We start from the raw sequence: 115,343 nt of genomic DNA, 5'->3' as shown, positions 1-115,343 counted from the left end.
AAATGATAGAATATCTTTGGATATATCCGGGTGGTAATAACGAGAATACTTGTATCTTTATTGTCGAATAAATTAATAAATTGAGAAATGTTGAAAGTAGTAACATTTATGAAGCAGGTAGCTACGGGGCTACAGGTGGAGGGAAACTTCGGTACTGCGCATGTTTATCGTAGCAGTCTGAATGCCATCATTGCTTATTGTGGGGAAGAAGATTTGCTTTTTAGTGAAGTAACTTCGGAGTGGCTGAAGGGATTCGAAGTTTACCTTCGCAGTCGTGGTTGTAGTTGGAACACCGTTTCCACTTATCTGCGTACGTTTCGTGCGGTTTACAATCGTGCCGTCGATCTTGGGAAAGTTCCTTATGTGCCTCATCTGTTCCGTTCTGTTTATACCGGTACTCGTGCCGATCATAAACGTGCGTTGTGTGATGACGATATGAAGAAGGTGTTTGCGAAATTGTCTCGTACGTCAGGTGTGCCATTTGCTGTATGTCAGGCGCAAGAGTTGTTCATTCTGATGTTTTCGCTTCGTGGTATGCCGTTTGTCGATCTCGCTTATTTGCGTAAGAGTGATTTGCGTGATAACGTAATAACGTATCGCAGACGTAAGACAGGACGACCATTGTCGGTGACATTGACTCCCGAAGCGATGATCCTAGTGAAGAAGTATATGAATCGTGATCCTTCTTCTCCTTATTTATTTCCGTTGTTGAAAAGCCGTGAAGGAACTAAAGAGGCGTATCGCGAATATCAGTTGGCATTGCGCAGCTTTAATCAACAGTTGATGTTGCTAGGTGAATTATTGGGATTATCCGATAAGTTGAGCTCGTACACCGCCCGCCATACCTGGGCTACGACAGCTTATTATTGTGAAATCCATCCGGGCATTATTTCCGAAGCGATGGGACATTCGTCTATCACTGTAACGGAGACTTATTTGAAACCTTTCCGGAGTAAGAAAATTGATGAAGCAAATAAACAAGTTCTTGACTTTGTGAAACGCTCTATTGTAGGTGTAATTGTTTGAAAATTACTCTGTTACTTTGTAGGTAACGGGAATGAATATCGGTGCAAATATGAGCATATTTCTTAAAACAACCAAACGAAATCATACATTTTTTCTAATAAACTACTCAAAACAGGAAATAACCAAATAAAACACGCGGATTCTTTGTATTAGGGCTTTGTTAACTTCTAAATTTTGGCAAAAGATCTCCTTCCCTCTACTGCCTTTCAGAAGCAGGGGTAAAAAAGTTTCATTGCTTATCGTATCATTTTTCAGTATTGACTACTCCCGAAGAGCAGGCACAAAGGTTTCCCCGTTACCTACAAAGTAACGGGCGGTCTATTATTGAAACTTAGTGTTTAATAATATATTATTAATGTAATTTTTAAGTAGTTATGAAAAGAAAATTTGTAAAAGTGATGTTCTTCGGGGCGTTGGCACTTTCTACTGTCACCTATGTAGGTTGTAAGGACTACGATGACGATGTGAAAGGTCTGCAAGAGCAGATTGACAACATTAACCAAAAGGGAGCTGATGTGACGACGGAAGCTATGACAACTGCTATTAAGAGCGCAATTGCAGGTTTGCAATCGCAATTAGATGCAATTGCAAGCAAAGCGGACAAAACAGCGGTGGAAGAACTAAAGAGTACTGTTCGTGATTTACAAACAGCAGTGGATGGGAAAGCATCGCAGGCTGATCTTACAGCTTTGAGTGGGAAACTAACAGAAGCTATTGATAAGGTGAATACATCTATTGATAGTAAAGTAGGAGCTGCTAAGGATGAATTGCAGGCTAAAATCGATAAGTTGCAAGAAGACTTAGAAAATGCAGATCAAGATGCGGCAGCTGCTGTTGCTGCTGAATTAGTAAAAGTAAGACAGGAACTAAAAGATTTGAATGATGCAACTGGTGAAAAGTTAGCTGATTTGTCTGATAAGATAGAACAACTTCAAAGTCTTGAAAGTCGAATTGAAGATCTGGAAGCAGCCAATGAAAACTTTGTTACTATTAATCAGCTGAATGATTATATGAATTCAGCTGCTGTAAAAAAGTATGTTGATGATGTTCTTGTTGACTATTTGACTTCTGATGAAGTTACAGATAAAGTAGGTGCTGTTCAGGAATATGTTGATGGACAGTTTAAAACAGAAATTCTAGCTAAGATTTCTACTACTTATTTGAGCCTTGGAACATACAATGAGGATATGGAAGCATTGCAACAACAAATCAGTAAATTTGTAGATAGCCAAAGCACAGAATATAAGAAAATATTTACAGATATAACCTCGTTGCAAGAATATAAGACAGATGTATTAGAAGTACTTGTTAAATCGTTGAGCGATGATAACACAATTGCCAAAGCTAACAAATGTGCTGAAGTATTAGGCGATATTGAGAGTCTTTCTGACGAACTTGCAAAATGTGCAAAAACGGATGACTTGAAAAACTATGTAAAGAGTTCAGAGCTGAATGGTAAGATTGATGCACATTTAAAAGATAAGTTTGCCGGATACGATAGCAAAATAGAGGACATTGAAGGAAGTATCTCCGATCTTACGAGTGAATTAACCAACATGGTTAAGAGTATTGTATATATACCGGAAAGTGTAGACAGATCCGTTTCTTTTAATACACTCTATGCTAAATTTTCAGGCACTGGCGGTGAGAATGAGATTGGAGTTAATTGGCTACCCGTAGTGAGTGTGAATCGGGTACAAGTGAAATTCCGTGTATCACCAGCTTCTGCTGTAACCGAATTAGTAAAATATGATAAGGCAAATCCGGAAGCATGTAGATATAATGTTAATACCGACTATCAAGCTTTGACTCGTGCAAGTGGTGAATTCTTTACTATTAGCAAGATCGAAAAAGGTGCGGAAGATAATATTATATTGGTAACTTTGGATGCCGGACAAGCTGTAAAGAACTATGCGATAGCTTTGACGTTGATAGACAGGGGTGACAAACCTTTGAATAATATTTCATCAGACTACTTTGCTGCAGTTAAAAAGAATAAGTTTATTCAAAGTGTAGCATGGACAACAAGTGGAACCATGCCTACTGTGTTGAATAATGATGGTGCCACACCGATAGACTATAAAGCTGAAGGTTATGGTTACAAGATTACTGTAAGTGATGAAACGGATGGTAGCGGTAATCCGCAGTCTGACCTGACTCCCGAAGACTTGCAGATTCCTGCCAGTGGGATATTTGAGGTAGCATTTGCGTTTAATGCAAGTGGTAATCCTAGTAATGCTTTCTCTTTGTCAGCAACGGATGGAAAACTATCTGTTAATAAGGCTATTGATGATGCTACCAGATTAGGAAACTCATGTACAATAACGTCAACGGTAACAGTGAATGCTCTTGATGCATCTACTAAATCGTATGATCCAACTTCATTCAGTGAAGTTACAATAAAATCTGAATTGGCAGACTATACTGCATCAAATACATCTATTATCGGTGCTTGGAGTGGAAATTCAACTCCTAAAGAATATTTGCTCGCTGATGAAGATATAACTGCAATCTTAACAGCTTTGGGTGTTGCTGACTTTAGTACAGCTAGCATTACAACTTCAACTCCTGCCGCAGGTGGTGTTACTTTAGCAGTACAAACAGCACATAATGATAAACTTGTGGTAAAAGTATCGGAGTCAACTATCTATGAAGATGATGTTGTTGCCTCTATATCTGCTAATAATAAAACAATAAAGGTTACTGTTCCTGGTGTGAAAATAGCTATCCCTGAAAAATTTGATTTATCAGAAGCAGGTGGTATGTGGAACCCGGATGGTACTGTGAATTTAGTTGTTGAACCAACGTATAATGGTGGTGCTGAAAAACTTCAAAGTATTAAACTTACAAGAGAGTTCTCACAGATTATTGGCAATTATGCAACTGTTAGTGTTGCTTTGGGTGAAAATTATGACGATGAATTTACTTATGAGGTAACTGGTAGTGATGCTCAAGGAGAAGTAGCTGCCAATAAACTTACAGTAGCAACTAATGCAACGGATAATGTTACAGTAACTATGAGCGTAACTTGTACGGCTGGAGCTACATCTTATGTAGTTGCAAGCAAAACAATTAATTTTGCTCCCATATCAAGTTTGTTGACTTCTACTTTAGTTGAGGGTACTGACGCGGAACATACTGCAGCAACCAAGGGGGAAGTGGTTACCTTCTCTACAACATTTGCTGACTTTACATGGTCTGATCGTAGAGGAAAAGTAATGTGGCCAGCTCCTGATGCTACTTATTTTTATCCAGCTACCGCAGCCGATGCTCTTGCTATCTACGGATATTCAATGGAGGTAAAATTGAGTGGTGATATGAAAGACTACTTTGAACTTGCTGATGATAAAACGACTGTTAAGATTAAGAGCGGACTTACCATACAAGCCCCGGCAAGCGATATATCAGTCAATGTTGTCTTTACTCCTAATGTGATGTGGGGAGAAGCTCCGGCTCCTGTAACGAAAAGGATAATATTCCCGAAAGAGCTTTTTAATTGATTGAAATAATAGGATTCTGTTTTATTAGATATTTCCTCTTATTTATTCCTTATTAAAAATAGGAAAATACTTTTAGAATAGAAACAAATAAACCCATTCTTCACTTGTGTGTGAAGATTTTTACCCCAGAACAAAGCGAAGGACACAGCTTGTGAAAGTCCATCCTTCCTCTTTGTTCTTCTTTAGAAAAGGGATACCTCCCACATTTCCCACAGGTATCCCTTTTTATTTTTACTCTCGGAGCGTCTTTTTGTTGTACTAGAATCAAATTGCTAGTCCCCATTTCCCTAAATGTCAAGGAGACGTTCCCAAGATGCAGAAAACCCGGGCTTGCGAAAGTCCGGGTTTTCTTGATTAATAACCAATAACAATTAACCAATAACAACTAACAATAGAGTATGTAAATGAAAAAAGAAACCTATTCTTTATCCCACTCCTTGCTCGCTTCAAAACAGGGGCAAGCCTTGATCCACTCTTCCGGCTCAATCTCACCGTCTCCGTCAAGATCGGGACTAAGATCACGATGTCCGCAGACACGGCATCCCGGAAAATCCTTTAATAAAGTCAGGATAAGAACCCGTAGCGAGTGTTTCTGCCAACAAGTGCGCGTGTCTTTCGGCTGTCCCATGCAGTCCAGTCCGCCTTCGTAGCAGATACCGATACTTTCCCGGTTGAAACCACGGCTATGCGCACCGATCCGTTCTAACGGACGGGTAGACTTAATATCCCCGTTCTTACGAATATAAAAATGATAACCCACACCATTGAAGCCGCGGCGACGATGACAAACGTCCAAATCATGTTCGGTGAACGATTTATCCTCGCGGGTGGCGGAGCAATGAACGACAATCAGATTAATAGTTCTCATGCGTCAGGCAGGTATTAAAGAAGTGGATGATGATGCGGATTCGGAACCATTGTTGCGCTGAATACACTCTTTATTGACACACTGTAAAGTGACAGCTTCCGAAAGCTTGCCTTTTAATGAAAAAATTTCCGAGTGCATTTCCTTCACACGGTCGCTCAAATCGAAATAGTCTTTTAGCACCTTTTCGAGCTGCTTCATAAGGAAGCCATACTGCTCTTTCACTAGTTCGCTGAACTCTTTGACGTCCTGCATCATTTGCTGACGTTTTTTGCGACCTCCGAAAAAAGGGAGGATGGCTGTAATAATATCAATGATTTTGTCTAACATCTTTCTTGAATTAAAGATTAAAAATTAAAGATTGAGAATTGAGAATTAAAAAATAAGAGAAACTAAAAATAGAGAAACTAAAAATAGAAAAACTAAAAAACACGAGAATGAAAGAAAATGGAGAAATAAAGAAAATGAGAAAATGCGGGAAAGAGAAAAACAGAAAAGCAGCAACCACATGGCAAGGAACCATACATGGATCAGTTCCTGAAACCATGTGATACTGTTTTTTCTAAGGATGAAGTTTCATTCTGCCAAAGAAGATAGAGCGGGCAGCCTATTTACGCTGCCGGATCCGGTGCTTCTCCACCGCCCGGTTTATTGCCCCCCGAACCGCTGCCGGAATCATCGTCCGAACCACCGTTTCCGGAATCGCTTCCATCGCCCTTTCCGCCCAGGACGAAGTCCACGTTGTTTTCGCTTCGTGTACTCGTATGGCTCGAATTCATCAGCTTCAACGCTTTGTCGGCAACAAAGCGGACATTGACACGGCGGATGCTGCGCACCGTACAATCTTTCATAGTCTCCGTACCATCACTAGTCAGCGTGATGTGGAATGTACCCAATCCGTCAATCTTCACCTTGTCGCCCTGGGTGAGCGACAGACGCAACTGTTCCACAAATGCCTCGATGGTGTGTTTCACATCTCCGGCAGTCAGTGACGATTTACTTTCGATGGCGGTAGCCATCGTATCAACGTCCATCACTCTTACATTGCCCGATTTCTGACGTATGTAATACAGTAACGGAGCATCCTCCTGATTTACATACTTTCTGCGCTGATAGCGTTCTACTAATACATCCATAAATTTGAAAAGTTAAGGTTTAAGTGAATAATTATATGTTTTCTTTTTGATACTACAAATATACAAAATCAGAGAGGAGAAGTCAAGTAAATATGGTTTTATTTTCTCTGATAATATAAAAAGTTTTATACCGGATATGTATCAATACTATTTCGATAAATTGTCTTGATTATTTATACAATAGATCGTTTTATTTAGCATGTTTTTCCAAATATTCCAATGGCGGAACATAGTCATATATTTTTGTCATCGACGGATTATGTCCGAAATATACATTCCCAGTCTCTCCATTACGCTGCTTGGCAACGATAACCACCCCCAGTCCTTCTGTCGGGTAACCGCTTTCCCGGTCGGTGACGACGCGTTGCATGGCCGGTCGGTAAAGCAACATCACGACGTCCGCATCCTGTTCGATAGCTCCGCTCTCGCGCAGGTGTGCCAGTTCCGGACGTCCTCCGGGACGATTCTCCGACTCGCGGTTCAGTTGACTAAGCAGTACGACAGGAATATGCAGCTCCTTGGCCAGCAACTTGGCTTTCCGGGTGGCTTGTGCCACTTCCTGTTCGCGGTTGCGGTTGGCCTGCTTGGTAGTCATGTCGCAGAGTTGCAGGTAGTCGATAATAATTGCGTCACACTGATTGCGGCTTTTCAGTAGCCGGGCACTTGAGCGAATGTGATCCATGCTGACAGAAGTGCTGTCGTCCACGTAGATGGGGAGTCCCGACAGTTCTGAAGCTGCGGTGTGGGCATTTTCCATCTCTTGCAGGGTAGGTATTCCGTTTCTCCACCGGTAAGGATTAATGTTGCTCGCTGCTGCCAGCCATCGGTCGGCAAGGCGTTCCCCTTGCATCTCAAGGCTGTAGACGGCCACCGCATTGCCCGCCATTGCTGCGCTGCGTGCCAGGTGCAGGGCAAAAGCCGTTTTACCTACGGAAGGCCGGGCGGCTATCACTATCAGATCACTATCCTGCAAACCGCCCGTTTTCTGGTCGAGTTCGGTTAGTCCGGTGGGGATGCCGGTGACGCCGTTCACGCTTTTGGCAATACGCAATTCAGCTTCTTTCAGCGTGTCGGTCATTAGGGTGTCCATGCAGCGCATGTGGTCGTGGTGGCCGGATTCGCCTTCGAGACGGTCGAGTAGGTTGTGTGCGTCGATGAGGGTATCGTCGATGTCGATTGTCTCATCCATGGCGCAGGTGAGGAGTTTGTTGAAGCCGACTACGGCTTCGCGTGCCAGATATTTCTGGTGGACGATTTGCGCGTGATACTCGATGTGGGCGGAGGAGGCTACCCGGCTGCTTAGTTGTACGATGGTATACGGCCCGCCTATCTTTTCGAGCACTCCGCGACGGGTGAGCTCTTCTTTGACGGTGAGAATATCTATCTTTTTGTTTGCCTGATACATAGCTATCAAGGCGGCGAAGATCAGCTGATGATGATCGTCGTAGAACATTTCGGGACGTAGCTTGTCGGCTACGAGTGGCAGGGCCTCCTGTTCTATCAGGCAGGCTCCAATGATGGCTTCTTCGAGTTCGCTGGCGTGTGGTTGCATTTCTTTTCGATGTTTTTTAGTCTATATATTCGTTTAAGAAAGCCTTGTCTTTCAGGTAGGTGGCGGCGAGGGGGATGAAACGTGTGTCGTTGGTGTGATAGTAGACTTCCTCGATGTGGTCGATGGCTGTCTGCTGTTCCTCTTGGGTGAGCTTGTCCCATTCGCGGCGGGCACGGGCGACGTACTGTTTGGGTTTTTGCATCGTTTCATGATATTTATCCCAGAAAACGTCGAACACTTCGGATTTTTCTTTCTTTTTTTCTTCGCGGGCTTCCGGAGAGATGCAGCCGGTCCAGAAATCATAGTTGTTGATATGAATGTGGAAGATTCCTTTCTGGTGTGGGATGATCTTGATAATGCCCTCTTCCTGGATTTTTTGAAAGAAGCGGAGGGTTTTGGATCGGCTCCATTGGAAGAGTCGGCTCCAGTGTTGCTGGCTGATGACGGATTCTCCGCGTTGGCATACGATGTCGATCTGCTGAATCTTGTACGTGGTTTCCGAGTAGTTGGCGTGTATCAGGACTTGGAGGAGCGCTTCCAGTTCTCCCGGCGCTTTGTCGTTTATCTGACGTTTTAACAGTGCTTTGGGAATCAGGATGTAGCCTTCGTGCAGGAGGTTGTTTGGAAGTTGTTTCATTGAGGCGTATTTTTATTTACTTGTTGTTGATTGCGGGTTATCCCCATTGTGCATACATTGTCGGATGCGGCTGCGAAGGTAGTGTATGAATGGCTGTTCGTGCAAATCTTTTTTGGCTGGAATGAAGGTGTTTTGAACGGTATGGTGGTATTTGGGCTGTATTGGGGGCTGTAGGACGGAAATAATGTTGTTCTGTGTGACACCGCGCGGGTGTAAAAGATGAGATTGGGGGAATGAATAGAAAAACAGAGGTTCTGTTGGGATGAAACAGAGCCTCTGTTTATTAGAAATAGAACCTCTGTTTGCCGTAAATAGAGGCTCTATTCGGGGACATGCGGCTTTCTTTTTAGTATTTTTTTTGACAAAAAATCGAACAGCCAAACGAACACCCCCTGGAGGTGGCTCAACTGCTTGTCTGTCATGCGTTTGCAACGCTCGAAAAAAAGTAGGCGAACCACCAACCGAACATATATAAATACTAAAATATAATAATCTATATAATATAGTTCGTTCAACACGTTTTTTCTGTGTTTTCGGAGGTGTCAGGATGCAGTAAATCTTTACTTATGGGTGATGCGCTAACGTAGGATTATTTTTTCCGGTCCCCAGGTCATGAAAAGGATCTGCTGTTGCTTCGGACTTAGACGTGTTGTTTCGTGTACGTAGTGTGCGGCTTTTAATTCGTCGAAGAGCAGTTTGTCGAGTTCTATTTCGTTTCTCATTCTTTTGCTGGCTGTGTCAGCGTTAGAATATTCGGGAAAATACTCCTGCGCTACGGCAGAGAAGGTTTTAAAACCATTGATAACCCATTCTCGTTCTTCCATTTCTTCTTCGTTTTCGTTTGAAGTCTTCATTTGTGTAAAATTAAATTGTTTATTAATGCAACACTTCTTGTGTTGACTTTGCAAAGTTAATGAAAATATATTTGTTGTGATAAAATAATCGATTTATTTTATTATCATATTTGATCTATGTAATAAAATATTGTATCTATTAAACTCCTTTTTTAAGCGTAGCTTTTTGTATCATAAAATTTGACTTGTTTTGTATTGATATATTTGCTAAACTTTTTTTCTTCTATACGCGTCTCAAATTAAATCGTATATTTGCGAAAAGAATCAAGATTGGGAATTATGAACGAAAACGTCTTAGCTAAACTGAAGATACTTGCGGAATCTGCCAAGTACGATGTTTCTTGTTCTTCCAGTGGTACGGTGCGCTCCAATAAGCCGGGCACGCTGGGAAACACTGTCGGAGGATGGGGGATCTGCCACAGCTTTGCCGAGGACGGGCGGTGTATCTCGCTATTGAAAATCATGCTTACCAATTATTGTATTTACGACTGTGCCTACTGTATCAACCGACGTAGCAACGATCTTCCCCGCGCCACATTTTCCGTTTCGGAATTGGTGGAACTGACAATGGAATTCTATCGTCGTAACTACATTGAGGGGTTGTTTCTTAGTTCCGGAGTGGTCCGCAATCCGGACTATACGATGGAGAGACTGGTGCGTGTAGCCAAAGATTTGCGGCAAGTGTACCGGTTCAACGGTTATATTCATCTCAAGAGTATTCCCGGTGCCAGTCGTGAATTGGTGAATGAGGCCGGGCTGTATGCCGACCGTTTGAGTGTCAACGTCGAAATTCCCAAAGAAGAAAACCTGAAACTCCTTGCACCGGAGAAAGATCATAAAAGTGTATTTGCTCCGATGAAATACATTCAGCAAGGTGTGTTGGAGAGTAAGGAAGAACGGCAGAAGTTTCGCCATGCACCCCGTTTCGCGCCTGCGGGACAAAGTACCCAGGTGATTGTGGGCGCTACCTCCGAGTCGGATAAAGATATTCTTTTCCTTTCGTCGGCTCTTTACGGACGGCCGACCATGAAGCGTGTCTACTATTCGGGCTACGTTTCTGTGAATACATACGATAAACGTCTTCCGGCATTGAAGCAACCGCCCTTGGTACGTGAAAACCGGCTCTATCAGGCTGACTGGTTATTGCGCTTTTACCAATTCAAGGTGGACGAAATTGTGGATGATGCCTATCCGGATCTCGACCTCGAGATAGACCCGAAACTCTCGTGGGCTTTGCGCCATCCCGAACAGTTTCCTGTCGACATCAACAAAGCGGACTACGAAATGTTGCTCCGTGTGCCGGGAGTGGGAGTGAAGTCGGCGAAACTGATTGTCGCCTCCCGCCGTTTTTCGCGACTGGGTTTTTATGAACTGAAGAAGATAGGAGTGGTGATGAAGAAGGCGCAATATTTCATCACCTGCAAAGAACTGCCTCTCCAAATGCTGACTGTGAACGAACTTTCGCCGCAACGGGTACGTAGCTTATTGCTCCCGAAACCAAAAAAGAAAGTGGATGAACGCCAATTACGATTTGATTTCTGATTTATGATTTATGAATTCTGATTAAACGAATTACTAAGTATGTTGATTAGCTTATATAATAATTTAGGTACAGATTACACGGATTACACGGTTTTTAGTGTTGTCATTGCTGCAAAGAATCCGCATTAATCCCTGTAATCCGTGCCTAAAAATAAATCATAACCCGGAAATCATAAATCATAATTCATAACCCATAAATCATAAATCATAATTCATAATTCATAACCCATAAATCATAAATCATAAATCTTGAAAATTTTCGTTTACGATAAAAGCTTTGATGGTCTGCTGACTGCTGTGTTCGACGCCTATTTTCGCAAGACCTTTCCCGATGATTTGTTGTCGGAAGGAGATGCTTTGCCCTTATTTTATGATGAGTTGCATACCGTAGTCACCGATGAAGAAAAGGCAGGGCGTGTGTGGCGGGGATTGCAGAAGAAAGTCTCTGTTTCCGCTTTGGGCTGCCTCACACAAAGTTGGCTGTCGGAGCTTCCGGAGGTAGGGATGCTCATTTTTCGTTATATCCGTAAAGCGATCGACTCACCCCGTTCCATCGAAACCAATTTTGGCGATCCGGACGTTTTGCGATTGGCGCAAATATGGAAGAAAGTGGATGGCGAACGTGTGCACCTGATGCAGTTTGTCCGTTTTCAGAAAGCTGCGGATGGTACATTCTTTGCGGCTTTCGAACCGCAGTATAATGCGCTTCCTCTTACCGTTCACCATTTCAAAGACCGTTTTGCCGATCAGAAGTGGATTATCTACGACATGAAACGCCGTTATGGTTTTTATTATGACTTGCAGGAGGTGACAACCATCTCGTTTGATGATGACAGCCGTGAATCCCATCTGATTACGGGGATGCTGGATGAAAGTCTGATGGATAAGGATGAGAAACTTTTCCAACAACTCTGGAAAACTTATTTCAAGGCCATTTGTATCAAAGAACGTATGAATCCGAGAAAGCACAGGCAGGATATGCCTGTACGTTATTGGAAGTATCTGACGGAAAAGCAGAAATAGGGTTTCATTTCTTTATATTTTAGAATTAAAATACTCCTCCTTGTTTCTTCTGCTTTTCTTGTCTCTATTGTTTTTTGTAAAGGGACTTATTCAATTCGCTGCACTGTTACCTCCGGAAACTCCTGTATCAATGAAAGCAGATGGCCTTCATCGTTATTTCGTTTCGACTTGATGACCATGCTCACTTGATAAAACTCTGCTTCACCCTTATGCAACGTTTCCATCTCGTAAGAGACTATCAGGTAGTCTTTAGAGTTGAATCTGTCCGCTATCTGTTTCAGAGTGTCTTTGTTGGAAGTAGAGAAAGAAACCATCGAGCTTTTCATTCCGATGCTTTTAAACAGGTAACTAAGTAATTCCAGTCCGATGAGGGTCAATACCATGGCAGCAATGCCGATGGTGTACATTCCTGCGCCTACTGCCAGTCCGATACCGGCAGTTGCCCAGATTCCTGCAGCGGTAGTCAGTCCGCGTACAATCTGCTTTTGGAAGATGATGGTTCCCGCACCGATAAATCCGATGCCACTGACGACTTGAGCCGCCACACGACTGGGGTCGAGCGTGACACTGCTTTCTTTTATAATCTCCTGAAATCCGTATTGAGAAACAATCATAATCAGGGCACTGCCTAGCGATACGAGGAAATGAGTACGGTATCCGGCTTCTTTGGCACGGTATTCACGATCCAGTCCGATGATCGCCCCCAGTATGCCGGCGACCAATAAACGAATGACGAAATCTATGTTCAACATCATGTGTTCAATCTCCTTTCTGTTTTTTATTGTTTGTGGAAAAATACTTGGAACTATAAATATACAATTATTTCTCTTTTATGGATCAATCATTTAGTAATATTTGAACGTATTCGATCTATTTTATCGTATATTCGCAGACTCAAATGAATGTTTAACCCTGTGATTGAGTGAATAATGAAGAAAAGATTTTTTTATATAATCAGCTTTCTGCTGATCTTTTGTATAGAGGTATTGATAGCTTTATATGTGCGTGACAATTTCATACGTCCTTATGTCGGAGATATGCTGGTGGTAGTGCTGGTGTATAGTTTTGTGAGGATATTTCTCCCGACAGGAATTCCGCGGATGCCGTTTTATGTCTTTCTTTTTGCCTGTTTTGTGGAAGTGCTGCAATACTTCCAGTTGGTGGAAACATTGGGGATTACGAACCGTGCAGCCAGAATCATTCTGGGCTCTACGTTCGATTGGGCGGACATAGCTTGTTATGCGGTAGGCTGTGTGTTTATTGTTTTATTCGAGCGTTTCTTTCAGCATAAGTCGTAAAATTTATTTCTTTTCCACGTCTGTTTCGGACGGATTCAGATGATGTCCGCAATATTTGCAAAACTCGGCATTGTCTTCGTGTCCGGAGCGATGGCAGTTGGGACATTCTTTGTCTCTTCTGCGTTTGTAGTCTTTCATCATGGAGGCAGATACGATCCCTGTCGGTACGGCAATAATTGTGTAACCAATTAGCATGACACAGGCGGAAAGGAACTTACCGAGACCGGTGACAGGGGTGATGTCTCCATAGCCTACGGTAGTCATGGTGACGATAGCCCAGTAAATGCTGTTCGGGATGTTGTTGAACTGTGAGTTGGGTTGTGTTCCTTCAATCATATACATCAGCGTGCCGATGGAAGTCACCAGGATGACGACAAATAAGAAGAATACCGCAATCTTCTTGCTGCTTTCGCGTAAGGCGGTGAGCAGTCGTTCGCCCTCATTCAGAAAGTTGAAGAGTTTGAAGACACGGAATACCCGTATCAGGCGGAAAGCACGGATGATGAGCAGATAGCGTGCACCGGGGAAGAGCAGGCCGATGTAGAGCGGAAGGGTGGCTAGCAAGTCTACGATTCCGAAGAAGCTGAATATGTATTTCCGAGGACGGGGCGAGCAGTAGATTCTCGTCAGGTACTCGAAAGTGAAGAAAGCGGTGAAAAGGTACTCCATAATGACGAACGGAGTCGTCAGAAAGCTGGGAAGTCCTTTCAGGCTTTCGATGATGACAAGCAGTACACTGACTAGAATACAGCCGATCAGAATCACGTCAAACAGTTTCCCGGCGGGAGTGTCCGATTCGAAGATGATGACGTACAACTTTCGTTTCAGTTTTTCGTCATGTAAAAAACGATGGATTCTTTCTTTCAGTTTCATACTAACAGTTCATACTAAATGCTATTTGGACGTTCCTCCGGCATCTTCTTGTAGAAAGAGGTTGTTTGGCTGTGAATGGGCAGTGCAAACTCCGTTTTCCGCTATGAGAAGAGGTTAGGGGGGAGGATTTTCAGTCAATGACCCATTGTTTATTATAAGCCTCTGTTTTTTTCGGATCGTAATACATACCTTCTTGTGTAGGAATATAGAGGGTGTATGTCTTTCCGGTCTTGTTCCTTAATGAGGTGTCGCGCAGCCAGGGGTTGGCATCACGGAGTTGTGCGTATGTGATACCTTGTGATTTGGCATAATCATTCAAATCATTGATGCTAGTGGAGACGGTCACCTTTTTGTAGGGAATGGGCGGATACAGATGTTCCCGCTTCAACAGAAACCCGTAACGTTGCGGGTTGTTGAATATCTCTTTGGCTGCCAATATGCGGAACATATAGCGGGAAGTTTCTTCTACCAGCCATAAGTCCATGGCATGACTTGCCAGTTGTTTGTCGAGTTGGGAGGAGATACGTCCCTGTCCGGCATTGTAGGCGGCGGAGACAGCCATCCAGTCTCCATATTTGGCATACGCTTGTTTGAAATATTTGCAGGCGGCTACGGTTGCTTTTTCAATGTGGTAGCGTTCGTCTACGTTGTCGTTCACTTCCAGTCCGAATTCCCGTCCGGTGGCAGGCATAAACTGCCACAGTCCTGCTGCTCCTGCCGGAGAGCGGGCGATGTTGTTCAGGTTACTTTCGATTACCATCAGGTATTTGAAGTCGTCGGGGATGCCGTTGGCTTTCAGTATCGGTTCTATGATGGGGAAGTATCGGTTGGCACGTTTTATCAGTAGCATGGTGGTGGAATGCATATAGGTGAAAGCCATCATCTCACGATCCATCCGTTCGCGGCGGTCATAGCGGCGGAGGTCAATGGTTTCTCCGTCAAAAGTAACTTGGGCGGGAACGGTGGGCGAGGTGACGCAATAAGGAACTTCCGATTTGGCGGAATGTTGTTCGGTCACCTGGCTGCTGCCTGTCAATACAGGAATGGATGCGCCGATGCAAAATACTAATATGAGCGTAAGAATATAGTTGATTTTAGTTTGTTTCTTCATTTATTTATTTCATTATTTCAGTTAATACCATTCAGTTTCTTGTTCAGACTTTGTCGGACTGTTCACATACTTGCCATTCTCTCCAAACAGATCGCTTTCTGTATTCCGTCCGCCCTGTTTGTAGATGCCGTTCATCGTCTCCTTTATTTGATAGAACAAATTTTCTCTCTCTTTGTCAGTCTGTTCAGAGATTTTTTTCTTTCAGTATTAAAGTCTGCCTTGCAAAGATAGCCCCATTTTGTTTTTTTCAAAGAACTTTTCTTGCATTTTATACGTTTTTCTAATAGAGTTAAAATAAATAATGAATCAAGATGAATATAGCAATGACCGGAGCTACCGGATATATAGGTAAACATCTTTCCAATTATCTCACAGAAAAGGGCGGACACCGGATTATTCCCTTGGGAAGATCGATGTTCCGCGAAGGTATGTCCGGACATTTGATTCAGACATTGACGCATTGCGACGTAATCATCAACCTGGCTGGCGCACCCATCAATAAGCGTTGGACACCGGAGTACAAACAGGAATTGTTCAACAGCCGCATTGTGGTGACGCACCGTATTATCCGTGCGTTAAATGCCGTCAAGACAAAACCGAAACTGATGATTTCAGCTTCCGCCGTGGGCTATTATCCTCCGGAAGTGGAAGCGGACGAATATACCCGTACCCGTGGCGACGGTTTTCTTTCCGATCTCTGTTATGCATGGGAGAAAGAAGCCAAACACTGTCCCCAACCTACCCGGCTCGTCATTACACGCTTTGGCGTAGTGCTTTCTCCGGATGGGGGAGCGATGCAGCAGATGCTTCGTCCTTTGCAAGCCACGAAGGTAGCTACCGCCATCGGTCCCGGCACCCAGTCTTTCCCGTGGATAGCCATGCACGACCTTTGCCGTGCCATGGAGTTTTTTATCGCCCACGAAGAAACGCGGGGTGTGTATAATCTGGTCGCTCCGCAACAGATTTCGCAATATTCTTTTACCCGTGAGATGGGAAAAGCTTATCAGGCATGGACAACGATTGTTGCTCCGCAGCGGGCTTTCCGTATATTTTACGGTGAAGCGGCTTCTTTCCTTACAGCCGGTCAGAAAGTCCGCCCGACACGTCTGACGGAAGCCGGGTTTCGTTTTTCCATCCCTACTGTCGAACGTCTTTTTAAAGGTACGGATCACACCACGGTCCCCTCTCTCGACCTGAACCGATATATGGGACTTTGGTACGAAATAGCCCGCTACGAGAACCGTTTTGAACACGGACTGGTAGATGTCACGGCCACTTACACGCTTCGTCCCGACGGTACGATTCGTGTGGAGAACCGGGGGTGCAAGCGCAATTCTCCTTATGATATCTGCAAGACTGCCAACGGACACGCCAAGATACCCGATCCCGCGCAACCGGGTAAACTGAAAGTCTCTTTCTTCCTTAATTTCTACTCTGATTATTACATATTGGAGCTGGATGAAGAGAATTACAACTATGCCCTTGTAGGCAGCAGCACCGATAAATATCTCTGGATACTAAGCCGCGCGCCGCAACTGCCCGAGGAAATCAAAAAGAAACTCGTCACCGCTGCCGAACGCCGCGGTTACGATACCAACCGATTGCAATGGATAGAACAATTTTGATTATAAATATGCTTTCATAATTAGTTTATATAATAAATCTAGGCACGAATTACGCTGATGAACACTGTTGCTTTATCTATGCGTCATTTTGAAAAAAAACGTAAAATCCGTGCCTGATAATAGATAATTATTAGGCAAGAGTACTTAAAACAATAATGAACTTTAAAACAACATAGATTATGGATTACGAAATTATTCATCAGCCCGAACAGCATTTGTTTAAGACAGAAGTAGACGGTCGTACCGCCTTTGTACAATATCGCCTCTTAGGTGATTCTCTCGACATCATTCATACCATCGTGCCCCGCCCGATAGAAGGCCGCGGAATAGCCGCTGCATTGGTAAAAGCTGCTTATGCCTATGCAGTAGCCAACGGAATGAAACCGAAAGCCACCTGCTCTTATGCGGTGAAATGGCTGGAACGCCATCCGGAGTTAGGTTAAACCATTGTCCGGATGGCGTCAACAGAATTGTTTGTGTTTATTGATATTTGGTAGAAAAAAGTCCTAATAGTTGGCTTTTGTTTAATGGTTTGGTGAGGAATGCGTTGCAACCTGCTTCCATGGCACTCGTTCTGTCAGAATCAAATGCGTAGGCTGTCAGGGCGATAATCGGGACTTTTGTATCGAATTCCCTGATTTTTCGTACCGCTTCGAGTCCGCCCATAATCGGCATCTTCATATCCATAAGAATGATGTCGTACTTTTCATTGCGTAACTTCTCAAGTGCTTCCACTCCATTTTTTACCCGTGTGAGGTTGTATTTGAAGAGAATGTGCTGCACTAAAGAAAAGTTACTGTCATTATCTTCGGCAATCAGTACTTTGAAATCTTTCTTGTTGATCTCGCTCAATGAAGGTATTTGCTGGATGGGGACCGGTGTTGCAGGTGTATTTTCAATTTCTTGTATTTCCTCCTTCTCCTGCGTATCTATTTTACAGGGAACCCATGCCCAGAAAGTGGAACCGATACCGGGATTGGAAGTAAAGCCTATTTCTCCTCCTGCGCCCTCTATGATTGCTCTGGAAATGGCCAGTCCAAGCCCTGTGCCTTGTGCAAATTCGTTGAGCTTCTGGAAACGACCGAATACTCTATCCTGCAATTCCACCGGGATACCGACACCCGAATCCTGTACGTAGAACCGCACTCCTTCGTTTTCTATACTATATCCCATTTTGATAAATCCTGCATGGGTGCATTTCACCGCATTGGTAAGGAAGTTCATCCATACCTGTTTCAGACGGTTGACATCGAGAAATATCCAGCAATCCGAATAAGGATTGTCAACAAAGAGTTTCACGTCGGGATTAGTCATTTTCTGTTGAATCATCATATACAGCTCGTTGCAGACTCTTGACAGATTGAATTTCTCCCTCTTACGTTCGAGGATTCCCGATTCTATTTTGGAGAGATCGAGAATATCATTAATGAGCCGCAGCAACAATTCATTGTTCGATTCGATGATATTCATGTATTCTTCTTTTTCGGCCGGATCATCGCAATGCACCATCAGACCGGAGAAGCCTACAATGGCGTTCAGAGGCGTACGTATTTCATGGCTCATATTGGCGAGGAAGGCAGATTTGAGGCGGTCGGAAAGTTCTGCTTTTTCTTTCATCTCTTTCAGTTCCTGCGCCATCTTTTCCCATTTCGTGTTGTTAAACTTGATACCGGTATAGCGGGTGACGTTTCCTTTTTTATCTCTTTCCACGGGGATTCCCGTTACAATCAGCGTTTGCCACTCATTCTCCCATTTACTTTTGGAACGGTACTGGAAACTGAATTCCTTGTCCGTTCGCTGAATCATATATTCGATATATTTGCAAACACAGTCCACATCTTCCGGATGGGTAGCTTCCATGTAATCGTTCGGAGTGATGGTTCTTTCCGGATGATAGTCGTTGACGGGATCGTTGAAGGCTTTGAACTGTCTGGTTGTGACGTCAAAATCCCAGTACGACATTCCGACAGTCTTGAAAGTAAGCTCCATTTTGTAGTTTCTTTCTTTTACTTCTTCGTCCAGTTGGTGAAGTTTGGATATGTTTTGGCGGAAACCGGTGAAGCGTATGTTTTTGCCATCTTCATCCTTTTCAAAAGGTACACCCAGAATGTTGCAGTATTGCCAGGAATCATCGTATTTTGTTTGTATGCGACAGGTGAAATTGATGGTGACATCTTTTCCCGAAAGCATGGATTGCATGGCATCATAGACGGCAGAACGGTCATCGGGATGGACGGCTTCTATATACTCTGCGATGGTGAGAGGTTTGTCGCTTGCGTAATCATTGATCGGATCGTGGTAGGACTCGAATTTCCGGGTACGCACATCGAAATCCCAGTGAATGATATTGCTCACCTGCATGGCAAGTTCGCGTTTAGTCATCAGTTCCTGCGTTTTCTTTACCATTTGTAATCTTTCGGTAATGTCCAGCTGGGTTCCGATAATCAATAATTTCCCCATGTGCTCGGCCGATAGACGCATTCTGCTTTCATAGTGGCGATATTGTTTTTCGGCTTCATCGAAGAAGCGTAACGTGATTTGTCCGTTTTCGATTTCCTTATTTATTAGCTGTGAAAATACAAGGCGCAACTGTTCACAGTCCTGCGGATGCAATATATCCAAAAAATCGTCCAGTGTCATTTTTTCTTTCACAATGGACGTGCCATGTAATGAACTGAATGTTTTTTTGCGGACATCATATACCCAGGAAGACATATTGGCGGCCTCCATTGCCATTTCCAGATTTTTCTTGTTTTCTTCAGTCCGGAATTCTGTCTCTTTTACCGATGTTTTATCGTTGGAGAGTAGCACGTGTCCGATGATATTTCCTGCTTTATTCCATAAAGAGATTACCTGGACTTCGAAGATCATGCTGTTTTTATTATGGGTCGTATAGTACTCGTCTTCATTGATGCGATTGAAATCATACTCAAATTCCAGCATTATATTTTCTTCTCCGCTTTGTATTCTGGCTTTGAGCTGGTCGTCCATGTAAGGACTGGAAAACAGGTTGACTGTGCCTACTACTGCACTCCGGTCGTTAACTCCGTACATTTTCAATGCATGGTCATTGATGAAACGTAAAATACCGTCTGTGTCATACATTTCTATGCTTATCGGCAGGCGGGCATATACACTTTCTGCAAACAGAAATTGCTCGTGTATCAATTCTGTTATTCCTTGTTCAAAGATTGTCTGGCCGTTATCACTGGAAAGAGTCTCCTTTTCATTCATTTTAATTGTTGTTTATTTTCGTCTGTATGGTTAAATGGAAAATTTAGTTATAGGGTTGTACATACATTACTTTTTGTCATAGTAGTATACTCCTTACCTACAAATGTAATAAAAACAATAGAGAAAAGGAAATAATGAACGAAAAAACTGAAATTGTGGATATTTTATGCTTTTCTCAAATTCATAGAAATATCTCTAGGTTACTATCATATCTCTTGAATTGCCGTATAATTGTGAGAAAAAGAAAGGAAATCTGTAATAGAATGTCTTTTATGAATAATGGACTCGTGATGGGTAATTTTAGAATTTTGACTTGAAAACAGATGGTATATAGATGAAATATAGAATCTGGGAGAATTTATTTGTAGTCGGAAAGGAACATGACGCTTCATTTTATTATATAAACTTTCAGAGAAAAGCGTATCTCTGAAAGTTTATATTTATTACGTCTTATTTCCATCTCTTCAACTGTGGGAAGAACTCTTTCATCGTTTTACGTGCTTCTTCCACCGTGTATTTCACTTCCGAGTCTTTATTAAACTCATCGAGGTAATTCAGGTTGAGTTCGATCATTTCGTCCATCGTACACTCTTTCGTGAAATGTCCGTCCGCATAGCAATAGTGGCAATAATCCTGATTCTTGCTACCGTCTGCTTCTTTTCCAAAAGTTGAGTCGTCTATCGGCATACCGCAACTCTGACAAATTTTTTGTTCCATCTTTTTTTGTTAGATTATAAGTTTATGTTACAGGACAAATATAGGTAGAATTATTGGAATAGGAGTTATCTGATCTTGCTAATTACCTGTTCATTTCCCGGCTTGTTCACTTTTGGGGTTAATTTGTTTTTACCGGCAGGCGTTTCCACATCCAGCGGGGAATCATTTTCCAGAAAAACACCAGAATCCGGTAACGCCAGTCGATTACTGCTACCCGTTGTTTGCGCTTCAGCGACCAGGAGATGTGACGGCCCACTTCGGCGGCATCCATCAGCAGTGGATAATGCTTTCCGTCATTCAGTAAATCGGTGGCTACAAATCCGGGACGAATATCGGTAAAACGGATATGTAGCTTTTGCAGGTGTGACAGTTGTTCGAGCGCATCAATATAAGTGTTTTGAAAACGTTTGGTGGCAGAATAGGCAGGAGCAACTCCGAGCCCTTTCGTTCCGGCAATGGAACTGATAACGACCAGGTGTCCGCCTCCGTTTTTCTTAAAGTACATGAATGCAGTGTCTACCATTCGGATAAAGCCTTCTACATTGGTGTGTGCTGTGTTCAATTCTACTTCCATGTTCAGGTCCATATTCTGGAAACCGATGCCGGAACTAAGAAGAAACAAATCCATGCCGCCTAGTTTGTCGATGAGCAGATTCAGCTTTTCGCTTGCATCCTCTTGGGTTACGTCTAATGCTTGGATTTGAATTTGATCCGGTGCTGCCCGTTGCAGGTTTTCGAGAGAAGATTGCCGTCTGCCGGCTACTCCGATTTTCCAGCCTTCCAGTAACAGGCATTTTGCAACTTCTTGTCCGATACCGGAGGTGGCCCCTATGATAATGGCTTTTTTCATCACTGATTTTTTTTTAGTAAGTTATAGGTTCAATAAATGTCGTATGGTTTGCCAGGGTGCATAGAACAACATTCTCGGTCCGGAAAAACGCATTACCTGTCGCATTCGTTCGCGCAGGACAGGCTTGTAACAATGTACCGTGCACTCTTTGCATGCACCCTTTTTCTCTCCAAACGGACAACGGTCGAGACGGGCATGCGCATAGCGAAGCAGCTCTTCACAGTCGGTACAAAGAATCTTGTTTTTTTCTTTTTTCCGACAATAGAGGCGGATCATTAACTCTACTGTTTTCTTTTCGTGTGCGATGCGTGATACCTTCATCTCTTTCTTCTTTACACTTTGGTTTGACAAAGATAGCGAAGATTATGCAGAATCACAGGCGTATTTTGTTAAAATGTATCTTTCTGGTGGGTATTTTCTTTTCTGATGGTAAATCATGAACAGGTTTTTTGAAACATCTTCTGAAGAGCTTGTGGATGACGGAAACAATCTGTATCTTTGCGGCATGAAAAAGTTATTATGTCCGCAATGCAAGATTGCAGCCATGTATGTGAAGAATGAACAGGGTGAAAGGCTGCTGGTTTATGTGCTCGAAAATGGTGAAGTCGTTCCCAAATATCCGGAAGATTCGATGGAAGGGTTCGACCTGACAGAGGTTTTCTGCCTGGGTTGTTCGTGGCATGGTTCGCCTAAACGACTTGTTAAGTGATTAACTGTTTAATGAGTTAGTGATTAATGATTAACGTACTATGCAATATTGAATTGCAGCACATATACCGCATGGCATTAATCACTAAACCGTTAATCACAATTTTTTGATTTATGTCAACTAAAAGAGGGACGGGAAACAAGGATTAATTCGTTGAATATTCCGTATCTTTGCGCCCAATTTTAGAACATAGACGTATGGCAACTTCTAAAGAAATGACGGCAGGGCCGGCATTACCTCTCATTTTAAAGTTTACACTGCCGCTTTTACTCGGCAATCTGTTGCAACAAACGTATTCGCTTGTTGATGCTGCAATTGTAGGAAAGTTCTTGGGAATAAACGCGTTAGCTTCTGTTGGAGCCAGCACGTCAGTGGTATTTCTCATTCTCGGGTTCTGCAATGGATGTTGCGGAGGGTTCGGAATACCCGTTGCGCAGAAGTTTGGGGCGCGGGATTACAGTACGATGCGCAGTTATGTGGCTGTCAGTCTGAAACTGGCTGCGGGAATGTCGGTGGTAATTGCACTTCTCACCTGTATTTTATGTGAGGATATTCTTCGGATCATGCGTACACCGGAGAATATTTTTGAAGGGGCTTATGCTTATCTGCTTGTCACTTTCATCGGTGTGCCGTGTACGTTTTTCTATAATCTTCTTTCGAGCATTATCCGTGCGTTGGGAGACAGTAAGACGCCTTTCTGGTTTCTGCTGTTTGCTGCTGTTCTGAATATCATTCTCGACTTGTTCTGTATTCTGGTACTTGACTGGGGAGTGGCGGGAGCTGCTATTGCTACTGTCTTTTCGCAAGGATTGTCGGCTGTTCTCTGCTACATTTATATGTATCGGAAGTTTGAAATATTGCAGGGTACTCCGAAAGAGCGCCGGTTCCAGTCGAAACTGGCTAAGACGCTGCTCTACATCGGTGTGCCTATGGGATTGCAGTTTTCTATCACGGCTATCGGCAGCATCATGCTTCAGAGTGCGAATAATGCATTGGGAACGGCGTGTGTGGCAGCCTTTACGTCTGCTATGCGCATCAAGATGTTCTTTATCTGTACGTTCGAGAGTTTGGGCATTGCGATGGCTACATATAGCGGACAGAATTACGGAGCAGGTAAACCGGAACGTATTTGGTTGGGAATCAAGGCTAGTGCTCTGATGATGATGATTTATGCGGCCTTCACGTTCCTTCTTCTGATGGTAGGGGCTAAATATTTCGCGTTGATCTTCGTAGACCCGTCGGAAACGGAAATTCTGCTGGATACGGAGTTGTTCCTGCATGTCTCCTGTATGTTCTTCCCAATGCTTGGTTTGTTGTGCATCTTGCGTTATACCATTCAGGGAGTAGGCTTTACCAATCTTGCCATGTTCTCCGGAGTGGCGGAGATGATTGCTCGTATTCTTGTCAGTCTCTATGCCGTACCGGTATTCGGTTTTATTGCTGTTTGCTACGGTGATCCGATGGCTTGGATAGCGGCAGACTTATTCCTCGTGCCGGCCTTTATCTACGTTTATCGCAGGTTGAAGAAGCAGGTATTTACGAATAGTCAGGTTACGCAAACGGTGGCATGATTGCCGGTTGGTGGTTTGCGTAACCCGGTTTGTGGCTTGCGTAACCCGGTTTGTGGCTTGCGTAACCCGGTTTGTGGTTTGCGTAACCTGGTTTGCTTTGATTTTATTTCGGATATTTTAATCTTGTACAGGGTATAGCGGGTTTCCGCTTTCGTCTACCTCTGTCCATTCTTTCACACTGACATTGGCGAATGAGATGGAGTTTTCATTGATAACTGCCCGGAAAAGGTATGAATTTCCGGCTGACAGGAGGTTGTTGGGTGGAGTGAGCGGAGTGGTGTAGGTGCGTGAAAAGCTTTCTCCGTTTACCATCAGCTCCAGTGTCAAGGTCATGGGAGAGGAGCTCTTTACGGGTAACATGATATATTGTACGGTGAAGTCGTTGATTCCCATATCGGCTGCTTTGTCATAGCTGACTTCCGAAGTGATGATACCTGTTGACAAGTCCATGATTGCGCCCGGTTTCGGTGGGGTGATGGTAGCGGAAAGTATCTTGTTTAAAGTGATATTTTCTCCTCCGGCGATCGCTACAACTACTTGCGTGGCTGCGTGTTGGTAGGTTATGGGGATGTTTACCTGTGAACTGGCGATGTCCTGATGAACCGCGTGCCACCAAAGATAATCTACTCCGTTGGATAAAGGTTCGGATAGTCCGTTGGTGAAAGTAGGCGCCGGGCTGGTGGAATTGCATGATACGGCATAAAAGCTATAGATAGCATTGCTCAAATACATTTTATATCCTAGATTTCCTGTCAGTACACCGGGGGAGGAGGTGACATAGTTGCCTTGAGCAACGGGAGCGCCTGTGATATTGTTCGATGTGTTGGCTGTATAGGCACACAACCAGCTTTGAAGTCCTTTTCCCATGGGGGACATGGCTCGTGTGATGTTTCGTCCTTCTACGGAAGCACTGAAAGTAATCAGTGCATTCTCTTTGGCCGGGTTGCCGTTGTTGTCATCATTGCCGGAGCCGGATGAACCTCCGTTGTTTTCTTCGTCAGGATAGTTGATGTAGATATTGTTTTTGGAGCAGGCTCCCAGTAGCAGCATTGCTAAAGCAGATACAGCTAAATACTTTGTAATGCGGAATTTGATGTCCATAGTCAGGTTCTTTTTGAAAATTAGTAATTACCCCTATATACATTTCAAAAAGAATTTGGTTCATGGCTTAATCATATTTTTTATGGAAATCGGCCTCTTTCTGTATGCAGAGAATGTCTCCGTATATGGGATGGCGGAACTCTATATATTCGGCATGGAGGTATAGTCTGTCTGCTTTCTTTCCGTAGAGTTCGTCTCCAAGTATGGGGCATCCCAAGCCTTCCGGATGAGCAGCGTGTACTCGTAACTGATGTGTGCGTCCGGTCAATGGATAGAAGATAATCCGGGTGTATTTTCTTGACTCATTGATACTCCTTTCTGATTCATCAATCCTGTTTGATTCGTTGAAAGTGTTGTCAGATTCACTGGTAATTCTTTCAGACTCACTGATGATCTGATATTCTGTAATCGCTTCTTTCCCGTGTTCGCTACTGACCATTTGCCGAGGGCGGTCGAGAGGATTCAGACAAAGAGGGAGTTCGATTCTTCCTGTATTTCCTGTTCTTTCTGTTCTTTTTGTCTTTTTGTCTTTTTCTACTTTTTCTGTCCTTTCTGGTCTTAGTTCTGTATTTTCTAGTGCTAAATCAGTTCTTTCTACTTTTGCTGTTTTTTTCGTTGATACAGTTTCCTCTGCTATTAATGTTGTTTCCTCTGCTATTGGTTTTGTTTCCTTCTCCTTCTCTGTCTGCACTATCACCCCATCCAACACCGCCACATAGCGTTTCTTAATACTTCTGTTTGCAAATTGTGCCTGTAAATCCCGATGTACCTCTTTTGTTTTGGCAACGAGCAATAATCCTGAAGTAGCCATATCGAGCCGGTGTACAATCATAGGACCGGTAGCTTCGGGATATTTCTTCTTCAAACGATGATAGACTGAATCTCTGTCCTCTGCTTTTCCCGGAACGGACAACATCCCTGCCGGTTTATTGACTACCAGCAACCATTCATCTTCAAACACGATTTCCAGTTCTTCATCTTCATGAACAGGATTCAGCAGTGGATTTTCGTCTACCTCCAATCCTTGCAACATGTGTTGCAGGATCGGTTCGCACTTTCCTTTGCAGGAAGGATAATAATATCCGTGATGCCGGATTTCGTTTTTAGGAGAGTCGCCCCACCAGAATTCAGCCATAGCCAATGGCTTTAATTGATGAAGATACGCATATTGCAATAACTTAGGCAAAGCACATTCACCCGCACCGGCAGGAGGAACTTTCTGAACCGTTTGCTCGAAAATAGTATATAAGTCTTTCACCTCTCCTTGGGCATTTAGCATCCGGAACTGCTCGAATAATTTTCTTTGTAAAGCTGCCGAACGTTCTTTTCGTTCGGTTTTCAGTCGTTCTATTTCAATATCGAAGTGCCTGACTTCCGTTTCGAGCTCTTCCAATCGTTTCTTCCATTCCTTTTCCAGTCGTTTGTATTCCGCTTTTTGGTATTGGCTTTCCCGAATCAGGGAGGCTTGTTCTTCTTCGGAAAGCTCCGGAGATGACTGGCGGCGAATCTCTCTCGCCTCCTTTGCCATTTTAAGCTCCGCTTTTGCTTGATTCAAAACAGCTTTAGCCTGTTCCGTTTCTATCTTCCATTTCTCTTTTGAATCGAGATAAGAACTACTGTTTTCCAATTCACGAATACGGATATTAATGGCAGAAATCTGTTCTTCTTCGATTTTGAAGAATCCCTCTGGTTGTAATAGGTCATAAACAGGAGGAACGAAATAAGGATGCAGATTCTTTCCGCCCAGATTGCCGGAGAAAGCTGCAAGATAACCAATCTGATTTTCTTCGTTGTTTGTTATTCCGTTGTCCGTTTGCACAATCAACACTCCAAACATCTTTCCGAAAGCCAATTCCTCTTGCCATTCTTTCCGGCTTGCAATATATTCTTTCACTTCTTCCGCAGCCAACACACACAATGGATGAGGGGTATAATGGAAAGGATAAGTGAATTTCTCCGGCAACGCAAGGTGAGAAACGGGTTTCTTGAAAAAATGTATCATCGGTTTATATATATGAATGAATGTGATTACCTTTGCAAAAGTAACGTAAATCCGCGAATTTTATTCTATATTTGTTTGAGAGTTTGAGTGAGATAACGTGGACGCTTGAATGAAATTGTATGGATAAGATAGAAGAAAAACCAAAATTTGCCTTTCTTGGCAACAGTCACATGGCTTTTTGGGCACTGGATATCTATTTCCCACAATGGGAATGTCTGAACTATGGTGCTCCCGGTGAGGGGCTGGCCTATGTGGAGTCTTTTGCGGTAGACACTTCCGATTGCCAGGTCGTCGTTCAATTCGGAACCAATGATATTTATCAGTTGAACGATGAAAATATAGATGAATATGTAGAGCGTTATGTAAAAGCGGTTCTTGCCGTCCCTTCACTGAAAACATATCTTTTCTGTATTTTTCCGCGTAATGATTATGATGATTACAGTACGGCTGTGAATAAATTTATCCAGATTCTTAACCGGAAGATACACGAAAAATTGCAGGGAACAGATATTGTCTATCTGGACGTATTCAAACGTTTATTGCAGGATGGCAGGCTGAATCCGGAGTTGACTCTCGACGATTTACATTTGAATGGTAAGGGGTACAGTATTCTGACAGAAGCACTGAAACAGGCTTCCGGTTTGTAAAACATACCTAAATACTTCATTCTTTGCTTTTATTTACTAATTTGGTGGCATATCAGTTTATTTTTCCTATTTTTGTCCCCAATTTAATAGTAAATAACCCCCATAAAAACGATAAGACTTATGGAAAAAGTAATTATCAATTCGTACGAAGAATTCGAAAAACTAGTAGGCCAACAGATAGGTGTTTCCGATTATGTGGAACTCTCGCAGGAACGTATCAATCTTTTTGCTGATGCAACGCTGGATCATCAATGGATTCATGTAGATACGGAACGTGCTAAAGTAGACAGCCCTTATCATAGCACGATTGCTCACGGCTACCTGACATTATCCATGCTTCCTTATTTGTGGAATCAGATTATCCAGGTGAATAACCTGAAAATGATGATTAACTACGGTATGGACAAAATGAAATTCGGTCAGGCTGTACTGTCAGGACAGAGCATCCGTCTGGTGACTACTTTGCACTCGCTGACTAATCTGCGTGGTGTGGCAAAAGCGGAAATCAAGTTTGCTATCGAAATAAAAGACCAACCGAAAAAAGCACTTGAAGGAATTGCTGTGTTCCTTTATTATTTCAATTAATGGCAAGCTGTTAAAGAAACAGATTTTATCCCCGGAAATGATCGAAATACGTCTCAAAAGTTAGATACAAAAACTTTTGGGATGTGCTTCAGATGGATCGTTTCCGGGGATAATTTTATCCTTTTACTCCCATAAATCTGAACGGCTGTGCCGGTTTAAACTCTTTCGTTGCATTTCCATGATAAGTTTCACCGTTGGCGATAGATAATTTGAGTACCGGAGCTCCTTCCGACAAGTCTGTTTCCCGTAAGTTTACCCAGAATGTATTAGGTGTCAGACTCGATTCGAAGAAATAGAGCAGATTCTTACTATCCGATACCGTTCTCCATTGTGTGGTGGAAATTTCCGGAAATTCGGGAGTGGATATGCCATAAGGAACAGAAGTATTACGGATAACGCTGAATACGCTTGCTATGGCTATTCTCACATCATCTGTTTGGGGCAGGGCATTAATATAAAAACTGGCTCTTGCAAAACGGTCGGATGGACGGTTGGTTCCGGGCAGGAAGCTCAATCCTCCTATTGATTTCCAGTATTCGTTTAGTGCCAGTTGCTTGTTGTAGGTAGGGGAGTTGGTCATCACTTTGTACTCCTTGCTGTGGTAAACAGTCAGCTTTCCACCTGTATATTCGAATATCGCACAATCGCCCGTTGCGTCGGAAATAGATAAATGCAAGGTTGCCAGGCGGGAACCATCCGGCATCAGGTCCGATACCACTTGGAAAGTATTTTCATCAATGGCGGCCACGGCCTCGTCTACGGTGGCGAAGTTATCCAGCATATATTGCACCCATGCAGTAATGGCAAGTCCCGGTTTGCTTTGATCCCTGATCGGATATTCTGCTTCGGGCAACCATAATAGATTGGCAACCAAACCTTTCTCATTCATCCCGTCTGTGCTGGCAATCTCGAAAGCCGAAGTTACCACACTGCCATACTTGGACGTCCATTTCAGGGAGTTGGCTCCCGTTTCTCCATTTCTTTCCATACCTTTGGGAAATACCCAAAGATTACTGTGCATTTCTGTTTTCCAATCCATAGACCGGCCGGTTGCCACCATTCCATTCTTTCCCGAATAAACGACTCTTGTACACATAATTTTAATTTCTAGTTAAAGGTTTATTATAAGCTGCTTTTCCAGGGAATCCAACGGATGCGAATTCATTCCGCAAAAACATATTCTCAAAACAATAACGTTCCATTTATGTTTTAATAAGTATCAGATATTAATAAAGTATCAAAAAACAGGAATTATGTCATTAAGTAATCTTCTCATTATATTTTCGTCATCGTTTATGGCGCTTTTTCCGGTGATAAATCCTCTGGGAAACGGTTTTGTTGTCAATGGATTTTTTACAGATCTCGATCCTCAACAGCGGAAAGCGGCTATTCAGAAACTGACGTTCAATTTTATAATGATTGGTGTCGGGACGTTGGTGATAGGGCATCTGTTTCTATTGATTTTCGGTTTGGCTATTCCCGTTATTCAGTTGGGAGGCGGAATACTGATCTGTAAGACGGCAATGGAGTTGTTGGGCGATTCGGGTTCTTCTGATAAAGGAGAGGCCAGTCAGAATGTGGATGGTTTCAGATGGAAGAATATCGAACAGAAGATTTTTTATCCCATCACGTTCCCTATCAGCATCGGACCGGGTAGCATATCGGTCATCTTTACTTTGATGGCGTCCGCCAGTGTCAAAGGCAAACTATTGCAAACCGGAATTAATTATTTGGTCATTGCGCTTGTCATTATTTGTATGGCGGCCATCTTCTATGTATTTCTTTCGCAAGGACAGAGGTTTATTCAGAAATTGGGACCTGTGGGAAATCAAATCATTAATAAGCTCGTAGCCTTTTTTACTTTCTGCATCGGTATTCAGATTTCAGTGACGGGTATATCTCAAATATTCCATCTGAATATACTCTGATTGATAGGTATATTCTTATTTGACAGCTAAATACGTATTTGTACTTATTGAAATGAAAGTGATAAAAACAATCAATTTTTCTTTGCTTTCATAGCCTTTAGGGTGTTTCTTCGTACAGAGCGGATGGCAGGAACCAGTAAGTCCGGTTCCATGATTTCCAGCATGGTACGTAATTCCTGTTGCAGTTCCGGGATGGAGCGCGTCAGTTGATAAGCCAGTTTCATGCAGAGAGATTGCACACCGGCTGGTTCTTCACGGGATATCATGTGTTCCATGCAGAAATCGAGGAAATCCACTCGTGGCGGGTCGGCGGCAGGTTGCTGGCATATCAGGTTCAGGATCATTCTCCGCTTTCCCGAATGTGGACAGGTCATGGCGGCATCAATCAACTCGTCCTGTCGTTGGCTTAACCATTCTACATCTGCTTTGGAGAAATGGGTACATACCCACAATGCCTGATAGGAAACAATGTGGTCTTCGTCGAATATCAGTTGGTAGATTTCTTCTCTAAAACGCTTGTCGTCTTGTATGAAATGAAGTACTTCTCTGATATCTTCAATGTGTACACGTTCGGATAATCTGGCACGTAGGTTCATGTTTCTTTTCTTTTATCATTAAGTTAGCTCAACAATTGATTGGGGGCACTTACTCAACTGATGTTTGTTTGAGATTAATTTCTGTTACCGGGATTGGCTTCCGGCAGTTGTAAATGAAGAATGGGGAAAGGTTTACCCATGCTGTCCGTTTCATCTCTGCCAATGATCTGGAATCCCAGATGGAGATAGAATTGGAGTACCTTTTCATTCTGTTCGTTGACATCTACTTTATCCATCTGTTTTTTGTCTCTTGCGTATTCTATTAATCGTTTGCCGTATCCTTTTCCCTGCTCGTCAGGATGTACAAACAACATTTCGATCAGTTCGTCGCTTAGTCCCATGAAAGCGGCAATCTTTCCGTTGGCATTGCGGATAACAAAAAGTTCAACGACTGGTAGATAATGTTCCCGCATCAGTGGTTTGTAAAACTGGATATCTTCTTCCGTCAGAAAATCATGCGTGTGACGGACGGACGTTTCCCATACATGGAGGATTTCTTCATAATCTTCCGGAGTAGGTTGGGAGATGCCGGGGAGATAATAACACTGGTGGTCGTAGATATTTCCGTTGTAAGTCAGTTCTGCCTGATGGAGGGTTCCTTCATAGATGAAACCGTTCTTTTTCAGTACTTTCTGTGAACGTTTATTATGTGGATAACAAGTGGCAGTGATGAGGCTTAGTTTCAATTTTTCAAAACCATATTTGAGAACGCCTTGCACTGATTCAGTCATATATCCTTTGCCCCAATAAGTCTCGTCGAGCCAATAACCCAACATTCTCACTTGTGGGTTTTCCCGTTTGGGATCGGGGATGATTCCTACGGAACCGATCAGTTGTTGCGTTTCTTTTAGTATCATTGCCCATATACCCTCCTGATTAATAAATGTGGAATGGAGTATACGGCGGGACTCTTCCAATGTCCGGTGGGGCGGCCATCCGGCATTGTTCCCCAAATTCGGGTTTTGGCAACAGGCGAAAAATGCTTCTGCGTCTTCTTCTTCAAAAGGGCGGAGAAGCAAGCGTTCTGTATCGAGCGTTACGGAATGAATACTTTCTGTTTCGGTGTTTGGGCTAGCTTCAGCTTCCGGTCCAACTTCTGTTTCAGCTCCGATTGCTGTTTCTGTTTTTCCTTCCCCTTTTCCTTCTCCTCCTGTTATTTCCTGATATACACATTCAATCCGATTTCCATCAGGATCGAGCACAACACTTTCAAAGTATCCGTCTCCCGAAGTACGCGGTTCACCGGCGATGGTATATCCTTCCGAACGCATCTGTTCGGTGAAACGTAATACTTCTTCCTGGCTGGGAAAGGTGAAAGCAAAGTGTGTCAGTCCGACCCTGTTTTCTTCAATGGGTGTGTTTTGTACGTCTGTACGACTCATGAGTTCCAAGTCAGTTCCCTCTCCGAAAGAAACAAAGTATGACTCAAATCCTTTCTTGGGATTAATGTATTTCTCATTGCTTTTTCCTCCGAAGAAACGGACATAAAATTCTTTTAATTCTTCCAGCCGGAAGGTCCAAATGGCAATATGATGCAGTTTCATATAAATGTTTTTTTATTCCTATTACTTTTTACTTTGTTTCAATTCTGATTCGCACCGAACGTGTTTTGTGTCGCTCTTAATGCTGTATTACGTATTCGTAAACGATGCGGGAAATATCGGCGATAGTCTTACTGTTCGCCTGACTGTTTTCTTCAGAATCCTTCACGAAGACAGCTATGCTATAAGTACGTCCATCGGGTAAAAGAACGAAACCGATGTCATTACAACCAATCTGTTGTCCTTTCGCATTACGGTCTCCCGTTCCGGTTTTATGACCTACGGTTACTTTTTTATCAAGCAACGGAGCAACCAAACGGTCTTGCCCGGTTTGACATTCCACCATTGTCTGATATATAAAGTCTTTGTACACTTTTGCAAACAAAGGTTTCTTGCAGAATATCTCCAATAATTCGGCAGCAGCTAACGGAGTGGTCCAGTTTTGATAACACAGATTCAAGTCTTCGTGCATCGCCGTTTCTGTTCCAACGATGGCGCATTCCCGAACTCCTAATGAATGGATATACCTATTCACAGCTTCCGGACCACCTTGATAGTTGAAAAGAATATCGCAAGCATTGTTATCGCTCTGCTGAAGTGTGTATTTTAACAGGTCGGCAATACTCATTTCAATTCCCCCTTGTGGATATTTATCTCGCAGCGGACTGTAAGTATCTGGCTTTAATTCTGATTTTTTGATTGGCAACCGAGTGTCCAGTGATTGTTTTTTCTTTCCCATATAATCGGCCAATGCCAACGCCTGATGAAACTTGAATACGCTCATCAACGGGTAGTGAATGTCATTATTGACAGTTACCGTATCTTTTCCGTTAATAATAACGGCAATCCCTATTTCAGCTTTCTTATCTTTGATTGCCTGTTTCAACTGTGTTTCAAGTTTGCTTTGTTGGGCAAGCAGGAGGGTGGGTACTAAACAAAGAAGCACTATGAATGAACGCATAATCAATTTCCTCTTTTAACGGGTTACTAATTCTCTATTGAAATCACATTCTCTATTGAAGTCACAAAGGTATAAATAGTAATTGCCTTTGCAAATTCTCATCCCAAAATAGTGATGTCGGATAAGAAATTCCTACTTTTGTGAATTAATCAATAAGTGAATAGATATTATGTTAAAATGTCAGTCGGAATTGTTTCAGCCGTCATTGAAATTGGTGGATGGCTTGAAGATGAATACAAAAGAGGAATTAAAGAGGATGGCGAAAATTTTGCTTTTACCTGTTCCTACCAAGTTGCACAAGGATGAGTATGTAACTTATTTTGCAGAAGCTGTTTTGACCTGTCCTGAAATGTGGCTTTCCCGGTTGACGCATTATGAACTGGCATTACTTGATAAGTTAGTGAAAGCGGGATCTGGTAGTTACGTAGAATGTACAAATTCTTTTTTGGTGACTACTTTGGAAACTCTTTCTTTCATAGCAACGGACTGTAGTCACATGGATGAGAGTAAAGTCCGTTATATGATCTGCGATGAATTGCGTGAGGCAGTAGCTCCTTATCTGAATAAACTGTTGACTTCCCAAAAGCAATCTGTTCGTTTTATGATAGAACAGTATGCCTGTGGAATCGTAAATTTATATGGTTTTCTCTCTTATTCGGACTTATTGTATATACTGGTAGGCTATTTGCAGCATTCAGTGACAAAAGAAGAAATAGCTGACAGTTTGGCTAATTCGGCATTGATACAGCGACTAACCTTTGAAGTGGAAGATGGTTATAATACAAACCTTTACATAGAGTCTCCTTTTTTGGATGATTTTGAATCTTTGGAGGAGCAATTGTATCTGCGCCGTGATATACCGGACAGGAAGAAGTTTTCTAAAGAGGAAGCCTTTTCAGCGGGCATGATGCCATTGAGTATCATTCCTAATCCATGTTGGGATGAATTGAAGGAGTATATGATGAAGAAACTGCGATATACGGAAGAAAAGGCGGATAGTAGTTTGGCATATTTGTGGTTTACTGCTCAAACGGAAGAAAATTCAATGTCTATTATTACTTCAATGATTAGCCACAAACTTTCTTCCATGCAGGAACTGCAAGAGGCCGTTGAACTATTTATGGATTATGTGAATCATTGTCCCTGTTGGTTCTTGAAAGGCTATTCTTCAGAGGAGGCATTCGTTTTATTTCAAAAAGACAAATTTAGAAAGAATCCTCCCCGCATTGTTGCAGGTCCGAATATGAAGGCTGCCGGTATGGACATTACTCCAGAAATGCAGGCAAGGATAGACAATCTGTTTCGTGGCATGCCTTCCGAACACACGGTCGGAAGGAACGATCCTTGTCCCTGTGGAAGCGGGAAGAAGTATAAAAAGTGTTGTGGCAGAAATAATTAAGAAAAGGACGATTGCGGAAGAATATCCTGCAATGAGACATATTATGAATTTGGAAGAATAGTGAATTAGATGAGTACTTTTCGTTCCATAGAAGAACTGGTCAAGAGTCTCGACAGGGAGAAAGAACTCTTGAAAGAAATGTTTGCTAAACGGAAATCTCTTTCGTTCCGCTACGATTATGCGCTTGAAATGACAGAGTACAAAGAAGAGCGTATCCGCTATCTGATAGACTATGGAGTCATCCGGGACACTGGCGACTTCCTTGAAATGGAGGATATTTATCTGAAATTCTTTGAAGATGTGCTCGAAGTAAATGAAGAAATCAATGTATCTTTCGTGCAGGATTACCTGACACGACTGAATGAAAACATTGACTATTACTTGAAAGAGAATAACGAACAACGTAAATACAACTACCAGCGTGAAGTGAAACGCTGCCTGAAAAACATCGCTCTGACTACAGTCCGCAATGTGATGGATTTGAAAAGGAACATGGATAATACTTATAAGAACGAACCGAATTATAAGATAAAGAAAACCAAACTTGTCCGCCTTGATGAGAAACGGAACAATATTGCTCTGCTGATCCGTAAAAGTGAGGAATTGATAGACTACGGACAGCCTGTTTTTTTCCGGGTGGCGATGGACGTACAAATGCGGAATGTAGTAAGTGACGTGAAACTTCAGCTAAATGACTCGTACCATAACCTGATTGAAATCCAGAAACAAATCATCCATTATCTGAATCTGATAGATTATCAGAACCGTATCTTTGAGAAAGTAAAGAAGTTGAAGTACTTGAAAGATCAGTTTCTGTTGGAAGAACATACCAGTATCCGTTCGGTTGCAGCGCAAAAGAATCCCGTCTGGATGGAGCCGCAGGTTGGTTATCGCATCAAGCTTTCCATTGATAATCTACGGACTTCCGATGAGGCTTTTCAGATTTTGAAGAAACTTGTCGCGCGGCAGAGAAATTCTCCGAAAGGAATGAAACAACTGGCAGATGCCATTCCGGAAGGATATCTGGATGGGCAGTCGCAAATGATAGATACCGTAAACTTGCAGGAGGTGCATAATTCATTTATGGCATCCAGCACCCATCTGTTCTCTTTTGTGATGAACTATCGCTACCGGAAAGAGGTGACACGTGGAGAGAAATTAATCTTTTTCTGCCAACTGGCATCACAGTATGCCGACGAACTTCGCTTTACGGATACTTATGAAATCTCCGACGAAGTGGAATACCCTTTAATATATGCCAAATGACGTATGCTGAATACTAAACACAGATGACCATGAAATACACTGAAGAGATATTTAATATACTTAGCAAAGGGGGATTCATTTCTTCCAACAGTGTCTCTACCCAAGTAAAACGCTTGTATGATGCCATTGAGGAAGATTTACCCGATTATTATGATTATTACAAAGGTATCGGCTTCTATCTGGAAGGCGGTGACGGTTATTACTACTTTACCCGCAAGGAATCGAAAGTCGATTTGGAACGTAAACTGGAGGCGATTCAGAAGTGGATTGATTACCTGAGTTTCCTGAAAACCTATCATTCGGCATTCGGCCCGGGATTCCTGTTCCGTGCCGCTGATATTGAGATTCAGATAGGATGCGATATTGAACTGAAAGAAAAGGCAACCAAACTGTTTTCGGATAAGAAGAAATATGATGAGGTAGTCGGCAAACTGCTGAAAGAACTGGAGAGCATAGGACTGATAGAGAAAGAAAACGAACTCGACGGGACATATAAAGTTTTGTCGGCTTTCCATTATATGGAAGACTTGGTTGATTGTATCACAATTTCAGAGGAGGTGCAAGATGAGATACCTGAATAAGATTATTTTTCTGAACAGTGCCCATATTCCATACGCAGAAGTGAAGTTGGATGGGAACGTACATTTTATAGGTACGCAAGGTGTCGGTAAGAGTACGCTGCTCCGTGCCATCCTCTTCTTTTACAATGCTGACAAACTAAGACTGGGTATTCCGAAGGAGAAGAAAAGCTTCGATGCTTTTTACTTTCCATACGCCAATTCTTACATTATCCATGAAGTGATGCGGGAGAATGGGGCGTATTGTGTGGTAGCTGCCAAATCCCAGGGACGGGTGTTTTTCCGTTTTATTGATGCGCCATTCCAACAGGACTGGTTCATTGACGAACACAATGTGGTACATTCCGAGTGGGGACGCATCCGCGAACATATCGGTTCGAAGATTCAGATTACTGCACAAGTGACTAGTTATGAAATGTATCGGGACATTATTTTCGGTAATAACCGCAAGCATGAAATGATACCTTACCGCAAGTTTGCCATTGTGGAAAGTGCAAAATATCAGAATATTCCCCGTACGATACAGAACGTCTTTTTAAATTCCAAACTGGATGCTGACTTTATAAAAGATACCATTATCCGTTCGATGAGTGATGAGGATATTTCTGTCGATTTGGACTTCTATCGTAGCCAGATAAAGGAATTCGAGCAGGAATACAGGGACGTGATGCTTTGGTTTACAAAGAACAAGAATGGAGAAGTGCCTGTCCGGAAGATGGCGGAGAAAGTAATGAACGCCTATCGTGACTTGATTTATACTCAAAAGCAGATTGGTGAAGGGCGTGCGGAGCTTAACTTTGCGGAGAAACAGGCTTTGCATGAGATTCCGTTAGTGAAGGAAGAACAGGCTAAAGCGGAGACGGAACGTGAACGGTTGCTGCGGCTTATGGGTGAACTGCAACAAAAGTACACCAATGAGCGTGATGGCTTAATTAGGGATATAGGTATAATAAACGATTTGCTCAAAAAGATACGTGAGAAACGTCTGCATTACGAGCAGATGCGGATTGAAGAAATCATCAAACGGGTATCTTGCGAAGAATTACTGATTCAGGAACTTGAACAAGTCCGGAATATGAAATCGGAACTGACAAGGGCTTATGAGGATGTATTGAGCAAGTACCGATTGCTGTTTGAGAAACTGGAAGCTGATTTCCGTACTTTTGAGAATAGCCAGCAAGCACGGATAAATGCTCGGAATGCGGAGATTGCCGGCAAGCAGGAGGAATTGATGCAACAACTTCGTGTGGAAGAAGAGAAAGTAAGGGCAACGCAAGAAGAGAAAGTGCAGACTGTGGATAATCGTATCCGGCAGTTGCGCGATGAACAGGCACAGTGTAACCTGAAACTTCAAAAGGTGAAATACGAACATCCCCATCAAAAGGAAATGTCCGATTGTGAAGATGGGATTAACGAACTGCGCAAAAAGGACAAGGAACTGGAACTTGGCATCCGTCAGCAGCAAGGAGAAATAAAGCAGTTGAGACAGGAGTGTGAATGGAAAGTGAAAGAATTGAAATGGGAATTTCAGACAAAGATGGAGACCGTTCGTAAAGAACGGAGCGCGATTGAAGAACAGTTGCAAACATTGGATGCCTTGATTGAGAAACGAAAAGGTTCTTTGTGTGAATGGCTGGAGAAGAACAAACCGGATTGGCAGGAGACGATAGGCAAGGTGGCGGATGAGGAACTGGTGTTGTACAACAATGAACTGCAACCTCAATTAGTGAATAAGGAAGCTACTTTGTTCGGCGTTTCACTCAATCTGACAGCAATCGAGCGTTCTGTTCGCACTCCCGAGGAAATGAAGCAGGAGCGCGACAGGCAACAAGCAGCCCGGCAACTCTGTACCGACCGTCTCACCCGACTGACGGAAGAAGAGGGGGAAGCTGTTTCTTCTTTGGAGAAGAAGTATTCGAAGCAAATACATAGTATTTTGGAAGAACAACATCTGATGGAAGCCGAGCGAATGCAGATTCCTGCAAAATTGAAGAATTTGCAGGCTGATTACGCCTCATGGAAGACGAAGGAAGAGGAATGGAAAAGAGGATGTACCGAAGAATTGCAGGCGCAACTGAATGAAATCGGACATCGTCTTTATGTGGCGGAAGGAGAGAAGGAGAAGCATTTGGCGGAACGGGAAAAACTGTTGAAAGCCTGCCGGAAAGTGTATAATGACAGCAGGACGGAACTCCGCAAGGAACTGGAGGAGTTTGTTGCCGGCATTCAGCAAGAGATAGAGCGGATGAAACAGCAAACTGCGGAGCGGAAAAAGGAATTGAAGCAGGCGCAGGAGAATGAATTGAATGGAAAGGGTGCTGATACGGTCACTATCCGCAAGTATGATAACAGGCTTGCCGAAATAAATAAAGAATTAGATTATATAGGTAAATCCCGCCCGCAAGTTCTTTATTATGAAAGAGACAAGGAGGAACTGTTTGATAAAGAACCTGCTACGCGAAGCCGGAAGAAAGAACAGGATGCGAAGCTAGTTGCATTGGACGAACGTTTCGCTCTGAAAAAGGAGAAGTTGCAGGTTCAGAAAAAAGGGGCGGACGAGCACCTCGACCGGATTAACAAGGAATTACACTTATTGGAGGATGGATTGAATAAAGTGGATATGTTCCGGAAAGATGAAACTTTCTGTCCGCCTTCTGTGACAGAAATAGGAGAGAAGCCTACTCGGAAAAATTGCGATGTTATTGTGGAAGAGTTGAAGTCGCTCATCGTATCCACTATCAGAAAAACAGAAGAATTCAAGAAAGCGGTGACGCAGTTCAATGGAAACTTCTCGTCAAAAAACACGTTTCATTTCCGTACGGAACTGGTTGGAGAACAGGATTACTATGATTTCGCTTCCAATCTGTGCGAGTTTGTGGATAATGATAAGATTTCCGATTATCAGAAACATATCAGTGAACGGTATACGGATATAATCCGCCGGATTTCGCAGGAAGTGGGAGGACTGACCCGTAATGAAAGCGAGATACACAGAACAATAAAGGATATCAACGACGATTTTGTCAAGCGGAATTTTGCCGGAGTAATAAAGGAAATAGCTCTTCGCCCGCTTCAGAGCAGCGATAAACTGATGCAGTTATTGCTGGAGATTAAAAGGTTTAGCGATGAGAACCAATATAATATGGGAAAGGTTGATTTGTTCTCGCAGGATTCCCGTGAAGATGTCAATGCGGTGGCTGTCCGGCATTTGTTGTCGTTTATGAAATTCCTGCTCGACGAGCCGGGACGCAGGCGGTTGGCGCTTGCCGATACATTCAAACTGGAGTTCCGCGTGAAAGAGAATGATAATGACACGGGATGGGTGGAGAAGATTGCCAATGTAGGTTCTGACGGTACGGATATTCTGGTAAAAGCAATGGTCAATATCATGCTGATTAATGTGTTCAAAGAAAAGGCGTCACGTAAGTTTGGTGACTTTAAAATCCATTGTATGATGGATGAAATAGGCAAGTTACACCCCAACAATGTGAAAGGTATTTTGGACTTTGCCAATTGCCGGAATATTTTGTTGGTAAACAGTTCTCCCACTACTTACAATGTGGAAGACTATCGTTATACCTATTTATTGAGTAAAGACGGGCGGTCAAATACTCAGGTTGTCCCATTGTTAACCTATAATAAGATAGAAAAATGAGTGGCAGTTTATTTACATTGGCAATGGCGAGGCTGGTTATGAAAATGCTGGGCGGCGAGCTCATACCTTACACAAAGTTTGATGGACTGATAGCAAATAGATTAATGGATGAGGGAATCATCACTATTGTTCCCCGAGGGAGTAAGCGTAGTTTTCGTATGATTGACCCGGAAGGATGCCGTATCTACATCTCCCAGAATTATACTTCCGGCATGGAGCTGGAAGATTGGATTGAGATGAAGAACTGTCCGGATGAAGTGTCACGTTCGGAGCAAGTGGCGAAGGCGGGGGACTCTAAATTGAGATATACCCGTACGTTCAAAGGTTTTCTCCTCAATTGTTATACGCCTATAGAAGCTACTTTTCATGGCGAACCATGTGTTCTTTCTCCCTTGCAAGGTACTTCTATCTTCATGCAGGATTACGAATATTTCCGTATTCCTGAAGATGTTGTAGTAGTGGGTATAGAGAATGGAGAGAATTTCCAGCATATCCGTGCCCAAAAATACTTGTTTGAAGGAATGAAAGTTCTTTTCGTGTCCCGTTATCCGCAATCGAAGGATTTGTGTAACTGGCTAAAGATAATTCCCAATCGCTATATTCATTTCGGAGACATAGATTTGGCTGGCATTTCTATCTTTTTAAATGAATTCTATGTCAAATTGGGCAACCGTGCGGAATTTTTCATTCCTGCGGATGTGAAGAAACGCCTCAAGGACGGAAACCGGCAGCTTTATGATAATCAGTATTTGCGTTATAGGGCTATGTTGGTTTCTGACGAACGTTTAAGGCCATTGGTGGCAATGATTCATAAATATGGGAAAGCGTATGAACAAGAAGGATATATAAAGTATTAAATTAGTCATATCAGCATCTCTATGAAATAAAAAATAAAATATATCTGTCATCTGTCACGGATTATAATCTAACTTGCAGAGTATAAGTATTTAATAGTGTGACAGCACAGTGTGACAGCAGTGTGATGGCAATAATGCTGTCACCTAGAAAACAAAGACAAAATAAAGACGCTGCTCGAAAATAAATAGTATCAGCCATCAATGGATTAGTAGTTCAATTTATTATCCTCGTACTTATGAGTTGTGTCCTGCCTTGAAACCAACAGTTTCAAGGTGCGAAACTTTAGTTTCATACGCTTGAAACTATAGTTCCAATTGCTTGAAACCATTGGTTTCTCACCGATGAAACTACAGTTTCCCTTAGCTGGAACTGTAGTTTCAAGCAGGGAAAACTAATTTGCCCCGTAATTCGGCGGTGGCAATCCCGTTTCTTTCGGTTAAAGAAATGCTTGATATATCAATAATTTTCTGTATTAAAACTTGTTTTCTTTGCCGGTTTCGGATATTATGACTAATTTAGCAGTCTCAACGATCACAAAGACGCTGACAAAACAAATTATTATCAAATTAATGAAAATTACTCAATTTCGTAAGAACGAAGATGCGATAGCGCTTAGCGTAATGGATCTTGATATACTGGTAAATAAGATAAAGACAGAAATAAAATCCCGTCCTGTTTCTACATTCAGAGAGCATCTGCGATATATCCTTCCCGATGAACGGTGTATGTTTGCCAATAAACTTCCCCAAATAATTCCTGCCGCCGAATTTCGAAAAGTAAACGGTCAGATACAAATGAAAAACTACAACGGTATTGTAGAACTGACCATCGGTCCTTTATCCAATAAGTCGGAAATCGCTTTAGTGAAACAAAAAGCCTGTGAGCAACCACAAACCCGTTGTATTTTCATGGGTTCAAGTGGAAAAACGGTGAAGATATGGACTACCTTCACCCGACCGGACAACTCCCTTCCCAAAACACGGGAAGAAGCGGAACTATTCCACGCCCACGCCTATCGACTGGCTGTGAAATGTTATCAGCCCCAAATCCCGTTCGATATACTTCCCAAAGAACCGACTTTGGAACAATATTCGCGATTATCCCACGATCCGGACATCATATATCGTCCGAATTCAGTCCAATTTTATCTCTCTCAACCATCATCAATGCCCGAAGAAACCACTTTCCGTGAAGCGGTTCAGGCGGAGAAATCTCCATTGACCCGTGCCGTACCGGGATATGATGCGGAAAATGCCTTCCTGATGCTTTTCGAAGCCGCTTTTCGGAAAGCTTATGCCGATCTTCGGGAAGCGGGGCTCGGATTGAGCGAAGACACATGGCATCCTTTAGTTGTCCAACTGGCTAAAAACTGTTTTGCTTCGGGACTTCCGCAAGAAGAAGTCGTGAGACGTACTGTTTTCCACTTCTATATGTATAAACAAGAAGAGCTTATCCGGCAAATGATTGGCAATATATATACCGAGTGCAAAGGCTTCGGCAAGAATATCAGCCTAAGCAAAGAGCAGCAACTCGCCTTGCAGACTGAAGAATTTATGAAACGCCGCTATGAATTCCGCCATAACACCCAAATTGGTGAGGTAGAATATCGTGAAAGGCTTTCTTTCCGTTTCCGCTTCAATCCTCTCGACAAACGTGCGCTGAACAGCATTGCTTTGGATGCGCAAATGGAAGGTATCCCGTTGTGGGATAGGGATATTAGTCGTTATATTTACTCCAACCGCGTGCCTGTATTCAATCCGTTGGAAGATTTTCTCTACCGGCTTCCTGCTTGGGACGGTAAAGACCGTATTCGTGCATTGGCAGCCACCGTTCCTTGTAAGAATCCGTATTGGATGGATTTGTTCCACCGTTGGTTCCTCAATATGGTTTCTCATTGGAAAGGAAGCAATAAAAAGTATGCAAACAGTGTTTCGCCCTTACTTGTCGGACCGCAAGGGACACGTAAATCCACCTTTTGCCGGAGCATAATGCCCCCTTCCGAGCGTTCCTACTATACTGACAGCATTGATTTCTCCCGAAAGAAAGATGCCGAACTTTACCTCAATCGTTTTGCGTTAATCAATATCGATGAATTTGACCAGGTGAGTTCGACACAACAAGGCTTTCTGAAACATATTCTGCAAAAGCCTGTACTGAATGTGAAGAAACCTCATGGCAGTGCCGTGCTTGAAATGCGTCGGTACGCCTCATTCATAGCTACAAGTAACCAGAAAGACTTGTTGACCGACCCTTCCGGCAGTCGTCGTTTTATTTGTATCGAAGTGACCGGAGTGATTGACACCAACCGTCCGATAGACTATGAGCAGCTTTACGCACAAGCTATGTACGAATTGGAACATGGCGAACGTTACTGGTTCGACCAGGAGGAAGAAAAGATCATGGTGGAAAACAACCGTGAATTTGAACAAGTCCCGCCGGAAGAGCAACTTTTCTTCCGTTATTTCCGTGCCGCACAGCCTGAAGAAGGGGAGTGGTTGTCTCCAGCGGAGATTATGGAAGATATTCAAAAAGGCAGTTCAATCCCGATGTCTGTCAAGAGGGTTAATTCCTTCGGAAGAATACTGAAAAAGCAAGAAATACCTTCCAAACATACGCGTAGCGGTACACTCTATCATGTTGTAAGACTAATAACCAGGTGACGGCAAAAATGCCATCACCCTGCCGTCACCCCTTGCTGTCACAGTCTTATCGGCTAATTACTAAACAATTAACCCCTAAACCGTGACAGATGACAGCAACTTACCAAATATATTCTTCTGTGTAACGTTGGTAAGTTGGTTCTTCTTTTATCCCTTTATTACGGAATAGTTGTCTGATGTAGGCTTGGTCTTTAGGCATAAGCCCCCGTTCTCCGCGATAAAACCTATAATATCCTGTTTTCCCATAGTGTCCTACCAATTGTATTCTGATACTGACTGCATCCTCATAAGGGATTCTGTCAAGCAACCGTTTTAGTCCCCATGCCACATGAACTTTGACAGCAGTCTTGAAACATTCGCACTGATTCCCATCCGCAGGATAACGTGCCGGATTAATGATAGTGATATATAGGTTGTCGGCTGTATCAAGTTGTGTAGCTATGTGGCGCAGGCATTTGGGGGCTTGTGGACATTGAGCGTTGAAGCAACGGGCAAAATTGTAAGGGACAGACAGACTGTCGGGTTCTTCTTTCATCTTGTAGGGTTTATTTTATTTGTGAGATACTGTTGTAAATACGTTAATATACGGGAAAATATTCTTCACAAAAGTAGGGCTTTATTTTGGGAATGGGAAGTGTTTGGACAAATATTATTATGCACTGAGGGCTTTTTAAAGTCATAGCAACCTTAAATTATAACCATTAATTGGATATTTGGAAATAAAGTTGGATGTGTAACAGGGAATAAAGGAGTAGGAAGATAGATTTGTTTTGCTCAAAACAGTGAATATTTAGTGTTTTGTGTCAATTTCCGAGATAAAATTGTTAATTTTGCATGTATTAGAAATAACATCAATGGAGCCTTTTAATCCTATGTACCGGAGTTTTGGGTGAGGAAATTCAAAACTAATAATAATGATTGGAGTGCTTGTCTAATAATAAAACGATGATAGTAGTCAATGGCATAAATATAGAAGTTGAACGTAAAATGATTAAGCATATTCATCTTTCGGTTTATCCGCCGGATGGACGGATTCATATCAGTGCTCCTGCATCTGTTGGAGACGATCAACTTCGTTTGTTTGTTCTTTCCAAGTGGGTTTGGCTAATGGAAAAACAGGAAGAAGCCACACAGCATAATATTCAGCCTAAGAGAGAGTATGTAAGTGGGGAAGCGCACTATTATAAAGGGCAGTTGTTTCGGCTTAGAGTAGATATCTGTCAAAATGAGCAACAAAGAGTACTCATTGAGGGCGATTATCTTGTTGTAAAGTGTAAAAGACGTGAGAATGCTGAAACTCTTTTAACTGAGTGGTATCGGATTCGATTAAAAGAGATAATCCCACCTTTGCTGAGTAGATGGTGCAAAAGAATAGGGACGGAGATTCCGTTTTATGAAATATTACAAATGAACAAGCGTTGGGGAAGTTGTAACCCGAAAGCAAAACATATTGTATTCAATTTGGAGTTAGCGAAGAAACCTATTGAGTGCATTGAATATATTGTGGCGCATGAAGTAATTCACCTATTGGAACGCACGCACACAGATCGTTTTTTCCGTTTGTTGGATACTTATCTTCCAAAATGGGAGAAACTAAAAGATGAATTGAATGAATATCCTGTTAGTATTGAATAACAATTTACAATTATGGACAATTACACATCACCTAAAGAGCGCGAATACCAAAACGAAATAGTTAAGTTGTTTCGTGAAGAATTGCATTATAATTATTTAGGCAAATTGCAATATGGTAAGAATCGACAGGCAATGGATAATGGAGTTAAAAATTCGCCTGTTATTGAATCGGAACTTCGTAGTTTCCTTTCTCGTGAAGGAAGCAGTTATACTGATTTTCAAATAGAAGAAGCGATTCGCTTGGTTAAGGATGCGGCGAGACTTCCAGATAAGAAGGTCGGGATATTAGCTGATACTAATAATGCTTTCTATGAAATATTGATCAGCCATTTAGCTATACAGCCTGATAGTGAGAAACCGCACGAGAATGTTTATCTGTTTGATTTCGATAATCCATTAGCTAATAATTTTGCCATAGCTGAAGAAGTTAGCTTTATAGATCCGCTAACCGGCAGTCATAGTCGTCCGGATATTGTTTTATATGTTAATGGTATAGCATTAGGGGTAATTGAGCTGAAAAGGAGTACGGTCACTCTTGAAGAAGGTATAAAGCAAAATCTTAGCAATGAGATAGATTTAATTCCTTCATTTTTTACTACCGTTCAATTTACCATAGCAGCTAGTCATATGAATGGATTTAAATATGGTACAATTCTTACTCCACAAAAATTTTGGTGTAAATGGAAACGGGATGACCACAAAATAGGTGAGTCATTGACGGACAAGGAATCTTTTTCTGAGTTTTTTCGAAAAGAGGTGTTTTTTGATTTGTTCCGTTATGGCGTTATTAATGACGGTGGTACAAAGAAAGTTATGCGTCCTCACCAGTATCATGCATTACAGGCTGCTATTCCAAGATTGAAAGAGAAAGATAGTGGTGTAATCTGGCATAGTCAAGGTTCAGGAAAAAGTCTTACTATGGTTTGGCTTGCTAAATATATTCGTCGTACTTTTAGCGATCCGCGTGTATTGATTGTCACTGACCGTACTGAGCTTGATATGCAGATCAATAATACATTTCTGGGTGCAAGTGAGAGTATTCATCAGGCAAAAACATCCGATGATTTACTGGATACTTTGCAGAATGGAAGTGAGTGGTTGGTTTGCTCGCTTATTCATAAGTTTGGTCGTCACATCGATCCTGATACTGGTAAAGAGATTATAGGAGATGATGATGCTCCTATTCCATTGGAAAAGTATCTTCAAGAACTGCAAAACATTTTAAACTCCAGGTATCCCAATGGTTTTAAAGCTAAAGGGATGCATAAATTCGTTTTTGTTGATGAATGTCATCGTACACAAGGTGGACGTTTACATGAAGCGATGCGTGCTATTATGGGCGATGATGTAATGTTTATTGGTTTTACAGGTACTCCGTTACTTAGTGCAGACAAGAAGCGCGGTGGTTATAATCAGTATAAGAAAGAAAAGAATGTTTCTGAACGTCGTTTTGGCGTTTTTATCCATAAATATTTGCACAAAGAAGCGGTAGACGACCATGTTATTCTAGATCTTCAGTATGAAGCTAGAGATGTGGATCAAGTAGTTTCAAACAAACAGAAGTTAGATGCCAAACTTGATGAATTGTTACGGGGAGTAGCTGAAGAACATCAGCGAAGCATCAAAAATCGTTGGGCTACTTTAGAGAAGGTTTATTCGAGTGCAGAACGTATTGAGCGTATTGCTAATTCTATACTTGATGATATGAGTATTTATCCGCTTAATCAGGATTGGTGTAATGCTATTTTGGTAGCGGGAAGTATTTATTCTGCATACAAATATTATAAATATTTTCAGCAAACATCTGGGAATCACCTTCTCAGAGATAGATGTGCAGTGGTGACAAGCTACATTCCTACTGACAAAGATAAACGGAAAGTTGAAGATGGCGAACCGGAAACTCAGCAAGAGTCTCAGTTTAAAAATGAAATGGCTACCCAGTCTTATAAGGATGCGGGGGTGCAAAATGCTGAACAGTATGAGGCTTGGGCAAAGCGGTTATTCACCAAGCAACCTTCTCGAATGAAATTACTGATTGTTGTGGATAAACTGCTTACTGGATTTGATGCTCCGTCAGCAACCTATCTTTATATTGATAGGGATATGCGTGACCATAACTTATTTCAGGCCATTTGTTGCGTGAACCGTTTGGGTACAAATTTGAAGAGAGTGATTGATGATCCTGATTCGGAAACTATATTTACTCATAAAGATTTCGGGTTGATTGTTGATTTTAAGCATCTCTTTAATAACATCCAGAATGCTATTACCAATTTCAATGATGAAAAGGGAGGACTTGCGGGATATGATGCGGTTGATATTGAAGGATTGTTGGAGGATGCTATTTCAAGAAACAAGAAGCGTCTTGAAAATGCCGAAAGTGCTTATGATGCGATAAAAAGCGAATGGGAACGTTTGGGTATTCATACGGCTGAACAGGTGGTGGAGTACTTCCTGACAGACTATGAAAATAATCCTGCTAAAGAGCGGCGTTTGGCTTTTTATAAGATTACACAGGCTTTTGTTGTTGCTTACTCGAATATTTCAGATTATGTCTTACGTGCAGGATATACAGAGCAAGAAGCTGAATGCTTTCATAAAAAAGCAGGTGAGGCTTCTTCCCTTCATCTGCGAGTGAAACAGGCGGCTGAAGAAGATTTTGATGTTAAAATGCGCGATCCGCAAATGCGTAATTTGCTCGATCGGTTTATTCGTGCTGACGAGGCTGAGACCATTATACCTGCAACAGCAGATTTTTCATTTCTTGATTTGTTAACGGCTGACAGTAATACTGATGAAGCAGTAGCGGAAGCAGAGAGACAGGCGGGAAGTACAAGGGCAGCAGCCGAAAAGATTGCGGCTAAAGACCGTAGTGTAATCAATGATTGGAATAATAGAGACAGGGCGTTAAGTGAATCATTTGCACAGCGTCTTCAGGAAATTATTGACGAAATGAAACTGAATACAGTAGTAACTACTGAAATTGTCAGGAGACTCATTGAATTGCTGAAATCCATGCGGCAAGGGGCAAAAGCTCCTGAAGGATTAGAATCTGCTGTTGCTTCCGCATTATGGAATAACCGAAAAGAATGGACTTCATTGACGGATGAAGCTGAAATAATAGAATTAATCAAGAAAATAGATGAATTTTTCAAAACTAAAGTCTTTGCCGGGTGGAAAGATACTTCAAAGCCTGCTGGGTTTAAGTGTATAAAAGGGCTTGAAAAATTGATAGGAGATGCTGCCGATATAGAGCAGATTTTCATCATCCATCATATAGCGGCGAATAATATAAACAATTAAGATTAAAGAAATAAATGGCGATTAAGAAATCTCAAATATACAGCACTTTATGGAGTAGCTGTGATGTACTCCGTGGTTCTATGGATGCTAGTCAGTACAAGGATTATGTATTGATGATGCTTTTTGTAAAATACTTGAGTGATAAAGGTAATGATGAAAACAGTTTGTTTACGATCCCATCAGGCTGTCGGTTTTCTGACTTTGTGGCATTGAAAGGGCATGATGGCATTGGTGAGGCTATTAATAAGAAGTTGGAAGCTATCAAATCCGAGAACTCTATATTCTTAAGCAAACTGGCATTACCTAATTTTAATGATCCGGCTAAGTTTGGCAAAGCAAAAGACATGACTGATACTTTGTCAAAGCTAATCGCTGTTTTCGAAACGGATGCATTGGATTTTAGTAAAAACCGTTCTGCTGATGATGATATTTTGGGGGATGCTTATGAATATCTGATGAAGAATTTTGCAGCTCAGAGTGGTAAAAGTAAAGGGCAATTTTATACGCCTGCCGAGGTCAGCCGTACGATGGCAAAAATGCTTCATTTAAATGAATTTACATCTCCATCAACAACTATTTATGACCCTACCTGTGGATCGGGCTCGTTACTACTTCGGGCTATTAGCGAAACGCCAAACGGTGCAACTCCGTTTGGACAGGAAAAAGATAACGCTACGGCATCTCTAGCCATATTGAATATGCTTCTTCACGGAGTAGATACAGCTACTATTGAGCAGGCTGACACCATTAACAGTCCTCAATTCTTAGCAGGAGGTACACTGGAAACATTTGATATTTGTATAGCCAATCCGCCTTTTTCTACAAAGGACTGGTTGGGAGCTGTTGGTGAAGATGATATTTATCATCGTTGGAATAAGGATATGTGCCCGCCTGCCAAATGTGGAGACTATGCTTTTCTTCTTCATCTTATTGCTTCTATGAAATCGGGAACAGGACGAGGTGCTTGTATTTTGCCTCATGGGGTTTTATTTCGCGGAAACGCTGAGTATGCGATTCGTCGTCATATTGTGGATAGTGGTTACATAGAAGGTATTGTGGGATTACCTGCTAATATATTCTTTGGAACAGGTATCCCTGCTTGTATTCTGATTATCAATAAAAAGGGAGCTGCAAATCGTGAAGGTATTTTCTTTATTGATGCTAAAGATGGCTTTGTTAAAGATGGTGCAAAGAATCGTTTACGTGAGCAGGATATCAAGCGGATAGTCGATACTTGGGAGAATCGCCAAGATGTGTTACATTATGCACGTTTTGTAAAGATGGAAGAGATTATTGAGAAGAATGATTATAATCTCAATATTCCTCGATATATAACAGCCCGTGATACGGAAATACAGCAAGATATTGATGCTCATTTACATGGTGGTTTACCTAAGCACGACATTGACCAAATGGAAGTGTATTGGAAAGCTTGTCCTTCACTTCGTGATGCATTATTCATGCCGTTGTCTGGTAGGGAAGGGTATTTCTCTTTAAAACCGAAAAAAGAGGATGTAGCTTCATTTATTGCGAAAGAAAACAGTTTTGTACATCAGCAATCTTATTTTGAGCAATCCATTACCGATTGGTCGAATGAGGTGCGACCTAGTATGCTGAATTTGGGAATTGATATAAATCCTAAAGAAATGATTGAAAAGTGGGCTCAAACTTTACAGGATGCTATGCAGAAAGATAAGAGTTTGGTAGATGCCTACGATGCTTATCAGCAATTGATGACTTACTGGAATGACACATTGCAAGATGATTGTTATATGATTTCGCGTGACGGTTGGAAACTTACTCTTTTAAAAGGAGATAAAAAGAACTCTACCTACGAGGATATGTCATGTGACCTTTTGCCTGTAAATATTGTACTTCAAGAGTTTTTTAGTGCTGAGATTGACACAATTTCAACTCTGTTGGCTACTAGTGAAACTTATGTTTCGCAATTGCAGGAGTTGTTGGATAAAGCAAAAGAAGAAATAGGTGAAGAAGATGAAGAGGAACTGAAACGGATTATTGATGAGGTTAAAAAAACACCGGAATATAAGGCTATCGACAAAAAAAAGAAAGAAGTTGATAAAGAAATAAAAGAAAAGAAACAGACACTAACGCTTCTTGTTGAGGGTAAGTATGCTACATTTACGGAAAATGAAATAAAACTGTTGGTGGTTGATAAGAAATGGTTGGCTGCTGTTTCTTCAATGATTCATAGTGAAATGCAACAACTTACTCAACAACTGACTTCGGAGGTTATTGGCATTGCTGAACGTTACGAACAGACTTTAGCGGATTTGGATAAAGAGTTAAAAGATTACGAGAGCAAGGTAATGGAACATTTGAAAGAAATGGGTTTTAAATTTTAATTCTATGAACGATGATTAATACTAGGTGTAAGGAGACGAATATTGAAGAGATTCCTGAAGATTGGGAAATATCTAATGTGGGAAAGATCTGTGATGTTGGTACAGGAAGTCGTAATACTCAAGATAGGGTGGAATATGGTAAATATCCATTTTTTGTACGTTCTCAAGAAGTAGAGCGTATTAATTCGTATTCATATGATTGTGAGGCTGTTTTAACAGCCGGAGATGGTGTTGGTACGGGGAAGGTTTTTCATTATATTGATGGAAAATTTGATGCTCATCAACGAGTTTATGTGATGACTCATTTTGTAAATAATGTAGATGGAAAATTCTTTTATTGGTACTTTTCTAAAAAATTCCATAATAGGGTTCATCTAATGACAGCTAAATCTTCAGTAGATTCTGTTCGAAAAGAAATGATAACAGAAATGGAACTTTTATTACCACCATTGAAGGAACAGCAACGTATAGCTGTAGCCCTTAGTGAGATAGACGCTTTACTATTAGTTTTAAATAAAAAGATAGAAAAGAAAAAACTGATAAAACAGGGAATCATGCAACAACTGCTTACTGCTAAAAAACGACTTGCTGGATTTACCGAACCATGGGAGGAAGAAAGGTTGGGAAAAAAATCTTATATATGTAGAGGTGGTTCACCAAGACCAATAAGTTATTTCTTAACAGATGATGCTAATGGTATAAATTGGATTAAGATTGGAGATGTGACTATTAAATCTAAATATATAAATAAAACAGCAGAGCGGATTAAACAGTCTGGGGCTTCTTGTTCGAGAAAAGTTTATAAAGGAGACTTTATTTTATCAAACTCTATGAGTTTTGGTAGACCATATATTCTAAATATTGATGGATGTATTCATGACGGTTGGTTAGTTATTCAAGAATATCAGGAATATTATAATATAGATTTTTTATATTATATATTAAGTTCTGAGTTTGTATACAATCAGTATAAGTCGATGGCTGCAGGTAGTAGTGTTCAAAATTTAAATAAGGAAAAAGTTGAGAATGTTGTTTTGTGTACTCCTGCTTCAAAAGCCGAGCAAATTGCTATCGCTACCATTCTTTCCGATATGGATGCAGAAATTGAAGCCCTAGAGACGAAACGATCCAAATATGAACAAGTGAAGCAAGGTATGATGCAACAATTACTTACTGGAAAGATACGTTTAATTGATTAATTATTGAAATTCAATTATGATACAAGAAGAAAATAAAGGCATAGTCTATTTATTAACAAATGAATGCATGCCCGGTATTGTAAAAATTGGTATGACGAGCCGAGCAGATATGGATAATAGGTTGAAAGAGCTTTATACAACAGGAGTACCTCAACCATTTGAGTGTGTTTATGCTTGTAAAGTAGATTGCTTTAAAGAATTGGAACAAGCTCTACATGAAGCTTTTGAACCTCAACGTATCAATCCTAATCGTGAGTTTTTTCGAATAAAGCCATCGCAAGCGATTGGTATACTTAAGCTTTTCAACCGAGGTAATATCACAGCTGAAGTTGTTAAGGAAATGGAAAATGACATATCTGAAGAAGAACAAAACAATCAACGGAAAAAACGCTGTGCTTTAAATTTCTTTGAAATGGGTTTAAAGGAAGGTGATACTTTAGTATATCTCCATGATGACAAATATACTTGTATCGTAGCATCTGCCCGTAGAGTAATATTTGAAGGTAAAGAAACTTCTCTTACAGCCATTACCCATAAATTGATGGACTGTAAATATGCGCCTCAGCCGACAGGACATTGGACATGTGAAGGCCGAAATTTGGCTGACTTGTATGAAGATTGGCAAGAAAGATTGGCTAAAGAATCTGACGACGAGCCTGAGTGATAATTGGGTTCTGTATCAATGTTATTATATCCAGCAGTTAGCAACAATAATAAATAGCGACACAAATAAGATTGAGTTATGGCTAAGGAAAAAATTATATCAAAAGTTCCATTCATGGGGGAAGGTATTAAGATAAATGCTGGACTCAACCAACTTGGTATGCGTAGTATTGGTGAGCAATTGTTTAACAAATTATTACCAGGACTCAATAATGTGTCTTCTAGAATTAGGTATTATAGTTTTTATTGTTGGCTGTTCAATCGCTTCTATGAAGGAATAGAAGAAGCTAAAGTTTCAGATTTTCAGTTTTATTATAAGAAAGCAGAATATCTTTTAGCATTAATCAATTCTGATAAGACAGGAATACCTGGAAGTACATATGCCATTAAACAAAAAGCAGTACTGCAAAACGAATATGTGCTTGATGCTGGTGTGAATGGTGATTGGGAAAATAAGAAATATTGGAAAAATCCGGGCGGTGTTTTTACTCAGTACTATGTTCGCTCACTGCTTGATATAGGGATCATTGGTTCTATTAAAGATGCTAATGATATGCCTACTTCATTGTATAAACCAATGAGTGTAGGAATTGATTTAGCTGCATCATTCGAAGAATCTGTAACGAAGGATAAGGCGGATAAGTTTTTATATATTGTTCAGTCTGGAGTGGTTAAACAGTCTGAACTTAATGAGCTTTCTGTTGCCTTTGACATGCGTTCGTTTCCAGAGAATAGTATAGAAAGAAGTTTATTGGTGGAACTGTTACTTGATGTTGATTATCCAACCAAGGAATTTTCTGATAGAAATCGTCAGAGGACTATTTTTTATTTGTTAGAATATGCGGATACAGCAGTAACTCCAATAAGGGATTTGGATTTTGTATCTTATATGTATAGTCGTTTCCATAATTCGACTGTGCGGGACAACACACTATGGGGATGGTATGCTTATTTTATAAATGAAGATTGGCAATATCAAAGTTCTTTTGTCTTTGAAGAACTCATAGATACATTCTTAAAGAAGAAAGAAAATGGAAGATGGGTTTCAATTAAAATAATAACAGAAGATATGGTACAGGTTATTTGTGATTATTTGGATGTACCGGAATCTACATTACTTTGCGAGGTAATTGATAAAATAGATGATATAGAAAGTCCGAAGGATGATGCTTCTGCTGGAATTAGACAATTATTATATAACTATCGTCAAAACTTGGAAATTCAAAAAGAACTAGCATCTCTTAGAAATGCATTTCAAGCTCTTTCTAATGATAATTACTTTACTTTTATGCAAAATATTAGTAAAAGAACAAATGAGTCTTTTGGTGATTTTCTGCGCTATTTCATCGTGGAGGAAATAATATATAGACATTATCAGGAAGCATTTCGTAAGATGCGAGTTACAGGGATAGCTACGCAAAAATTCTCCTTGGAAGGAGGATATATCAGATATTTGGCTGATGTGGATACGACGCATTCTTCTCCGCGATTAGAAACTCTTATCGAATTCTTGAATGATCTTGGTATAATAGAGAATGATCATTTAACGCCATACGGCAAACAGATACTAAAAAAAATGAACCATGATAAGTCCGCATAACATATTAAAACTGATAAAAGGCAATTCAACAATGTATCATTCAGCTGTGCTGACTTGTTATACATTTGATCCTGTTTTCTTTGGTGCATATTACTTGCCCGTATTGAGGAATGTGGGGATTGTGAATGTCGTGGTACTAATGGATTCAAGACAATACGATGCTTTAATGCAGGAACTTCCTAAAGGGGTAGATTGTTCATTCGGTTATACTTTAATTAGAATGAAACCTGGGAGCGGTATGGGCGTTTTCCATTCAAAGGTATCTTTTTTAGTCGGAGAAAAACAAGGATTATTATTGATCGGCTCTGGTAACCTTACATATAGTGGAATTTCTCTTAATGATGAAGTTTGGGGAGAATTTGAGATAAGTTTAGAAAATAATCGTTTCTCTTTTTTATTCAGACAAGTGTGGGCTTATATTCGTTCTTTTTTACCTCATCTTCCTCGTTTATTATCTATTCAACTGGGGTGGATGGAGGAGAACTCAGAGTGGCTTTCTAAACTTTTGAATACGGATAGCCCAGTCAGTGAAACAGTTATAACAGAAGACGGCATTGAAGTTTCTTTTGTATGTAATATTGAAAGTGATAGTATTTATACTCAAATAAGAAACAAATTAATTAATGTGATAGTCACTCGACTAATTGTTGTATCTCCATTTTACGATGTAAATGGAGGAAGTCTTGATAAATTGTCCCGAGAGTTCCATATTCAGGAAATTCAATTAATCATTGATCCGGATAATGGTACTGTACCTTATGCATTCTCCGAACAAAATGCCCGAATAAGCATATATAAGTGGTGTGATGTATATAAGGATTCACGTAGGCTTCACGCAAAGATATTCCAATTTGAAACAAATTTAGGAACATATTTACTTATAGGAAGTGCTAATGCTACCTCAAATGCTTTAGGATTGAATTCAAAAGCTTATAATGATGAAGTCGGATTGTTTCTTTACGATTCAAGTGGAAGAAGTTTTGTACAAGAAATGGGAATAACTTTGTCTGAAGAGGGGATGAGTATAAGTGATTTACAAGATTATAAACCTTGTCCTATTGCCCAAAAGCCTAATGATGTGTTTCATTTACATATATTATCTGCTCAGATTATCAATGATAAATTAGAGATAGAACTTGATGGTAGTGCAGAAGATTGTTATATAGATATTTTTGATATTTCCAATGAGTGTATAAGGATTCCATACAGAAAAAATATACCTGTCCAAGAAATCTCATTAGTACCTCATCATGTTGTTATTAGTAATATTGACGGCCCAATATCAAATAGATATACAATTCTTAATGAAGATGATATTTTAAAATATAATCCGAATATTAAGAATAGTAAATTAAAACATCTCATTGCGGTTTCAAATAAATGGGATGATAATTTAGCTAGTATTTTACAATATATCACTTTGGATACAGATAGGGAATCGTCTACAAAAGTCGTAACTCCCAAAGCTAATGTTCATGGACGTAACAAGGCTGATGAAAAAGTTTCAAAAGAACGATTCGACTATCTTACTTCAAATTTTAAGGCTGAATTATCGACAAATAGTAATCTTCTGATTGCGGAGTTATTTAATGCGATTTTTGATCGTGGTTATGAGGATGAAACTACCTCTGATCTGACAAAAAAAGAACAGGAAGATATATCTGTTGCTAATATTACTGAAACAGAAGAACAAAAAGAGAAACGTCATAGAAGAACATCGAAAACGGTAAATTTTTATCTAAGAAAGTTGGATAAGCATTATAATGCTCAAATGCCCAATAGAAAAATGACGATGGGGTATGGCAGGCAAAAATTCTATGCGACTTTAAATGATTATTCGGCATTAGTAGTAGCAAGTCATATCATATTATTTGAGCTTACACATGATGATATCCCAAAAACATCGATGCAGTCTATGTTTATGTCCGTCATTAGTAAAGCGACGATTTTATATACTGAAGGATTTGAATATACTGATTTTTACTGTAGGGCAAAAATGAAAGGAATGCTTAAGCGTTTTTATACAAACGCAATGCTTCTTTTCGCGCATTTTAGATGGGGACATATCCAAACAAATGATGTTAGGATTGTTCTGCTTAATTTATTCTATCAGCTTCGATTTTTAAATGATGATAATAAGGTATCTTCTAATACTATAAAGGAAATAGAAACGATTATGAGTGAATTGCTTCGGGATGCAGAACGGAATAAACTGAGTATTTGTGACACTTCACTTTTACTTGTTAAAGAGACTTTTGATCTGTTTTGTAACTTCGTTCAATGTATGAATAATGATAGTAAATATTTATTGTCTGAACTATCAAAAGGAGATATTATCAAAGTGCCAATATTTGGATTTGTGGCATTGGAAAGTTATTACGTTAATCAAGGTGGCTTTTATCAATATAAATTTTATCATCCGGCTTTTACAACGGATGATAAACCGGAACTTGCTGCAAAGACACTTTTAGCATTAAACCATCAGAATATAGATGATACTATTGGATTAGAAGAGGTTATTACGAAATAAAAGGAGTATCTAAAGAGTGTATAATATAATCTACTGTTAATCTATTTCACAAAAGTCTAATTAGACAGCGCTTGGGTTGATTTTTATTTTAAGCACCTATGGGATAACAAAGAAATATTCCAGTTATATTTTATTGAAAATAAAACCATTATTACTTTTAATTCTAGATAAGTTACTCTATCTTTGTAAGGTAGCACAAACAAAAGTGTAACCTTATATGAATCAAGACCATTGTTTAGTAGAACAGTTTGAAATGATATTTAGAGCTCATTTCTCTTCAGTGAAGTTTTTTATCAATACGTTTCTTAAATCGGAAGCAGATGCGGAAGATTTGGCTCAAGATGTATTTACCAAATTATGGACTAATTTTGAGACGTGGCAAAATAATGATGGAAAAGAAGGGTATATATACGTTATGGCAAAAAATGTAGCATTTGATTTTATCAAGCACAAAAGACTGGAAAATGATTATCGGGAGGAACAAATAAAGAAAAGTACAATTAAGGATTTGTTAGGCTTCTCAGATCCGTTAAATTCGCTTTATTATAAAGAAATGCAACTAATAATAAGAATGGCTCTTGAAAACTTTCCTGAACGTCGCAGAAGGATTTTTGAGATGAGCCGTTTCAATAATATGAGCAATCAGGAGATTGCATTATCCTTACATCTTTCTGTTCGTACAATAGAGCATCAGATATATTTGTCGCTTCAAGTTTTAAAGAGAATCATTTTAATTTTATTTTTCCTGTATTTTCTTTAAGTAGCTGGAATGTTTCAATCGTTATATATGAAATTTCAAAATCTAATATAATGATAACATGAAGAATTATTTTCAGAAAATATTATCCCTTTTTGCCCGACATAATTATTCGGAACAAACAAATCAAATGTTTTACAGGTGGTTGGTTGATAATGAATATGAAAAAGAAAAGGATGAAGCATTACAGGAGCTTTATCTAGAAGCAAGAAAAAAAGGAAAAGTATTCGACCTGGAGAAATCACTGGAACGTTGGAAGTTAGATAACAATCTTACACATGTTCAACCTCAGCAAAAGTCCGATAAAAAACTGTTTATGCGATTGTGGCAATCGGTAGCTGTTATATTATTAATAGTATCTATATCTTTAGGATATCTGCTTTGTAAGGCAGAAAAAGACGATTCAGGAATAACTCAGCAATGCATATCGGGCACTCAGATGAAGACCTTTTTTTTGCCTGACGGAAGTCGGGTAAGCATGAATTCGAGGAGTATGTTATTATATCCCGAACAATTTACAGGAAAGTACCGTAGTGTTTTTCTAATTGGCGAAGCTAATTTTAAAGTAAAAGCTAATAAAAACAAACCGTTTATTGTCAAAACCAATGATTTTCAAATAACAGCTTTGGGAACCGAGTTTAATGTATCCGCATATACTGAAGATAATAATGTTTTTACAACTCTAATAACAGGGAGTGTTCTTGTGGAATTTGACGACTTGGGCAAAAAGAAGTTGCTTAAGCCAAATGAACAATTGGTGTATAATAGGAAGAGCCGTCAAGATACTCTGACTTATCCTGATATGAAAGATGTGACAGCATGGCAAAAAGGTGAGTTGGTATTTAATCGAAAGACTATAACGGAGATTATAACGATATTGGAACGTAAGTACGATTGTAAGTTCTTTTATAATCAGCATAGCTTAAAGAATGATCGTTATAGTTTCAGGTTTAAAGATAATCCACCTTTGTCTGAAGTTATGGATGTTATTGTTGATGTAGCAGGAGATTTATGTTTTAAGATAGAACATGATAAATGCTATATTATGCAGAAATAATTTTGATATTAGAAAGTTAAAGCGGTGGAAGGTATGTCGAATAACTAAAACGGAGAAAGGAGGAATTATTAAACTTTTAGAACGAATTACCTAAGTGAAATAGTAACCATATAAAAAGTAATACTATATGAAAAATTTGAAATACTTCTTGTTACTCGTTGTAGCAATGGTGACAGGAACTTTGATCACAAGTTGTAGTAATGATGATTACATGGCAGAGACACAACAACAAGGGATTTCGCCAGCTACTCGCAGCGTCAGCGACAAGATGCCGAAGTTGACTACTTATATTGAAACTAATGATGTAAATCCTCTAAATGCAGGAGAGTACTATTTTACAGGTACGGAGCCGCAAGAACAGGTGATTGATAATGTGATTCTGTTTGCTTCTAATATTCGGGGTACGGCTAGTACTGTTCAATTGTATCATAATAATAATCAGTCTCATATATTGACCAACGCTGGTACGCTTATCGCTCCTTTACAACAGAAAGGTATCAGAGTCTCTTTAGGGCTGTTAGGTGATCACACCGGAGTGGGGTTCTGTAACTTGACACCGGCCATGATTGAACGTTTTGCACAACAGATTGCCGCTTGTGTTAAGCAATACAATTTAGATGGTGTGGATTTTGACGATGAATATGCAGACTATTGGAAGGCACCTTCTAATTTGCCTTCACCAAGTACTACGATTTTTGGAAATCTTGTAAAAAGAGTACGTCAGTTGTTGCCTGATAAACTGATTACAGTATTCAGTTTTGGTGGTTATACAAATTTTGATGCGACTACAATGAATGCCATTAGTTACATGTGGCCTGATTTCGGAGCGGATTGGAGTACTTCGGCCGGATTAGGGAATAGCAAATGGGCAAAGATGTCAATACACTGTACGGATGGTAGGCCAAGTGCAGGTGTGATACAAAGTAGCGCTGCAAATTATAGTGGCTATGGCGCCATTATGATGTTCAATCTACGCGAGTCCGGTCAAACAAGCTTAATGAATAACTTTGCTTCAAGAGTTTGGGGAGGCAAGACCGTATCTCGTACGACGACTATCTATGCGAAGAATTATTAAGATATCAGGACGCTCCATGTGAATGAATTGAAGACTGGAAGTGATAGACTTTCAGAGAAGGACACTTCCGGTCTTTTATAAATTAACCTGAATATACAAACTGCAGATGCCTTTCATTTGTTGATAGGCACTGCTTAATAATAAAGATATATGTGAAAAAGTATCTATGCCAGGAATCTTTCTGCCTTGGATATGAAATCGAAAATTAAAACAGATAGACATGTGTTGCGAATAAAAAAGTTAGCAAACTAATACTTAAAATTCATGTTACACAGTTATACATTGAAAAATGATAAGAAGGCAAAAGGGATAAGATTTGTGTTGTTTTTATTTATGGTTGTAATACAAGCTACAGCTTTTGCCCAAGGTGGTATGAAAATTACTATTCAAAAAGAAAATATAACTGTTATTGAAGCACTGAAAGAAGTGGAGAAGCAATCAAAGCTTTCAGTAGGATATAACGATTCGCAATTAATTGATAAACCGGCTATTAATCTCAATTTGAAAAATATTGATTTGGAAAAAGCCCTCTCGATTATCCTTAAAGGAACAGGATTTACTTATGGAATTAAAAGAAATTATATTAATATTATTCCTCAACCCAAAACAGGAGCTGTGGTTATTAAACAGGTAACAGGCAGGGTTGTTGATGAGAAAAATGAACCTCTGATAGGAGTAAATATACGGGTAGAAGGGACTGATGATGGAACTGTTACTGATTTGGAGGGTAAGTACGTCATAAAAGCTTCTATAGGTAGTATATTAAGCTTTACTTATATTGGCTATATTTCGTCTTATGTAAAAATAACAGATAAGAATGTATACAATATACAAATGTCTGCTAACGTAGAGGCGCTAAATGAAGTCGTTGTAACTGCCTTGGGTATCAAGAGGGAACAAAAGGCTCTGAGTTACAATGTACAACAGGTAAAATCCGACCAGTTGACAAATGTCAAGGATGCAAACTTTATTAATAGCCTGAATGGTAAAGTCGCAGGAGTTAATATCAACAGTAGTTCTTCAGGAGTAGGTGGAGCTAGTAAGGTGGTGATGCGTGGTACAAAGTCGATTGAACAAAGCAGTAATGCATTGTATGTTATTGACGGTATTCCCATGTTTAATTTCGGAGGTGGCGGTAGCATGGAGAATGGTTCACAGGGAGTGACTGAAAGCATTGCCGACATCAATCCGGATGACATTGAAAGTATCTCAGTGCTAACTGGAGCAACAGCTGCCGCCCTTTATGGAAGTAATGCGGCAAATGGAGCCATCGTTATTAATACGAAACGTGGCAAAGTTGGTAAATTGCAGGTTTCTGTGTCTAGTAATACCGAATTCGCTAAACCATTCGTACTTCCACATTTTCAAAATCGCTATGGTACAGGCAGTTCGGGAAAAGCAGGTAATTCTACTACGTTGAGTTGGGGGACTTTATTAAATGACGCATCTCGTAGAAACTATGAACCACGTGATTTCTTTGATACGGGGATAACTTATACCAACTCCGTTACATTATCAACGGGAACAGATAAGAATCAGACCTTCTTTTCTGCTGCTGCGGTTAATTCGGAAGGGATTGTACCGAACAACCGTTACAACCGTTTTAATTTCACCTTCCGTAACACTACAAACTTTCTGAATGACAGGATGAAGCTTGATGTAGGTGCAAGTTATATTATTCAGAATGACCGCAATATGACTAATCAAGGTGCTTACTCAAATCCGATAGTTCCTGTTTATTTGTTTCCACGTGGCGACGACTTTAATTTGATAAAAGTGTTCGAACGTTGGGATCCGGCCCGTAAGATTAAAACCATGTTTTGGCCTCAAGGGGAAGGAGACTTGCGGATGCAGAATCCTTATTGGATCGCTTATCGCAATTTACGGACGAATGACAAGAAGCGTTATATGCTGTCTGCCTCTTTAAGTTATGATATTACAGACTGGCTGAATATTTCAGGGCGTGTTCGGGTTGATAATTCCAGTACCAAATATGAACAAAAATTATATGCAAGTTCCAATACTACTCTTACTGAAGGTAGTGCGCAGGGATTTTATGCTATATCTAAACCTGACGAAACACAAGTGTATGCTGATGCGTTGGCAAATATAAATAAACGTTTGGGTGATTATTCTATTGTGGTCAATATCGGGGCGAGCATCGTAGATAATAAGTATGACGAATTGAGTTATCGTGGACCGATACGTGCCAATGGTATTCCCAATGTTTTTAATGTGTTTGATCTTGACAATACTCAGAAGAAAGCACGTCAGGATGAATGGGAAGAGCAGACGCAGTCTATATTTGCCAGTGCTGAAGTAGGGTGGAAGAGTATGTTTTATCTTACGCTGACCGGACGTAATGACTGGGCGTCACAGTTGGCAAACTCATCTTCTACTTGTTTCTTTTATCCGTCAATTGGACTTTCGGCTGTCGTCTCTGAAATGGTGAAACTACCTTCTTTCGTTGATTATCTGAAAGTGCGCAGTTCGTTTAGTTCGGTGGGTATGCCTTATCCTCGTAACTTGACATCGCCTACTTTTGAGTATGACGAAACTACTCAAACGTGGAAGCCGAAAACACATTATCCCATTGGTGACCTTAAACCTGAACGGACCGATTCATGGGAATTAGGCTTGGATATGCGGCTTTTCAAGGACTTTAATCTTAGTTTGTCATGGTATTTGGCTAATACGTTTAATCAAACGTTCGATCCGAAAATTTCCGTGTCATCTGGATATACCACCATTTATCTTCAAACAGGATATGTACGTAACCAGGGAGTAGAGCTTTCATTTGGTTATGGACATACATGGAAGAAAGATTTTCGCTGGCAAAGTAATTTTACATTAAGCCATAACAAGAACAAAATTATAGAATTAGTAAAGGACTATATACATCCGGAGACTGGTGAGTCTATAAATAAAGATCGGCTGGATGTAGGCGGACTCGGAAAAGCCAAATTCATTTTGAAAACAGGAGGTTCGCTGGGTGACCTTTACACACAGTCTGATTTGAAGCGGGACGACAATGGAATGGTAGAAATTTCTCCTGCGGGTACGTTAGTAACAGTGAATAATCGACCTGATATTAAATTAGGAAGTGTTTTCCCTAAATGTAATTTGGCATGGAACAATCAGTTTTCATGGAAAGGGTTTAATATAAGTGCTTTAGTTACTGCGCGTATAGGCGGTATTGTTTATTCGGCTACTGCAGCGGCTATGGATCAATATGGGGTGTCTGAAAGTTCGGCGGTTGCCCGTGATAATGGTGGGGTATTAGTGAATGGACGTAATAGAGTGGATGCACAGACATGGTTCACGGCTATCGGTTCACAAAGTGGTCTGCCACAGTATTATACTTATAGTGCTACCAATATTCGATTGCAGGAGGCGGCTATCGGTTACACGCTTCCACGTAAATGGTTGCATGATGTATGCGATATTCAGTTGTCTGTTGTGGGACGCAATCTCTGTATGATTTATAATAAAGCTCCTTTTGATCCGGAAGCCGTTGCAACGACTGGTAACTATTATCAAGGGATCGACTTTTTCATGTTGCCGAGTACCCGTAATGTCGGTTTGAATGTGAAAATCAACTTTTAACAGATAAAAAGTAGTTACTATGAAATATATAACATCTATCATAAAATTGCTTTCGCTAGCACTATTGCTTATTGTCGGTTACGCTTGTACGGATAATTTCGATAAAATCAACCGGAAGGATTATCAGGTTGACAAAGAAGAACTGGGGCGTGAAAGTTATAACGTAGGCGCCAGTCTTAAAGGATTACAAGGGTTGGTGATTCCTACGGAAGAACATCTCTATCAGTTTGTTGAAGCACTTGGCGCAGGTGCGTTTGCCGGTTACATTGGTTGTACTGTAGAATGGACGGCTAAGTTTGAAACGTATAATCCGCCAATAGATTGGCAAGAAGCTCCTTTTTCCGATTTAGTCACCCGTACTTATCCGTTTTATCGGGACTTGTTGGACAAAACAGACGATCCTGTGGCGTTGGCACTGGGAAAACTGTTTCGTGTGGTCATCATGCAGCGTGTGACAGATATGTACGGTCCGATTCCTTATTCAAAAATCATTTCTAAAACAGGTAAGGTTTCTCTTACCGTACCTTATGATTCGCAGGAAGAGGTATATAAGCAAATGTTCAGTGAATTGGACGAAGTGAGTGATGTCCTTAGGGATAATCTCAATTTGAGTGCGGAAGCTTTTCGTAAATTTGATGATGTATATCAAGGCGATCTTTCCAAATGGCTCAAATTTACTAATTCACTCAAATTGCGTATGGCCATGCGCTTGACTTATGTACCGGAAATGCAGGCGGAAATACAACGAATAGCCGAAGGAGCTGTAACGGCAGGCGTAATGATGGAAATAAATGATAACGCTTTCTTGAAAGTGGAAGAAAATAGGGTTGCTATGATTTTTAATGACTGGAATGACCAGCGTGCGGGGGCTGATATTATCTCATATATGAATGGTTATAAAGATCCGCGTCGGGAAAAGATGTTCACTACAGTGAAAATGACTGTATATGATGAAAACTTCCAACCGCAAGAGGTTGATGGATACGCGGGTATTCGTATTGGCATTGATGTGACTACCAAGGATGAGATGGTAAATGCATACAGCATACCGATTATCAGCAGTACCAGTCCTTTTTTATGGATGAATGCCGCAGAAATCACTTTCTTACGTGCCGAAGGTGCCTTGCGAGGCTGGAATATGGGTGGGGAAGCTAAAGATTTATATAATATGGCGATAGCCCTTTCTTTTGAACAATATGGTCTGTCGGGTTCTGAAACCTATGCGAAGAATTCGACTGACACTCCGGAAGCGTACAATGATCCGACATTTGCCTATACTGATTGGGAAGGTCCGAGAAGTACTATTACTATTGCTTGGGAAGATGGTGCGGATAATTTTGAACGTAATCTTGAACGTATCATCACTCAAAAATGGATTGCTAATTTCCCTTTAGGTGTTGAGTCATGGAGTGAATTCCGTCGTACAGGATATCCTCATCTTATGCCGGTTATAGAAAACAAAAGTGGTGGTAGCATCAGTTCCGAGTATATGATCCGTCGTTTGTGGTATCCGCCTACAGAATATACTGAAAATCTTTCGAATATCAATTTGGCGATAGGTATGTTAGGAGGTCCTGACAATGGGGGAACGAGATTGTGGTGGGATAAGAAATCTTATCTCAATTGACGAGAGAGTTTGAATACGAATAAAAGAATGAAAAAGAATTTATATGAAAACAATAATATATAAACAATTCATTTATAGTCTTCTGTTTTTAACGGCTTTTTTATTGCCTGTTGCTTGTGATGACTGGAATGAACCTGAAATTGTAGATATTGATATTAATAGTGCGAAAGAACAGAATCCGGAACTATGGGCGCGTTATATGCAGGCATTACGTACCTACAAACAAAGTGAACATTACTTGTCATATGCGCACTTTGATAATTCTCCGGAAAAATCGCTAAATGAAGGTAGTTATCTTCGGTCATTGCCGGATTCGTTGGATATTGTGACCTTGGGTAATTCTCATCAAATCTCTGATTATGATCGGGAGGATATCCCTCTATTGCAGGAAAAGAGTATCCGGGTGCTTTATTTGATAGATTATGTAGCTCACGCCTCTTCCTTAACAGATATCACGGCATTAAATAGTTGGTTGGATAAAGAAATTGCTACGTCGGCCGAACTCAATCTGGACGGATTTGCTTTTACCGGTCTTCCGCTCTATAATGGAACTGATGCTGAATTGGCATCGTATAAAGAGAAATCACGGCTGATTGTTTCTAAATTATCTACTGCTACGGGACAGGATAAATTATTGGTATTGGAAGGAAATCCGGCTTTCGTTGATGAAGCAGACTTTGACAAATTGAATTATATTGTGTTGAATACTGCAGAGTTGACCAATGTTACCGATTTGAAATTGCAGGTGACGGGGATTCTTGCCAATAGTTTATTGTCTAAAGATAAATTATTGTTATCTGTTCAAATGGGCGGACAAGTAATTGATGAGACTGGTGTAAAACAAGAGGCTGTAACTTTAATGACTGACCGTGTGGTTGCTCTTGGTCCATTAGCTGGATTGGGAATTTATGCTATAGGCAATGATTATTATAGCCCGATAAGGAATTACGAGATTACACGAACGGCTATTCAACTAATGAACCCATCGAAATAAAAAAGAATTAATATGAAAAAGAATCTTATCATACATTTTATATTAGTATTGTTACTGAAAATAGGAGTAACAGGGTGTACCGAAGAGACTATCTCAATGAATGCGGACAGAATGCCTGACGAGACGGCTATGGATAATATTGCAGGTGCCCTGCGTAACACAACTACATTGACTAATAAAGCATTTATTGAGTTGACGGAAGGGGACGAATCTGCCACAGAGGAAATATTCTATTCACTGTCACAATCAGCCGGAAGCAGGTTGACTGTCACAGCCGTTGTAAACGAGAAGCTTGTAGAAGATTATAATGAGGAAAACAATTCCAAATTGAATACATTGCCGGCTGGGAATGTGGAGTTCGAAAATGGCGGAGTTCTTTCAATAGATGCTGGAGAACAAAAATCTGCCAAAATCAAATTTACTATATCCACAGCCGGACTGAATACTGATACTCCATATCTTTTGCCATTAACTATGGAAGAAATACCTACAGGAGTAAAGGTGGATACTAAGAAACAGGTGCTTTATTATATTGTGAATATTCGGAAAAGAATAACGACTTGTTATCCTAATAACCAGTATGAACAAATAGATATGCCGCCAATGCTACCTGATGCATTTGTTGTTTTCTATGTGAATACTTCAACTTATCAACCGTTGATAGCTGATGTTTATGGAATTCAAAAAATTAATCAGATAGATTATACTCAAACTTTACATAATATAGGTAGTATCGTGAATCTACGAATTGTGACAATGGACTATGAGTCTGCAACAGGACGTGCACTGCTCAATTTGAGTAGTGATATACGTGATGTGTTGGAAAAGGCGGATAAGTTTATTCGTCCGCTTCAGGAACACGGACGTAAAGTATGTCTTAGCATTGAAAATGGTAATAAAGGATTTGGCTTTTGTAATTTAAACGATATGCAGCTTGCAGATTTTGTTCAACAGGTGAAAAATGTGGTAGAACTTTATCGTTTGGATGGAATAAATCTCTGGGACAAAGTGAGTACTTATAACAAGGAAGGTATGTTTGCTATGAATACAGTCTCTTATCCTAAACTAATAAAAGCATTGCGGGATGCACTTCCTGAAAAGTTGCTGACAGTTGTTGATAAGGGAGAAGCTACTGAATATTTTTATGATGTAAATCGATGTGGCGGCATTGAGGTAGGTAAGTATATAGACTATGCGTGGCATGCGTATGATAGTGGAAAAGAAGTGGTACAGATTATAGAACCATGGGACGCAGAGCATCCTTATAGTGAATATACTCGTAAACCTATTATAGGGCTGGCACCGGAATGTTATGGAAGTCTGGTTATTCCATTATATGAAAAAGGAGAAAATCCTTTGAGAGATAAATCGCAATATAGGATGGTGGATTGGAAAATGAATAAGCGTAAAAAAAATAATATTGTTGTATATGCGTTTGATCTTACAGCCAATGAGCAAAATATGTATGAAGGAATGGTGAACGATATCGCGATAGGAGATGGCATTAACGCTATGATGGATGATGGTGCTTATTGGGGGCAATCCATCTATCCTCCTTATGATTGGGGATTTATTTCCGGTGAGTATTCTTATACCTATAAACCGTTGGACTGGCTTTTGCGCCAGATGTATAATGTGTATTCAAAAGGATGGGTACGTCCGTCCGGAATGTGAGAAATGAAATGAATCTTAAAACTAAGATATAATGAGTCTGATAATTCAAAACAAGAATATAATGAAAATAAGTAATAATTGTTTGGTCATGGTTTTCCTGTTATTAATAACAGGTTGTGACAACAAAGATTATACTAAGGAATCTCCTTTTGGTAATAGTGTATATATTGATGCGGCGAAAGTGAAGGATATAGCTAATTTCACATTTAATAATCTTAAACAGGATGGACAGCAACAGATTTCTGCTGTACTGGCATATCCTGCTGAGCAGGATATAGATGTCAGCTTTCGGACAGATCCTTCATTGATAAGTTATTATAATGCACGTTTAGGGAATAATTATGCAATGTTGGATGCTAAGTATTATAAGTTTTCTACCCAGCACGTTGTCATTCCTAAAGGAAATGTAGATTCAGAAATGGTCACTATTGAATTTTCCAACCTGATAGACTTGGATATTGACACTAGCTTTCTATTACCTGTTACTATTGGAGAAGCATCAGGAGGGATGAGTATATTGGACGGCTCTAAAAATATCTGTTACATAGTGCGTCGTTCCAGTGCTATAACTACTGCTGTCAGTCTTGCTAACAATTATTTTGAGATACCGGGATTTGTTGCCGGTAGTCCTACTGCTAATGTAGTAAACGGATTGAAGCAACTTACTTTCGAAGCTGTTGTTCGAGTGAATAGATTTGATCCTCTTACCGAAATCTCATCCATTATGGGTATTGAGCAATATTGTTTGTTACGTTTTGGTGATTCTGGCTTTCCTAGACAGCAATTGCAATTTGCGGCTAATGAAATGAAATTTCCAAATGCCAATGATGGTAAACTGTTGCAACCTGGTGAGTGGTATCATGTTGCCGTTACTTATGACACAGAGACAAAGGCTGCTATTATGTATGTAGATGGCAAAGAGCAGAGCCGCGTTGACGATTACGGAAATGGGGAAGCCATAAACCTTGGAAAACAGAAGAAAGGAGACTTTATGTTTAAGATAGGACACTCTTATGGAGACCCCGACGATATGAGTCGGCAATTAAATGGAGAGATTTGTGAAGTACGTATATGGAATGTGCTCCGTTCACAAGAAGAAATTTACAGGAATATGTATGATGTTGATCCCCGAACTACTGGTTTGAAAGCTTACTGGAAGTTCAACGAAGGTAAAGGAAATAACATTGCAAAAGACTTGACCGGTAATGGAAATGATGCTGTGGCTTATACAACTGCTATATGGCCGGAGGGGATTGAAGTACCGCAGAAAAATAAAGAGTAGCTTTCGGGAATAATATCTTGAAATGAAATTAGTGCAAATAAATCACCTTTGTTACATTGTGTTTCAAAGGTGATTTTTCTGTTTAGATTCAATTCTTTAAAATATCAGTCATTTTATCTTAGGCGATATATAATGTGCATTTGCTATAAGAATAATGCTTGGTGCTTTGGTTTTCTCGGATTTTATGTTCACCTTTGTATTGCATTACAATATTTAAGTCGTTTATATGTCTTAGGAGATCCTTAGTTGTCGTCAGTTGCAGGTATATATATACTTTGCAGTTAATGATAGTACGGCTCTGTGTTCCTCGTGTGGTAGGTTAATTACCCCACTCATATCCTAGGCTGCGGCTAATAGATTTGTAATGCAGCGGGGGATCAGGGTCGTATCTTTTTATTGAGATTTTTATATACCATTCTGCATTATTTTATAATAAAACATTGATTTTATTGGCTTTATAAGGAAATAGTCTTATCTTTGTAGGGCATTACATGTCTATTTTGCCGACTGGAAGCCAAGGAGCCTTTAGTCGTAAACGACTACGAACATATTAAAAATATGTTCGTAGTTTCGCGATATTACGGTTCTGTCCCCGTGTGGAGGGTTAATGCCCCCACTGTATCCTAGGCTTCGGCATAGATATGTAATGCAACGGGTCAGCAGGACCGTATTTTTTATATTGATTTAGAACTTGACTCTGTAAAGACCCTGTAAATGGGAAAATTTAGCAATATAAATATTATTTTATGTATCGTTTATCGTATTGATTGAGTAATGAAACGTGCGATATAGTTTAGTTCCATCAGGAATCGGGTAATGTTATTCAGTAGAGCATTTTTGAGCAATCGTTCATTGTAACGCCCAGTTATACCCGTGAAAGCAAAATTGTAGGGGTCTTTGGTCAACTCCTGTGCAAGGTCGCTCATCGCATCGGGCAATGTTTTTGTAAAGTTAGTCAGTGCCTTGCCCTGCCGCTCATAAAGGTCGGTGCTAATGAAATTGAGCAGCATACTACGACTCCAGCCGTTCTCCACCGTCTGGTGAACATAGAACAGAGCTTTGTCTATATCGTCTTTCACTTTATCCATTATCAAGCAATGGTGTCTCCATGGGACTTCAAATATTCCACCAACTTGGTGGAATAATTCCGTTTCATTTTTTCCACCAAGTTGGTGGAAAGTTTTCAAAGCATCCTTATATAACAAATAAAACTTCCTACAATAGTAAATATTGCTCTTTGACAAACCAGCTGCATTGGGTATAGCTTCACGTAAATCTTTGCTCAATTGAGTGATAACACTTTCGCCCCAGCGTTCTTCTACGTGCAATTCAACAATGTCACGACCTAAAAGCCAGTTGAATTTCAACTGTTCCACATTTACTTTCACCGCTGCCTTTATTTGGCTTTGACGATAGCGACCGCAAAGGTCTTTCACCCATTGCAGATATTCTTTATCAAGTATGTTTATTGACTTGTTCATCGTAATCTATAATACTTCAGTTGCGTTAATTTTTAGTTCTCCTGACATCAGCTTCGGGAGAAGTGTGTCGCGTAGAATTGTTAACCTAATACTTTCCTGTTCATTTCTTAGTATTTGGTCGAAATACGATTTATTTATCTGCCTATTTTTGTAAAACAGATGATTCTTATTGTTATATGTATTGTATCTTATCCGCATTTTAATTAATGTATTTACGATGAGATAGTTTTTTGTCATTGTGATTAATGTTTATTTATGTACTCACTTTAAGTTCTTAGAAACTTTTAATGAGGTTGATGCAAAAGTAGAAAATAATTTCCATAGTGCTGTTGTACTTTAAATGAGAAGTAAATGTAGGCATTATTATTGATGTGATTGTTATAGTTGGAGTAAAATTTATTCTTTTGGTTGTTAGAATATGCAGAAACTCCTATTCTAACAAAAAAATGATTTGCAATGAACATTCTAATGCAAGTTTAATACTTCGCTTAACTTATCCTCAATAATTTTCTTCTCATTACTACCAATAGTAGACAATCTCACCAATGGAATTCCGTACAACTCTAAGATACGATCCTTTTTAATATCACGTTCTGACTGACTCGTCCCCGATTTGTGGAATGCATAACCATCCGTCTCAATAGCCAATACCGGTTGTTTGCTCACACGATTGTAAATTAGAAAATCAATATGAGTATTTATATTTGCAGCATATTTGCTTTCCTCTTCATTCAATAAAGAATAATCCTGAATCAACATATAGAGTGGTAAATGGCAAATGATATTCAAATGACGCATATTGATATTTTCTTTCAGGATATCTTCGAGTAAGGCAAATGTAAGATTCTCGGAATCATATTCGGATATTTTTTTGTGCTTCTTCAAATAGGCTATTCGGGCATCTGTATATTGCTCATATAGATAATCGAATATAGAATGAATCTTACTGGTGGAAACAGTGCCATTGTTATATTCGATATAAGCGATCAAATCGCTGATATTGCAGTCTTTGGGTTGTTCGTTTCCCGATACGACTAAATAGAATTGTGACTTAGCCCGTGAAACAGCAACATTGAGCAGGTTGGGATCGTCGGAAAAGGAAGTGATGACATCGTCGACAGTGGTCATAATGATAGCATCCTTTTCTCTTCCCTGAAATTTGTGGACTGTTGCAACATCAATATCCTCTTCAAGTGCGGATTTTACTGCATCTACTTGTTTGTTATATGGAGCTATGACGCCAATTTCATCTGTTTCATAAGATAGATTCGGTAGTACTTCTTCTTTGATAACATCTATTTCCCGTTGATTCATGTGGCTGCGGGAGTGGTTACCTTTGGCTGTCCGTATGGCACAAATGACATCCTCTTCTCCTTTATCACGTGTCATGATGACAAGATCTCCACCATAAAATTTCTGATTACAGAAGTTGATGATTCGAGGATGGCATCGATAATGTTCCCGTAACAAGGTCTGCGGTACATTTGGAATAACTTTGCAGACGGATTGCAAAAAACTCATATTGGCACAATCATATTCCGGTTTAATCAGGCACGCATTGGCGATAAAGTTTAGCGTTTCCTTATTTTCTTCCGTGACCACATTGGGAAGTTGCATGGTGTCACCGACAATGATTGCATTTTTAGCACATGACAAGGCTAAAGCTCCGGTTTCAACGGAAACCTGTGACGCTTCATCCATAATGATATAATCATATACGGCATCTCGTTGCAGACTGCTTAATGATGAAAAGGTTGTACTTAAGATAATAGGGTATTCTTTTTGTACCTCTCGCCAATTATTTTTTAGATCAGGGAGCGTAAAGATGGGCTTGTCATGATTATTGCCATAGGTATGAAATAACTGATTCTTTAGATATTTCATTGATGTATTGGCCATTTGTCTAGCCATTCCTGCTGCATCTTTGTTGGCAAGCTCCTTTTCTAATGTGTCTATTTCAACTTCCAGTTCTGCATACTTTGTTTGGTAGAATAAGATTTGGAAGTCGGCGATAATCAAACTCATCTCCCGTTTATAGAAACCTTTATCGGGGATTTTACAAATCGCTTTGCTTCTGAATTTAAAGAATAACCATTTCAACCGTTGAATAAAAGCTGCTATTCCCCGAAGACTTGATGATTGCTCTTTTTCTGCAAATTGTTGACATTCATTCCATAAATTCAGAAGGTCTGCCGAGCTGGAACTCTTTCGTTGTTGGAGAGTAATTTCTTTTGTTCCGAACTCTTGCAGATAATGTTGCCACTCTATTTTTAAAGCTTGTATTTCCTGTCTTGCCATGGCAAGGCGTTCCTGTTTGGAAAATATGCTTTTTAGTTCTTCGGTCTGATGATGTATCTGATTGAGAAATTGAGGTTGGTCGGCATCTGCATCATGCCATGACTCAAAGTTCTCCGGATATTGTTTTTCCTCTTCTTGAGTTTCGATGAATTTCTCTTTGTTAGCTGTGCTGCCAAGCAATGCAACAATGAATCCCATATCGTATTTGGATAACTTCTCAAGTACATTGACAATGGCGGAGTTATTATTAGATACTACCTGAACAGTCTTACCACGCACAAGGATATTGGCAATGATGTTCAGAATCGTTTGTGTCTTTCCGGTTCCCGGAGGTCCTTGCACAACACTGATTTGATTCTCAAAAGCTGCCTGGACTGCTTTTTGCTGGCTTGCATTACAACCGAAAGGAAAAATCAAGGTTGAGGAAGTCTGGGTCTGCATTTTATATTTTTGAGGATTCAGATATACAGCAATTGCTCTGTTGCTTGCGATGAAATGAATCTTTTCATATTGTTTTGCCAATAGCTTCGTTCCGTCATCAGCTTTCAATTCGTTTGCATCGGCAACTTTCTTCAAATATTCGAATATACTTTTCGAACGACTCTCTCCCAAGCATGATTCGATAATTTCTAAGTCTTTTTCTCTGTAATCATACTCTTTACCATTCTGAAAACGAATGTGCCAATAGCTGTGTGATCCGGCCTTAAAAATAGATAAGGCTTTGATGTTTGATAAAGTTCTCCCTTTACTGATTATTTGATAATTATTGGGGTCCGGTTTGTCCGGATCAGTCAGCCAAAGGACATTTTCTTCTTTGTAAGTATACGCACTAGGAACATTTCGGAATACTATCTTATAGTTGCCATCATAATTCTGGCAGCTTTCTATTTCGGGAGTCCTGATTTGACCTTTTATAATAATCAGATTTTCGGAAGTATCTATCATAGGCTTGTGTGTAAATATAATAAGTCGTGCTGCTGTTTTTATTTATTATTTTGGATATAAAAGTAAGAATATTTTCCAGAATATCAAAGCTGAAGTAGAAAAAACAGTGAATGACTTTATTCAGCTTTGTATTCTTATAAATATAGAGTGAGATTCGGTTTGGGAGTATTGAACGTGATAAAAGAGATTTGTTTTGCCAATGAAATCATTATCTTTGCAAGGTATATATTAATGAACGAGGAGGATATTATGCTTGCATACACATATATTGAACACGGAAAGTTTGAATTGCAGGAGAAAGCGAGACCGGAAATAAAGGATTCACGGGATGCAATCGTGCGTGTAACACTTGGTAGCATCTGCACCAGTGATCTTCATATTAAACATGGCAGTGTGCCGCGTGCTGTGCCCGGAATAACTGTCGGGCATGAGATGGTAGGTGTGGTAGAACAAGTGGGGGCTGATGTCACTTTCGTGAAACCTGGTGACAGGGTGACTGTGAATGTCGAAACTTTCTGTGGTGAGTGTTTTTTCTGTAAGCATGGGTATGTGAATAACTGTACTGATCCCAATGGCGGTTGGGCTTTAGGTTGTCGAATTGATGGCGGTCAGGCGGAATATGTCAGAGTTCCTTATGCAGATCAAGGTTTGAACCGTATTCCTGATACTGTGAGTGATGAACAAGCCTTGTTTGTCGGTGATGTACTTGCAACAGGTTTTTGGGCAGCACGTATCTCGGAAATTATCGAGGAAGATACTGTTCTGATTATCGGTGCCGGACCTACCGGAGTTTGTACTTTGTTATGTGCGATGTTGAAGCACCCTAAACGTATTATTGTCTGTGAAAAGTCTCCTGAAAGAATTCGGTTTGTTCGCGAGCATTATCCTGATGTGTTAGTAACGGAGCCTGAACACTGCAAGGAATTTGTTCTCAAGAACAGTGACCATGGTGGTGCAGATGTTGTTTTGGAAGTAGCGGGGAGTGATGATTCTTTTCATTTGGCATGGGATTGTGCTCGTCCTAATGCTGTTGTCACCATAGTAGCCCTTTATGAACAGCCGCAGCTTCTTCCTTTACCTGATATGTATGGCAAGAATCTGATTTTTAAAACAGGGGGAGTGGATGGTTGTGACTGTGCCGAGATTCTCAAACTGATTGAGGAAGGGAAAATTGATACTACTCCTCTTGTTACACATCGATTTCCATTGAATGAGATTGAGGAGGCTTACCGTGTCTTTGAAAACAAGTTGGACGGGGTTATTAAAGTAGCTATATCAGTAAATAAATGAAAATTAAATAGAAATCGCATATGAAAAATATACTGATAGTGAGCAATAGTGATACGTGTCGCAGTCGTATGGCGCAAGAGATTTTAAACTCGTTCGGTAGAGGTATGAAGATTAGTACTGCCGGTGTTTTGGTTGGAAATTCTGTCCCGGATGTTGTTTGCCAGGTGATGGAACAGAATGGATATGACTTTTCACGTAGAAAGCCTTGTGATGTTGCGACATATGCCCAGCAGACATGGGATTATGTTATTACTCTTTGTCCAGAAGCGGAGGAAGTGCAAAAGGAAATGCAGGGTGTAGTGAGAAAATATGTTTCTTTTAATTTTGCAGATCCTTTTCGGGGAGGTATTCATGCCGATGATGAACAGGAAGAACGGGTGGTGGCACTATATGACACTATGCATAAAGAACTGTATGAGTTTTTTCGGAGTGAATTAATGGAGAAACTCTTGCCTCGCTGTTCTTGTGGGGCGAATACATATTGTAGGTGCGAGTAGGAATATATATGTGTGTCGTCCGGTGATGATGGCAGAGTTGCTTAATCTTTAACACGAAGTTGCCAGAAAGCGATAGCGGATGCGGCAGCTACATTGAGTGAATCTACCCCGTTTGCCATAGGGATGCGAACCACATAGTCCGCATCGGTAATTGTTTCGCTTCGAAGACCGTCACCCTCGGTTCCCATCACAATGGCTAACTTGGGTTCGGTCGCTAAGATGGGACTATCAATCGAGATTGATTTCTCTGTAAGTGCCATAGCGACTGTGCGGAATCCCAGTTTATGCAATTCATTGGGAGAACCATCCAACCAAGCCCATGGTATCAGGAAAACAGATCCCATTGAAACTCTGACTGCACGTCGGTTCAACGGGTCGCAAGAATTGCGTGTCAGTAATATGGCATCTATCCCAAGAGCGGCTGCAGAACGGAAAATAGCTCCAATGTTGGTAGTGTCTACCACACCTTCAATGACTGCGATACGCCGTGCGCCTCTACATATTTCTTCTACACTTTTCGATGTCGGGCGGTGCATGGCACAGAGGACGCCGCGTGTGAGTGTATATCCGGTCAATGTGGCAAGCAGTTCTCTTGCACCCGTATAGACAGGTATATCATCACAACGTTCAATGATATCAGCAGCATCACCAGTGATATGCTTCTGCTCGCATAAAAGAGCTAAAGGTTCATAACCGGCATTTAGAGCTACATTAATAACTTTCGGACTTTCTGCAATAAACAGTCCCTTATCAGACTCGATACGATTACGTAGTTGAGCTTCAGTGAGAGTACTGAATATTTCTATTCTGGGATCAGTTAAGGAATGTATTTCTATAATGGGCATAGGATTTCTTACAACTATCTACTTTATTATATCAAATTATACCAATGATTGCATCTGCTTTTTATTTGCCGATGCAAAAATGTTGAAAGATATTCTGAAGCACCATATCATTCGTAACCTCACCAGCGATGTCCGAAATAAAGAAGATACACTCTCGTATATCTTGTGAAAGAAAATCTCCGGAAATCTGCGAATCAAGTCCACTCTGTACTCTATGAATAGCTTCCAAAGCTTTATTTAAAGCTTCGTAATGCCTTACATTTGTCACAATAATGTCATTTTGTGTCACTGTAGGCAAGTGTGCGGCATCAATAAGCATTTTTTGCAGTTCACTTGTGTTCTCTCGTTGTTTGGCCGAGATGAAAATAGATTCCGTAGATTCTTTGGGGAAGTCTTTTAATAAAGATAATAAATTCTCTTTCTGTTTGTCTTCGATCAAATCCGCCTTATTAAACACAACAATCAAATGTTTTCCTTCACAACGCGGAATAATCTTCTCTGATAACTGCTCTATTTGAGAGGCGGCATTCATAGCATCTACCATCCAAAGAACAATCTCTGCCTGATCTAACTTTTGGAAAGTACGTTCGATACCGAGACTTTCAATCGTATCATTGGTTTCCCGGATTCCGGCAGTATCAATGAACCGGAAAGTGATTCCTCCGATGTTGATAGTATCTTCGATCACATCACGCGTTGTCCCGTGGACATCACTGACAATCGCCTTATCCTCATTCAATAATACATTCAGTAAAGTCGATTTTCCGGCATTCGTTTCACCGATAATAGCTACAGGGACACCGTTCTTAATAGCATTACCAACACTAAAAGAATGAGCCAACCGCGAAATGACCTGTTCGATTTCATCTGCTAGCTTCCTTAATGCCGAACGATCGGCAAATTCAACATCTTCTTCGCTGAAGTCCAGTTCCAGTTCAATCATAGAGGTGAAATTCAGCAATTTGTTGCGTAACTCCGTCAGCTCTTTGCTGAAACCACCTCGCATCTGGCTCATAGCCAAACGATGGGTGGCAGCAGATGAAGAAGCGATCAAGTCCGCCACAGCCTCTGCCTGACTTAAATCCATTTTTCCGTTGAGGAAAGCACGTTGCGTATACTCTCCCGGTTGGGCCATACGGCAACCGTTCTTGATAAGCAACTGCATCACCTGTTGAAGAATATAAGAAGAACCATGGCACGTGATTTCCGTACTATCTTCTCCTGTGTATGAATGAGGAGCACGGAAAAGACTGACGAGCACTTCGTCAATAATCTCGTCCCCGTCATAAATACGTCCGAATGTCAAAGTATATGGTTTTTGCTCACTCAATAATTTGTCAGTCTTGGCGGGCTTGAATATGCTGCCGGTGATAGAAATAGCTTCCGGACCGGAAACGCGGATGCTCCCGATAGCACCGCCCTGGGCGGTAGCGATAGCGCAGATCGTATCTTGATTCATTGTTTTTTCTTTTTGGATGAGCAAAGATAATTGTTTCTAAGTAAAAAATAGAAAATTGAGCACAACTTGTGCTTTATTTGTTTATATTTGCTGCCGTTGCAGTGGTACACCAAACAAAATAAAACAATAATGCTTATGGAACCAGCGATCAATTTATATTCTTCGAATGAGAAAAGCGAACTCATACGGGAAAACTATCAGGAAATACTTTCTGTGCTTGCAGCTCATCAAATAGCTTTATGGGAGTATGATATCATTACGGGCAAATGCTCTTTTTCAGAATTGGGGCAGGAGGCTATCAATAGTTTCATCCGTGAAAGCCCGGATTTGATACTGATGGATATTCGTATGCCGGTGATGGACGGTATTCAGGCTACTGAAAAGATTCGTACGATTTCTCTGACCGTGCCTATTATTGCAGTGACTGCGTATGCTTTTTATACCGAACAGCAACAGGCTATTCAAGCCGGATGTAACGCCGTTATTTCAAAACCCTATTCTTTGGAGAGGCTAAGAGAGACGATAGAATCTTACATCGGATAATTAATTTTCTAAAAGAGAACCAACATTCTGAATATTGTAGTGTTACTATTATAATAGTAGTAACATTATAATAGATTTGAATATGGAGAAAGTGAAAAAGATAGTCCTTATCGGAGCAAGTGGCTTTGTTGGTTCTGCTCTTCTGAACGAGGCTTTGAATCGTGGTTTCGAAGTTACAGCAGTAGTTCGTCATCCGGAAAAGATAAAGATAGAGAATGAAAATCTGAAAGTGGTGAAAGCCGATGTAGCTGTGCTTGATGAAGTGGCCGACGTTTGTAAAGGTGCGGATGCCGTTGTTAGTGCGTTCAATCCGGGATGGAATAATCCTGATATATACGATGAAACCATTAAAGTTTATCTGACTATAATTGATGGAGTGAAGAAGGCTGGCGTCAATCGTTTTCTGATGGTTGGTGGTGCCGGTTCTTTATTTATCGCTCCGGGCTTGCGTTTGATGGATTCCGGCGAAGTACCCGAAAATATATTGCCGGGAGTGAAAGCCTTAGGAGAGTTTTATCTGAACTTCTTGAAGAAAGAGAAAGAAATAGACTGGGTGTTCTTCTCTCCGGCAGCAGATATGCGTCCGGGAGTACGTACAGGGCGTTATCGGTTGGGAAAAGATGATATGATTGTAGATATCGTAGGAAACAGCCATATCTCTGTCGAAGATTACGCTGCCGCAATGATTGATGAATTGGAATATCCGAAACATCATCAGGAGAGATTCACGATTGGTTATTGATAAAAAATCAAATTAAAAATAACTGTGTGATATAGTGACGCTATCCTTCTCGGATAACGTCACTATAATCGTATTATAGCGTTACTATCACGGCGTCATAGTGACACTATGTTGAAGATAGGCTAAATGATAAAAATGGAACTGTCTAACAAGTCCCTTATTAAGAATTTCCCCCACGCTATAACTATTTGTAGCGTGGGGGAATTTCAATATTTAGAACTCGTTAGACAGCTCTATAATTCTATTCTAACGATTACAATTTTATTCTTTCAGAAGAGCGTACCTCTATATTCTGTCAAGTACAGTTTTAATCAGTGTATCAATTGTATTTTTATATCCTGTATTGGCCTCTTTAATAAGTCGGTTGGCTATCACCATGCAGACGGTCATAGCCTTGTGCCCCATCAACCGGCTAAGTCCTGCCAAAGCCGAACTTTCCATTTCGAAGTTGGTAATCTTATAGCCTTTATATTCGAAAGATTCAATCTTATCATTCTGTTTCGGGTCTGCCAATGGAACACGAAGTTCACGTCCCTGCGGACCAAAGAAACCTCCGGCAGCGATTGTTACTCCACGTACCATGTCCTCTTTGGCAATCCGGTCAATCAGTTCTTCGCTGGCATCAATGACATAAGGAGCAGGCGCGCACATATTTCCCGACCAACCCATGTGATTGAGGAACGCACGCTCAAAAGGTAAGTCGCATACAGCATTTCGTCCGGCATAGAAATTCAGCAATCCGTCAAAGCCGATAGACTTTCGTGAACACACAAATGTTCCGACAGGAGTGTTGGGCTGTAAGCCGCCACATGTACCGATACGTACTAATTCCAGCTGGCGGAACTGATCCTTTTCTTCGCGGGTATTAAAATCTATATTGGCGAGTGCATCCAGTTCATTCATTACGATGTCAATGTTATCGCAACCGATTCCTGTAGAAACCACTGTAATCCGTTTACCTTTATAAGTACCCGTGATGGTTTTGAATTCGCGGCTTTCCACTTCACATTCTTTGTTTTCGAAATGAGAAGCTACGAGTGCTACACGTCCGGGGTCACCTACCAGAATTACTTTGTCTGCCAACCATTCGGGCTTTACGTGAAGATGGAATACTGAACCGTCTTCATTGATAATCAATTCAGAGGATGGAAAGTACTTTTTCATGTTATTGAAGGGTTTTAGTTTTATAATAGGATTTGTATCTATAAATAGAAACGCCGGAACCAGATTTAAGTTCAGAAGAAGCCACTATCTTTTTCCTTTAGAAAAGGGGAGTGCGTCTTATAACTGAAATGAAATCGGATTCCGGCGTTTGTGAACGATTATTTGCTCAATGGCTGATTGCCTGCATTGCCCGTTGCCGGCTTGGCGATATTCTCGCGCATGGAGGTATCAGCTTCAATATTCTTCATGCGATAATAATCCATGATGCCTAAGTTGCCGCTGCGGAAAGCTTCAGCCATCGCTTTAGGAACTTCAGCTTCTGCTTCGATCACTTTGGCACGGGCTTCCTGTGCTTTTGCTTTCATTTCCTGTTCGGAAGCAACTGCCATGGCACGACGCTCTTCGGCTTTTGCCTGTGCGATGTTCTTATCTGCGTTAGCCTGGTCAATTTGCAGAGCCGCACCGATATTTTTACCTATATCGATGTCCGCAATATCAATAGATAAGATCTCGAAAGCCGTTCCTGCGTCCAAACCTTTACGAAGTACAAGTTTAGAGATCGAATCCGGATTCTCAAGGACCGATTTATGGTTTTCAGAAGAACCGATAGATGAAACGATACCTTCGCCTACACGGGCAAGGATCGTATCTTCACCTGCACCACCGACCAACTGACGAATGTTGGCACGTACCGTAACACGTGCTTTGGCTATCAGCTGAATACCGTCTTTTGCAACAGCCGTAACAGGAGGCGTGTCGATCACTTTCGGGTTTACAGACATCTGTACAGCTTCGAATACGTCACGTCCTGCAAGGTCGATAGCGGTAGCCATCTGGAAAGGTAATTCGATATTCGCTTTCGATGCGGATACCAAGGCGTGAACCACCTTTTCTACATGTCCGCCAGCCAGATAATGGGCTTCCAGTTCATCACGGGTAATGTTTTTCAGACCGGCTTTGTGAGCCTCGATCATTCCCGGCACGATGATGTACGGCGGAACGTTACGTATACGCATTAAAAATAGTTGTATCAGCGAGATGTTAACTCCCGACACTTTTGCCGACAACCAGAGGAAGAACGGCACGTAATGGAAAAATATTATCAAGAAGATAATACCTCCAGCTATCAGAAAGATAGGCAAGTAGAAAGATGATTCCATTGATGTTATTATTAAGTGAATATTATTCTTTGTGTTTTTCAACCATGATTGTACCGTCGGTGATACGGCTTACAATAATCGGAGTCTTTTCATTGAGGAATCCGTCTATTGACTTTACTTCCACAATTTTTTCGTTTATCTCGGCATAACCGATTTGTGCCAGACGTGTGGTGCTGATTCCTGTATCACCCACTTTAACGCTGTCTTCTGCGCTACGGTCTACTTTCGAATCAATATCCTTTTTCAATGCCAGTTTGTCCAGCATCTTCGATCGCATAAACCAAATCAATGATCCGATGCAGGCAATCGCCGATATGCCAAGAGTGATAAATCCTCCTGCCATGCCTAAATTGGCAAATGCATAGTAGTTGGCATAAAGAATGCAAACCAATGCAGAAATTCCGGCCAGGCTAATGCCCGGGATGACGAACAGTTCTACCAGAAACAGTATGACTGCGGCAATAATGAGAACGGCGATAATGAGTATATCCATAGTTCAGAGTTATTAATTTATTTTGTTTTTTCTGCATTGCGTACATTCACTTCGAGAGTATCCAGCTCTTCGGACATTTGCAGTACCCGCTTTTCGAGGTCGAGGATAGCAGGAGCCATTTTCTCTTTTCCCTGTTGGTTGGCACCGGCATATTGTTGACGCAGGCTATTCAGCTTTTCTTCTTGCTGGTAATAGTCTTTCTCCATCTGCTGGTAACGCTGGAAAAGTGACTTTGCTTTTGCGGATTTAAAGTCGCTCATCAGATAGTAAGTCGTATGATCGTCAATGACAAATTCAAAGTCCATCGCACGACGTTCTTTAGGCTTATGACTGATGGCAGCTTCCAGACGTTGCAATGCTTCGGTTACAGCTTGTTTGTCTTTCCAGGTTTCTTTCAGCGAATGAATCTGTGCCAGACGAATAATCTGTTGCTGTTCCATTGCTTCATAATTATAAGTCTGCTTGGAAGTGTTAGGAATGAACACATAAATACATACCTTTCCTTCGGGTTGGAAACGGTCGGAAGCAAACCATCCGAGATTGTTGTATTCGTCAATGACGTACATATAATCATTGTACGGTGAATTGAACGGCATACCTACATTGTCCGGAACAAGATAAGTGTCGGTATTCGTGTTGTAACGGGTGACAAAGATGTCGTAGCCACCCAGTCCTTCACCATCGCTGGCATAGTAAACCGTGACGCCGTCCGATAGAACGAACGGATAATTTGCGTTTCCGGAAGCGTTGATGCTACCCGGTAACGGGCGTCTGTCACTCCATTCATTCAGCAATTTGTTTTTTGAGAAGATGTCAAGATTACCGTTCTCGCCCTTTTCGCTATAATAGATTTTATTTCCAATTTCTGTTTCATAGACAGTTCCCGGATGATCTCCTTCTGTCTTGAAAAAATCATTGAAGGTAAACAATTTACCCGATTCTTCACTAATCTTGTATGCATGGAGGAAAGTCGCCTTGTCTACAACGAAGCTGTCAATGATACATACATCTTCCACTCCCTTCAACATCCGGAGGTCAGCTTTGCTCTTTTCCAGAAGTTTCTCCGCTTCTTCCGTCGATTTCTTCCGTTTGCTTAAATCTGCGATATATTCTTCAAAACAGTTTACTGCATCTTCGAAACGATACGTTTCATTATATGCTTGTCCCAGATAGAGTTGTCCACTGGTAACACGTTTTTTCACTGCTATCTCAAGAGGTTTCACAGCTTCTTCCGCTTCTCCGGTTTTCAGGCAACATACGCCATACCAATAGTTATAATTCCCGTTCGACGGTTGTGATTTAGCATACTTTTTGAAGACAGGCTTGGCTTTTTCATAGTCACCCTTAGTGAATAGGGTGCGTGCCTGTTCCAGCGTTTGTGCAGATACTTCACAAAGGAAGAGGCTGCAAATTAAAAATAGAATATATTTTCCTTTCATCGTTTTGAGCGTTTATGAGTGACGGGTAGATTGAAAACATTACTGCTTTCGGGCACCGGTCCATTTATCAATTGTTCAAAAGTACAAATTTATTAGAAATAAACCCTTTTTCAGTGATTCTATTATGTTAATTCTTCTTTAAATCATTCTTTTCGCTTACTTTTGCAGCCGATTTTCAAAGATATGACACAATTTACGGAAGAAGAGAAGACCATTCGCCGCATTGAACGGCGGTTTAGCAAAGGAGTGGTGCAATATGGATTGATAGAAGAAGGAGACAAAATCCTTATCGGACTGTCAGGAGGAAAAGATTCGTTGGCGCTTGTTGAACTGTTGGGTAGACGCGCACGTATCTATAAGCCTCGTTTTTCTATCGTTGCCGTTCATGTAGTGATGAAGAATATTCCTTATCAGAGTGATACGGAATATTTGAAAGCGCACTGCGAGGCGTATGGAGTTCCCTTTGTACAGTATGAGACTGCTTTTGACCCTGCTACCGATACACGTAAATCTCCCTGCTTCCTCTGCTCATGGAACCGCCGGAAAGCTTTGTTTACTGTTGCCAAGGAGCACGGATGCAATAAAATCGCTCTCGGTCACCACATGGATGATATTCTGGAAACTTTATTGATGAATATCACTTATCAGGGAGCATTCAGTACAATGCCGCCCCGGTTGGTGATGAAGAAGTTTGATATGACAATTATCCGTCCGATGTGTCTGGTTCACGAAGCTGATTTGATAGAGTTGGCAGCGTTGCGCCATTATCAGAAACAAGTGAAGAATTGTCCCTATGAATCGCAGTCCAGCCGCAGTGATATGAAAGGTGTTTTGCGACAACTGGAAGCGATGAATCCAGAAGCTCGTTATAGCCTTTGGGGCAGTATGACTAATGTACAGGAAGAATTATTACCAGATAAAATAGATTAATTTGAATAGGTTATTATGAAAGGATTCTATACCATTTTGTTGCTGATCGTATCCAATGTCTTTATGACATTCGCCTGGTACGGACATTTAAAGATGAAACAGGAGTACAGTTGGTTCGCTGCTCTTCCGCTGATCGGTGTGATTGCGTTCAGTTGGGCAATCGCTTTTTTTGAATATTCCTGTCAGATACCGGCTAATCGCATCGGCTTTATAGGCAATGGAGGCCCGTTTTCGTTGATGCAACTGAAAGTCATCCAAGAGGTGATAACACTTGTTATTTTTACAGTGTTCACTACTATCTTCTTTAAAGGTGAAGCGTTACATTGGAATCATTTGGCGGCGTTCGTTTGTTTGATTGCGGCGGTGTATTTTGTGTTTATGAAATAACGGCATCAATATTGGCATAAAGAATACCAATGCGATGATTGAAAATAGTAAACCTCCCATTGTGCCAATCGCAAAAGAGAACCAAAACGCCTCTGCCTGTGGACCATCAATCAAGAATGGAACTAAGCCCAATACGGTAGATAATACAGTCAATAAGACTGCAACAATCTTGTGATTATAGGCTTTTACATAGAGCTTAACAGGAGGGAGTCGTTTGGCTCGATCGGGGCAGTTGCTACGAATTCCGTTATATTCGTTTATGATATAGATAGCGGCATTCACCACCAGTCCACTTAATAGAACCAGCGATGCAAAACCACCTGTTCCAAAGTTAGTGCCGGAGAAATAGAACGTTAAAAAGGTCCCTATAAAGGATACCGGAATCAGTGATATTATCACAAGTGGCTGGCGTAATGACTCAAATAAGATTGAACAAGTGAAGAAGATAATGACAACGATCAGCAGGATCAACCAATATTGAGTTCCTTTATCGTCATACCATCCATAACTTGTGTTGACTACACGAAAACCGACCGGCAGAGCAGCATTCACCTCTTCGGTTGTCTTTTTAATAAACTGATCGGATAGCTCATACGTTCCCATATAATCAAATGCTACATCGAGCGAGTACTCTTGATTTTTTTTGGTGATTTGGTTGCTGACAGACCGTCGCCCAATCTCTCCGATGTGAGCATAACAGATGGGGTTGTCACCTACATTTATATAGCTGTTCATCAGATGCCACACATCGAACTTATCACGTAGTGAAGAGTGACAATCAATGTCTATGTATTGATCTTTATTGCGGTAAGTGCCTACCGATCCTTCGTTCAACAGTGCAGAAAGTGCTGAATATCCTTGATTGAGATTCAAATCGTAGAGTGCGATTTTTTTCATATCATACTTGATATACATTTCATCCGTCGAATTATCTTGATTGACATAATCGCCGGAGCCTCCTAACTCTATATCGATGTTGGTGACTCTCTTGTTGTTTTTAATCTTTTCGATTACCATCTCTGCATATTTGTAAAGATAGTCATAGTTATAACCACTCAACCCTATACGGCACGATTTACTTTTTCCCAGTGTGAGCGAGTTGGAGAAACCTTTTTCACTCACTCCTGTTGTGCTCCAGTCTACGCCGCCTATTGACAACGCTTCCCTAATCACTTGTGACTCTAAATGTTGAGGAAATGCCCCATATTTATATTCATCGGTAAATTCCACTTCAATAGAACCACTTTCTCCATTGACTTGTGTCACAAATTTCTTGATCTCCTTGTATTTTGCCAGGAAGTGATCCATTTGCCACATCTTTTGATTCAACACTTCCGCGTCGCCCTTTTCTGTTAATTTGGCCGATATTCGAAGTTTTACATCATAGTCACTCTGTGCAAATGTACGAGATGATTGGGTGGATGAGAAGAGATGCAGCGTCCCACCTGTCACCTTTTCAAGAGGCTGGCGTAATTTGTTTTGATAAAGCTCGCTACCAATGGTCTTATTATAGACTACTTCATACCATTTGAGTTCAGGCTTTTCTTTATTGCCATAAAAATAGTGAGACCGACCTAATTCTCTCGGCAACTGGTTTAACGGAATACCAAACAACAGCACCAAAATTGTGATATAGATCCATTTGTGTTTTTGGGTAAAGGTGATATAATAGTTATAGAATTTATTCCATTTTATGATCCTGTGACAACGGCGATAGTCCCTTTTCTCCTGACGACGGTTTAATCCATTGCGATCAATAATTGCTGGCACAAAAAACAGAGCCACAAACAGAGCCACAACAAGATTGATGATGATGATAGTAGCAAAATCATTCAGTGTTCCTCTTACATAATCAGGCATAAAAAAGATAATCACTAATGACCCGATTGTAGTGAGCAGTGCTGCCAAAATTGCGATGAAGACGCTTCGGTTACGGTAATAACTGTAGTGATCCACCATCACAATGGTGGTATCGATCATAATTCCGAACGATACGGCAACACCAGTCAACGAGATTAAATTCAACTCTATATCAAACAGATAAAAGAAGATAACCGATATCAGCACGTTTGCAAAGAGTGCCACGGCTATAATGGATAGATAACGACCGCTTCGACTTGATATCCAGATAAAAAGGAAAAGAATCAGTAACGAAAGGAAAGTTCGTTTTATCAATTTATTCAGTTCCTTAAGTACATCCTTAGCAGCATCATTGGTTAAAGAAATATAAAATCCATCTGAAAGATTGGCTTGTACCTCCTCCATCCGTTTACGTAACTCGGAAGAGGCTTTGATGATATTCACATCAGTATCGGCTGATATACTTAGGTTGATCGTATTCAGACCGTTGATGCGGTAAAAATTGCTTTCGCGGCGTTTTTTATAGTTTAGTTTAGCGATATTATCCAAATAGATGATTTTTCCCTCTATGGTGGTAAGCGGCGTCTTCCCGATATCAGAATCAAGCGGCTCAGTCTCTAAAAGTAGCGTGATACGCTCTTTATTACCATTACGGTCGATCTTGTCAATATCCCCGACAATAGATCGTTGCCCTAAGAAGTTTTGAAGCCCTGATGTGATTATATTGGATTCCAGGCCGTAACGTTGCAACTCTGTCGGATCATATTCTATATCCAGATAGGTTGGAGGTGCTCCCGAAACGGCGACCTCCCGCACATAATCAATTTGCGTCAGATAGGGTTTGATATTTCGTTCTACATAATTCTGAATATTGGCCGGATCCATATCCGCATTGATGATATAGGATAAAACTTGCCGGGAATTTTGTTTCATGCCGCTTCCGACATCTCCTCCTGACAGGGAAGGATAACCGGCTCCTTCAGGCAGCTTGCCGGCTACCTGTTTCAGCAGGGAGGATATTTCAAAACGGACGGCTGATACGCTGGCGTTCTCTTTCAGTTCTATCGCTACGTTTCCACTTCCGTAGGACGATGTAGAAGAGGTTTTCTCCACTCCAACCACTGATGAAACCATTCCTTCTATTTTAGAGGTAATCTCCTGTTCAATTACCCGTGGTGATGCTCCCGGCCAGTTGAACGAGACGTTCAACTGCTTTCCCTGTTTCGGCGTAGGATTATAAGCGACTCGCAGTAGCGGTACCAGCGCCATTCCAATCACCATCAATACCGCCATAATCAGTATGAGGGAGAAGCTGGGGATCCGCTCTAAAAAGCCTTTTTTTGTTATATCTTTACTCATAAGCAGCAGGATTAGCGTTTACGGTAAATAACATAATAAATCAACGGTATGAAGAACAGGCTGATAAGTGTTCCGACTGTCATGCCAATAATGATAGAGAATGACAATGGATATTGCAGATCCGAACCCATGTCCACCCGGTTCAAGAATGGTGCAATAGCCAATATGGTCGTTAGGGAAGTCATAATGATCGGCTTCAAGCGGCTGTGACCACCTACTAAAACCGCTCGCAGCAGTGACATACCCTGCTTTCGCAGGCGATTGATCGTATCCACTTTCAGGATCGAGTCGTTGATGATAATACCACTCATAACCACTAAGCCAATCATTGACATGATATTCAAACTCTCACCAAAGAGCCACAGACCAAACAACACGAAGAAGATATCAACCACAATCTCTGAAAGGATGATTAACGGTTGAACAATACTTTCAAATTGTGCTGCCAGAATAAAGTAGAGTAGCGAAATTGCTACCAGTAGAATGATGATCAACTCCTTGATGGTCTCACGGCTTGAAAAATACTCTCCAGTGAAGGCCACAAAGAAGTAACTATCCTCTTTTACAACCTGCTTGATGGTCTCCATTACTTGCTTCACATCGCTGTCCGGCACATCGAGGGCGATAGGGTAGTAGTCGCCATCACTACCCGAGTAGAGCTTTTTAAAATCTTCTCCTTTGGTTTCACGGATTACCATCGAGAGCGGTATCTCCACACCGTTCTTATTACGCACTTTGCCCGATAAAATATCAGAAGCTTCGGCACGTGATTCCCCCGTTGTGACAGGCATCGAATAACCGCCTTGATTGATGCGAAACAGCACATTCTGACTGATGATATTTTTCATCTTTCCATAGATATCATCATATGTGATATCATATACCGCCATCGCCTCCACATCGGCTATATAACGGATGTTTTGCTCCATCACAGCCGGAGGCACAACTATATCTGGCAGTGCTTTTCGAATCTTCCCTGTCAGCTCTGTTACCTGTTCCACTGTTGGAGCTTGTCCCCCTTTGCTATGTAATTGCACCACCAGTGGACTTCCCTGTTCGGCAAATATCAGATTAAAGATATTGCCCGAAACCTGAAATGTAACCAATGCTTTCGGATGGTTTTCTGCCACATAATCCGTTAGTCTTTTCTCTATCTTAGCCAACGTCTCCGCATCTTTCGCTTTGATATAAACCACGCTCTCAGAGGGGCTGATTTCTTTCGTGTGAGACATTAAAAACTGTTGCACGCCAATCATTGAAGTGGTTTGCTCAACCAAACTGTCAACTTGCGACAACAAACGATGCACCCGCAAATCATTCTCTTCGAGCGATATGCCGCTATTCCAATCGATTGTCATAATGGTATCATCATGCGAGATATGAGGCAGACGGCTCTTTTCAACTATCTGATAGATGAGATAGGTCATCGGAATAAGTGCAATAAAACAGACGATCATCACTTTGCCGTGCCGAAGTGTCCATTTAAGCGTCTTTTCATACGGACGGTAGTAGTTGAAAGTAAAAAAACGGGCAATAAAACGATTTTCGGTATGTGCCGGCAGTTTTTTGTACAACAAGTAGAAATAGACCGGAAGTACCAGTACGGCTACGAGCAATGAAGCAAACAGGGCTATCGTCACCGCCATTGCCTGATCGTAGAAGAGCGCGCCGGCCGTACCGCTTAGGAAGATCAATGGTACGAAAACCGAACAAGTGGTCAGCACACTGCTAAGCATCGGTGTAAAGACCTCACTGACTGCTTCAGCGATGGCATCATTGAGTTGCATCCCCGATTGCCATTTTTGTGATATATTATCAATTACAATAATCGAATTATCAACGATCATACCTGTCCCGAGAATTAAGCCGGATAACGAAATGATGTTAAGCGATATACCCAACAGATGGAATGACAGTAAAGTGACGATCAATGACAGGGGAATTGTCACAACGATCAGCATCGGTGAGCGGAGGTCCTTCATAAACAGGAAAATGATCAGTGCTGCCAAAATAGCACCTACCAACAGGTTACTATCCAAATTATCGATTGAATAGGCCAGCAACTTGGTTTGGTCACGGGTTAGTTCAAACCGGATGTTCGGATGTTCTGCCTCCAGATCGGCTATTAGTGTGGCGATACCCTGTTGCAGATCTTCCATCTTGGCATCGTTCTGTTTAATGATTGCCATTGAAACGGCTGGTTCGCCTTTGCTACGTACTAATCCATTTCGCTTGGCCGGACGCTGCACAATCTCACATAGCTCTTTGAACTGATAGATACGTCCATCGTGTTTGATGTATATGTTTTCGATGTCTTCTTTTGAAATGATATGCGCATCGAAATGAATGCTGTAGCGATATTGACCATCTTTGATGCTCAATGCACCCAAAGATATGTTGTTGTTATTGATTGCCTGCTCCAACAGACTAATATCCGCCCCCATAGAGGTTAGCTTAGTATAATTGGGAATACAAAGCAGTTCCGGTGTCACTACCCCGCTAATATCGACCATCGCCGTTTGTGGTAACTGTTCAATACGTTTAGAGATTACGTCACGAGCAAACTGTCCCAGCTCGCTAAAATCAATACCCGCTTCACGAGGCTCCCCCTCTTTGGGCGGAATACCATTTTTAAGTGACAGGTTGAGATAGAAAGCCGGAATATCAGTCACACTGGCTTTGATTACCTTGGGACGCTCCACATCTTTTGGAAGTGAGGTGATTGCCCGGTCCATTTTTTCATTGACATCAATAAAGACGATGTCTATATTGCAGTCGGGCTCAAAGTTCATATAGATCGCTCCGACATCGGCACGAGCTTCTGCGGTTATATTTTTCAATCCGGCCACCTGCGACAACTGGTTCTTGAGTGGTTTTAACAGAGTGTTGTCTACCTCTCGCACCGACAGACCGGGAGCTGATACCTGTACAGTGATCTGCGGTATATTAATAGCTGGCATAAGCGATACCGGCAGATAACCCACCGCCACCATACCCAGCACCACGATAGCAATTACGCTCATTGTCACTGCTATGGGGCGTGTTATCAGTCTTTTTATCATACTTTTAGGGATTAAGGGTTCGCCAATTGTGTGTTGTAAGCTATAAGTTGTGTCTTTTAATTAGGCGTTACCTCCGTTTTATCAGCCAAATTCAGATTGTTAGATACAATAACAACATCATTCTCTGAAATAGTAGTCTGTTTCTTTGCGTTGCCCGTAATCATATGAGAATCAATATTAGACATAACCACATCCACGTACGTCCATACCGCTCTACCATCTTTATAACGGAAAATCACTTGGAACCCATCTCGAAGTACCACCGCATCTTTTGGAACAACAAACTGCTGTTTCAATTCACGTTCTAACAGAATCTTCACATTCATCCCTTCCACCAAATAATTATTGTGGTTGCGTACTTTTGCACGTACTTTAATCTGTCCTCGTTCATCAATCAGCGGATTGACCTCCGTTATTTCACCTACAAAGCGTTGATCTTCATTGATAAAGGGTGAGACTGTGATCTGCAATCCTCGTGTCACCTCTTCCATCTCCGCTTCCAATACACTAAACTCCACATCGAAATAGGAGTCGTCAATCAACGTACATAGTTTATCTGTCGAACGACTATATATCTTGGAATCCAAATTTGCCACACGACCGCTAAACGGGGCGATCAGGTAACAGTTAGCTAACTGACGTTCGGCTGCCTCCAACTGATCCATCGCGCTTTCATATCCTGATGAGGCCTTCATATTCTGCAAAATAGTGGGTGGTACAGCTGTTGTATCAGCCGTATAGCCCTGTCCGATCAATTTATCTACCAAGTCAATGTTTGCTTTGGCCATTGCACGGCGACTTTTTCGAAGTTCTATTTCCGCCTCTTTCGTGTCGAGCACTGCTAGCGTCATTCCCTTGTTTATTCTGTCTCCGTTGTGTATATGAATAGCAGTAATAGTCCCCGAACCATTAAATGCAAGGTCACTCTTTACTACTGCACGTAACTTACCGTTACATACGATCTGTTTTTGGAAGGACCGTTTTTTCAATACCAGCGTATCAACAGTAATCAATTGTGTTTTCTCATTGCTCTTACCGATTGAAACTTCTTCTTTCTTCTTCCCGTCACCACAAGCTGTCACTCCCAACAGGCAAATGATTATCAATAGACTTTTATATAGGGCAAACTTCTTCATAGTTCTTATTTTTCAATGATTTTATCGAATTCCACGCTAATATCTTTTTTATAAATAAAGTCATATAACGATAATTTTCTTAGCTCAAAATAGGCACTCCAAAAGGTACTTAATTGTGATATATACTGCTCGCTGGCGTCATCCAGCTCTTTCTGAGCCGTATTCAGATCGGTCACGGTGATAGCTCCGTTTTGGAACCTGTCTTTGGTGATGTCGTACCGTTGCTGTGCGATAACCAGTGCTTTTTCCGATATCTCACACTGTCTGCCTTGTTGGTTAAACTGCATCACTTTAATTCGGATATCCTGTTGAAATTGTATTGCATCCTGTTCGTTTTGAGTGCGCGTCAACCGGGCTTTTGCTTCAGCCATCTTTACCTTTCCCCGGCTCATGCCCCAGTCGTAAATAGGCATTGTTAGCGAAAGTCCGACAATTTCCTGATCTTTCAAGAGGCGATATGCCTCATTGAAACTGTTTCCTGTTTGCGAAAAGCCTAGATTAGCTTGTAGCTCTACCTGAATACCTTTTGCCGCTTTGGCTTGTGCTACTTCCTGTTGCGCTTCAACCTCTTTCAGTTGAAGTGAAAAGTTCTGCGATGAATTTTGCAAGGCTTTGCTTAACACAAAATCATATTCCATAATGACATCCGGAGCTATTGTGGGCGGCAGCACCGCAAAAGAAGTCGTTTCCGAAATACCTAAATAGGTCTTAAAGTTGAAAAGTGCAATCTCTAAATTTGTTCTGCTATTACTAACCGTCAGTTCCGCATTTATCAGTGCCAATTCCAGTTGTAATAGTTCACTTTTAGTCACAGTGCCGATTTCTGAACGTTTGAGTGCTATATCATACATCTTTCGAGTATCATTCAGATTCTCTACATTTTTCTGATGACTGGTCTGTGCTGATAAAACGGAAAAGAATTGGGAGGTAGTTCGGAGGGTTATATCCTCCATTGCTTCTAAATATACTTTCTTTTCCTTTTCGTACCGCAAAGGTTCTGTTTTCTTCTGCCATTTTAACTCATTAAACGATCGCAGAGGTTGTGTATAACGGATTGTAAGCGGATTCGAGTTATAGATTTGTGTGCCATAATTGAACTGATCCAGTCGGTCGAGTGATGTATTAAGTGATACTTTACCACCCGTCAGAGAAATGTTCTGATCTATCGAAATAGACAAATCGTTGCTTAATGTGTTATTGGCTACATAGCTGATACGACCTGTTTCCGGATCACGTACATCTACCAACGAGCGGTTATAGTTCCCTAAATTACCATGCAAATTAAGCGACGGTAGTAACTGCGCTTTATAAGAACGAAAATTCCAGTACTGTGCCATAAAATTGAGCTGTGCCATCTGAACCTGTGGAGAGTGAGAATGTGCAATCTCAATCGCTTGTTCGAGGGTCATCTTTCTCGTAGGCAGATTTTGTCCGGTAATGACATTACTGAGTAGCCACCCGACGGATATTAATAGTAGCCTTTTTCGCATTTGTGTTTATGTCTTTAAATTTATCTTCTTTTTAATCTGCGATATCTGTTCCGTAGCTATATTCCCACAATAAATACTTTATATGCTCATTGAAAAGCAGGTTGTTTTCTCCATAGTATTCTGCGGTTTTCTTAACGTGTACAAAGGTCTGCTCATTGTTTTTTATAGTGTTATTGAGTTCTTTTATAAAAAATATCCCGAATAACTCAGCATTATGATTATACGGGACTTTTTATATCTTAATATATTATTGCAATTAGAATGGATTCCTGAATGTTATAGAATTGGAAACCTCTGAATTCATGCCTCGCCCATTACTATTTTGAGCAGAAACACGAAAAACTACCGGATCTGTTCCAACCCTATTATCTACATCGGATTGCATTGTATTATCCATAGGATATTGGGGCTTAACTCTCCTTTCTAGTTGCCACCTACCTGTTTTTAACGATCTATACTCGATAATATAAAATAGTATTGGCAATCCTCCATCACTAAGGGGCTTTTTAAATCTTAATTTACAGAAGTCAGCCTCTATGTCAAAAGCACTAGGTCTTCCTGGACGGCTAGGAGTAGTAGTAAGCGCAAATGTAATTGTTGCAACTGTTAAGCCTAAACAAGCAATTAACAATGGTTTCAGGATTCTTCTTTTAAGTGTTTTCATAGCTTTTTTATTTTGTTTGGTATAAAAATACAGATGTCTTTTGCAAAGGTAAAGATAATAACTATATTCGCAAGTAATTATCATTAATTATTTAAAAATACACACTTATGAAAACAAATGCTCAATTATTATTGCTTTTAATCAGTCTTTCTTTTTTTAGTTGTAATAGTGCTGTCAAGAATCAGGCTGCCCCTATCTCCAATATAGATACGGATTTCCCCATTACCGAAGAATTGGAATTCACCCCTTTTAATAAATTTGATATTCTGGAAATCGGTGGCTGCATGATTGATGACTCTATACTGTGGTTTGTCAGAAGAGGAGAAGATGATGATGACTTCGGATCCTGTTATAATTTAAATACCGGGGAGAAATTATCTATCATTGCATCGAAAGGAAGAGCGGCCAATGAATTAATTGGATTAGAAGACTTTCAAATAATAGGTGATTCCGTTCAACTTTATGCATATCCCAATATGATAAAGACTTTTGCTAAAAAAGAAATAATAGCTAATGTGCCTATGGGCGAACGAACATTTTCTGTGACAATAGTCCCGGATAGTATTTGGGTGCGCCGAATGGTCAAACTTCCTAATGGTTCTGTTCTTGCAACTATAATACCGGCTTTATCGGAATCTGAACAAACAGAAATAAATGAGTTTAATAAGAAATCAGTTACCATATTCAATAATGAGGAAGCGAACTCTTATGAAACAATAAATTATGGAAGTTTTGATCTTGAAAAAGCTAAAGGTATGGAACTGCCTGCAAATGATCTAATAAAATGTGCTTATGCTGATGGCTGTATTGCAATAAAGGGTAATGATATGGCAGCCTTTTCTGTATGTCATCAATTCATATTATATACGTTTGATATTAAGAGTGGAAATGTAGTAAACGAAAAAAGATACACAGAGATGCAGCGCGTTGAGTCAAGAGATGAAATGTCTACATCGCTTAGTACAATAAATAACAGGCAGATAGAAATTGAGACTATGCAAACTAATGACAAATATATTATATGCTCGGTTCGAGGATTTTTTAACGAAAAAGATGAAGAACTGAGACAATTTAGCGAGGCTATATTTGTATTTGACTGGGAGTTAAATCCAATCAAAAAGTTTGATTTGCCATATAGAAAAAATGGTTATTATACAGTCTCTAACGATGGTAGTGCTGTGTACTTCCGTGAGAGTAACGAAGATGGCCTCTCATTGTATAAAGCTGACTTAAATATTTAATTCATAGTCTTTATGTATTAATAGTATAAAGGAATAGAGAAAGTGACAAATAAACTTTGTACACTTTCTCTATTTCAAAATGTCCCAGCTATCCTTGGTGCTTTTTGATTATATTTATGTATTCTTTCTTCACATTTTTCACATTATACTAAGCTCCTGATTTATAGATATATCCTGTGAATAAATGATACTATTTTCACTCTTCACACCCTTCACCCTCTTCACCAGATACACATTCCCCAATCTTGTATGCTGTCGGCTGATACCTGCTGCGGTCAGCACTTGCGCCAATTGGATAGGAGTACAGTTACGCAGTACAGCCGGAAACCTCTTTTTCAATTCCTGATGAATGATAGCGACGGAGAGCGACAAACAATCCGGTTCATCCAACGTGACAGGTGCGTATGTGTTACGGACAATATCTTCTATGGGGTTAACATGATAGTATGCGCTGTTATGACATTGCAAAGCATGTTCTTCCTCCTTGCTGAACCAGTGACGGGCACCCGCAAGCAGTTCTTCTTTCAGTTGGGCATAGATTTGTGAATGTTCAATTCCGGTACAGTCAATGTCATGCTCTGCTTCAATACAAAAGAATCTGCGGCTGCCTGTCGGGTCGTGAAGCAGGTCGGTGCGGTTACTGGTTCCTATGAAAGAGGCGATACGAGGTAGCGGCCGGAAATTTTTCTGATAGGCTTTGCAGATGTTGAGGCTGGACATTTGCATCAGATTTTTCAGTAATGGCATCTTTTGTGCTCCGAATTTATCAAATTCGTCCATGTTTAGTAATCCCATCTCGGCAAGGAGACGTTCGGGATTGCCTTGTGCGGTTAGTTTCAGATTATCCGAATAATAACGGGTTAGTTGTGGCGGCATCAGCATGCGGCAGAAAGTAGATTTATGGCGTCCCTGTTCTTCGCTGATAAGTATCGGGGCTACGCTGTTTGCTTGTGTTTGATTCACTCCCAGCCATTGGGCAGCAAGTCCGAGCATCCAGGTGTGAAAGCTTTTTATCCATATAGGAATGTCGGATACTCGCTTTGCTAAGGGCTTTAACCGGTCCGTTCCGTCCCATATAGGTAGTTCGTTCATATAAAGCCGGAAAGGATGGTAGCTTTCCACTAGGGTAGAGTAGATGTACCTTTGAAGGTCCTTATCCCAGCAATTGATTCCTTCTTTGTGGGCTTCCAGGCAGAAAGTATTCAGTTCCCGCTTGTCTATACGACAGAAAGAGATGTCTCGTTGACCGGATGGGCGGAATTCGGTTTCTTCGGTAAGCAAGTTGTAGCGGAAGTCATACCGAACTTTCAAAAAGTCAATCACTTGTTGTGTCAGAAGGACGGGCTGTTTATGTACTTCTTGTCTATGTATTTCCTGCTTATGCATATCCTGCATTGGTTGTTCGTTCTTTGGCGTATTCGGTGAAACGATGACGTTTGACGATTCTTTCATCAATACCCGTATTCTTTTTGCCAAACGTTTCGAATTATATTCTAATGTCTTCATATTTTTCTTGTTTTTTAAATGAATAAATGTTGTTTTTTCGACCGGTTGATGCTGCTAAGGTATAACATGAGATATGGGGTTTGCAAGTATTTAACTAAGAAAAAGTTTATTTTCTCCTGAAATGAAAAACAAGCTTTCTTATGCGGATAAGTCGTTACTTTGTCGTATCTTTAGTGCTTGTTTAGGAAAAGCCGACTGGAGTTGTCCGGTTGGCTGACAATAGTTGACTGAACAGCCGATTCCAGTCGTCCGAATAGCCGATTAAAGTTGTCCTATGATGAAGTTACACATTTAAATTGATAAGAAGTAATGGCTATTGTGTTTGATTGGTATGAAAATCCTAATGCTTCTTCGGAAGAAGAAGCAGCGTTGCACCCGCGTATCTTTATGAATGGAAAGGTGGATACGGATACTCTTTGTTACAAGATTCATGACTACAGTTCGTTGACTGTGGGCGATGTAAAGAATGTGCTTGATAACTTATCGAAGATTCTTGGCGAGTCGTTGCGTGAGGGGAAAGAAGTGCATATTGAGGGGATCGGTTATTTTTATCCCACTTTGGAGGCTACGGGGAAAGTGACTCGCAGCACTCCGCATAAGACTAATAAGGTGGCTTTCAAAACTGTCCGATTTCGCCCTGACAGTAATCTGAAAGGACATTTTGTGGGTGTTCGCGCCAGTCAGTCCAAGTATGTCCGTCATTCGGAGAAGGTGTCAGAGGTGGAGATTGATATGCTGTTGAAAGAATATTTTGCCGAACATCAGATGATGACCCGCCGTGATTTTCAGGAAGTGTGTGGTTTGGCACGTACTACGGCCAAAACGCATTTGGTACGTTTGCGTGGAGAAGGAAAACTGGTGAATATCGGTTTGCGCAATCAGCCGATGTATGTGCCTGCTCCCGGTTATTATGGCGTATCCAGAGATGCGGCACATCCTTCACGGTAATGACTGTGAAGGATGTGAAGAAGCATATTTCTTTGAGTAATCACACGAAACGGTTGATAGCTTGAGACTTATCCTCATGTGAAGAGAATGAAAGAAAAGAAGCGGATCTTATTTCGCTATGTATTTTTTCATTCCTTCCGTGTAGAAAGTATTAAACTCTCCGTTTTCTGCGCTATAAATAAAGTAGGCGTCAATCTCCGGATTCGCTTTGCAGAAGGCTTCCGCTTCTTCCAGTCCCATCACCATGAAGGCGGTAGCCAGGGCGTCGGCAGTCATACAGTCTTTAGCGATTACGGTGGAAGACAAGATGCTGTGCTGTACCGGATAACCCGTTCTCGGGTCGATGGTATGAGCATATTTCTTTCCGTCTTTGTAATAATAGTTGCGGTAATTTCCTGAAGTTGCCAAGCCTAAATCCGAAATTTCAAGTATTGTTTGTAAGTCTTGGTTTACGGCCAGTGAATCGTCGACGGGCTTATTGATTCCGATGCGCCATAAGCCTTTGGAGGGGTTTTTGCCTTTCACAACCACCTCACCGCCTATATCTACCATATAGTTTTTTATGCCTTTACGGTCGAGCAGTTGCGCAATTACGTCTACCGAATACCCTTTGGCAACGGCACTACAACTTAGCATGGTACGGGAATCCTGCTTAATGACTTTGCCGTTGTCCATTTTCACCTTTTCATATCCGGTGATTTGCAACAGACTATCTATCATGATTGAATCAGGAAAAGTGCCTTTTTTGAAACCGAATCCCCAAGCATTGGCAAGGGGGGCTACTGTGATGTCGAAAGCACCGTTTGTCTCGCGGGAAATTTCCATCGAACGGTTGAAACATTTCTGAAAGAAACTATCGGTAACTAATTCCTCGTTGCGGTTGACGCGACTGATAACTGAACTGTCGTTAAATGGAGACAGAGATTGATCGAAGCGTTTCAGTTCAGCTTCTATTTCCGGTTTTAAATCACCGTCATATTGGTAAGTAATCTTGTATACCGTCCCAAATACCAAACCTTTGACACTGTAATAGCCAGCTTGTTGATTATGCCTGACTAATATCCAGATGGTTGCCAAAATCAGGAAAGCCAGCCAAAGGAAACTTTTCTTTGTTTTCATACGCTCTTCTTTTTGATGAGAAAACTCATTTTATTGGAGAAATAAATGTTCAATTAATATCTTTAGTCCGATGATGACCAGAATGATACCTCCCCATAACTCTGCTTTCAGTTTCCGGGCGATGCCACAGCCGCATTGGATACCAAAGATCAACCCGATGAGTGACATGACGAAGGAAACAAGTCCGATGATAAGGATAGGGGACAGGATTTCATTATAATTTTGCACTCCTAAAAAGGCAAACGAAATACCGACTGCCAGCGCGTCGATGCTTGTTGCGACGGCCATAGTGAATACCACTTTCAGACTGGTCGGGTTGAATAGCTGGCAGCACTCTTCTTCTTTGAAAGATTCCCAAATCATTCTGCCGCCAAGGAAGGCAAGAATGGCAAAGGCAATCCAATGGTCTATACTTTCTATGAAATGGCTGAAGCTTTTGGCGAACATCCATCCGATAAAAGGCATGATTGCTTGAAAAAGTCCGAATGTAAAAGCCATGATTAATATGGGTTTCCATCGGGTACGCTTCAAAATAATGCCACTTGCAATGGAGACAGCGAAACAATCCATCGCCAGACCTATTGCAAGCAACCAAATCTCTAGTCCTGTCATTATATTCTAAAGAGGCAATTTGTAAATAAGGGAATAAGTGATTCCCATATTGTTTGATTTAAACTTTCCGTAGCCGGGCACGTACCATGGATTTCCATATTCTCCGGTAGATGCTTTGGTTTTGTATTTCATACGTACCGACCACCCCATGTTAAAGTTTTTGTAGATACGCACTTTAACGCCTAAAACAATTTCCAGCCATTGCACGGAGCCTTTCATTCCCAAGTGGCTGAAAGGTACGCTTCCGCCCCAGTAACCATCTCCTAAACTGGGGTTACCTACTGCATCTCCCCAGATGGGATCGTCCGCCGGCATTGTGGAGACGTCATATTTAAATGAACTGAACGCATAGCGAAGTCCTGCATATAAATAGCTGTTCTTCTCTTTCTTCTTTGCCATGGTGTTGTAATCCACACCGATTCGGAAGAATGGAGCCATTTTGCTTTTATAGTGTATACCTGTTTCATTCCAGGTATCTGTTCCTCCCATACCAAACTCAAAGGTAGGGATGAATTTGTTTTTAAGATTGACGGCCACACTGACTTCAGAACTCATAAAGTCGCCTCCCAGAAGCTTGCTTCCGATGCCGTATAAATCCACACCGATATACGTACCATTGTAAAGTGGAATGGTATCTATCTCGGCAACCTCTTTCTTTTTCTGATCTCTTTTGGGTGTTTGCGTAGGCCGCTGTTGTTGGGCCAGCAACGGAAGTCCAATGCAAAAGAGTAGGAGCAGACTAATTAGTCGTTTCATCAGGTGTGCGTTCTGGCCGATAATTATAGAATATCTGCAAGTTCTGGATTTCATTTGTATTGGCTTCTTTATTTTGTATATGAAGAGAATCTATTTGGTCCGGTTGTCCATTGCCATACGGAGGAGGAAGGCCGGGTCTTCCTGGTTTGCCAAATTTGGCACTGATAATGTTTTGTTTCATCATATATCCACATTCCATTGATTGGAAATAAGGCGTATTCTGTTGTACAATGTATAATGTGTCAACATCATCTTTTTTACGCTTTGGATCATATCTGAATATGAATACAGTAGAGTCACTTGTATATCGTAGTGGAAGCATTAACGTATGCACATTCTTTTCATTGTTCAGAATGATAGAGTCAGTGCCTAATGCGGTGATTGTCAACGAATCGAGCGTGTCTTTTAGTGCAATATTAGGGTTGTCCGGATCGATGGTATATATCGTGCAATACATCATCGGACGTCCTGCCAATGAGCAATCGTTCTCGTCCGAGCACGAGGTATGAATGCTGACAGCACCGCCAACGATTATCAATAGGAGAAAGATACGAATTAAATTCTTCATAGTCAGCTTATTGAATGTGAATCAAATTTTCTTTTCTATCTGATAGTTATTCCGTTCCGGTGCATTGCGGGAGATTAATTCGCCAAGGAATCCGGCTAAGAATAATTGTGTACCTATAATCATTGCCGTCAGTGACAAATAAAAATAGGGAGAGTCGGTCACCAGTCGATAGGGGAGACCGTTGGACATAGCATATAGTTTACTGGCACCTACAATGATGACAGAAATCATTCCGACGAGAAACATCAATGATCCCAGCAGTCCGAAGAAATGCATCGGTTTGATACCGAATCGGGAAAGAAACCAAAGAGAAAGTAAATCCAAATATCCGTTCACGAAACGGTTTAGTCCGAATTTCGTCGTGCCGTATTTACGTGCCTGGTGGTGTACCACCTTTTCACCGATTTTCTTGAATCCAGCGTTCTTTGCCAGGTAAGGGATATAACGGTGCATTTCACCATAGACTTCGATATGCTTTACTACCTCTTTTCGATATGCTTTCAGGCCGCAGTTGAAGTCGTGCAGGTTTTTGATGCCCGACACTTTGCGGGCGGTCGCATTAAACAACTTGGTCGGCAGGGTCTTCGAAATAGGGTCATATCTCTTTTGTTTCCAGCCGGAAACCAAGTCGTAACCGTCCTCGGTAATCATCCGATAGAGTTCGGGAATTTCATCCGGGCTATCTTGTAGGTCAGCATCCATCGTTATGACTACGTCTCCTTCCGCTTCTGCGAATCCACAGTAGAGCGCGGGTGATTTACCGTAGTTACGGCGGAATTTGATACCTTTTACATGTTCCGATTGAGCTTTCAGCTTTTCGATCACTTCCCATGAATGGTCGGTACTTCCGTCATTAACGAAAAGCACTTCGAATGAGAATCCGTTGGCTTGCATTACCCGTTCTATCCAAGCATAGAGTTCGGGTAGTGACTCTTCTTCATTGAATAATGGGACTACAACTGATATATCCATTGTACGAATTATGATTTATGATTTATAAATTATGATTGAACGGGTCCGTCATTTTCCGGTTTGGCCTTTTTCATTACCATCAATGCGGTAGGGATGGCCAGGATACTTCCCCAGAATACATCCCATGACAATAACTGCATGGTGATATTGATAGAAGTAAGTGAACGGGCGGTATCTATCGTTTCTTTTATAACTTCTTTGTTTTCTATCAAAGCCGGAGTGTTGGCCATCAACTCGTCCCATAGCTGGATATAAGAGTTGACGATAAAACCGTGATCGATGAACTGGAAATAGGCGTAGTGGGCCACGGCTACCAATAGGGAAGCAAACATATACATAAATATAGTGAAGAGCATGGCATGCGAAAATTGGATACTCCCCCCGCAAATCTTATCCCGATACATTTTCGCGTAGTGATATCCGATGAAAGGTACGGATAATGTCAGGATTACAAATAAAAGCGAAAGGAAAGGTATGTGGAATCCCAGCGGAAATAATATGAACTTCAATATCCAGTAGATTCCCATGTACGTGCCAAAATGCATGGCATATTTTTGTAAATAGCTTCTGTTCTCTGTCATCTTCATTTATAAATTGCGCACAAAGGTACAAATAATATCGGTTGGTAGGGGAAATCTGGTTGTTAAAGTTAATAAAGCAGGGGAAGTTGCTGTCTGAATATTTTTTTGCGATTTTAATTGCTTGAAACGTAGCTTGTTAGTATTTTATTCGTAAAAAAGTTATCTGCAGCTATTGCAGAATACATAAAAATGTCTACCTTTGCAACCGCAAAACGGGTAAGTCCTATACGGCCAGCTCCCTTCGAATCCTCCAGGGCTTGATCGCAGCAAAGGTAGTTGGTTGTAGCGGCGCGATATAGATAGCTTACCCACCCGCCTCTTTAGCTCAGTTGGCCAGAGCACGTGATTTGTAATCTCGGGGTCGTTGGTTCGAATCCGACAAGAGGCTCAAAAAGAAAAAAGCATTCAGGTAGTTTACTTGAATGCTTTTTTTATAATCTAGCATAGAGATTTACTTGATTCTCTTGTATCCATATACAGCCAAGTCGCCGAGTTCTTCTTCGATACGGAGCAGTTGGTTATATTTAGCCATACGATCCGAACGGCTCAACGAACCTGTCTTGATTTGTCCGCTGTTGGTAGCTACTGCGATATCAGCGATAGTAGCGTCTTCTGTTTCACCCGAACGGTGAGAGGTAACAGTGGTGTATCCATGGCGGTGAGCCATTTCGATAGCGTTCAATGTTTCTGTCAACGAACCGATTTGGTTTACTTTAATCAGGATAGAGTTGGCACAACCTTTTTCGATACCCATGGCAAGGAAGTCTACGTTAGTCACGAACAAATCGTCACCTACCAACTGGCAGCGGTTGCCGATGCGTTCTGTCAATTTCTTCCAACCTTCCCAGTCGTTTTCGCTCATACCGTCTTCGATAGAGTCGATAGGGAACTTGTTAATCAGTTCTTCCAGATAGTTGATTTGTTCTTCAGCGGTACGTTTCTTGCCTTTTTCGCCTTCAAACTTGGTATAATCATAAATACCATCGTGGTAGAATTCAGAAGAAGCGCAGTCCATTCCGATCATTACATCTTTACCCGGTTCGTAGCCTGCGGCTTTGATAGCGGCAAGGATCGAGTTCAGGGCATCTTCGGTACCTTCGAGGTTAGGAGCGAAACCTCCTTCATCACCTACAGCAGTACTTAAACCACGGTCTTTCAAAACCTTCTTCAAGGCATGGAATACTTCAGCACCCATCCGCAGACCTTCTTTGAAAGAAGGGGCACCGACAGGGCGAATCATAAATTCCTGAAATGCGATAGGAGCATCGCTATGTGAACCACCGTTGATGATGTTCATCATCGGTACAGGCATTACATAGGTATTTGTTCCACCGATGTAACGGTATAGAGGAAGATCCAGATAGTTGGCGGCAGCTTTGGCTACTGCAAGAGATACACCGAGAATAGCGTTGGCACCTAAATTGGATTTAGTCTTAGTGCCGTCCAATGCCAGCATTGCGTAGTCGATACCTCTCTGATTGAGCGAAGACATACCAACCAGTTTCGGAGCGATGATTTTATTTACATTGTCAACCGCTTTTTGTACTCCTTTTCCACCATAGCGTTTTTTATCACCATCGCGAAGCTCCAATGCTTCATGTTCACCTGTGGAAGCACCAGACGGTACAGATGCACGTCCTGTGATGCCGGATTCCAATACTACGTCAACTTCTACTGTGGGATTACCTCTTGAATCGAGAATTTCTCGAGCTACAATTTTTTCAATTTTCATCGTTTCTATTGTTTTTGAATAAGATTTCTGCAAAAGTACGGACTTGACAGGGAGTGAGAAATCACTATAAATAGGTATTCTTTTTGAACCTATTCCCTATATGTCGTTAGTCCGACCTTATATTATAACAACGGGACGATGTTTTTTGTTTGAGTGTGGCCGGGTGAATTTGCAGGATTTTAATCTTCGATAATAACCCCTAACAGTGGAAGCAAATCTATAGCCTGCAAGGAGGTGATGACAGCCCCTTTCAGATCGCTGATGTTAAGCGTGATTCCGCTGATGCGGGAAGTGCGCAAATCTATTCCGCGGAGCGAAGCATGTGAGAAATCGGCTTCTACAAGGTCGCAACCGTCAAAAGCGACAGATGAAAAACGGCAGTCGTTCAGAGTTCCGTTGCGGAGCTGGCTGTGTGCAAAACGTACCTGATTCATTTTACTCATGGCGAGGTTGATGTAACCGGCATTGCAGTCGTGCAGCAAGACATGATTCATCGTTGTTTCAGATAAATTGGTACCCAATAGTTTGCAGGAAATGAATTCTACCCGGTAGAGCGAACTTTCAGCAAAAGAGATGTTGGATAAATCACAGTTCTCGAACCTGACATCGGTCAGTTGGGAAGAACGGAATTTACATTCGCTGAATGTCTGATTTTGGAAAGTACAATTCTTGAAACTTTTATAAGATTTGTCGATACCTTCTTCTTTTCCTTTACAGAATAAAAGATGAGAGACGGTTTCTTCTCTGTCGAGCCATTCCTGTAGGGTAGTAGTACTGACTTCCTGCTCTTCCATCATGGGAGGAACAACGCGGACGGGTTTGATTGGGCTTCTTTTCATCATGCCTTTCCCACATATCCGCCGGCTACCACAGCGGCCAATCCTATACCTATACTTATTAATGTATATAGAATAAATACTCCGTAAAATTCTCCTTTCAGTAGACTTACGCCGTCACTGGAGAAAGTAGAGAACGTTGTGAAACCTCCACATAAGCCCGTTGTCAGAAACAAACGGACTTCGAACGGAAGGTGAAACCGTTCTGAAAGGGCATAAAACAGGCCGATAAGAAAACTACCGAGGAGATTGACAGTGAAAGTAGCCCATGGAAAATGGTAGGGGACGATTCGTTCGTGCATTAACAACTGAATGAAATAACGCAATGCACTACCCGTGCCTCCGCCGATAAAGATATAGATAACTTCTTTGCTCATTTGATTGAAAGATTGATATTATTTAGGCGACTTCAAAATCCTTTTCGAGTTGCTCGAAACCTCCGGGATAAATTAAGGCGTTGTGCCATATGAATAATAAAATGTTTATTGTGATTGAGATAATAATCTGCAAATATAGAAAGATTATGCAATATTCATATTTAATCCTTTTAATTTATTCACCATAGACACTATATTTTTTCTAGTCTCAAAATATGTTATCTACTTTATTATTAAATACTTATTCTGTTTTTGGTTCTGTATCCCTCTATATTTTATTTATAAAGAAAAACACCTCTTGTGTTTCCGGTCTATCTTTGCCATACGATTATTAACTAACTCATTTATATCATGAAGAACATGAAAATAGGAACTGTAATAGGGCTTTGTCTGTTGCTCTCTTTTTTCTTCGGCACATCAGCTAAAGCCGAAAGTATCACTTCTCCTGACGGACAATTAAAACTTAATTTCTCTGTCAATGCTCAAGGAGAACCGGTGTACGAACTCTTTTATAAAGGAAAAGAAGTAATTAAACCTTCGAAACTGGGATTGGAATTAAAGAATGATCCGGGACTGATGAACGGATTCACGCTGATCGATACGAAAACTGCTACTTTTGACGAAACATGGCAACCTGTGTGGGGAGAGGTGAAATCCATCCGCAACCATTATAATGAAATGGCTGTCACCTTGAATCAAAAAGCACAAGGTCGTAATCTGATTATTTGTTTTCGTCTTTATAACGATGGTTTGGGATTCCGTTATGAATTTCCACAGCAGAAAAATCTGAATTACTTCGTTATCAAAGAAGAACATTCTCAATTCGCTATGGCTGGCGATCATACAGCCTTCTGGATTCCCGGCGATTATGATACGCAGGAATATGACTATACCGAATCCAAACTTTCAGAAATTCGCGGATTATTGCAAGGGGCAATTACTCCAAATGCTTCTCAAACACCTTTCTCTCCGACAGGTGTACAAACTTCCCTGCAAATGAAAACGGCCGACGGATTGTATATCAATCTGCATGAAGCCGCTTTGATCGACTACTCTTGTATGCATCTGAATTTGGACGATCAGAATCTGGTTTTTGAATCATGGCTGACTCCTGATGCGAAAGGAGATAAGGGGTATATGCAGACTCCCTGCCGTTCACCCTGGCGTACGGTGATTGTAAGTGATGATGCCCGTGATATTCTGGCTTCTAAATTGACTCTGAACCTGAATGAGCTTTGTATTTATGAAGATGTTTCTTGGATTAAGCCGGTGAAATATATCGGAGTGTGGTGGGAAATGATCACCGGAAAAGGTTCCTGGTCGTATACGGATGATGTTTATTCGGTGAAACTTGGACAGACGGATTATTCCAAAACAAAGCCAAACGGACGCCATTCAGCCAACAATGATAAAGTGAAACGTTATATCGATTTTGCTTCCGAACATGGATTCGATCAGGTATTGGTGGAAGGCTGGAATGAAGGTTGGGAAGACTGGTTTGGAAATTCGAAGGATTATGTCTTTGATTTCGTCACTCCGTATCCTGATTTTGACGTGAAAATGCTCAATGCGTATGCAAAGGAAAAAGGGGTGAAGCTGATGATGCATCACGAGACCTCTGCTTCTGTACGTAACTACGAACGTCATCTTGATAAAGCATATCAGTTTATGATAGATAACGGGTATAATGCTGTGAAGAGTGGATATGTAGGTAACATTATTCCTCGTGGAGAACATCATTACGGACAGTGGATGAATAACCATTATTTATATGCGGTAGAAAAAGCTGCCGAATATAAGATATGTGTAAATGCCCACGAAGCAACCCGTCCCACAGGATTATGTCGTACCTACCCGAATCTGATTGGTAACGAATCGGCTCGTGGCACGGAATATGAAGCTTTTGCAGGCAACAAACCGTTCCATACCACTTTGCTTCCTTTCACCCGTCAGATTGGCGGACCGATGGATTATACGCCAGGTATTTTTGATACCAAACTATCTTTTCTGTCGGGCGATCACAGCTTTGTACGTACTACTTTAGCTAAACAATTAGCGCTTTATGTAACGATGTACAGCCCTTTGCAAATGGCAGCCGACCTTCCGGAAAGCTACGAACGCCACATGGACGCGTTTCAATTTATCAAAGACGTAGCTGTTGATTGGGATGACAGCAAATATCTGGAAGCAGAACCGGGAGATTATATCACGGTTGCCCGTAAAGCGAAAGGTACTGATAACTGGTTTGTAGGCGGCATCACCGACGAAAATCTCCGTACCTCTGCTTTTACGCTTGATTTTCTTGAACCGGGAAAACAATATGTAGCCACTCTTTATGCTGACGGAAAAGATGCTGACTTTGAAAAGAATCCGACCTCTTATCAGATAAAAAAAGGATTGGTGACAAACAAAAATAAGATGTCTGTGAAACTGGCACGTAGTGGAGGATTTGCGATAAGTCTGATAGAAGCAACTCCTGCCGACTTGAAAACAATCAGGAAATGGAAATAAGATTTAGGTAAAAAGATTGTTTACGGATTCCTCGTTTTTTAATAAATATTAGTTGTGCTTCGCAAAGAAAACTAAAACTTTGCGGAGTACTTTTTTTATAGGACGGATTCTTTTTTGTACTTTTGCGCCATCTTTTTTAAAACATCATCAATAAAGAGAACAACATGGGAGGTTTTTTCGGAACAGTCTCGAAAACTAGTTGCGTGACTGATTTATTCTATGGCACAGATTATAACTCACATCTGGGTACCAAGCGAGGAGGACTCGCAACATACAGTGAGGAAAAAGGGTTTATCCGCTCCATTCACAATTTGGAAAGTACTTATTTCCGAACCAAATTTGAAGGAGAACTAGACAAATTTAAAGGAAACGCCGGCATCGGCATCATTAGCGACACAGACGCACAGCCTATCATCATCAATTCTCATCTCGGGCGCTTCGCCATTGTCACAGTTGCTAAAGTAGCCAATATCCAGGAATTGGAAGAAGAACTTCTCAGTCAAAACATGCACTTCGCCGAGCTTAGTTCGAGCAGCACCAACCAGACGGAACTTATCGCATTACTTATTATACAAGGTAGAACCTTTGTTGAAGGTATCGAAAATGTGTTTAATCACATTAAAGGTTCTTGCTCTATGCTGCTCCTGACGGAAGATGGTAGCATCATCGCTGCCCGTGACCGATGGGGACGTACTCCGGTAGTGATTGGAAAGAAAGACGGTGCTTATGCTGCAACGAGCGAATCGTCCAGCTTCCCGAATTTGGATTATGAGATTGAGAGATATTTAGGTCCCGGTGAGATTGTTCGCATGTATGACGATCACATCGACCAGCTTCGCAAACCCAATGAGGATATGCAAATTTGCTCGTTCCTGTGGGTGTACTATGGTTTCCCGACTTCTTGCTATGAAGGAAAGAATGTGGAAGAAGTGCGTTTCACCAGCGGATTGAAAATGGGGCAGACAGATGAATCGGAAGTAGACTGCGCCTGCGGTATTCCTGATTCGGGAGTGGGGATGGCTTTAGGATATGCCGAAGGAAAGGGAGTTCCCTATCATCGTGCTATCTCGAAATATACACCGACGTGGCCGCGTAGCTTTACTCCCAGCAATCAGGAGATGCGTTCGCTGGTAGCCAAGATGAAGCTGATTCCTAACCGTGCGATGTTGCAAAATAAACGTTTGTTGTTCTGTGACGATTCTATTGTACGGGGAACTCAACTGCGTGATAATGTGAAGATTCTGTATGATTATGGAGCAAAAGAGGTACACATGCGTATCGCTTGTCCGCCATTGATTTACGCTTGTCCGTTTGTCGGTTTCTCGGCTTCCAAAAATGCATTGGAGTTGATAACCCGTCGCATTATCAAGGAACTGGAAGGTGATGAAAATAAGAATTTGGAGAAATATGCCACTACCGGTTCTCCGGAATACGAAAAGATGGTTAGCATTATTGCCGAGCGTTTTGGACTAAGTTCATTGAAGTTTAACACGCTGGAAACGTTGATTGAGGCTATCGGCTTACCTAAATGCAAAGTATGTACACATTGCTTTGATGGTAGCAGCCACTTTTAAAGCAGTAAAATAGGATATTTAAATATCCGGATAAAAGTATACAATAAAAAAGAGCCGTGAATTGCTTTGTAATTCACGGCTCTTTTTTTACCTTTACGGCACTATAAACTATCAAATTGTAAATTGTAAATCGTTAAATCGTAAATAGAAATGACTTTAGTAGACAGATTTTTAAAGTATGTAAGCTTCGATACACAATCTGATGAATCGACTGGGCTTACTCCAAGTACTCCGAAGCAGATGATTTTTGCTGAATACTTGAAAAAAGAGTTGGAATCTTTGGGATTGGAAGATATTACTTTGGATGAGCATGGCTATCTTTTTGCTACACTTCCTGCCAATATAGATAAAGAAGTACCCACTATCGGATTTATTGCCCACATGGATACAAGTCCTGATATGACAGGTAAAGATGTCACTCCGCGGATTGTGGAAAAGTATGATGGCTCGGATATTGTGCTTTGTGCTGAAGAGAATGTGATTCTTTCTCCATCGCAATTCCCGGAATTGCTGGATCATAAGGGGGAAGACTTGATTGTAACCAACGGAAAAACGTTGCTCGGTGCCGACGACAAAGCCGGTATCGCGGAAATTGTATCTGCGATGGTTTATCTGAAGGAACATCCCGAAATCAAGCACGGTAAAATCCGTATCGGCTTCAATCCTGACGAAGAAATCGGTGAAGGTGCTCATAAATTCGATGTAGAGAAATTCGGTTGCGAATGGGGATATACGATGGATGGAGGTGAAGTAGGGGAGTTGGAGTTTGAGAACTTTAATGCCGCTGCCGCAAAAATAACCTTTAAAGGACGTAATGTGCATCCGGGATATGCCAAGGATAAGATGATTAACTCTATCTATCTTGCCAATCAGTTTATCACGATGCTTCCCTCACAGGAAAGACCGGAACATACGACCGGCTATGAAGGATTCTATCATTTGATCGGTATTCAGGGGGATGTGGAGCAAAGCACTGTGTCTTATATCATCCGCGATCATGACCGTGCAAAATTTGAGAACCGTAAAAAAGAGATAGAACGTCTGGTAGCTCAAATGAATGCTGAACATGGAGCAGGTACTGCGACACTCGAACTGCGCGACCAGTATTATAATATGCGTGAGAAAATAGAACCGGTAATGCACATCATCGATACTGCTTTTGCAGCTATGGAAGCCGTTGGCGTGAAACCGAACGTAAAACCGATTCGTGGAGGTACGGATGGTGCGCAGCTCTCTTTCAAAGGATTGCCTTGTCCGAATATCTTTGCCGGTGGTCTGAATTTCCACGGACGTTACGAATTCGTACCTGTCCAGAATATGGAGAAGGCCATGAAAGTTATCGTGAAAATAGCTGAACTGGTAGCTTCCAAATAAAAAGGTGGTAAACACAGGTAATACTTAATACTTAAAACTTAATACTTGATTAATACTTAATACTTTAAAATAATGAAAACCACTCCGTTTACAGAGAAACATATCATACTCGGTGCTAAAATGCATGAGTTTGCAGGTTATAATATGCCTATTGAGTACTCCGGTATCATTGACGAACACTTGACTGTTTGTCAAAGTGTCGGTGTATTTGATGTGTCGCACATGGGAGAGTTTTGGGTGAAAGGCCCGCAAGCATTAGCCTTTCTGCAGAAAATAACTTCCAATAATGTGGCGGCACTGGCTCCGGGTAAAATACAATATACTTGTTTTCCAAATGAAGAGGGAGGTATTGTAGATGATTTGCTGGTTTATCAGTATGAACCGGAAAAATACATGTTGGTGGTGAATGCTTCCAATATGGAAAAAGACTGGAACTGGTGTGTTTCTCACAATACGGAGGGAGCCGAGTTGGAAAACTCGTCGGACAACACAGCTCAACTCGCTGTACAGGGTCCGAAGGCTATTCTGGCTCTGCAAAAGTTGACGGACATTGATCTTGCTTCCATTCCTTATTATACATTTAAAGTTGGAACGTTTGCAGGTGAAGAGAATGTGATTATCTCCAATACGGGTTATACCGGTGCGGGAGGTTTCGAACTTTATTTCTATCCGTCCGCTGCAGATAATATATGGAAAGCGGTTTTTGAAGCTGGTGAGGAATTTGGTATTAAACCTATCGGCTTGGGAGCACGTGATACACTTCGGTTGGAAATGGGCTTCTGTCTGTATGGTAATGACTTGGATGATACTACTTCTCCGATCGAAGCCGGATTGGGCTGGATTACTAAGTTTGTGGAAGGTAAGGATTTTATCAACCGTCCTATGCTGGAAAAACAGAAAACGGAAGGTGTTACCCGTAAACTGGTTGGTTTTGAAATGGTTGACCGCGGGATTCCCCGCCACGGCTATGAACTGGTAAATGCTGAAGGCGAGCAAGTGGGAGTGGTTACTTCCGGTACGATGTCGCCTACCCGTAAGATTGGTATCGGTATGGGATATGTAAAGCCGGAATACAGTAAGGTGGGCACGGAAATCTGTATTGATATGCGTGGTCGGAAGTTAAAAGCAGTGGTAGTGAAACCTCCTTTTAGAAAATAAGAAATAAGCTGGTTGTTGTGTATAGCCCCGGATAAGTATCGACTCTATCCGGGGCTAACTTATTTTAGGACGTTATTGCAAAACATATCCGTAGATATGTTGTTTATCCCATAGAAATAATATAATTTTGTCATCAAATACGATGAAATAATGTCTCAATTACCTACTCTTATAGCTGACCTCGCACTGATATTGATCTGTGCCGGTGTTATGACTTTGTTGTTTAAGAAGTTGAAGCAACCTCTGGTCTTGGGATATGTAGTTGCCGGATTCCTGGCAAGTCCGCATATGCCGTATACTCCTTCAGTGATGGATACTGCCAATATTAAGACATGGGCAGATATTGGTGTCATTTTCTTACTGTTTGCTCTCGGTTTGGAATTTAGTTTTAAGAAGATTGTCAAGGTGGGTGGTTCTGCCATCATAGCTGCCTGTACCATCATCTTTTGTATGATTTTGTTGGGTATAGGAGTCGGTATGGGCTTTGGCTGGCACCGGATGGACAGTCTGTTTCTGGGTGGTATGATTGCGATGTCGTCTACCACTATTATTTATAAAGCTTTTGACGATTTGGGATTAAGGAAGAAACAGTTTACCGGACTAGTGTTGAGTATCTTGATTTTGGAAGATATTTTAGCCATTGTATTAATGGTGATGCTTTCCACGATGGCGGTCAGCCATAATTTTGAAGGGACCGAAATGTTGGAGAGTATCGGCAAATTATTGTTTTTCCTTATCCTGTGGTTTGTTGTCGGCATTTATCTGATTCCTGAATTCTTAAAGCGCTGCCGGAAATTGATGGGAGAGGAGACTTTGCTTATTGTGTCGTTGGCGCTTTGCTTTGGTATGGTAGTGATGGCAGCTCATACAGGTTTCTCTGCTGCATTTGGTGCATTTATTATGGGCTCTATTTTGGCAGAAACGATTGAAGCTGAATCCATAGACCGGCTGGTGAAGCCTGTTAAGGACCTTTTCGGAGCTATCTTTTTCGTATCGGTTGGTATGATGGTAGATCCGGCAATGATTGTAGAATATGCTGTTCCTATTATAGTAATCACTTTGGCTGTTATTTTGGGGCAGTCTGTTTTTGGTACTTTCGGTGTCATACTTTCCGGAAAACCATTAAAGACGGCTATGCAATGCGGCTTTAGTTTAACGCAGATCGGTGAATTTGCATTTATTATTGCCTCTTTGGGAGTCTCCTTGCATGTAACGAGTGATTTTCTGTATCCGATAGTAGTAGCAGTCTCTGTCATTACTACTTTCCTGACTCCTTACATGATTCGTTTAGCCGAGCCGGCTTCTACTTTTGTAGATGCACATCTTCCGGAATCATGGAAAAAAATGATGATGCGTTACTCTTCCGGTTCGCAAACAGCACTCAATCATGAGAATTTGTGGAAGAAGCTAATCTTGGCAATGGTACGTATTACGGTCGTTTATTCAATTGTCAGCATATCGATTGTTGCACTTTCTTTTCGTTTTGTCGTGCCATTTTTTAAAGAGAATCTGCCTCATTTCTGGGCGTCGTTATTAGGAGCCGTATTTATCATTCTGTGTATTGCCCCTTTCTTGCGTGCCATCATGGTGAAAAAGAACCATTCGGTCGAGTTTATGACTTTATGGCATGATAATCGTGCTAATCGTGCACCATTGTTATCAACAATCGTGATTCGCATTATGATAGCAGTGCTTTTTGTCATCTTTGTTATTTCCGGATTATTTAAGGCGTCTATCGGCTTGATTATTGGCGTGGCCGTACTTGTCGTTTTGCTGATGGTATGGTCTCGCCGTCTGAAGAAGCAATCGATATTGATTGAACGTCGCTTTTTTCAGAATCTTCGTTCCAGAGATGTACGTGCAGAGTATTTGGGAGAGAAAAAACCGGAATATGCCGGGCGTTTGTTGTCACATGATTTACATCTTGCTGATATGGAAATTCCGGGTGAATCTTGCTGGGCAGGAAAGACATTGATGGAGCTGAATCTGGGAAAGAAGTTTGGAGTTCATGTGGCTTCTATCCTTCGTGGAAAAAGGCGTATTAATATTCCGGGCGGTTCTGTCCGGTTGTTTCCAATGGATAAGATACAGGTGATAGGAACAGATGAACAATTGAGCGTCTTTAATGAAGCGATGCAAAATGGAGCGAAGATAGACTGGGAGGTCTATGAAAAGAGTGAAATGGCTTTGAAGCAATTTATCATTGACAGTGATTCTGTTTTTCTGGGTAAAACGATTCGTGAATCGGGTATTCGCGACAAATATCATTGCATGATAGCGGGCGTTGAGAGTGAAGACGGTACGTTGATGGTTCCCGATGTAAATGCTCCGCTCGAAGAAGGTGATGTTGTTTGGGTGGTAGGTGAAAAAGAGGATGTATACCAATTAGTCGATCAAAAAAACGAAAAAGTACAAGCCGGATAAGAATGGAATACTTATTTTTGCAACGATAAAAACTTAAAATAATAATATCATGAAGAGTGATCCGAAAGAATGTCTGTATTGCCAGAACAATGAAACGCTGCATAATCTGATGATTGAGATAGCGCAATTGAGTGTGTCACGTGTGTTTCTGTTTAAAGAACAAACCTATCGTGGACGTTGTCTTGTTGCTTACAAAGACCATGTGAACGATTTAAATGAATTGAGTGATGAAGACCGTAATGCTTTTATGGCAGATGTAGCACGTGTCACTCGTGCCATGCAAAAAGCTTTCCAACCGGAAAAGATTAATTATGGTGCTTACTCGGATAAATTGTCTCATCTACATTTTCATTTAGCGCCTAAGTATGTGGATGGCCCTGATTATGGAAGTATATTCCAAATGAACCCGGGAAAGGTTTATCTGACTGATGCAGAATATCAGGAATTGATTGATGCTGTTAAGGCAAACCTATAAACGGTAAATTTTGCGGGGTGCCCTGAAAGGGCTTAATTATATAGCGTAGGGCAACGCCCTACGAAAA

88 protein-coding genes, 1 tRNA gene and 2 pseudogenes are annotated in these 115,343 nt (G+C 41.0%); 48 read left to right on the top strand and 43 right to left on the bottom strand.

The features are described from left to right. The first annotated feature begins 87 nt into the window (after nt 1-87). Nucleotides 88-1,026, top strand: a complete 939-nt coding sequence (locus DW862_RS06300) for a site-specific integrase (protein WP_120067495.1) — start codon at nt 88-90, stop codon at nt 1,024-1,026. A 395-nt stretch (nt 1,027-1,421) separates the two neighbouring features. Further along, entirely contained in the window at nt 1,422-4,526 is a 3,105-nt protein-coding gene (locus DW862_RS06295) for a hypothetical protein (RefSeq protein WP_165861887.1), read from the top strand. Nucleotides 4,527-4,944: 418 nt separating this feature from the next. Here the strand turns inward: DW862_RS06295 and DW862_RS06290 are convergent, their stop codons facing one another. The 6 genes from DW862_RS06290 to DW862_RS06265 form a co-directional block, all read right to left on the bottom strand. Beyond that, nucleotides 4,945-5,394: an N-acetylmuramoyl-L-alanine amidase gene (locus DW862_RS06290; protein WP_004314755.1), complete on the bottom strand. Its 450-nt coding sequence runs from the start codon at nt 5,392-5,394 to the stop codon at nt 4,945-4,947. A 3-nt stretch (nt 5,395-5,397) separates the two neighbouring features. Beyond that, on the bottom strand, nt 5,398-5,721 hold the full coding sequence (locus DW862_RS06285; protein WP_004314756.1) for a hypothetical protein: 324 nt from the start codon (nt 5,719-5,721) through the stop codon (nt 5,398-5,400). 281 nt (nt 5,722-6,002) lie between these two features. Continuing rightward, a complete protein-coding gene (locus tag DW862_RS06280) occupies nt 6,003-6,527 on the bottom strand; it encodes an HU family DNA-binding protein (protein ID WP_008644339.1) in 525 nt (174 codons plus the stop codon). A 190-nt stretch (nt 6,528-6,717) separates the two neighbouring features. Continuing rightward, complete coding sequence (gene dnaB, locus DW862_RS06275) at nt 6,718-8,079, bottom strand: replicative DNA helicase (RefSeq protein WP_118407843.1); 1,362 nt, start codon at nt 8,077-8,079, stop codon at nt 6,718-6,720. A 16-nt stretch (nt 8,080-8,095) separates the two neighbouring features. After that, nucleotides 8,096-8,716 (bottom strand): hypothetical protein, encoded by a 621-nt coding sequence (locus tag DW862_RS06270; RefSeq protein ID WP_117811032.1) that lies wholly within the window; start codon nt 8,714-8,716, stop codon nt 8,096-8,098. A 578-nt stretch (nt 8,717-9,294) separates the two neighbouring features. Then, nucleotides 9,295-9,570, bottom strand: coding sequence for a DUF4248 domain-containing protein (locus DW862_RS06265; RefSeq protein ID WP_008644351.1), 276 nt, complete (start codon nt 9,568-9,570; stop codon nt 9,295-9,297). 279 nt (nt 9,571-9,849) lie between these two features. Between DW862_RS06265 and DW862_RS06260 the strand changes: the two genes are divergently transcribed. Both DW862_RS06260 and DW862_RS06255 read left to right on the top strand, forming a co-directional pair. Further along, on the top strand, nt 9,850-11,112 hold the full coding sequence (locus DW862_RS06260; protein ID WP_004314762.1) for a putative DNA modification/repair radical SAM protein: 1,263 nt from the start codon (nt 9,850-9,852) through the stop codon (nt 11,110-11,112). 249 nt (nt 11,113-11,361) lie between these two features. After that, a complete protein-coding gene (locus DW862_RS06255) occupies nt 11,362-12,135 on the top strand; it encodes a TIGR03915 family putative DNA repair protein (protein WP_087323521.1) in 774 nt (257 codons plus the stop codon). An 86-nt stretch (nt 12,136-12,221) separates the two neighbouring features. Here DW862_RS06255 and DW862_RS06250 read toward each other — a convergent pair whose 3' ends face one another. After that, nucleotides 12,222-12,890: an MgtC/SapB family protein gene (locus DW862_RS06250; RefSeq protein ID WP_004314765.1), complete on the bottom strand. Its 669-nt coding sequence runs from the start codon at nt 12,888-12,890 to the stop codon at nt 12,222-12,224. Between the two features lie 174 nt (nt 12,891-13,064). Here DW862_RS06250 and DW862_RS06245 point away from each other — a divergent pair, with 174 nt between their 5' ends. Next, nucleotides 13,065-13,433, top strand: coding sequence for a DUF2809 domain-containing protein (locus DW862_RS06245; RefSeq protein ID WP_049703241.1), 369 nt, complete (start codon nt 13,065-13,067; stop codon nt 13,431-13,433). 3 nt (nt 13,434-13,436) lie between these two features. On the opposite strand, the gene DW862_RS06240 is transcribed toward DW862_RS06245, so the two are convergent. Both DW862_RS06240 and DW862_RS06235 read right to left on the bottom strand, forming a co-directional pair. Further along, a complete protein-coding gene (locus DW862_RS06240) occupies nt 13,437-14,306 on the bottom strand; it encodes an ion transporter (RefSeq protein ID WP_008021108.1) in 870 nt (289 codons plus the stop codon). 130 nt (nt 14,307-14,436) lie between these two features. Next, a complete protein-coding gene (locus DW862_RS06235) occupies nt 14,437-15,417 on the bottom strand; it encodes a lytic transglycosylase domain-containing protein (RefSeq protein ID WP_008021109.1) in 981 nt (326 codons plus the stop codon). Nucleotides 15,418-15,728: 311 nt separating this feature from the next. Between DW862_RS06235 and DW862_RS06230 the strand changes: the two genes are divergently transcribed. Beyond that, nucleotides 15,729-17,042, top strand: coding sequence for a TIGR01777 family oxidoreductase (locus tag DW862_RS06230; RefSeq protein ID WP_120067493.1), 1,314 nt, complete (start codon nt 15,729-15,731; stop codon nt 17,040-17,042). A gap of 179 nt (nt 17,043-17,221) precedes the next feature. After that, a complete protein-coding gene (locus tag DW862_RS06225; RefSeq protein WP_120067492.1) occupies nt 17,222-17,485 on the top strand; it encodes a GNAT family N-acetyltransferase in 264 nt (87 codons plus the stop codon). A gap of 37 nt (nt 17,486-17,522) precedes the next feature. On the opposite strand, the gene DW862_RS06220 is transcribed toward DW862_RS06225, so the two are convergent. The 4 genes from DW862_RS06220 to DW862_RS06205 form a co-directional block, all read right to left on the bottom strand. Continuing rightward, a complete protein-coding gene (locus tag DW862_RS06220; RefSeq protein WP_120067491.1) occupies nt 17,523-20,276 on the bottom strand; it encodes a PAS domain-containing hybrid sensor histidine kinase/response regulator in 2,754 nt (917 codons plus the stop codon). Nucleotides 20,277-20,726: 450 nt separating this feature from the next. After that, entirely contained in the window at nt 20,727-20,993 is a 267-nt protein-coding gene (locus tag DW862_RS06215) for a zinc ribbon domain-containing protein (protein WP_004314772.1), read from the bottom strand. Nucleotides 20,994-21,111: 118 nt separating this feature from the next. Then, nucleotides 21,112-21,843, bottom strand: coding sequence for an SDR family NAD(P)-dependent oxidoreductase (locus tag DW862_RS06210; protein ID WP_120067490.1), 732 nt, complete (start codon nt 21,841-21,843; stop codon nt 21,112-21,114). A 21-nt stretch (nt 21,844-21,864) separates the two neighbouring features. Then, nucleotides 21,865-22,164, bottom strand: a complete 300-nt coding sequence (locus DW862_RS06205; protein ID WP_008021113.1) for a nitrous oxide-stimulated promoter family protein — start codon at nt 22,162-22,164, stop codon at nt 21,865-21,867. A gap of 184 nt (nt 22,165-22,348) precedes the next feature. Here DW862_RS06205 and DW862_RS06200 point away from each other — a divergent pair, with 184 nt between their 5' ends. Together DW862_RS06200 and DW862_RS06195 are read left to right on the top strand one after the other, a co-directional pair. Then, the gene (locus tag DW862_RS06200; RefSeq protein ID WP_008771178.1) at nt 22,349-22,552 is read left to right on the top strand and encodes a hypothetical protein; all 204 of its coding nucleotides are present in this window, start codon (nt 22,349-22,351) and stop codon (nt 22,550-22,552) included. A gap of 197 nt (nt 22,553-22,749) precedes the next feature. Beyond that, entirely contained in the window at nt 22,750-24,123 is a 1,374-nt protein-coding gene (locus tag DW862_RS06195) for an MATE family efflux transporter (protein ID WP_118407847.1), read from the top strand. A 117-nt stretch (nt 24,124-24,240) separates the two neighbouring features. On the opposite strand, the gene DW862_RS06190 is transcribed toward DW862_RS06195, so the two are convergent. Next, on the bottom strand, nt 24,241-25,224 hold the full coding sequence (locus DW862_RS06190; RefSeq protein ID WP_004325099.1) for a fimbrillin family protein: 984 nt from the start codon (nt 25,222-25,224) through the stop codon (nt 24,241-24,243). A gap of 67 nt (nt 25,225-25,291) precedes the next feature. Further along, complete coding sequence (locus tag DW862_RS06185; RefSeq protein ID WP_120067489.1) at nt 25,292-27,226, bottom strand: RluA family pseudouridine synthase; 1,935 nt, start codon at nt 27,224-27,226, stop codon at nt 25,292-25,294. A 119-nt stretch (nt 27,227-27,345) separates the two neighbouring features. On the opposite strand from DW862_RS06185, the gene DW862_RS06180 reads away from it, so the two are divergent. Both DW862_RS06180 and DW862_RS06175 read left to right on the top strand, forming a co-directional pair. Further along, nucleotides 27,346-27,873: a GDSL-type esterase/lipase family protein gene (locus DW862_RS06180; protein WP_008021119.1), complete on the top strand. Its 528-nt coding sequence runs from the start codon at nt 27,346-27,348 to the stop codon at nt 27,871-27,873. Between the two features lie 120 nt (nt 27,874-27,993). Next, entirely contained in the window at nt 27,994-28,458 is a 465-nt protein-coding gene (locus tag DW862_RS06175; protein ID WP_004308264.1) for a MaoC family dehydratase, read from the top strand. A 115-nt stretch (nt 28,459-28,573) separates the two neighbouring features. Here DW862_RS06175 and DW862_RS06170 read toward each other — a convergent pair whose 3' ends face one another. Further along, nucleotides 28,574-29,554 carry a linear amide C-N hydrolase gene (locus tag DW862_RS06170; RefSeq protein WP_117811047.1) on the bottom strand — a complete coding sequence of 327 codons (981 nt, stop codon included), beginning with the start codon at nt 29,552-29,554 and terminating at the stop codon, nt 28,574-28,576. Nucleotides 29,555-29,711: 157 nt separating this feature from the next. Here DW862_RS06170 and DW862_RS06165 point away from each other — a divergent pair, with 157 nt between their 5' ends. Beyond that, nucleotides 29,712-30,386, top strand: a complete 675-nt coding sequence (locus DW862_RS06165; protein ID WP_008775623.1) for a MarC family protein — start codon at nt 29,712-29,714, stop codon at nt 30,384-30,386. A gap of 71 nt (nt 30,387-30,457) precedes the next feature. Here the strand turns inward: DW862_RS06165 and DW862_RS06160 are convergent, their stop codons facing one another. The 3 genes from DW862_RS06160 to bla all read right to left on the bottom strand — a co-directional run bounded on the left by DW862_RS06160 (nt 30,458) and on the right by bla (nt 33,484). After that, nucleotides 30,458-30,982 (bottom strand): hypothetical protein, encoded by a 525-nt coding sequence (locus DW862_RS06160; RefSeq protein WP_117811050.1) that lies wholly within the window; start codon nt 30,980-30,982, stop codon nt 30,458-30,460. 74 nt (nt 30,983-31,056) lie between these two features. After that, nucleotides 31,057-32,526 (bottom strand): GNAT family N-acetyltransferase, encoded by a 1,470-nt coding sequence (locus DW862_RS06155; RefSeq protein ID WP_120067488.1) that lies wholly within the window; start codon nt 32,524-32,526, stop codon nt 31,057-31,059. Nucleotides 32,527-32,602: 76 nt separating this feature from the next. After that, nucleotides 32,603-33,484 (bottom strand): class A beta-lactamase, subclass A2, encoded by an 882-nt coding sequence (gene bla, locus DW862_RS06150; RefSeq protein ID WP_120067487.1) that lies wholly within the window; start codon nt 33,482-33,484, stop codon nt 32,603-32,605. A 169-nt stretch (nt 33,485-33,653) separates the two neighbouring features. On the opposite strand from bla, the gene DW862_RS06145 reads away from it, so the two are divergent. From DW862_RS06145 to DW862_RS06120, 6 genes are all read left to right on the top strand, one after another. Further along, nucleotides 33,654-34,883, top strand: a complete 1,230-nt coding sequence (locus tag DW862_RS06145) for a YecA family protein (RefSeq protein ID WP_120067486.1) — start codon at nt 33,654-33,656, stop codon at nt 34,881-34,883. A gap of 69 nt (nt 34,884-34,952) precedes the next feature. Beyond that, a complete protein-coding gene (locus tag DW862_RS06140; RefSeq protein ID WP_004320669.1) occupies nt 34,953-36,149 on the top strand; it encodes a hypothetical protein in 1,197 nt (398 codons plus the stop codon). Nucleotides 36,150-36,178: 29 nt separating this feature from the next. Beyond that, a complete protein-coding gene (locus DW862_RS06135) occupies nt 36,179-36,730 on the top strand; it encodes a hypothetical protein (RefSeq protein WP_004308256.1) in 552 nt (183 codons plus the stop codon). Then, nucleotides 36,714-40,382 (top strand): ATP-binding protein, encoded by a 3,669-nt coding sequence (locus DW862_RS06130; RefSeq protein ID WP_120067485.1) that lies wholly within the window; start codon nt 36,714-36,716, stop codon nt 40,380-40,382. The genes DW862_RS06135 and DW862_RS06130 overlap by 17 nt, the downstream gene beginning before the upstream one ends. Next, nucleotides 40,379-41,239 (top strand): hypothetical protein, encoded by an 861-nt coding sequence (locus DW862_RS06125; RefSeq protein ID WP_008021139.1) that lies wholly within the window; start codon nt 40,379-40,381, stop codon nt 41,237-41,239. Before DW862_RS06130 ends, DW862_RS06125 begins: the two co-directional genes overlap by 4 nt. 570 nt (nt 41,240-41,809) lie before the next feature. Beyond that, nucleotides 41,810-43,900 (top strand): BT4734/BF3469 family protein, encoded by a 2,091-nt coding sequence (locus tag DW862_RS06120; protein WP_120067525.1) that lies wholly within the window; start codon nt 41,810-41,812, stop codon nt 43,898-43,900. Nucleotides 43,901-44,000: 100 nt separating this feature from the next. Here the strand turns inward: DW862_RS06120 and DW862_RS06115 are convergent, their stop codons facing one another. Continuing rightward, nucleotides 44,001-44,435, bottom strand: coding sequence for a DUF6078 family protein (locus tag DW862_RS06115; RefSeq protein ID WP_120067484.1), 435 nt, complete (start codon nt 44,433-44,435; stop codon nt 44,001-44,003). A gap of 410 nt (nt 44,436-44,845) precedes the next feature. On the opposite strand from DW862_RS06115, the gene DW862_RS06110 reads away from it, so the two are divergent. From DW862_RS06110 to DW862_RS06040, 15 genes are all read left to right on the top strand, one after another. Further along, nucleotides 44,846-45,535 (top strand): M48 family metallopeptidase, encoded by a 690-nt coding sequence (locus DW862_RS06110; RefSeq protein WP_231106064.1) that lies wholly within the window; start codon nt 44,846-44,848, stop codon nt 45,533-45,535. A gap of 12 nt (nt 45,536-45,547) precedes the next feature. Beyond that, nucleotides 45,548-48,838, top strand: coding sequence for a type I restriction endonuclease subunit R (locus DW862_RS06105; protein WP_120067483.1), 3,291 nt, complete (start codon nt 45,548-45,550; stop codon nt 48,836-48,838). A 14-nt stretch (nt 48,839-48,852) separates the two neighbouring features. Beyond that, complete coding sequence (locus DW862_RS06100; protein ID WP_120067482.1) at nt 48,853-51,204, top strand: class I SAM-dependent DNA methyltransferase; 2,352 nt, start codon at nt 48,853-48,855, stop codon at nt 51,202-51,204. 11 nt (nt 51,205-51,215) lie between these two features. After that, nucleotides 51,216-52,403: a restriction endonuclease subunit S gene (locus DW862_RS06095; RefSeq protein WP_120067481.1), complete on the top strand. Its 1,188-nt coding sequence runs from the start codon at nt 51,216-51,218 to the stop codon at nt 52,401-52,403. 16 nt (nt 52,404-52,419) lie between these two features. Continuing rightward, on the top strand, nt 52,420-53,067 hold the full coding sequence (locus DW862_RS06090; RefSeq protein WP_120067480.1) for a GIY-YIG nuclease family protein: 648 nt from the start codon (nt 52,420-52,422) through the stop codon (nt 53,065-53,067). Between the two features lie 78 nt (nt 53,068-53,145). Beyond that, nucleotides 53,146-54,666 (top strand): hypothetical protein, encoded by a 1,521-nt coding sequence (locus tag DW862_RS06085; RefSeq protein ID WP_133304314.1) that lies wholly within the window; start codon nt 53,146-53,148, stop codon nt 54,664-54,666. Beyond that, nucleotides 54,650-57,196 (top strand): phospholipase D family protein, encoded by a 2,547-nt coding sequence (locus DW862_RS06080; protein ID WP_120067478.1) that lies wholly within the window; start codon nt 54,650-54,652, stop codon nt 57,194-57,196. The genes DW862_RS06085 and DW862_RS06080 overlap by 17 nt, the downstream gene beginning before the upstream one ends. A 217-nt stretch (nt 57,197-57,413) precedes the next feature. After that, nucleotides 57,414-57,956: an RNA polymerase sigma-70 factor gene (locus DW862_RS06075; RefSeq protein WP_120067477.1), complete on the top strand. Its 543-nt coding sequence runs from the start codon at nt 57,414-57,416 to the stop codon at nt 57,954-57,956. Between the two features lie 58 nt (nt 57,957-58,014). Then, nucleotides 58,015-59,010: a FecR family protein gene (locus DW862_RS06070; protein WP_004310976.1), complete on the top strand. Its 996-nt coding sequence runs from the start codon at nt 58,015-58,017 to the stop codon at nt 59,008-59,010. Nucleotides 59,011-59,137: 127 nt separating this feature from the next. After that, nucleotides 59,138-60,085: a glycosyl hydrolase family 18 protein gene (locus tag DW862_RS06065; RefSeq protein ID WP_120067476.1), complete on the top strand. Its 948-nt coding sequence runs from the start codon at nt 59,138-59,140 to the stop codon at nt 60,083-60,085. A gap of 264 nt (nt 60,086-60,349) precedes the next feature. Then, nucleotides 60,350-63,691 (top strand): TonB-dependent receptor, encoded by a 3,342-nt coding sequence (locus tag DW862_RS06060; RefSeq protein ID WP_120067475.1) that lies wholly within the window; start codon nt 60,350-60,352, stop codon nt 63,689-63,691. A 19-nt stretch (nt 63,692-63,710) separates the two neighbouring features. After that, complete coding sequence (locus DW862_RS06055; protein WP_120067474.1) at nt 63,711-65,318, top strand: RagB/SusD family nutrient uptake outer membrane protein; 1,608 nt, start codon at nt 63,711-63,713, stop codon at nt 65,316-65,318. 43 nt (nt 65,319-65,361) lie between these two features. After that, nucleotides 65,362-66,312, top strand: coding sequence for a glycoside hydrolase family 18 (locus DW862_RS06050; protein WP_120067473.1), 951 nt, complete (start codon nt 65,362-65,364; stop codon nt 66,310-66,312). 12 nt (nt 66,313-66,324) lie between these two features. After that, nucleotides 66,325-67,986, top strand: coding sequence for a BT_3987 domain-containing protein (locus tag DW862_RS06045; protein WP_008021167.1), 1,662 nt, complete (start codon nt 66,325-66,327; stop codon nt 67,984-67,986). A 31-nt stretch (nt 67,987-68,017) separates the two neighbouring features. Beyond that, the gene (locus DW862_RS06040) at nt 68,018-69,268 is read left to right on the top strand and encodes a DUF1735 and LamG domain-containing protein (RefSeq protein ID WP_061447693.1); all 1,251 of its coding nucleotides are present in this window, start codon (nt 68,018-68,020) and stop codon (nt 69,266-69,268) included. 794 nt (nt 69,269-70,062) lie between these two features. Here DW862_RS06040 and DW862_RS06035 read toward each other — a convergent pair. Together DW862_RS06035 and DW862_RS06025 are read right to left on the bottom strand one after the other, a co-directional pair. After that, nucleotides 70,063-70,749, bottom strand: a pseudogene (locus tag DW862_RS06035) (DUF1016 N-terminal domain-containing protein); the annotation flags it as partial. 465 nt (nt 70,750-71,214) lie between these two features. Continuing rightward, complete coding sequence (locus DW862_RS06025; protein WP_120067472.1) at nt 71,215-73,992, bottom strand: AAA domain-containing protein; 2,778 nt, start codon at nt 73,990-73,992, stop codon at nt 71,215-71,217. A 249-nt stretch (nt 73,993-74,241) separates the two neighbouring features. Between DW862_RS06025 and DW862_RS06020 the strand changes: the two genes are divergently transcribed. Next, the gene (locus DW862_RS06020) at nt 74,242-75,282 is read left to right on the top strand and encodes an alcohol dehydrogenase (RefSeq protein ID WP_371414103.1); all 1,041 of its coding nucleotides are present in this window, start codon (nt 74,242-74,244) and stop codon (nt 75,280-75,282) included. Between the two features lie 20 nt (nt 75,283-75,302). After that, the gene (locus DW862_RS06015) at nt 75,303-75,779 is read left to right on the top strand and encodes a low molecular weight phosphatase family protein (protein ID WP_120067471.1); all 477 of its coding nucleotides are present in this window, start codon (nt 75,303-75,305) and stop codon (nt 75,777-75,779) included. Nucleotides 75,780-75,820: 41 nt separating this feature from the next. Here the strand turns inward: DW862_RS06015 and DW862_RS06010 are convergent, their stop codons facing one another. Together DW862_RS06010 and mnmE are read right to left on the bottom strand one after the other, a co-directional pair. Next, nucleotides 75,821-76,624 carry an RNA methyltransferase gene (locus DW862_RS06010; RefSeq protein WP_118194682.1) on the bottom strand — a complete coding sequence of 268 codons (804 nt, stop codon included), beginning with the start codon at nt 76,622-76,624 and terminating at the stop codon, nt 75,821-75,823. 61 nt (nt 76,625-76,685) lie between these two features. After that, nucleotides 76,686-78,083: a tRNA uridine-5-carboxymethylaminomethyl(34) synthesis GTPase MnmE gene (gene mnmE / locus DW862_RS06005; RefSeq protein WP_118194684.1), complete on the bottom strand. Its 1,398-nt coding sequence runs from the start codon at nt 78,081-78,083 to the stop codon at nt 76,686-76,688. 285 nt (nt 78,084-78,368) lie between these two features. Here mnmE and DW862_RS26295 point away from each other — a divergent pair. Then, a pseudogene (locus DW862_RS26295) lies at nt 78,369-78,626 on the top strand (response regulator); the annotation flags it as partial. 82 nt (nt 78,627-78,708) lie between these two features. After that, nucleotides 78,709-79,368 (top strand): NAD(P)-dependent oxidoreductase, encoded by a 660-nt coding sequence (locus DW862_RS05995; RefSeq protein WP_004316487.1) that lies wholly within the window; start codon nt 78,709-78,711, stop codon nt 79,366-79,368. A gap of 285 nt (nt 79,369-79,653) precedes the next feature. On the opposite strand, the gene DW862_RS05990 is transcribed toward DW862_RS05995, so the two are convergent. The 4 genes from DW862_RS05990 to DW862_RS05975 form a co-directional block, all read right to left on the bottom strand. Further along, a complete protein-coding gene (locus tag DW862_RS05990; protein ID WP_087323497.1) occupies nt 79,654-80,532 on the bottom strand; it encodes a nucleoside phosphorylase in 879 nt (292 codons plus the stop codon). A 158-nt stretch (nt 80,533-80,690) separates the two neighbouring features. Next, the gene (floA, locus tag DW862_RS05985) at nt 80,691-81,692 is read right to left on the bottom strand and encodes a flotillin-like protein FloA (protein ID WP_004316484.1); all 1,002 of its coding nucleotides are present in this window, start codon (nt 81,690-81,692) and stop codon (nt 80,691-80,693) included. Nucleotides 81,693-81,714: 22 nt separating this feature from the next. Further along, the gene (locus tag DW862_RS05980; protein WP_117811626.1) at nt 81,715-82,185 is read right to left on the bottom strand and encodes an NfeD family protein; all 471 of its coding nucleotides are present in this window, start codon (nt 82,183-82,185) and stop codon (nt 81,715-81,717) included. Nucleotides 82,186-82,202: 17 nt separating this feature from the next. After that, on the bottom strand, nt 82,203-83,624 hold the full coding sequence (locus DW862_RS05975; protein ID WP_120067470.1) for a tetratricopeptide repeat protein: 1,422 nt from the start codon (nt 83,622-83,624) through the stop codon (nt 82,203-82,205). A 183-nt stretch (nt 83,625-83,807) separates the two neighbouring features. Here DW862_RS05975 and DW862_RS05970 point away from each other — a divergent pair, with 183 nt between their 5' ends. Both DW862_RS05970 and DW862_RS05965 read left to right on the top strand, forming a co-directional pair. After that, a complete protein-coding gene (locus DW862_RS05970) occupies nt 83,808-84,554 on the top strand; it encodes an ATP-binding protein (protein WP_049703204.1) in 747 nt (248 codons plus the stop codon). A 15-nt stretch (nt 84,555-84,569) separates the two neighbouring features. Further along, nucleotides 84,570-84,941 (top strand): DMT family protein, encoded by a 372-nt coding sequence (locus DW862_RS05965; protein WP_004304892.1) that lies wholly within the window; start codon nt 84,570-84,572, stop codon nt 84,939-84,941. Here DW862_RS05965 and DW862_RS05960 read toward each other — a convergent pair. From DW862_RS05960 to DW862_RS05940, 5 genes are all read right to left on the bottom strand, one after another. Further along, on the bottom strand, nt 84,873-88,160 hold the full coding sequence (locus tag DW862_RS05960; protein ID WP_120067469.1) for an efflux RND transporter permease subunit: 3,288 nt from the start codon (nt 88,158-88,160) through the stop codon (nt 84,873-84,875). The two genes, DW862_RS05965 and DW862_RS05960, sit on opposite strands and share 69 nt — an antisense overlap. Nucleotides 88,161-88,171: 11 nt before the next feature. Then, nucleotides 88,172-91,222: an efflux RND transporter permease subunit gene (locus tag DW862_RS05955; protein ID WP_120067468.1), complete on the bottom strand. Its 3,051-nt coding sequence runs from the start codon at nt 91,220-91,222 to the stop codon at nt 88,172-88,174. Between the two features lie 56 nt (nt 91,223-91,278). Continuing rightward, nucleotides 91,279-92,358 carry an efflux RND transporter periplasmic adaptor subunit gene (locus DW862_RS05950; RefSeq protein WP_120067467.1) on the bottom strand — a complete coding sequence of 360 codons (1,080 nt, stop codon included), beginning with the start codon at nt 92,356-92,358 and terminating at the stop codon, nt 91,279-91,281. A 5-nt stretch (nt 92,359-92,363) separates the two neighbouring features. Continuing rightward, on the bottom strand, nt 92,364-93,848 hold the full coding sequence (locus DW862_RS05945; protein WP_120067466.1) for a TolC family protein: 1,485 nt from the start codon (nt 93,846-93,848) through the stop codon (nt 92,364-92,366). Nucleotides 93,849-94,104: 256 nt separating this feature from the next. Then, on the bottom strand, nt 94,105-94,512 hold the full coding sequence (locus DW862_RS05940; protein WP_120067465.1) for a fibronectin type III domain-containing protein: 408 nt from the start codon (nt 94,510-94,512) through the stop codon (nt 94,105-94,107). 107 nt (nt 94,513-94,619) lie between these two features. On the opposite strand from DW862_RS05940, the gene DW862_RS05935 reads away from it, so the two are divergent. Continuing rightward, nucleotides 94,620-95,753, top strand: coding sequence for a hypothetical protein (locus DW862_RS05935; RefSeq protein WP_243636452.1), 1,134 nt, complete (start codon nt 94,620-94,622; stop codon nt 95,751-95,753). Between the two features lie 138 nt (nt 95,754-95,891). On the opposite strand, the gene DW862_RS05930 is transcribed toward DW862_RS05935, so the two are convergent. Beyond that, entirely contained in the window at nt 95,892-97,259 is a 1,368-nt protein-coding gene (locus tag DW862_RS05930) for a VapE domain-containing protein (RefSeq protein WP_243636451.1), read from the bottom strand. A gap of 309 nt (nt 97,260-97,568) precedes the next feature. Here DW862_RS05930 and DW862_RS05925 point away from each other — a divergent pair, with 309 nt between their 5' ends. Then, a complete protein-coding gene (locus DW862_RS05925) occupies nt 97,569-98,207 on the top strand; it encodes an HU family DNA-binding protein (protein ID WP_008021253.1) in 639 nt (212 codons plus the stop codon). 108 nt (nt 98,208-98,315) lie between these two features. Here DW862_RS05925 and DW862_RS05920 read toward each other — a convergent pair whose 3' ends face one another. From DW862_RS05920 to DW862_RS05895, 6 genes are read right to left on the bottom strand one after another with little or no spacing between them, the layout of a single operon-like run. Continuing rightward, nucleotides 98,316-99,326 carry an FAD:protein FMN transferase gene (locus DW862_RS05920; RefSeq protein ID WP_120067464.1) on the bottom strand — a complete coding sequence of 337 codons (1,011 nt, stop codon included), beginning with the start codon at nt 99,324-99,326 and terminating at the stop codon, nt 98,316-98,318. Nucleotides 99,327-99,356: 30 nt separating this feature from the next. Then, the gene (locus tag DW862_RS05915) at nt 99,357-99,938 is read right to left on the bottom strand and encodes a manganese efflux pump MntP family protein (RefSeq protein ID WP_055236506.1); all 582 of its coding nucleotides are present in this window, start codon (nt 99,936-99,938) and stop codon (nt 99,357-99,359) included. A 6-nt stretch (nt 99,939-99,944) separates the two neighbouring features. Beyond that, a complete protein-coding gene (locus tag DW862_RS05910; RefSeq protein ID WP_049703195.1) occupies nt 99,945-100,694 on the bottom strand; it encodes a DUF6048 family protein in 750 nt (249 codons plus the stop codon). Further along, on the bottom strand, nt 100,678-101,262 hold the full coding sequence (locus tag DW862_RS05905) for a DUF6452 family protein (protein ID WP_049703194.1): 585 nt from the start codon (nt 101,260-101,262) through the stop codon (nt 100,678-100,680). Before DW862_RS05905 ends, DW862_RS05910 begins: the two co-directional genes overlap by 17 nt. Nucleotides 101,263-101,283: 21 nt before the next feature. After that, nucleotides 101,284-102,234 carry a glycosyltransferase family 2 protein gene (locus DW862_RS05900; RefSeq protein WP_120067463.1) on the bottom strand — a complete coding sequence of 317 codons (951 nt, stop codon included), beginning with the start codon at nt 102,232-102,234 and terminating at the stop codon, nt 101,284-101,286. A 29-nt stretch (nt 102,235-102,263) separates the two neighbouring features. Further along, a complete protein-coding gene (locus DW862_RS05895) occupies nt 102,264-102,821 on the bottom strand; it encodes a DUF4199 domain-containing protein (RefSeq protein ID WP_032811718.1) in 558 nt (185 codons plus the stop codon). Between the two features lie 308 nt (nt 102,822-103,129). Between DW862_RS05895 and DW862_RS05885 the strand changes: the two genes are divergently transcribed. Beyond that, a tRNA-Thr gene (locus DW862_RS05885) sits at nt 103,130-103,203 on the top strand. A gap of 63 nt (nt 103,204-103,266) precedes the next feature. Here the strand turns inward: DW862_RS05885 and eno are convergent. The 3 genes from eno to crcB all read right to left on the bottom strand — a co-directional run bounded on the left by eno (nt 103,267) and on the right by crcB (nt 105,760). Then, nucleotides 103,267-104,547 carry a phosphopyruvate hydratase gene (gene eno / locus DW862_RS05880; RefSeq protein WP_055236504.1) on the bottom strand — a complete coding sequence of 427 codons (1,281 nt, stop codon included), beginning with the start codon at nt 104,545-104,547 and terminating at the stop codon, nt 103,267-103,269. A gap of 179 nt (nt 104,548-104,726) precedes the next feature. After that, nucleotides 104,727-105,389, bottom strand: a complete 663-nt coding sequence (locus DW862_RS05875; RefSeq protein WP_120067462.1) for a pentapeptide repeat-containing protein — start codon at nt 105,387-105,389, stop codon at nt 104,727-104,729. Further along, nucleotides 105,386-105,760 carry a fluoride efflux transporter CrcB gene (gene crcB, locus DW862_RS05870; RefSeq protein WP_117684310.1) on the bottom strand — a complete coding sequence of 125 codons (375 nt, stop codon included), beginning with the start codon at nt 105,758-105,760 and terminating at the stop codon, nt 105,386-105,388. Before crcB ends, DW862_RS05875 begins: the two co-directional genes overlap by 4 nt. Before the next feature lie 351 nt (nt 105,761-106,111). Here crcB and DW862_RS05865 point away from each other — a divergent pair, with 351 nt between their 5' ends. From DW862_RS05865 to DW862_RS05840, 6 genes are all read left to right on the top strand, one after another. Beyond that, the gene (locus tag DW862_RS05865) at nt 106,112-108,271 is read left to right on the top strand and encodes a glycoside hydrolase family 97 protein (protein ID WP_120067461.1); all 2,160 of its coding nucleotides are present in this window, start codon (nt 106,112-106,114) and stop codon (nt 108,269-108,271) included. Nucleotides 108,272-108,435: 164 nt separating this feature from the next. Continuing rightward, nucleotides 108,436-109,845 (top strand): amidophosphoribosyltransferase, encoded by a 1,410-nt coding sequence (locus DW862_RS05860; protein ID WP_120067460.1) that lies wholly within the window; start codon nt 108,436-108,438, stop codon nt 109,843-109,845. Nucleotides 109,846-109,995: 150 nt separating this feature from the next. Continuing rightward, nucleotides 109,996-111,219: a peptidase T gene (gene pepT / locus DW862_RS05855; RefSeq protein ID WP_120067459.1), complete on the top strand. Its 1,224-nt coding sequence runs from the start codon at nt 109,996-109,998 to the stop codon at nt 111,217-111,219. Nucleotides 111,220-111,291: 72 nt separating this feature from the next. Beyond that, on the top strand, nt 111,292-112,377 hold the full coding sequence (gcvT, locus tag DW862_RS05850) for a glycine cleavage system aminomethyltransferase GcvT (RefSeq protein ID WP_120067458.1): 1,086 nt from the start codon (nt 111,292-111,294) through the stop codon (nt 112,375-112,377). Between the two features lie 150 nt (nt 112,378-112,527). After that, a complete protein-coding gene (locus tag DW862_RS05845) occupies nt 112,528-114,801 on the top strand; it encodes a cation:proton antiporter (protein ID WP_120067457.1) in 2,274 nt (757 codons plus the stop codon). 49 nt (nt 114,802-114,850) lie between these two features. Continuing rightward, nucleotides 114,851-115,276 (top strand): HIT family protein, encoded by a 426-nt coding sequence (locus DW862_RS05840; RefSeq protein ID WP_055236499.1) that lies wholly within the window; start codon nt 114,851-114,853, stop codon nt 115,274-115,276. The last annotated feature ends 67 nt before the right edge of the window (nt 115,277-115,343 follow it).

The organism is Bacteroides sp. AM37-9 (assembly GCF_003603455.1).
GTDB lineage: Bacteria > Bacteroidota > Bacteroidia > Bacteroidales > Bacteroidaceae > Bacteroides > Bacteroides xylanisolvens.
This window is presented reverse-complemented; position numbering and strand designations above follow the sequence as displayed.

What these genes read in the sequence shown, in the direction of transcription:
- DW862_RS05895 (WP_032811718.1), bottom strand. Translation starts at nt 102,821, where the DNA reads ATGAAGATGACAGAGAACAGAAGCTATTTACAAAAATATGCCATGCAT.
- pepT (WP_120067459.1), top strand. Translation starts at nt 109,996, where the DNA reads ATGACTTTAGTAGACAGATTTTTAAAGTATGTAAGCTTCGATACACAA.
- DW862_RS06015 (WP_120067471.1), top strand. Translation starts at nt 75,303, where the DNA reads ATGAAAAATATACTGATAGTGAGCAATAGTGATACGTGTCGCAGTCGT.
- DW862_RS06095 (WP_120067481.1), top strand. Translation starts at nt 51,216, where the DNA reads ATGATTAATACTAGGTGTAAGGAGACGAATATTGAAGAGATTCCTGAA.
- DW862_RS06010 (WP_118194682.1), bottom strand. Translation starts at nt 76,624, where the DNA reads ATGCCCATTATAGAAATACATTCCTTAACTGATCCCAGAATAGAAATA.
- DW862_RS05965 (WP_004304892.1), top strand. Translation starts at nt 84,570, where the DNA reads ATGAAAGGATTCTATACCATTTTGTTGCTGATCGTATCCAATGTCTTT.
- mnmE (WP_118194684.1), bottom strand. Translation starts at nt 78,083, where the DNA reads ATGAATCAAGATACGATCTGCGCTATCGCTACCGCCCAGGGCGGTGCT.
- DW862_RS05860 (WP_120067460.1), top strand. Translation starts at nt 108,436, where the DNA reads ATGGGAGGTTTTTTCGGAACAGTCTCGAAAACTAGTTGCGTGACTGAT.
- DW862_RS06055 (WP_120067474.1), top strand. Translation starts at nt 63,711, where the DNA reads ATGAAATATATAACATCTATCATAAAATTGCTTTCGCTAGCACTATTG.
- DW862_RS05950 (WP_120067467.1), bottom strand. Translation starts at nt 92,358, where the DNA reads ATGAAGAAGTTTGCCCTATATAAAAGTCTATTGATAATCATTTGCCTG.
- DW862_RS06235 (WP_008021109.1), bottom strand. Translation starts at nt 15,417, where the DNA reads ATGAAGAAACAAACTAAAATCAACTATATTCTTACGCTCATATTAGTA.
- DW862_RS06085 (WP_133304314.1), top strand. Translation starts at nt 53,146, where the DNA reads ATGGCTAAGGAAAAAATTATATCAAAAGTTCCATTCATGGGGGAAGGT.
- DW862_RS06090 (WP_120067480.1), top strand. Translation starts at nt 52,420, where the DNA reads ATGATACAAGAAGAAAATAAAGGCATAGTCTATTTATTAACAAATGAA.
- DW862_RS06205 (WP_008021113.1), bottom strand. Translation starts at nt 22,164, where the DNA reads ATGAAGGTATCACGCATCGCACACGAAAAGAAAACAGTAGAGTTAATG.
- DW862_RS06265 (WP_008644351.1), bottom strand. Translation starts at nt 9,570, where the DNA reads ATGAAGACTTCAAACGAAAACGAAGAAGAAATGGAAGAACGAGAATGG.
- crcB (WP_117684310.1), bottom strand. Translation starts at nt 105,760, where the DNA reads ATGAGCAAAGAAGTTATCTATATCTTTATCGGCGGAGGCACGGGTAGT.
- DW862_RS06145 (WP_120067486.1), top strand. Translation starts at nt 33,654, where the DNA reads ATGTTAAAATGTCAGTCGGAATTGTTTCAGCCGTCATTGAAATTGGTG.
- DW862_RS06080 (WP_120067478.1), top strand. Translation starts at nt 54,650, where the DNA reads ATGATAAGTCCGCATAACATATTAAAACTGATAAAAGGCAATTCAACA.
- DW862_RS05900 (WP_120067463.1), bottom strand. Translation starts at nt 102,234, where the DNA reads ATGGATATATCAGTTGTAGTCCCATTATTCAATGAAGAAGAGTCACTA.
- DW862_RS06185 (WP_120067489.1), bottom strand. Translation starts at nt 27,226, where the DNA reads ATGATACATTTTTTCAAGAAACCCGTTTCTCACCTTGCGTTGCCGGAG.
- dnaB (WP_118407843.1), bottom strand. Translation starts at nt 8,079, where the DNA reads ATGCAACCACACGCCAGCGAACTCGAAGAAGCCATCATTGGAGCCTGC.
- DW862_RS05845 (WP_120067457.1), top strand. Translation starts at nt 112,528, where the DNA reads ATGTCTCAATTACCTACTCTTATAGCTGACCTCGCACTGATATTGATC.
- DW862_RS06215 (WP_004314772.1), bottom strand. Translation starts at nt 20,993, where the DNA reads ATGGAACAAAAAATTTGTCAGAGTTGCGGTATGCCGATAGACGACTCA.
- DW862_RS05915 (WP_055236506.1), bottom strand. Translation starts at nt 99,938, where the DNA reads ATGACAGGACTAGAGATTTGGTTGCTTGCAATAGGTCTGGCGATGGAT.
- DW862_RS06230 (WP_120067493.1), top strand. Translation starts at nt 15,729, where the DNA reads ATGAATATAGCAATGACCGGAGCTACCGGATATATAGGTAAACATCTT.
- DW862_RS05960 (WP_120067469.1), bottom strand. Translation starts at nt 88,160, where the DNA reads ATGAGTAAAGATATAACAAAAAAAGGCTTTTTAGAGCGGATCCCCAGC.
- DW862_RS06190 (WP_004325099.1), bottom strand. Translation starts at nt 25,224, where the DNA reads ATGGACATCAAATTCCGCATTACAAAGTATTTAGCTGTATCTGCTTTA.
- DW862_RS05995 (WP_004316487.1), top strand. Translation starts at nt 78,709, where the DNA reads ATGGAGAAAGTGAAAAAGATAGTCCTTATCGGAGCAAGTGGCTTTGTT.
- DW862_RS06270 (WP_117811032.1), bottom strand. Translation starts at nt 8,716, where the DNA reads ATGAAACAACTTCCAAACAACCTCCTGCACGAAGGCTACATCCTGATT.
- DW862_RS06300 (WP_120067495.1), top strand. Translation starts at nt 88, where the DNA reads ATGTTGAAAGTAGTAACATTTATGAAGCAGGTAGCTACGGGGCTACAG.
- bla (WP_120067487.1), bottom strand. Translation starts at nt 33,484, where the DNA reads ATGCGTTCATTCATAGTGCTTCTTTGTTTAGTACCCACCCTCCTGCTT.
- DW862_RS05925 (WP_008021253.1), top strand. Translation starts at nt 97,569, where the DNA reads ATGGCTATTGTGTTTGATTGGTATGAAAATCCTAATGCTTCTTCGGAA.
- DW862_RS06160 (WP_117811050.1), bottom strand. Translation starts at nt 30,982, where the DNA reads ATGAACCTACGTGCCAGATTATCCGAACGTGTACACATTGAAGATATC.
- DW862_RS06125 (WP_008021139.1), top strand. Translation starts at nt 40,379, where the DNA reads ATGAGTGGCAGTTTATTTACATTGGCAATGGCGAGGCTGGTTATGAAA.
- DW862_RS06025 (WP_120067472.1), bottom strand. Translation starts at nt 73,992, where the DNA reads ATGATAGATACTTCCGAAAATCTGATTATTATAAAAGGTCAAATCAGG.
- DW862_RS05905 (WP_049703194.1), bottom strand. Translation starts at nt 101,262, where the DNA reads ATGAAGAATTTAATTCGTATCTTTCTCCTATTGATAATCGTTGGCGGT.
- DW862_RS06285 (WP_004314756.1), bottom strand. Translation starts at nt 5,721, where the DNA reads ATGTTAGACAAAATCATTGATATTATTACAGCCATCCTCCCTTTTTTC.
- DW862_RS05980 (WP_117811626.1), bottom strand. Translation starts at nt 82,185, where the DNA reads ATGGATATACTCATTATCGCCGTTCTCATTATTGCCGCAGTCATACTG.
- DW862_RS06020 (WP_371414103.1), top strand. Translation starts at nt 74,242, where the DNA reads ATGCTTGCATACACATATATTGAACACGGAAAGTTTGAATTGCAGGAG.
- DW862_RS06170 (WP_117811047.1), bottom strand. Translation starts at nt 29,554, where the DNA reads ATGTGTACAAGAGTCGTTTATTCGGGAAAGAATGGAATGGTGGCAACC.
- DW862_RS06175 (WP_004308264.1), top strand. Translation starts at nt 27,994, where the DNA reads ATGGAAAAAGTAATTATCAATTCGTACGAAGAATTCGAAAAACTAGTA.
- DW862_RS05875 (WP_120067462.1), bottom strand. Translation starts at nt 105,389, where the DNA reads ATGATGAAAAGAAGCCCAATCAAACCCGTCCGCGTTGTTCCTCCCATG.
- DW862_RS06075 (WP_120067477.1), top strand. Translation starts at nt 57,414, where the DNA reads ATGAATCAAGACCATTGTTTAGTAGAACAGTTTGAAATGATATTTAGA.
- DW862_RS05865 (WP_120067461.1), top strand. Translation starts at nt 106,112, where the DNA reads ATGAAGAACATGAAAATAGGAACTGTAATAGGGCTTTGTCTGTTGCTC.
- DW862_RS06100 (WP_120067482.1), top strand. Translation starts at nt 48,853, where the DNA reads ATGGCGATTAAGAAATCTCAAATATACAGCACTTTATGGAGTAGCTGT.
- DW862_RS06225 (WP_120067492.1), top strand. Translation starts at nt 17,222, where the DNA reads ATGGATTACGAAATTATTCATCAGCCCGAACAGCATTTGTTTAAGACA.
- DW862_RS06070 (WP_004310976.1), top strand. Translation starts at nt 58,015, where the DNA reads ATGAAGAATTATTTTCAGAAAATATTATCCCTTTTTGCCCGACATAAT.
- DW862_RS06195 (WP_118407847.1), top strand. Translation starts at nt 22,750, where the DNA reads ATGGCAACTTCTAAAGAAATGACGGCAGGGCCGGCATTACCTCTCATT.
- DW862_RS06245 (WP_049703241.1), top strand. Translation starts at nt 13,065, where the DNA reads ATGAAGAAAAGATTTTTTTATATAATCAGCTTTCTGCTGATCTTTTGT.
- DW862_RS06140 (WP_004320669.1), top strand. Translation starts at nt 34,953, where the DNA reads ATGAGTACTTTTCGTTCCATAGAAGAACTGGTCAAGAGTCTCGACAGG.
- DW862_RS06220 (WP_120067491.1), bottom strand. Translation starts at nt 20,276, where the DNA reads ATGAATGAAAAGGAGACTCTTTCCAGTGATAACGGCCAGACAATCTTT.
- DW862_RS05975 (WP_120067470.1), bottom strand. Translation starts at nt 83,624, where the DNA reads ATGAAAGGAAAATATATTCTATTTTTAATTTGCAGCCTCTTCCTTTGT.
- DW862_RS06240 (WP_008021108.1), bottom strand. Translation starts at nt 14,306, where the DNA reads ATGAAACTGAAAGAAAGAATCCATCGTTTTTTACATGACGAAAAACTG.
- DW862_RS06130 (WP_120067485.1), top strand. Translation starts at nt 36,714, where the DNA reads ATGAGATACCTGAATAAGATTATTTTTCTGAACAGTGCCCATATTCCA.
- DW862_RS06165 (WP_008775623.1), top strand. Translation starts at nt 29,712, where the DNA reads ATGTCATTAAGTAATCTTCTCATTATATTTTCGTCATCGTTTATGGCG.
- DW862_RS06290 (WP_004314755.1), bottom strand. Translation starts at nt 5,394, where the DNA reads ATGAGAACTATTAATCTGATTGTCGTTCATTGCTCCGCCACCCGCGAG.
- DW862_RS06065 (WP_120067476.1), top strand. Translation starts at nt 59,138, where the DNA reads ATGAAAAATTTGAAATACTTCTTGTTACTCGTTGTAGCAATGGTGACA.
- DW862_RS05970 (WP_049703204.1), top strand. Translation starts at nt 83,808, where the DNA reads ATGACACAATTTACGGAAGAAGAGAAGACCATTCGCCGCATTGAACGG.
- DW862_RS05935 (WP_243636452.1), top strand. Translation starts at nt 94,620, where the DNA reads ATGAAAACAAATGCTCAATTATTATTGCTTTTAATCAGTCTTTCTTTT.
- DW862_RS06135 (WP_004308256.1), top strand. Translation starts at nt 36,179, where the DNA reads ATGAAATACACTGAAGAGATATTTAATATACTTAGCAAAGGGGGATTC.
- DW862_RS05940 (WP_120067465.1), bottom strand. Translation starts at nt 94,512, where the DNA reads ATGAAAACACTTAAAAGAAGAATCCTGAAACCATTGTTAATTGCTTGT.
- gcvT (WP_120067458.1), top strand. Translation starts at nt 111,292, where the DNA reads ATGAAAACCACTCCGTTTACAGAGAAACATATCATACTCGGTGCTAAA.
- DW862_RS06105 (WP_120067483.1), top strand. Translation starts at nt 45,548, where the DNA reads ATGGACAATTACACATCACCTAAAGAGCGCGAATACCAAAACGAAATA.
- DW862_RS06120 (WP_120067525.1), top strand. Translation starts at nt 41,810, where the DNA reads ATGAAAATTACTCAATTTCGTAAGAACGAAGATGCGATAGCGCTTAGC.
- DW862_RS06180 (WP_008021119.1), top strand. Translation starts at nt 27,346, where the DNA reads ATGGATAAGATAGAAGAAAAACCAAAATTTGCCTTTCTTGGCAACAGT.
- DW862_RS05955 (WP_120067468.1), bottom strand. Translation starts at nt 91,222, where the DNA reads ATGATAAAAAGACTGATAACACGCCCCATAGCAGTGACAATGAGCGTA.
- DW862_RS06040 (WP_061447693.1), top strand. Translation starts at nt 68,018, where the DNA reads ATGAGTCTGATAATTCAAAACAAGAATATAATGAAAATAAGTAATAAT.
- DW862_RS05920 (WP_120067464.1), bottom strand. Translation starts at nt 99,326, where the DNA reads ATGAAAACAAAGAAAAGTTTCCTTTGGCTGGCTTTCCTGATTTTGGCA.
- DW862_RS06155 (WP_120067488.1), bottom strand. Translation starts at nt 32,526, where the DNA reads ATGAAACTGCATCATATTGCCATTTGGACCTTCCGGCTGGAAGAATTA.
- DW862_RS06110 (WP_231106064.1), top strand. Translation starts at nt 44,846, where the DNA reads ATGATAGTAGTCAATGGCATAAATATAGAAGTTGAACGTAAAATGATT.
- DW862_RS05910 (WP_049703195.1), bottom strand. Translation starts at nt 100,694, where the DNA reads ATGAAACGACTAATTAGTCTGCTCCTACTCTTTTGCATTGGACTTCCG.
- DW862_RS06280 (WP_008644339.1), bottom strand. Translation starts at nt 6,527, where the DNA reads ATGGATGTATTAGTAGAACGCTATCAGCGCAGAAAGTATGTAAATCAG.
- DW862_RS05990 (WP_087323497.1), bottom strand. Translation starts at nt 80,532, where the DNA reads ATGAAAAAGTACTTTCCATCCTCTGAATTGATTATCAATGAAGACGGT.
- DW862_RS06050 (WP_120067473.1), top strand. Translation starts at nt 65,362, where the DNA reads ATGAAAACAATAATATATAAACAATTCATTTATAGTCTTCTGTTTTTA.
- DW862_RS05840 (WP_055236499.1), top strand. Translation starts at nt 114,851, where the DNA reads ATGAAGAGTGATCCGAAAGAATGTCTGTATTGCCAGAACAATGAAACG.
- DW862_RS05945 (WP_120067466.1), bottom strand. Translation starts at nt 93,848, where the DNA reads ATGCGAAAAAGGCTACTATTAATATCCGTCGGGTGGCTACTCAGTAAT.
- DW862_RS06115 (WP_120067484.1), bottom strand. Translation starts at nt 44,435, where the DNA reads ATGAAAGAAGAACCCGACAGTCTGTCTGTCCCTTACAATTTTGCCCGT.
- DW862_RS06210 (WP_120067490.1), bottom strand. Translation starts at nt 21,843, where the DNA reads ATGAAAAAAGCCATTATCATAGGGGCCACCTCCGGTATCGGACAAGAA.
- DW862_RS06045 (WP_008021167.1), top strand. Translation starts at nt 66,325, where the DNA reads ATGAAAAAGAATCTTATCATACATTTTATATTAGTATTGTTACTGAAA.
- DW862_RS06260 (WP_004314762.1), top strand. Translation starts at nt 9,850, where the DNA reads ATGAACGAAAACGTCTTAGCTAAACTGAAGATACTTGCGGAATCTGCC.
- DW862_RS05930 (WP_243636451.1), bottom strand. Translation starts at nt 97,259, where the DNA reads ATGAAGACATTAGAATATAATTCGAAACGTTTGGCAAAAAGAATACGG.
- floA (WP_004316484.1), bottom strand. Translation starts at nt 81,692, where the DNA reads ATGGAATCATCTTTCTACTTGCCTATCTTTCTGATAGCTGGAGGTATT.
- DW862_RS06060 (WP_120067475.1), top strand. Translation starts at nt 60,350, where the DNA reads ATGTTACACAGTTATACATTGAAAAATGATAAGAAGGCAAAAGGGATA.
- DW862_RS06250 (WP_004314765.1), bottom strand. Translation starts at nt 12,890, where the DNA reads ATGATGTTGAACATAGATTTCGTCATTCGTTTATTGGTCGCCGGCATA.
- DW862_RS06200 (WP_008771178.1), top strand. Translation starts at nt 22,349, where the DNA reads ATGAAAAAGTTATTATGTCCGCAATGCAAGATTGCAGCCATGTATGTG.
- eno (WP_055236504.1), bottom strand. Translation starts at nt 104,547, where the DNA reads ATGAAAATTGAAAAAATTGTAGCTCGAGAAATTCTCGATTCAAGAGGT.